Raw genomic sequence first — 100,538 nt, 5'->3', positions numbered from 1 at the left:
CGGTCGCTAAATTCACATATTCAGAATTAAGCCATGAAGTGCCCGCTAACGCAATCCCACCAAAAAGCCCCACAGAAAGCTTGTTGTTTTTGCCTAAGAAATTGGTGGCTTTATCGTTGATGAAGTTATAAAGAGCGTCCGCTCCAAAGCCATAAGTCCACACATCAGAAGCCGAGTTGAAAAAGCTGGATTTGATATAGGCATGGTTATAATCAAAGAAGCCGTAATACCTAGCGCCCCATCTTCTTTTTTGGCCAAAGAATTGCTTGTAGCCCACTTGGATACCAATCCCGTTCATCGCGCCGTTGTTGGTTTGAGAACTGACGATGCCCACTTTCCTAAAGGGGTTTCTGCCTAACTCTTGATTGATGGTTTGGATTTGGTTATAAGTGTTTTGGTTAAGGTAGAAGTTTTCTTGTATGCCTTGAGGGCTATAGGGGTTGTTCTTTTTGCTCACCACATTTTGCAAGCTTTGCGCGTTAGGGATGCTGGAGAGCGCAGTAGTGATGCTGTTGTAAGTGTTTCCTAGCTTTTTGTATTGGCTGCTGAAGTTTGCTAGAGTGTAGGCGAGATCTTCGGCTTGCTGGATTTGCTCGGCTTGAGTGCCAAAATGCGCGATGCTGTTGTTTAAAGCGGTTATGGTTTCTCCCACATAGGCGCAACCGGAAGCGAAAGTTTGAGTGGTAACTGTGCCTGGAGGTGAACCTTGTGTGCCACCAGTACCAGCTGTTGAGGGGTTATTGCATGTGGCTAAAAAGCCTGTAACAAAATTTTTAAAGGTCCCAGTGAGATTATCAGGGTTAATGGTTTGCCCCACTTGATTAGCTAAATTGAGCATTTGCGCTTGCGCTTGCGCGTTTTTGAGCATGCCTTCAGCAAAGCTTGTATTCCCTGTGAAAGGGTTGAAATGGCTATCTACCGGATTTGATGATTGCCCGTTAGCATTAACGATGTTCGCTTGATTGAGCATCTCTTGAGCGTCCGTGATCATTTTTTGGATCGCACCGATCTCTTCTGAAAAAGCGCCGCATAGCTTGTTAGAGGGCCATTCCCACTTTGGACCATTAGCCTGACTATTAGGAGCACGGAAATACGGGCATGCACTATTGATGGTGTTGATGAGCGTGCTCGCTTGCGCTAACAGCGCTTGCGCGTTGTCGGGGACACCTTCCATTTTGGTAGTAATATCGGTGTAAGATTGCTTCAGGGTGTTACCGGATGCGTTCCAATCAACCACTTTTGAACTGATCGTGGTGTTCACGGTTTTGCCGTCTATGGTTTGGGTTGTGGTTTTGCTCCCGCCATTTCTATTGGAGTTTAACACATCACAGTTATTATTCCATTCTCCTGCGCATTTATAGCTATAAGTTACGCTCACTGTCCCATTCTTTTCATTCAGCGTCGGTAAGCCTTGTTTTAAAGCCGTTTGCAAGATCTGATAGGCTTCGTTGAGCTTTTTAAAATTCTCAATACTCATAGGACCATAGTATCCAGGAGTATACCCGTTCAAAGAACAAGTAATAGAAGTGGATCGATACCCTGGCTCGTTGTCAAAGACGGTGGTTGAAGAAGTGCTTGCTTGACCATTTGCATTACCCCCGCATTGCGTCACATAGCCCACGATATTCCAAAACCCCACCGCCGCGTTGATCGCTAAAAGCACCGCTTGATACGCCGGGGAATTCTTTTTGTCATTGAGCAAACCAGCCGCGCTCGCGCCTAGATCGTTACGCACCCCATTGATTGCACTCGGATCAGAGGAGAGCTTGATAAGGGTGTTTAGGGTGCTGTATTTGGTTAAAAGGTTGTTCAAGTTTTCATAATTGTCTGAAAGCTCTTGAATGCCTTTGGTGTTTTTCACCATTTGAGCGGCTTCACCGATCTGATAGCCTGCACTCATGTAAAAGCCGTCGTCTTCAGCGCTCAAAGTGGAAACTAGAAGCGATCCTAAGGTTAATGAAAGGATGTGTTTTTTCATTAAATCTCCTTTTTTGAAATTAAATTGATTTGAGTAGTGGTTAAAATCCATACATTGATATGTATTTGGAGCATTATAGCATAAAAGTCGTTTTTTTTTTTTTGTCATTTTTGAAAAATTTTAGAATTTTTTTGATTTTAGCGTTTTTTGTTTCGTTTGGTGGTGTTGGAACTCATTTTCTTCATTTGAAATTCGCTTTCTTCATTTGAAATTCATTTCTTAAGGGGATAGGGGGTTTTGTTAAAATTAAGATTGGTTGCGGAGAATGGATTTGAACCACTGACCTTTGGGTTATGAGCCCAACGAGCTACCGGACTGCTCTACTCCGCGACACGCTAATAAGAACGTGCTAAAAGGAAAAATGGCTGGGGTGCAAGGATTCGAACCTCGGAATGCCAGGACCAAAACCTGGTGCCTTACCGCTTGGCGACACCCCAAAAACCAATAATATAAAATAAAAGAAGCATTATACAAAAGCTTTTTAAAAAAGTCAAGCTAAAACGCTATAATCCCACTATGGAAAAAAATTTTAACCCTCTCATTTATAAACGCTATTTGAAAAAGAAAGAAACCTTTTTGCTGTTTAAAAGAATCGCTCAAATGTCTGCGTTTAAAAATTTAAAGCTCCAGCTCAAGCGAAGAGAGGTTATTAATCGTTATGTGGCTGGAATTTTAGGGGATTTAAAAAAAGGGTTTAGATACGCCAAAATGGAACACCAAATCCTAAAAATCTATTTCACGCACCCGAGTTTCTTAAAAGCCTTTGAAACAGAAAAAGACCATTACACCAACCGCCTGAAAGCCCATTTAAAAGAAACGCAAAAAACCCTAAAAGCCCTAAATTACCCTTTTGATTTTAAAACTATCCAAGCGAGCGTTAAGAAAAGGCCTTATCACAAACCGGTTGTCAAAAAAGAAAACCCCCCTAAAAAACCGGTTAGCATCAATGTCAATTGCGAAGGTTTGAGCGATTTCACTAAAAAGCAATTTTTAAAGCTCAAACGCGCTTGTAACGATAATACGCCGCGCACGCCCCCTCAGAGCTGACCATGCAACTGCCGATCGGGTTTTGTGGGGTGCAAGTTGTAGCGAATAGCGAGCAGTCTAGGGGCTTAGCGATGCCTTTTAAAATCTCCCCGCACTTGCATGCTTTGTTTTCTTTAGAGGTTTTGTGGCTTAAGTGTTCTTTAAAGACTTTTTCAGCGTCATAGGAGGCGAACGTTTCTTTGAGTTTGAGGGCGGAATGTTTGATATTCCCTAACCCTCTCCATTCAAAATTTCCCCTAACTTCCATGCAAGCATTGACTAACTCTTGCGCTTTCACATTCCCTTCATAGCTCACCGCTCTTTTGTATTGGATTTCTAGCTTGGCTTCTTTGTTTAGGGCTTGTTTGATAAGCATCAGCACGCTTTCTAATATATCCACCGGCTCAAAACCGCTCACAATAATAGGGATTTTAAAGCGATCCACTAAAGGAGAATAGATTTGAGCGCCGCTGATCACGCTCACATGGCTAGGGGCTAAAAGGGCGTTAATCTGGCATGCTGGATCTTTTAAAATCGCGCTCACGCTTGGAGGCACTAAAATGTGGTTGATGTGGAAAAAAAGATTTTTTAATTTTTCTTTTTTAGCGCTCCATAAAACGCTAGCCGTCATCGGCGTGGTGGTTTCAAAACCGATCGCAATGTAGATGACTTTTTTAGTAGGGTTTTCTTTAGCGATCTCTAAAGCTTGCATGGGCGAATACAAAAAGCGCGCATCCAGCCCCTTTCCTCTGGCTTGTATCAAACTCCCATAGCTCCCAGGGACTCTCATCATATCCCCTAAGCTCAAAACAATGCTATCTTTCATGCTAGCGAGTTCGTAAGCTTCATCAAGGCGCGCTCTTGGCATCACACACACCGGACACCCCGGCCCATGCGCAAACTCTAAATTTTTAGGCATCAAATCCAAAAGCCCGTATTTCATGATAGAATGCGTATGCCCTCCGCACACTTCCATGATGACTAATTTTTTTTCAAGTTTGAAAGCGAGTTTTTTGATTTCATTAGAGAGCGCTAAAATAACTCGCTTGTCCCTAAAGGGTGAAATGAGGTGATCAACGCTCATTGTTTTTATTGCGTTTCGTTCATTTTGGCGATCATTTCTTGGTAAAGCTCAATGGATTCTAGGGCTTCTTTTTCATCAATCTTACTCATCACATAGCCGATGTGGAGCAACACATAATCGCCCACTTTAACAGACTCGCCCATTAAATCCAAGCTCGCCTCTCTTTGAACGCCCAAAGTCTCCAAAATAGCCACATTATCGTTAATGGCTATGACTTTAGAGGGGATCGCTAAACACATTAAAACGAATGCGTGGATTGGTAATTTTCACGCTTTTTTTCTAAAAGGAAGTTTTTAAAATCTTCCAAGCTTTTAGGGTCTTTGGAGCTCATTAAAAAAATAGGCGCTTCAGGCTTTAATTTTTGCATGTCTTCTTTGACTTGAGAAACCCTAAAATTAAACACTTCAATCATGTCCGCCTTACTGATAATGACCGCATCCGCGCACATAAACATCGTAGGGTATTTTAGCACCTTATCATCGCCCTCTGGAACGGAGAGTAAAACGATATTCATCGCCGCCCCTAGATTATAGCTTGAGGGGCAAACCAAATTCCCCACGTTTTCAATGATTAAAAAATCGCTTTTTTCTAACGCTCCCTCATCTTTTAATAAATCAAACGCCCCCTCAATCATGCTCGCTTCCAAATGGCACGCTTCGCCGGTGGTGATCTGGTGCGCGCTCACGCCTTTTTTACGCAACCTGTCCGCATCTCGGTTGGTTTGCAAATCGCCCTCTACCACGCAAAACTTAAAGTCTTTAAAATCCGCTAGATTTTCTAGCATCGTGGTTTTACCGCTGCCAGGAGAACTCATGAAATTCAGCACATACAGCCCTTCTTTTAAATAGCGTTCTTTCATTTCAGCGGCTTTAATGTCGTTCTTGCTCAAAATCTTTTCTACGATTTTGATGTCTTTTTTACTCAAATTAGGGTTATTTTGTAAAGATTCTTTTCGTTGTTCGCTCATGCTTGTTCCTTTCTTTTAAAATTTTCGTATTGTAGCGTGCTTAATTAAACGACTATGATTTAACAACTTCTTTTATCTTCTTGGTGATTTTTTTAGATCAGTAATCCGCCTGTTTTAACCCCTTTCGTCGCTATCGTTTTTATCTTTTAACACTAATTTAATGATCCTCCATATGATGATTAATAAAATGATGGTTAAAAGCAAATACCAAACATTGATAAAAACAACTTTCATCATTTGATTTTCCTTATTTTTTACTTAAAGATAGCCTTATAACGCTATTTTCTAAAGCGTCCAAACGATGCGAAACTTGGGCTTCCAGGCTGATTAACGCTCCCTTTGGCATTTCTATTTTTTCATCTCCCACTTCAAAAACGATTTTACCCTCTAAAACCTGCACGCTAATCGCTCCCGGGGCCTTGTGTTTGTCCATGACAGCTCCCTTGGGCATGCAAATACGGATTTCTTTAGTCAAAGAATTTTCATTCAGAGCTTCAATATGAAGTTTCTCAAAACAAACGCCCTCTAAAAAATTAATTACTTCCATCAAAAACTCCTAGTGTGATATTTTCTTAATTTAGAACTTAATTTAAGAAAGCTAATTTTTTACCCAAAAATTTCTTATAGATTTCTTAAACAATCCTTTATTCTGTTTTTTCCAAAACCTTTTTGGTTTGCAAAGCGATTTCTAATTCTTCATCAGTAGGGATTCGTAAAACTTGGACTTTAGTATCAGGCTGGCTTAAATTCACTAACCCACTTCCCGGATTGTCGTTCGTGGGCTTACATAAAGCGATCCCTAAATTTTCTAAGCCTTCACACACGCTCTCTCTTAAAGCCGAATAATTTTCCCCTAATCCCCCTGTAAAGATGATCGCATCTACTTTTTTTAAGACTACCATGTAAGCCCCAATGTGCTTTTTAATGCGATAAGTGCACATTTCAAAAGCGAGCTTGGCTTCTTTATCGCCTTTTTCCTTTCTGGCTTCTATGTTTCTCATTATCCCCACAAATGCCTTTCAAACCGCTTTCATGATTTAAAATTTTCATCACTTCTTCTAAGCTCTTATTTGCACATTGCGCAGTGTATTCCACCACAGTGGGGTCAATATCCCCACACCTTGTGCCCATAATCAAGCCCTCTAGTGGGGTTAGCCCCATAGAAGTGTCCACGCTCTTGCCATTTTGAATGGCGGCTGCGCTTGAGCCGTTCCCTAAATGCAAACTGATCGCGTTAAATTCCTCATAAGGGATATTCAAAAACTTCGCCGCTTCTTTGGCCACATAATGGTGTGAAGTCCCATGGAAACCATAGCGGCGGATTTGATACTTTTCATACAATTCATAAGGCAACGCATACATGTAAGCGTAACTGGGCATGCTGGCATGGAATGCGGTGTCAAAAACAGCGATTTGAGGGATATGGGGGTGCGCTTTTTGAACGAACTCAATACCGGCCAAATTCGCCGGGTTGTGTAAGGGGGCTAAAATAGAAAGATTGCCAATTTCTTGCATGACTTTTTCATCCACTAACACCGGGGCATGGAATTTATCCCCCCCTTGAACCACACGATGCCCTATAGCGTCAATTTGATTGAAATCTTTGATGATCCCCATTTTCGTCAAATTCTCACGAATCATTAAAAGCCCGCTCGCATGATCTTTAATCACAAGCTTTTCTTTTAATTCTTGATCGTTATGGTGCAAATGCGATTTGATTTTCAACTGCCCTATTTCTTCGCCGATTTTTTCAGCCAAACCGCTCGCTAAGGGCTTATTTTCTTTCATGCCAAACAACTTAAACTTAATAGACGAACTGCCCAGATTCAAAACTAAAATTTCCATCATTTCTCCTAATCAATTAATCTTGCGCTTGAATGGCGCTAATCAAAACGGTGTTGATAATATCTTCCACTAAAGCGCCCCCTACTCAAATCGTTAATGGGCTTGTTCAAGCCTTGTAAGATAGGCCCTATCGCCACGGCTTTAGCGCTCCGTTGCACCGCTTTATAAGCGATGTTTCCGGCGTTCAAATCCGGGAAAATAAAAACGCTAGCTTGCCCGGCCACTTGGCTGTTGGGCCTTTTTTTCTTCGCTACGCCTTTATCAATGGAAGCGTCAAATTGTAAAGGGCCATCAATTTCTAATTGTGGATCTAAATGTTGCGCGATTGTTAGGGCTTCTTTGATTTTGTCTATCATTTCGCCTTGAGCAGAATTTCCTGTCGCATAAGAGAGTAAGGCCACTTTAGGTGCGATATTGAATTGTTTTGCGGTTTGCGCGGAAGTGGTAGCGATCTCAGCCAATTCTTTAGGGCTAGGGTTAGGGATAATCGCGCAATCCCCAAAGACTAACACTTGAGTGTCCAAACACATTAAAAACACGCTTGAAACCAAGCTCACGCCAGGCTTAGTTTTAATGATTTGTAAAGCGGGTCTAATGGTCTCAGCTGTGATTGACCCCAGAAACCATCGCATGCGTATATCCTAAATGCACGAGCATGGTCGCAAAATAAGTCTTATCCAGCGCTAATTGCTCGGCTTCTTGCTCACTCAATCCCTTTGATTTTCGCAATTCATACAAGCTTTTAGCGAATTCTTCTCTATAATGAGAAGTGTTGGGATCGATGATTTCTGCATTTTCTAAATTCAAGTTCAAATTTTTCGAATTAATGGCTTCTTTATCGCCTAATAAGATCAATCTCACCGCACCCATTAAATTTAAACGATGCGCGGCTTTTAAAATCCTTTCATCTTCACTCTCTGGTAAAACCACTTTTTTAATCTGTTTTTTAGCCTTTTTTTCCAAACTCATTTGAAAGGCTAAAGGGGTAATAATCTCGCTTTTTGTTTGCAACACGCTTTCTATCAGATCCTCTTCTAATTCGCATTGTTGCTTGCAAAGAGACGCGCTCAAAAAATCCGGTTTTTCAAGCATTTCGCCCGCAAATAACCCTACAGCGAAAGGGGCTTCTTTTTTAATGATGTGAGAGTGCATGGCTTTCAAATATTCTAAGCTCGTTTGCGCGACAGCCACCACAGGAGCGTTTAAGTGTTTGGCTAAAGTGGTGTTTAAATCTAAAAGAGCGTTTAAGAAAAACTTCGGTGCATACCCCAAATTAATGACAAAATCATGCGTGGATTGTAATGCATCATAGCGTTTGAGAATCGTTTCAAATAGTAACTCTTCTTGAGCAGTGCTCACAAGCTCTAAAGCCTTTTGTTTGTCTATGGCACTATGAAACTCTAAAGGGTTCAAGCCCTCGCACTCCCCAAAGCCCTCACACCCCCCATCAATGGGCGAAAACAAGGCGATTTTTTGATAGCGTGGCTTCAATGCTTTTAAAAGGCTCTTACAAGCAACCCCTAAAACTTCCATATCCTCTGGGTAAATCCATAAACTTTGCATGCCAATCTCCCTAAAATCATCGTTTTTATTTAATTGTAGCAAATTTTAATTAAACCTAAACGAAACCATAGTTTTAAAAACCTCTGTTCTCATTAAGCGCGAATAACGACAACTTTTATTTTTAAAAAATGGGGTTTTTCGTTTTAAAAAACACCTTTAGCATTTTTTAGATTTGATCACACATATTAAGGAACTCTTTTTGCTTAACTACTACCATGTAAAATAAAAGAGTTGTTTTAAAGGATAGTCATGCCATCTCCTATTAATCCCATTCACACCAACGCAAACGCTTTAAATAGCGGAGCGAAAAACGAAGTTAAAGACGCCAAAAACGCCCCTAAAAGCGCATCAAAGGATTTCAGTAAGATCTTAAACCAAAAGATCTCTAAAGACAAAACCGCCTCTAAAGAATCGCCAAATCCTAACGCTTTAAAAGCCACGCCCAAAGACGCTAAAGAGGACGCTAAAGCGCTTGAAAAAACCCCTACCCCACCCCACCAACACGCTCAAAATCCCGCTAAAGACCAACAAGCCCCTACCCTAAAAGATTGGCTCAACCACAAAAAAATAACAGCCCCACATGAGACTCAACATGAAACCCATGAGACTAATGAAACTAACCCCAAAACCCCTAACGAAACTTTAAACAAGAATGAAAAAAAGCCTAATAGAGTCACTTCTAACGCTCATCAAACAAACTTGCCTAATAAAAACCCACTAACCCCCACTAATCACGCTAACAACGCTATCAAAAACCCAACCACCCCAACCCATAACGCTAAAGAGCCAAAAACCCTTAAAGACATCCAAACGCTCAGCCAAAAACATGACTTAAACGCCAGCAACATTCAAGCGGCCACAATTCCAGAAAATAAAACCCCCTTAAATGCAAGCGATCAGCTTGCTTTAAAAACAACGCAAACGCCCATTAACCACACCCTTGCAAAGAACGACGCTAAAAACACCGCTAACCTTTCTAGCGTTTTGCAATCTTTAGAAAAAAAAGAATCGCACAATAAAGAACACGCAAACCCCCAAAATAATGAAAAAAAAACGCCCCCTTTAAAGGAAGCTTTAGAAATGAACGCCATTAAAAGGGATAAAACGCTTTCTAAAAAAAAGTCAGAAAAAACCCCTACTAAAACCCAAACTACAGCCCCAAGCATAGCGCCAGAGAATGCCCCTAAAATCCCCCTTAAAACGCCCCCTTTAATGCCTTTAATAGGAGCTAACCCTCCCCCTAACGATAATATTCCAACGCCCCTAGAAAAAGAAGAAACAACTAAAGAAGCAAGCGATAATAAAGAAAAAACTAAAGAAACTAATAACAGCGCTCAAAACGCGCAAAACACCCAAGCTAGCGATAAGACAAGCGACAATAAAAGCGTTACCCCTAAAGAGACGATCAAGCATTTCACCCAACAATTAAAGCAAGAGATCCAAGAATACAAACCCCCCATGAGCAGGATCTCTATGGATTTATTCCCTAAGGAATTGGGCAAGGTTGAAATAACCATTCAAAAAGTGGGTAAAAACCTTAAAGTGAGCGTGATTTCTCATAACAACAGCTTGCAAACCTTTTTGGATAACCAACAAGATCTTAAAAACAGCCTGAACGCTTTAGGTTTTGAAGGGGTGGATTTGAGCTTTTCGCAAGATTCTTCTAAAGAGCAACAAGCCCCCAAAGATCAACCAAAAGAGCTATTCAAAGAGCAGGAATTAACCCCCTTAAAAGAAAACGCCCTAAAAAGCTACCAAGAGAACACGGACCATGAAAACCAAGAAACGAGCATGCAAATCACTCTTTATGCGTGATTTTAAGCGAGTTTGCTCTATAATAAGACATCTTTAACAAGGAAGAGATCATGGCCATTGATTTAGCAGAAGTTACAGGAGCTAAAGCCGCGCAAGAAAGGAAAAAAGAACAGCCCACCATCGCTAACGGGTTGGATAAAAACGCTTTCATGAAACTCTTTTTAGAACAATTGAAAAATCAAGACCCCACCGCTCCTATGGAAACGGATAAGATCATCACCCAAACCGCGCAGCTCACGCAAGTGGAAATGCAAGAAGAAAACAAAAAGACCATGCAAGAAGTCGCCAGTGCGATGAAATCCAATAAAGAAACTAACGAATCTTTAAAAGACTTTCAAGGCGCTTTAAAAGACACCATGGAAAACTTGAATAAAGGCATGGACGATAGCCTGAAGGCTAATAACGCTTTAAGGGAAGTAACCGCGCTTAATTCTGTAAGCATGATAGGCAAAATCGCTGAAACCGATGTGAGCGGGGCGAATTTTGACGGCAACAACAAGCTTTCTTTCTCGCTCTTTTTTGATGAAAAAATTGACGCTTCTAAAGGAGTGCCAGCGATTCAAATCTTAAACGAAAACAATGAATTAGTCAAAACGATTTCTTTAAAAGATTATAACGGGCAAAAGGGGTATATCAATTTTGAATGGGACGGCACAAACGAAAAGGGCGAAAAAGTCCCTAAAGGCAATTACAAAATCAAGGCTGAATACAATTTAGACTCTCACAGCAAGCAGTATTTGCAAACGCGCATTGGTAGGGGCGAAGTGGAAAGCGTGATTTTTGATAAAGGCAAGCCCATGTTAAGAATGGGCGAAATGATTTTACCCATAGACAGCGCGATAGAGTTTTACAAGCCGGATCAAAAGCCGATTGATCAAAAACTCTCGGATCAAAAACTCTCGGATCAAAAACCGCTTGATCAAAAACCCCTTGAACAGAAACTCTCCGATCAAAAACCCCTTGATCAAAAACTCTCGGATCAAAAACCCCTTGAGCAAAAACCCCAAACCCCCCCTAAAGAGACAGCATGAACGACACCTTATTAAACGCTTATAGCGGGATTAAGACCCACCAGTTTGGTATTGACAGCCTTTCCAATAATATCGCCAATGTCAATACTTTAGGCTATCGCTCCAATGATCCGGAGTTTAAGACCTTGTTTTCTTCGCATTTAGACGCTTTGAACGCCAAATCCGTTGTGGCTAATGACCGAAATTACGGCGTTACAGGCTCAGGCAATGTCCTTTCTAATAAAGACGGCGAATACATGCCTAGTGAGGGGGAATTCCACATGGCGTATCAAGGCAAGGGTTGGTTTGTGATAGGGCCCAATAAAAATGGGGAAATGACCATTAATAAAGACGGCTTTAGCAAAAAACAGGATAATTTTCTCACGCGCGCCGGGAATTTCGCACGAGACGCCGATGGCTATTTGGTAACCCCTGAGGGCTATTATGTTTATGGTATTGATTTGAAAAAGATCAAAGACGGCACGCTCAATTCCACCGCTAGAGATGAAGACATTGAAAAGTTGCATGGCAACACCCTTTCGCCCTTACAAATCCCCCAGGATTTGACTTACCAGCCGGTGCTTAGCACGAAAGTGAATATCAGCGTGAATTTAAACCCTAAAGACCATTTAAAGGGCGTGCAAGATTTTTTCTTAAACGACAAGGGCGAAATCATTAAAGAGCGTTTTTTAAACCAGGATATTAACGCTTTAGCGAATGACGATAACGAGCCAATAGACGCGATCACTAATCGTAAATTAAATATCAGTATCCAAAAAGAAGATGGCAAAAAAGAGGATTTGGTTTTCACTTATGGGGACGCTGAAAAAGGCGAAAACCAGTTCAAAACTTTAGGCGATTTGCAAAAACTCCTTAAAGAAAAAACCGGGCTAGACTTAAACCTCATCAAAAGCGAAAAAGACGCCAAAAGCCCCCCCCTTTTATTAGAGATCGCTAATCCTAGAGAAACGCCTATCACATTCAGTTTGAGTGGGGGCATTGCGGATAAATTGGGCTTGAAAGCGGACGGAATGGAATTAAAAAAAGGCATCAGCAGGGATTCAGTAGCGATTAAAATCCCTTATTACAGCACAGAAGTGGATATTTATGATAAAGCCGGGGATAAATACTTGCTCCAAAGCGAATATTACATGACCAACTCCAACGATCCCACATCAAGCCCCACGAGTAAAAGGAAAAACCAAACTTGGGAAGTGAAAAGCTACATCGTGGATCCCAAAAACAAAGCCCCTATCAATGATCCTACTTGGGAAATTGTCGGCTTTGATTCAGCCACGCACAAAATGAAATCCGCCCCCATGACTTTGGATTTTAAGGGCAATAAGCTCACCTATTCACTAGATAAGAGCGAAAACCATGATTCTAGCGATTTGTCTTATCAAGACTCTAAACTCTTAGAAGCGAGTCAAGACGGCAAGCCTAGGGGTATTTTTAGAGACATGCGCATTGAAGAAAATGGCGTGATTTCTCTAGCCTTTAGTAACGGGGTGGTAGAGCCGGTCGCTCGCATCGGTATTTTAGCTTTCACTAACGATCAAGGCCTAAGGAAAATCGGCGGTAATCTCTATGAAATGCAAGAAGGCACCATTAATGGCGAAAACAGACCCCTAAGCGGTAACCCCATTTTAGGGTGGGACGAAGAGGGCAAGCTCAAGTTTGGGAAAATCAGGCATAAATATTTAGAAACGAGCAACGTGAATGCCGGGAACGCCCTAACCAATCTCATTTTAATGCAAAGAGGCTATTCTATGAACGCTAGAGCCTTTGGCGCGGGCGATGACATGATTAAAGAAGCCATTAGCTTGAAAAAATAAGAGGCTAAAATAAGGAGTGTGGTAAAATATCCTTTTTAATAAGGATATTTAATGATACCCACACAGCTTAATGAAATTGCAGAATTTTTAAGAACGAACCCTTATAATTTGTCTCAACCCTTACAAGATGGGCGATTAAATTCATCTGTCAATGAAGAAGAAATTTTAAATACCATTAAGGATTATTTTCCTATCCAACTGCCAAAAGCCAGAGAGTGGTGGGATTTTAGTTTTGAAGAAAACGATATTTTTTATCCTGTTAATATTAAAACCACCACCACAAAAACCGCTGACAATCTTAATTGCAAATTAGGGATTTATTACGCGTTGTGCGGCCTATTGCCGACTTTCAATAACGAAATTGCATGGGAAAAATACTTTCAAAAACTGCATAAAGACTTAGGCAAAAACACCGATAGAGACTATTATTTTTTAATTATCAACAAAAACGATCCTAAAGATATTTTTATCAATTCCTTAAAAGGCATTCAAACTCTTCAGCCCAATGGCAATAACTTGCCCTTCCAATGCAAGTGGGATAACAACAGAAAAATCGTTCAAAGAAGCTTTATTGAAAGTAAAAACTTCATCTTAAGCGCTTTAGCTAAAAGTGTAACTCTAAGGGCTAATATTTATTTAGCGTTCAAAGAATTTTTTGGAGAATTTTTTGAATAATTTAGACATTAAAACTTTAGGGCAGGTTTTCACCCCTAAAAATATAGTGGATTTCATGCTCACTCTCAAGCAAAATCAAGGGAGTGTTTTAGAGCCAAGCGCTGGCGATGGGAGTTTTTTAAAGCGCTTAAAAAAGGCTGTAGGGATTGAAATCGATCCTAAAATCTGCCCTAAAAATGCCCTTTGCATGGACTTTTTTGACTATTCTTTAGAAAATCAATTTGACACCATTATCGGTAACCCGCCCTATGTCAAGCACAAGGATATTGCGCCAAGCACCAAAGAAAAACTCCATTACAGCCTTTTTGATGAAAGGAGTAATCTCTACTTGTTTTTCATAGAAAAAGCGATCAAGCATTTAAAGCCTAAAGGCGAATTGATTTTCATCACCCCAAGGGATTTTTTAAAATCCACTTCTAGCGTGAAATTAAACGAATGGATTTACAAAGAAGGCACGATAACGCATTTTTTTGAATTAGGCGATCAAAAGATTTTCCCAAACGCCATGCCTAATTGCGTGATTTTTCGTTTTTGTAAGGGTGATTTCAGTAGAATCACCAACGATGGTTTGCAATTTTTGTGCAAAAAAGGCATTTTGTATTTCCTCAACCAATCTTACACGCAAAAATTAAGCGAGATTTTTAAGGTTAAAGTGGGGGCAGTGAGCGGGTGCGATAAGATTTTTAAAAATGAAACATACGGGAATTTAGAATTTGTCACCTCAATCACCAAAAGAACCAATGTTTTAGAAAAAATGGTTTTTGTCAATAAGCCTAATGATTATTTACTCCAGCATAAAGACAGCTTGATGCAAAGAAAGATTAAAAAATTCAATGAAAATAACTGGTTTGAATGGGGGAGAATGCATCACATATCCCCTAAAAAACGCATTTATGTCAACGCCAAAACGCGCCAAAAAAACCCCTTTTTTATCCACCAATGCCCTAATTATGACGGCTCTATTTTAGCGCTATTCCCTTATAACCAAAACCTGGATTTACAAAACCTCTGCGACAAACTCAACGCTATCAACTGGCAGGAATTAGGCTTTGTATGCGATGGGCGTTTTTTGTTTTCGCAACGCTCTTTAGAAAACGCCCTTTTGCCTAAAGACTTTTTAAACTAGGATAAAACTTGTTAGAAACCTTACAATTAAACCCTGAGCAATTAAAAGCGGCCAAGGCTTTACAAGGGCATAATTTAATCATTGCGAGCGCTGGCACAGGGAAGACTTCTACCATTGTGGGGCGCATTTTACACCTGCTTAATAACGGCATCAAGCCTGAAGAAATCTTGCTTTTGACTTTCACCAATAAAGCGAGTAATGAAATGATCGCTAGGGTGGCTAAATACTCCAAATTAAGCTCCAAAATTGAAGCGGGCACTTTCCATGCGGTGGCGTATCGCTATTTGAAAGAGCATTACCCAAACTTAAGCCTGAAACAACCTAAAGAATTGAGAAAACTTTTAGAAAGCATTGTGGACACTAAAAACGCCATAGATGACGATAAAAAGCCCTACACTTCGCAGCATCTCTACGCCCTTTATTCGCTTTACACTAACGCTCTAAAACAAGAAGATTTTAGCGCTTGGCTTTCTACTAAAAACCCTGAACACGCGCCATACGCCGCCCTTTATGAAAACATTTTAGACGAATTTGAAAACACCAAAAAAAAGCATGATTATATTGACTATAACGACTTGCTGCTGCTCTTTAAAAAAGCGATGCTAGAAAGACCTAGCCCTTATAAAGAAGTGCTTTGCGATGAGTTTCAAGACACTAACCCCTTACAAGAATCCATTTTAGACGCCATCAACCCTCCCAGTTTGTTTTGCGTGGGCGATTACGATCAGAGCATTTACGCTTTTAATGGGGCGGATATTTCTATCATTTCTAATTTCACTCAAAAATACAAAAACGCCCGAGTTTTCACGCTCACTAAAAATTACCGCTCTTCTAAAGAAATTTTAGATCTCGCTAATCAAGTGATACAGCGCAACGAGCGCATTTACCCTAAAAATTTAGAAGTGGTGAAATCAGGGAAATTCAATAAACCCACGCTTTTAAATTACAACGACAATATCGCACAATGCCAAGACATCGCTAAACGCATTGTCATGCGAAAAAATTTTAAAGAAGTGGCGGTGATTTTTAGGAATAACGCCAGCGCGGATCAATTAGAAGCCGCTTTAAGATCCCATAATGTGCCAAGCAAACGAAAAGGGAGCGCGAGCTTTTTTGAATCCAAAGAAGTGGCGTTAGCGTTAGATATTTGCGCGCTCATCTTTAACCCTAAAGACATTATGGCAGCGATTCACATTTTAAGCTGTATCAGCGATATTGGCTCTAACACCGCTAAAGACATTCATGAAGCCTTGATGCTTTTAGGCAATGGTGATCTCAAATTGGCCCTAACCCACCCAAGCAAAGAAGCCAAAATTTACACGAAGAAAAAAGAAATCACCTCCATGGGGCTTTTTGAAGAAATTTTTGCTTTAGAAAACAGCTCAAGGTTTAATAGCGTGATAGATAGAGCGTTTCATTCGCACCCGGTGTTGATGCATTCTAAAATCTCACTCAATGGGGCTAAAATGCTGAGCGATTTTTTCACTCTTTATACCAAAGCCCCTACCCATTCCCCTAGCGCTTTAATCAAACACATTCTAGAAAGCGCGTTTTTTCAAACCTTTAAAACACGCCTATTAAAAGAGCGATCCAAAAATAAGGACGGCTCTTATAACGAGTTTAAAAAACTCCAAGCGCAAAAACGCTTCAATGAAAAAATGGACTTGCTGAGTTCTTTGGCGAAAAATTACCAAAATTTAGGGCGTTTTTTAAACGGCACTTTAATAGGCTCAAATGAAGCCACGCAAGGTGAGGGCGTGAATCTATTGAGCGTGCATGCTTCTAAAGGCTTAGAATTTAAAGATGTTTATATTATAGATTTAATGGAGGGCCGTTTCCCTAACCACAAGCTCATGAATACCGGTGGGGGCATTGAAGAAGAGCGGCGGCTTTTTTATGTCGCTATCACAAGGGCTAAGGAAAACTTATGGCTTTCTTATGCGAAAAACGAATTGAGAGAAAACGCCAAACCGAAAGAGCATAAGCCCTCGGTGTTTTTGTATGAAGCGGGACTTTTGAAACCCGATTCAAAATAAAATTGGTTTTTGTATTGTTTGTTTAAAACGCTAGTAAGATTTTAACTCTAGCTTGCGCTAGAGCCAAAATTTTAGTATAATGTAATGGCGTTGCGAGGGCCATTAAAACTATGATCACTAATAGTAATTTCATAGTCGGTTATCTCCTTTCCGGGATAACCACCCACTATTATCCCAAACCCTAACATGCTCCAAATTTTCACAACAAAAGAGAAACCTAGAAATTACTATTTGCGTTGGCGTGATTATAGTTTAAAAAACCTAAAAATGCCAAAAAGCGTTTTTAAAAACCCCTAAAATTTAAGGCTAATCCCCCCATGAAATCCCGTTTTTTTTTTTTTGTAAAAAACGCTCCAATTGCTGTAACTTTATTTCCTTGATAGGGGGTTTTTAAGGGGATTTTTAAGGTTAATTTAATTTTCATTATGTGAAAATATCACAATTACATCTAACAATTTGTATTACTAAACATTATTTACAAGCTCTGATGTAACTAAATCCCAAATTTAATCTCAATCAAGGAGCATCCCATTGATAAGGAAAATTATGATAAAGAAGAATAGAACGCTGTTTCTTAGTCTAGCCCTTTGTGCTAGCATAAGTTATGCCGAAGACGATGGAGGGTTTTTCACCGTCGGTTATCAGCTCGGACAAGTCATGCAAGATGTCCAAAACCCAGGCGGCGCTAAAAGCGACGAACTCGCCAGAGAGCTTAACGCTGATGTAACGAACAACATTTTAAACAACAACACCGGAGGCAATGTCGCAGGGGCGTTGAGTAACGCTTTCTCCCAATACCTTTATTCGCTTTTAGGGGCTTACCCCACGAAACTCAATGGTAACGATGTGTCCGCGAACGCTCTTTTAAGTGGTGCGGTAGGCAGTGGGACTTGCGCGGCTGCAGGAACGGCCGGTGGCTCAACTCTTAACACTCAAAGCGCTTGTACCGCTGCGGGCTATTACTGGCTCCCTAGCTTGACTGACAGGATTTTAAGCACGATCGGCAGCCAGACTAACTACGGCACGAACACCAATTTCCCTAACATGCAACAACAGCTCACCTACTTGAACGCAGGGAATGTGTTTTTTAATGCGATGAATAAGGCTTTAGAGAAGAATGGGACTGCTACTACTAGTGGTGCTAATGGTGCGACTGGTTCAGATGGTCAAACTTACTCCACACAAGCCATCCAATACCTTCAAGGCCAACAAAATATCTTAAATAACGCAGCGAACTTGCTCAAGCAAGATGAATTGCTCTTAGAAGCTTTCAACTCTGCCGTAGCCGCCAACATTGGGAATAAGGAGTTCAATTCGGCCGTTTTTACAGGTTTGGTGCAAGGCATTATTGATCAATCTCAAGCGGTTTATAACGAGCTCACTAAAAACACCATTAGCGGGAGCGCGGTTAATAACGCTGGGATAAATTTCAACCAAGCTAACGCTGTGCAAGGGCGTGCTAGCCAGCTCCCTAACGCTCTTTATAACGCGCAAGTAACTTTGGATAAAATCAACGCGCTCAACAATCAAGTAAGAAGCATGCCTTACTTGCCCCAATTCAGAGCCGGGAACAGCCGTTCAACGAATATTTTAAACGGGTTTTACACTAAAGTGGGCTATAAGCAATTCTTCGGGAAGAAAAGGAATATCGGTTTGCGCTATTATGGTTTCTTTTCTTATAACGGAGCGAGCGTGGGCTTTAGATCCACTCAAAATAATGTAGGGTTATACACTTATGGGGTGGGGACTGATGTGTTGTATAACATCTTTAGCCGCTCCTATCAAAACCGCTCTGTGGATATGGGCTTTTTTAGCGGTATCCAATTAGCCGGTGAGACCTTCCAATCCACGCTAAGAGATGACCCCAATGTGAAATTGCATGGCAAAATCAATAACACGCACTTCCAGTTCCTCTTTGACTTCGGTATGAGGATGAACTTCGGTAAGTTGGATGGGAAATCCAACCGCCACAACCAGCACACGGTGGAATTTGGCGTGGTGGTGCCTACGATTTATAACACTTATTACAAATCCGCAGGGACTACCGTGAAGTATTTCCGTCCTTATAGCGTTTATTGGTCTTATGGGTATTCATTCTAAGAAAGGGGGGAAGAGACAAACATGAAACAAAATTTAAAGCCATTCAAAATGATTAAGGAAAATTTAATGACACAATCTCAAAAAGTAAGATTCTTAGCCCCTTTAAGCCTAGCGTTAAGCTTGAGCTTCAATCCAGTGGGCGCTGAAGAAGATGGGGGCTTTATGACCTTTGGGTATGAATTAGGTCAGGTGGTCCAACAAGTGAAAAACCCGGGTAAAATCAAAGCCGAAGAATTAGCCGGCTTGTTAAACTCTAATACGACAAACAACGCCAATACCAATATTGCAAGCACAGGAGGCAATGTCGCCGGGACTTTGGGCAACCTCTTTATGAACCAATTAGGCAATTTGATTGATTTGTATCCCACTTTGAACACTACTAACATCACACAATGTGGTGCTACTAATAATGGTAGTAGTGGTGGTGCGGCCGCAGCTGCTGCTACTACTAGCAATAGCCCTTGTTTCCAAGGTAACCTGGCTCTTTATAACGAAATGGTTGGCTCTATCAAAACTTTGAGTCAAAACATCAGCAAGAACATCTTTCAAGGCGACAACAACACCACGAGCCAAAATCTCTCCAATCAGCTCAGTGAGCTTAACACCGCTAGCGTTTATTTGACTTACATGAACTCCTTCTTAAACGCCAATAACCAAGCGGGTGGGATTTTTCAGAACAACACTAGTAAAGATTATGGGAATGGTGTTACCGCTCAACAAATCGCTTATATCCTAAAGCAAGCTTCAATCACTATGGGGCCAAGCGGTGATAGCGGGGCTGCCGCAGCGTTTTTGGATGCCGCTTTAGCGCAACATGTTTTCAACTCCGCTAACGCCGGGAATGATTTGAGCGCTAAGGAATTCACTAGCTTGGTGCAAAACATCGTCAATAATTCTCAAAACGCTTTAACGCTAGCCAACAACGCTAACATCAGCAATTCAACAGGCTATCAAGTGAGCTATGGCGGGAATATTGATCAAGCGCGCTCTACCCAACTGTTAAACAACACCACAAACACTTTGGCTAAAGTTACCGCTCTAAACAACGAGCTTAAAGCTAACCCATGGCTTGGGAATTTCGCTGCTGGTAACAGCTCTCAAGTGAATGCGTTTAACGGGTTTATCACTAAAATCGGTTATAAGCAATTCTTCGGGGAAAACAAGAATGTGGGCTTACGCTACTACGGCTTCTTCAGCTATAATGGCGCGGGCGTGGGTAATGGCCCCACTTACAATCAAGTCAATCTGCTCACTTATGGGGTGGGGACTGATGTGCTTTACAATGTGTTTAGCCGCTCTTTTGGTAGCCGAAGTCTTAATGCGGGCTTCTTTGGGGGGATCCAACTCGCAGGGGATACTTACATCAGCACGCTAAGAAACAGCCCTCAACTTGCGAGCAGACCTACAGCGACGAAATTCCAATTCTTGTTTGATGTGGGGCTACGCATGAACTTTGGTATCTTGAAAAAAGACTTGAAAAGCCATAACCAGCATTCTATAGAAATCGGTGTGCAAATCCCTACGATTTACAACACTTACTATAAAGCTGGCGGCGCTGAAGTGAAATACTTCCGCCCTTATAGCGTGTATTGGGTCTATGGCTACGCCTTCTAAAAAAGCTCAAGGCCTTTTATAGGCTTTGATTTTAACCCTTTAACCCCCATTTTAAAAACAACCTAAAATCCCTATCAAATGTTGTCAAATAATGGGATTAACCCCCCTAAAAGAACGCTTAAAAATAAGAACGCTTGATTAAAAGCTAGCATTCACAAAAGCTTAACGCTCAAGGCTTATTGAGATTTTAAAACGCTTGATTAAAAACTTTTAAAAAGCTTTAGCGCTTCAAAATTTTTATACTTAGAAAAACAACCCAAAATATTTATTAAATGTTGAGATTAACCCCCCTACTAATAACGCTTAAAAAATTTGCTTGCGCAAGCTCTTTTATATTTTAATGGTGAAAACACTCAAACGCTAAAGATATTTAGGATTTCTGTGGTTTAAAACTTTGTTTTATCATTCTAAAATTTTATAGTAAAACCCATTTTTTAAGGGGATAGGAGATATTTTGAAACCCACCCCAAAACTAAATCCCCCCTAACCCAAGAAAACCGCTTTTAAAACCCCTAAGCAGAAATCCTAAACATCTTTAGTGTTTGGGGTGAATGCCGCTAATTTGTAATATGATACCCCCATACATTTGTATTTAGCGTAGGAAGCGCGCAAAGTTACGCCTTTATAGATATGATGCGTGAGAGCTGTAAGGAATGCGTTGGAGCTCAAACTCTGTAAAATCCATTAGGCACACAGAACAAGAACCAAACTCTCCCCCAACATCAGCCGAGAAAGCCCAATCGCTTTAGCGTTTAATCACTTCACAAAACGAGCCACGCAAAGTATCAGATTTTAAAAAATGCCTTGGAGTGTTTTTAACTTGCTGTGATTGGAAATCAAAACTTCAGCGTGAGGTTGGTCATCATGTAACTTCTGTCTTGGTAATTAGCGCTAAAATCGCCATCAGGGTTATTGAATTTGGGCGCTCCAAAATACCCTGCTTGATACCCTTTATTGATCCTAGCCCCATAATAAGTGATCCTAAAGTTAAGGAGAACCGATTCAGTGAACGCATAGCTCGCATTGAATTGCAAGGAGTATTCATTAGCCCTCCCCACTTGCCCTAACGCATTTTTATTCGCATGAGAGACGCGCCCAAAAACATGCCATGCAAAACGCTTATGGATCCCTCCAACAGAAGTGTAAAAAGTGAAAGTGTTCGCGTTAGTGATCGCATCAGCCAGCCCATCATAAGCCGTATTGTCCCAAAAATCATAGCCAATCATTCCGGCATGCCTAGTCGTTATGGAGATTTCACTACCGATATAGGAAGTGTTATTCCCCCTTGGCATCGTGTGAGAGCCTAAAAAAGCGTCCGAATTGCCAAAGGTGTTATAAAAGCCAATGGACCAGTTGAAATTATCCCACCAAAAAACCTGGCGGATATTCAAAGTAACGCCATTCCTCCCCAACAACGATCCATGAGGCGTGCTGTCTTCTAAACTATAAGTGTTTGTCTCTGGGTTATACCACCCCCTATAGTATAAAGGGAAAGTTGTCATGATCATGCTTTGAGAGCGAAAGCCCACATTTTCAAAATTCCTATTCGTGTCATAGACTAGCTTAAAACCGGGAGCGTTATAAGTCTTAGGCGCAAAATAATAAAAAAATTGAGCGTCTAAACCTTTATAAGAATAAGTCGTGGTGATCCCATGCCAGCCATAATTGATGAAATCGTTGCTGTTACTAGGATTGCCTCCCTTTTTCAAATAAGGCACCGTCGCAAAAAACTCATAAATCCAAGAGTTGAACGCTAAACCTCTCCCAAAAGAACTCCACCACCAAAACCTTAACCTTTGCGTCTCAGTCTTATAGGGCTGATAATACACTTCCCACCCCTGATTCGATCCGCTCATAAAATCAATATTCGCTTCATAACGCCCCGCTTTAAACCCAAAAACATCTTTGTAATCGTATCGTAAAAAAGCGGTATCCACCACATAAGGCCTTGCATGATAGCTCGCTGATTGAGAAGTCCCCGCATAAGCAGGGCCAAGATACTTATTGAAAAAGTATCCATGATAGCCCCCAATGAAATTCTCTACAATTGAGCCAAAAACCTTCCCATTAGCTTGGTTAATATAATATTTAGTCTTATCGTAAGGAATGGCTGCAATCGCCCCACCCAAAGAAACAGAGAGCCTATGATTTTCAATGCCTTTAGGGAGTAAATTGACTTTGACTTGCGCTAAAGTAACAATATCTATAAAACTTTCAGTAGGATAAATCCCTTTTTTAGTATTGATTTGAGAATTGTTAAAACCAATCTTAGAAAAATTCTCCACACGACCACTAAACCGATAATCAAAAGCTTCTACAGGACATAATAAAAACGATAAAAGCGATAAAGAAGAAGTCAAAAAATACTTTTCTTGCCTCACTAAACTCTCCCTAATTTTAATTGTATGATCTTTTTTGTTGAGATTATAATTATAATCAAAAAAAAAAAATAGCATGAAGTTAAAATATTAATTAAAACCCACAACCCTATTTTACAAAAAATAACCCTTCATTGTAAATTGGTTTAAAATTAAAGGATTAAAATCATATATTTGTTACTTCTAAAGAATGTTTTATTTTTGATTAGATCCGCTACCCATGAAATCCTCATTTTTAGATCCATTATTAAAACTTATAAGAAATTTCAAATCTAGCGTTAAAGCCAGGCTCTGCCATGCCCCTTGCGTATTTGTCTTGATTGGGTTCATCAGGGCTCATCACCGGGCTTGCTTGATCAATATATTGTTGGTTAAAAACATTGTTAAACACCGCATTCAGGCTCAACCCTTTGAGTTTTTTATAAGTAGGCTTGTAAGTGATAAAAAAACTGCTCACCCCATAGCCGGGCTTATGCACATGAAAAATCCCGGGGGTTTTAGGGCAATCGCTAGGCCGTCTGTCAATATCCGTAGGGCCGTTACGATAAGGGCTATAAGAGCAATAACTCAAATCCGTAACGAAGCGTGAAAGCCAAGTGATGCTAAGGCCGGTGCGTGGGATTGTATAGCTTGCCGTTAAAATAAACACATTGCCTGTCGTAGCCGCCAATTCATACACATCAGCGATCAAACGCCCCTTTAAAGAAGGCCATGATCGCGCCACGCTCAAGCCTAAAGAAAAGCCCTTGTATTTAGCCGTCCCTGAAACTTCATAACCCGGCACATAAATAATATCTTGCGCGGGCAAGTTGGTTACAAAAAGCGTTGAAGAAAATTGATTGATGTAATTAGAAATCAATTGGACAAAACCGGCGGCTCTGAAATCAAAATACTGACTGCTGTATTCGGTGTTAAATTCCGCATTTTGCCCAATTTCTGGCTTTAAATTGCGGTTGTAGCGTAAATTGTCTTGACGCATCCACACCAAACCTCCAGGCATAGGGCCTCTGGTTACATACGCGTAAGAAAGCCTGAAATTCAAATTTTCTAAAGGCGAGACGTTTAAAGCCGCGCTAGGACTAAACCCTTGAGTTACATGCAATTGCCAGTCTTTATCCACTAAAGTATAGACATCATAACGAGTCCCTGCCCCTAAAGTTACCATAGGATGCAAGGTGTAATTCGCTTGCGCATACACCCCAACCACATTCGCCGTAGCGCCATTTCGTTGGCAGCGCCCGTTCATGTTAGGATCATCAGGGCCCATAACCCTTAAGCACGCATCAGGGGCATCGCCGGGTTTGACTAATTCGCTATTGGGGATCGCTTTATCAAAAGTGGTTAAGTTTTGGTAATTCAACCCGTATTCCAAAAGATTGTCATTTTTATGATCTATGGTGTGGATCACGTTCGCATTGAACCCGGAATTGATGATGAATAAATTTTTATTAGCCACCACAGAACCCCCTCCAAGGCTTTTAAAAGTGATGGAGCAAGTTTGTTTAAGAGCGTTATAAATACCCCCTTGCGCCACGCATTCATTCTCTTCGCCACGTTTTGGGTTTGGGGTGAAAGGAACACTAGCCGCTATATCGTTAGGCTTAAAAAGCGGATCAATTTGGACATTCCTGATGCTTGTATAGCCATTGATTTTTAATTTAGGATCGCCAAAGCGACTCCCCCCTTCCCTTTCATAATTCAAGCTCACGTTATGCACTAAATTGACGCTATAAGTTTTAAACAAACTGGCGTCATTTTCAAACAAACAATCGCTAGGGTTTTTCTCGTTAGGGAAAGCGTTGAAATCACCGCAAGAATAGGGTAAAAAAGTGCCTGTAAAATTCGCTCTTAAAGGGCGATTAGCGTTATCTCTAGTCATGTTATAACTGAGCGTTAAGGTATCTCTATCGCTCAAATAACCATTGATCTTAGCCATCACATTGTTTTGCTCGCTAGGGCTTGCTGTAACTTTATTATCCGCTTTAGGGTCAAAAAGATTTTTCATCGCGTTATCCCCATCACGATAATAAAAAATATTTTGGTGCGTGTAATACAAAAGCATATCAAAATGATTATGACGATAAGCGCCCATAATGGTTTCCCTGTCCCCAAAGTTGGTTAAAAAAGTTGCAGCCCCACTTATGGCGTAGTCTTTGCCTTTAGGGATAAAATCGCTCGCGCTCCTAGTCTCCATTTTGATCGCGCCAATCAAAGCCATAGGCCCCGCACTCGCTTGAGCCGCCCCCTTAGTAACCACCACGCTTTTGAGCATTCCAGGATCAATGATCGTATTGCCTTGATGCCCATAGCTCGTGCCCATTTGCGCCGCGCCATCCACCGTAACCCTAGCCAATCTGTCTTCAATACCGCGCACATAAATTTTTTGCGCTATCACTGCGCCACCGCCCACATTGATATTGGGGTTTCTTCTAAACATGTCGCTGATCTGGTTGGCTTGCCTTCTTTCTAATTCCTTACTTGAAATGGTTGTCTGGTTGTTGTAATTAAAGATTTTAGCCGCTTGAGTGGTAACCTTACCTAGAGTGTGTTGGGCGTTCTTTTCTTTTTTCCTTTCTGTCTTTCTTTCTTCTTTTTCTTCTTCTTTGGCCTCTAATTCAAACATGCCTAATAAGGACAAAAAAATAGAAAAACTACAATATTTCCTAAAACGCTTGTCATTCATTCTTAAAATCCTAAATATGATAATAATTTCTCTTAAAAAATAAAGGTGTTATTATAATCAAAAAAATATTACAATCACCTTAAAAGAGCTAGCCATTTTTGATAAACAAATGATAAACTTTTAGAAAAATCCCACAAAAACCCCTTTCAAAACGCGCAGAATGCGAAAGGTCTTTTCTACCTCACCCTCACTTTTTTATTTTTATAAAGCCTGAATATTTTAGAACTAGCGCTTTCAAACAAACCCCTTTCATCGCTCACAATGACATCTGCGAGATTGGAAGCGATTTCTTTATCATAAGCGCATTGGGTGAGGTTGGCTGAGGTGCTATAGAGCGTTTTAAAACGCTTTAAAAAATCCCCATGCCTGCCCCTAATTACACGAACGGCTTTAGAGTTAGGGTAAATAAAAGTGGTTTTAGCGCTTCTTCTAATGAGGTTTTTAAACGCATTGGGCGCGCGCACTAGGCTTTTTAAGGTGCTAAAATCAGCGCTTTCTATTAAAACGCTTTGGTTTTTAGGGCGATTTTTTAAGGCGTTGAGCTTTTCGCTGTCTTTAGAAAGCAGTCCTATAGTAGTATCGCTTTGAACGAGATACACTAACGCCATCAAATTACTTTAAATAATCTTGTAAGGCTAACAACTCGTCTTTTTGAGAGCTTTCTTCTAACGCTAAAAGTAAGACTTCTATCGCGCTTAAAGTCGTGAAATAACTCACATGGTTTTTAAGCACAGAAGCGCGAATGAGTTTGGCGTCATCTTGAGATTTGTGATCGCTAGTGTTGATAGCCATGCTGATTTCCCCATTCATCATTAAATCCATGATATTGGGGCGGCCCTCAGAGATTTTAAGCACTTTTAAAGACTTCACCCCAGCTTTTTCCAAAGCCTTATGCGTGCCTTCTGTGGCGCACAATTCAAAACCTAACTGAACCAATCGCTTCATTAAAACGCATGCTTCTTCTTTATCCTTATCTTTAATAGAAACAAAAATAAGCCCCTTGTTTTTAATGGGGTTAAAGCAAGCCGTTTGAGCCTTAAAAAATGCAAGCCCTAAAGATCTAGCAATCCCCATCACTTCGCCAGTGCTTTTCATCTCAGGCCCTAAAATCAAATCCGATCCATAAAGTTTATTAAAAGGGAAAACCGCTTCTTTTAAAGCCACAAAATGGGGCATTTTAGGCTTATAAACGCCTTTAGAATATTCTACGATATTTTTTTTATCATAAAACTTCAAGGCTTCTTTCAAATCTTCTAACACCATAACCCTAGTCGCTACTTTGGCTAAAGGAACGCCTAAAGCCTTGCTTAAAAAAGGCACGGTTCGGCTGGCTCTGGGATTGACTTCAATCAAATACAGCGAATTTTCATAAACAGCAAATTGGATATTCAATAGCCCTACTACACCTAGATGCAGAGCGATTTTCGCGCTCACTCGCTCAATTTGATCTAAAATTTCAGCCCTTAGAGTGGAAGGGATAAAGCACGCCGAATCGCCTGAATGGATTCCGGCTTCTTCAATATGCTGTAAAATGCCGGCAATATAGACCTCTTTTTTATCGCAAATAACATCCACATCTAATTCCACCGCTTTTTCTAAAAACTTATCAATGAGGAGCGGATTTTTAGGGCTAATCTCTAAAGAATGCGTAACGCTTTCTAAATAATGGCGCAGTTCTTCAATATTTTCTAAAATTTGCATGTGTTGGCCGCCTAGCACATAACTAGGGCGCACGATAATAGGGAAGCCAATCACATTAGCGATGCTATAAGCTTCATCAACGCTCTTAGCCATGCCGTTTTCAGGCTGCTTGATGTCAAGCTCTTTTAAAAAGAGGGAAAACTTTTCCCTGTCTTCTGCAATGTCAATCACCTTAAAAGGCGTGCCAATAATGGGGGCTTGCATTTTAGCCAAATCTTTAGCGAGTTTTAAAGGGGTTTGTCCCCCAAAATGCACGATAATGCCATCCACTCGCTCCCTTTGAATGATGCTCTTCACGCACTCAAAATGAATGGGTTCAAAATAGAGCGTATCGCTCGTATCATAATCCGTGCTCACCGTTTCTGGATTGCAATTGAGCATGACGCTTTTAATGTTCAAATCTTTCAAAGCAAAGCTCGCATGCACGCAACAATAATCAAATTCAATGCCTTGACCGATGCGATTAGGCCCAGAGCCTATGATTAGGATTTTCTTTTCTTGTTTTTCTTGTTTGTTTTCAATAGGGGGCAAAGGATTGGGGGCATAGGTGGAATACAAATAAGGCGTGAGCGATAAAAACTCCGCCGCGCAAGTGTCCACTTCTTCAAAATTGGGCGCAATTTGTAAATTAGATCTAGCTAATTCCACTTCAAAAGGACTCACCTCTAAATTGTCATTTTCTTTGATTTTAGCGGCAATCCTAGCATCGCTAAAGCCTAAATTTTTAAGCCCTCTTAATTTTTTGGCATCCGTTAAAACGCTAGAATTGATGCCCTCTTCTGCTTTGACTAGCTTTTGGATTTGAGATAAAAACCACCTGTCAATCTGGCATAATTCAAACACTTCATCTACAGAAACGCCCAACCTGAACGCATCAGCGATATAGAGCAAGCGCTTGGGATTGGGCCGGCGGATTTCCTTTTTTATCGCTTCTAAATCTTTGCTTAACGATTCAAACCCTAGCCAATTATTTTCCAAAGAGCATAACGCTTTTTGTAAGGCTTCTAAGAAATTCCCCCCTATCGCCATCACTTCGCCAATGCTTTTCATAGAAGTCCCTAAAGTGCTAGAAACACCGGCAAATTTTTCAAACGCAAAGCGAGGGATTTTCACCACGATATAATCCAAACTAGGCTCAAAGCTCGCCGGGGTGTTGGTAATATCGTTTTTAATTTCATCTAAGCTAAAACCCACCGCAAGCATGGTAGCCACTTTTGCAATAGGAAACCCGGTCGCTTTTGAGGCTAGCGCGGAGCTGCGGCTCACTCGTGGGTTCATTTCAATCACAACCATTCTTAAAGTCTCTGGGTGGATCGCAAATTGCACATTACTCCCGCCCGTATCCACGCCAATTTCTCTCAAAATCGCAAAGCTCGCATCGCGCATGCGTTGGTATTCTTTATCGGTTAAGGTGAGGCTTGGAGCGATCGTGATGCTATCGCCGGTATGAACGCCCATGGGATCAATGTTTTCAATGCAGCACACAATGATGCAATTATCCTTGCTGTCTCGTATGACTTCCATTTCATATTCTTTCCACCCCAACAAGGACTCTTCAATCAAAATTTCATTAATGGGCGAAGCGTCTAGGGCGTTTTTAGCCAATTCTTGAAACTCTTCAATATTATAAGCGACCCCACTCCCTCCCCCAGCCAGCGTGAAACTCGCTCTAATAATAGCTGGAAAACCAATTTCACTAATGGCTTCTAGGGCTTCTAACTCGTTATAAGCGTAACGCCCTTTAGGCAAATCCATCCCGATTTTTAACATCGCCTCTTTGAAAGCCTGCCTGTCTTCGCCTTTTTTAATCGCTTCAATCTTAGCCCCTAAAAGTTCCACGCCTTCTAACATGCCCCTTTGGTGCATTTGCATGACCGCATTCAAAGCGGTTTGCCCGCCCATTGTGGGTAAAATAGCGTCAATCTTTTCTTTTTTAATGATAGCGGCGATATTTTCTCCAGTGATGGGTTGGATATAGGTTTTATGAGAAAATTCAGGGTCAGTCATCACGGTGGCTGGGTTAGAATTGATTAAGATCACTCTATAACCTAAAGATTTTAAGGTTTTACAACTTTGAGTCCCTGAGTAGTCAAACTCACAAGCTTGCCCGATCACAATAGGGCCTGAGCCTATCAGTAGAATGTTGGAAATATCGGTGCGTTTAGGCATAACCAATCCTTAAAGAAAGAATATAAAACGAAGCGTTATCAATATTTTAAAATATTTTTATTAGGTTTTTGCGTGGTATCCCCTCCCTATTTTTTCAAACTATTTGTCTCTGTCTGAAAAAATACCAATGATTTGCAAGATGGAAATGAAGACATTCAAAAAGTCTAAATACAAGCTCACCGCCGCATCAATGGGGCTATCATACATGCCTTTAACGATGTTTTGGGTGTCATAAGCGATATAAAGACTGAATAAAATCGCACTCGCTCCCGCAATGACAACCTGGAACATGGGGCTACCCAAAAACAAGTTAATAAGCGAACACACCACCACCACAATCAAAGCGATAAAAAGCATTTTACCCATATTCGCTAGATCGTTTTTAGTTTTAAGGGCATACACGCTCATCAAACCAAAAACAATAGTCGTCATGCCCAAAGCTTGCCAAATCGCTCCTAAACCAGCTTTTGCAATCACCATACCCAACAAAGGCACCAAAGTAACCCCTGATAATGAAGTGAAAGCAAACAGCATGAATAGATTCAATCCGGGTTTGGATTTAGAAAACATCAAACCAAAAAACGCCGCAATTTCAGCGATAAAAAATACCCATTTATACTGCACTACGGCTTGAAAATTCATTAAACCCAGTAACGCCCCGATAGTCGCTAATAACAAACTGCCCGCAAAGAACTTGTAAGTCGTTTTAACAAAACTTACCAGCTCGCTTTCATGCAACACAGAATCTTCTGCATACGCGTTACGAGAATTAGCTCTGTCATACAATGCCATGTTTTACTCCTTGATTTCAACTCAATAAATAATTTTAATTAACCTACAGCTAGGTCCAATATAATAGCGCAAAATGTAGTAAAATACCAAACAAAACCCCCTAAAATTGAAATTGAAGTCTGAAAATAGGATAATAGTTACGATGAAAATTTTTATCAATGGATTTGGCCGCATTGGGAGATGCGTTTTAAGAGCGATTCTAGAGCGCAATGATACAAACCCTCAACTAGAAGTAATAGGCATCAATGACCCTGCTAACTGGGAAATTCTCGCTTATCTTTTAGAGCATGACAGCGTGCATGGGCTGCTTTTTAAAGAAGTGCGTTACTCTAATTACAAGCTTATTATCGGCTCGTTAGAAATCCCTGTTTTTAATAGCATCAAAGACTTGAAGGGCGTGGATGTTATCATAGAGTGTTCAGGGAAGTTTTTAGAGCCTAAAACACTAGAAAATTACCTTTTGCTTGGGGCTAAAAAGGTTCTGTTATCCGCTCCTTTTATGGGCGAATACGATGAAAAACAATACCCCACTTTAGTGTATGGGGTCAATCATTTTTGCTATCAAAACCAGGCCATTGTTTCTAACGCCTCTTGCACGACTAACGCTATCGCGCCCATTTGCGCTATTTTAGATAAAGCTTTTAATATTAAAGAGGGCATGCTAACGACCATTCATAGCTACACGAGCGATCAAAAACTCATTGATTTGGCCCACCCTTTGGACAAACGGCGCTCAAGAGCGGCTGCAAGCAACATTATCCCCACCACCACTAAAGCCGCTCTAGCTTTGCATAAAGTGTTACCCAATCTCAAAAACAAAATGCATGGGCATAGCGTGAGAGTGCCTAGCCTTGATGTGTCCATGATAGATTTGAGTTTGTTTTTAGAAAAAAAGGCCTTTAAAGAGCCGATCAACGATTTATTGATTACAGCTTCCAAAGGGGTTTTAAAAGGCGTGTTAGAGATAGATTTGAAAGAAAGGGTGAGTTCTGATTTCATTTCTAATCCGCATAGCGTTATCATCGCGCCTGATTTGACTTTCACGCTAGAGAATATGGTCAAAATCATGGGGTGGTATGATAATGAATGGGGGTATTCTAATCGTTTGGTGGATATGGCGCAGTTTATGTATCATTATTAAGTCATTTTGCGAATCTTTTTGAGTTTGTTTAACATCAAGTTGTATAATGTGGGATTTAAAAAACGATTGGAGTTTTAAATGGCGTTTAAAAAGGCCAAATTGATTTCTAGGTTTATTTCAAAGGGATCTTTCAAATTGAATAAGATCTCAAAGAAATTTTTCAAATTGAATCAAATCTTAAAGCGTGAAAAGCCCTTAAAATGCCATAAAAAAACAAAATCCATTAAAAAGCTCTCTAATAAAAACAAATCTTTTTTAAAAGCTTCGATTTTATTGATAGGAGCGTTAGGGGGATTATCCCACCTAAGGGCTAGCGAATGCCGTTATTGGTCATGGTGGTCAGGTTATCATGACAATATTGAAAGCGGTCCTAATTCACCCACGCACAACTCCTATTGTCTTTTTAGTAGCGCTCAAGGCTCTGGGACTTATTATTTAAACACTCTTACCACTTATAGCGCTGGTGGGGCTAGTTTCACGCAAAAATTCAATAACGGCACGCTTGATATAGGGGGGAATATCCGCTTTGGAGGCACAGGTATTAATGGAGGTGATGTCGGCTATATCACGGGAACTTATGACGCTCAAACGATTAATTTTAATTCTAGCCATTTAACAACCGGAAACTCCTATTCTGATGGTGGTGGGGCCACGCTCAATTTCAATGCAACTAATAACCTCACTATCAATCAAGCGAGTTTTGATAATAACGATGCAGGGACGCAAAAATCTTACATGAATTTTAAAGGCTCTAATATCAAGGTGAGTGGCTCTAGCTTTAAAGATGACACTGATGGGGGCTTTAATTTCAGCGGTAATAGTAATAACAGCACCATCTCCTTTAATCAAACAAACTTCAATCAAGGCACTTATAATTTTAGTAACAGTGCAAGTTCAAGCTTTAATAATAGTAGTTTCAATCAAGGCACTTATCACTTTAATAGCACCCAATCCACTTTTGAAAACAGCAATTTCAATCAAGGCACTTATAATTTTAATAATAACGCTAGCTTTAATAACAACACCTTCAATCAAGGTGCTTATAGCTTTAATACGAATAAGGTGAGTTTCTCAGGCATCAACACTTTGAATTCAAGTTCGCCTTTTGCTAGCCTTAAAGGTAGCGTGTCTTTTGGTTCTGATGCGGTTTTTAACCTCAATCAAACCCTTAATAGCAATCAAACCTATGACATTCTCACCACAAACGGGGCGATCCAATATGGGGTTTATCAAAGCTATTTGTGGGATCTAATCAACTATAAGGGCGATAAGGCTATTAGCCATGTTGAAGTGGGCAATAACACTTATGATGTAACCTTTGATATTAATGGGCAAGATGAAACCTTACAAGAAACCTTTAACAAACAATCTATCATTACCCAATTTTTAGGAGACGATTTACAACAACAAGCCCAACAAACCTATCAAGAGGATGTAGCTCATTCCCAAAATGCTTTGAATGGTGCGACTAGCGATAAAACGATCGCAAGCAATGATACAAGCTACACTCAAAGCAAAAATACTACTATCGCTAAAGACGCTCAAGGTTTAGAAAACACCAACCAACAAATCGCTCAAGATGAACAAGCGTTACAAGGAGATTTAGACAAGCTCAAACAATTAGCCAACTCCACCACAGGCTTTAGTGAACAAGCTTTCAATCAAGCTCAAAAACAAGAGCAACAAGATGAACAAACCTTACAGAACGAAGAAAAGACTTTTAACGCTGAACAAGAGGGATTGAAACAAGCGATAGCTAACGCTAAGCCTACAAGCCCCACACCAAGCCCTACACCCACTCCTACAAAACACACAGCGCCAAACACTCCCCCTAATAAAGTTTCACCAACGCCCACACCCCCTACTCAAAATTTACCCACAACGAATGTGTGGAGTGGGGTTTATTGGCTTCAAAACAAAACCTACTCAAACAAAGGCATTTATTATATCGATCCTAACCTTTCAGGACAGAGCGGTCAAAACGGCAACACGCTCAGCACTTATACAGCCAATTTGTTTGGAAGAAGTTTTGGCGTGAATATCCAAAATGGCACTTTGATCATAGGGAATAACACAGAGAGCGTGAATGATAATGGGTTGATTTGGATAGGGCATGGAGGCTTTGGCTATATCACGGGAACTTTTAATGCGGCTAACATCTATTTGACCAATAATTTTAAAACCGGTGAAGGCGTTTCAAATTCAGATGGTGGGGGAGCGAACATTACCTTTAAAGCAAGCGATAATATCACTATGGATGGCTTGAATTATAATGACGCTGAAACCGTTACTAAAATGATTCAAACAGGGGCCAGTCAGCATTCCTATGCCGCTTTTGACGCTCTAAATAATATCAGCGTAACCAATTCTAGTTTTAGCGATATGACTTGGGGGAAATTCAGTTTCACGGCTAAGAACATTTCCTTTTCTAACGCTTCGTTCAGCGGCTTTACAAACCCTGGAGGATCAAGCACTATCAGCGCTAACGCTTCTAATTCTTTAAGCTTTGTCAATTCTCGTTTGAATGGTGGAGCGATCTATAATTTGCAGGCTAATAGCCTTATTTTCAACAACACGCAAGCGGTTTTTAATGTCTTGTATTCTAGGGGGACAAGCAATTTTAACGCTACGACACAGCTTTTAGGCAACACGAATTTTACGCTTAGCTCTCAAAGTTTGTTGAATTTTAATGACGATACAACCTTGCAAAACAACGCCAATATCACGCTTGGCAATAAAAGTCAAGCCGCTTTTAAAAATTCTTTAACGCTTGACAATAATTCTAATTTAAGTTTAGACAATCAAAGCGTTTTGAATGCGAGTGGCACGAGCGCTTTTAACAATCAAGCGAGTCTCAATATTTATAACGGGAGTCAAGCGGCCTTTAATAGCCTCTTTTTTAATGGCGGGACACTCAGTCTTAACGCTAGTAGCAAACTCAACGCTTCTAGTGCTAGTTTTTCAAACAACACCACTATCAATTTAGACGATAGCGTTTTATCGGCTAGTAACACAAGCTCTTTAAACGCTAATATCAATTTTCAAGGCACAAGCCAAGCTGATTTTGGAGGCAACACGACTATTGATACAGCAAGCTTTAATTTTGACAGCGCAAGCTCATTGAATTTTAACAACCTTACGGCTAATGGAGCGTTAAATTTTAATGGTTATACGCCCTCTTTAACTAAGGCTTTAATGAGCGTTAGCGGGCAGTTTGTTTTAGGGAGTAATGGGGATATTAATTTATCTGACATCAATATTTTTGACAACATCACAAAATCTGTAACTTACAACATCCTAAACGCTCAAAAAGGGATCACTGGCATTAGTGGGGCTAATGGCTATGAAAAAATCCTTTTTTATGGCATGAAAATCCAAAACGCTACCTATAGCGATAATAACAACATTCAAACTTGGTCGTTTATAAACCCTCTCAATTCTTCTCAAATCATTCAAGAGAGCATTAAAAATGGGGATTTAACCATAGAAGTTTTAAATAACCCTAACTCGGCTTCTAACACTATTTTTAATATCGCTCCTGAGCTTTATAATTACCAAGCTTCTAAGCAAAATCCTACCGGTTATAGCTATGATTATAGCGACAATCAAGCAGGCACTTATTACTTGACAAGCAACATTAAAGGTCTTTTCACCCCTAAAGGCTCTCAAACGCCTCAAACCCCAGGCACTTATAGCCCGTTTAACCAGCCTTTGAATAGTTTAAATATCTACAATAAGGGTTTTTCTAGCGAGAATTTAAAAACGCTTTTAGGGATCCTTTCTCAAAATTCCGCTACCTTAAAAGAAATGATTGAATCCAACCAATTAGACAATATCACTAACATCAATGAAGTGTTGCAACTCTTAGACAAGATTAAGATCACCCAAACGCAAAAGCAAGCACTCCTAGAAACGATCAACCATTTGACTGACAACATCAATCAAACCTTTAATAACGGGAATCTAATTATAGGCGCTACTCAAGATAATGTTACAAACTCTACCAGCTCTATATGGTTTGGGGGCAATGGCTATAGCAGTCCTTGCGCGCTAGATAGCACCACTTGTTCTTCTTTTAGAAACACTTACTTGGGGCAATTATTAGGCTCAACTTCCCCTTATTTAGGCTACATTAACGCTGATTTTAAAGCTAAAAGCATTTATATTACCGGAACGCTTGGAAGTGGTAACGCCTTTGAAAGCGGAGGGAGCGCGGATGTAACCTTTCAAAGCGCTAATAATTTAGTGTTGAATAAGGCTAATATAGAAGCTCAAGCTACAGACAATATCTTTAATCTTTTGGGCCAAAAAGGGATTGATAAAATCTTTAATCAAGGGAATTTAGCGAATGTTCTCAGTCAAGTGGCTATGGAAAAAATCAAGCAAGCCGGCGGTTTAGGAAACTTTATAGAAAACGCTCTAAGCCCTTTGAGTAAGGAATTGCCCACTAGCTTGCAAAGTGAAACCTTAGGCCAACTTATAGGTCAAAATAATTTAGATGATTTATTGAATAATAGTGGGGTCATGAATGCAATCCAAAATATTATCAGTAAAAAACTAAGCATTTTTGGCAATTTTGTTACCCCATCCATCATAGAAAACTACCTTGCTAAGCAGTCTTTAAAAAGCATGCTAGACGATAAAGGGCTTTTGAATTTTATCGGTGGGTATATAGACGCTTCTGAATTAAGCTCTATTTTAGGCGTGATTTTAAAAGATATTACTAACCCCCCTACAAGCCTGCAAAAAAACATCGGCGTGGTAGCGAACGACTTGTTGAACGAGTTTTTAGGACAAGATGTGGTTGAAAAGCTAGAAAGTCAAGGATTAGTGAGCAATATCATTAATAACATTATTTCTCAAGGCGGGTTAAGCGGCGTTTATAATCAAGGTTTAGGGAGCGTGTTGCCGCTCTCTTTACAAAACGCGCTCAAAGAAAACGATTTAGGCACTCTTTTATCGCCTAGAGGCTTGCATGATTTTTGGCAAAAAGGGTATTTTAACTTTTTAAGCAATGGCTATGTTTTTGTCAATAACAGCTCTTTTAGCAACGCTACAGGGGGCAGTCTGAATTTTGTCGCCAACAAGTCTATTATTTTTAATGGCGATAATACGATTGACTTTAGCAAGTATCAAGGCGCATTGATTTTTGCTTCCAATGATGTTTCTAATATCAATATCACAACCCTAAACGCCACTAATGGCTTAAGCCTTAATGCGGGTTTGAATAATGTGAGCGTTCAAAAAGGAGAAATTTGTATCAATTTAGCCAATTGCCCCACAACCAAAAACAACTCTTCTACAAACTCTAGCGTAACCCCCACTAATGAATCTTTAAGCGTACGCGCTAACAACTTCACTTTCTTAGGCACAATCGCTTCTAATGGGGCTATTGATTTGTCTCAAGTGAAAAATAACAGCGTTATAGGCACGCTCAATCTTAATGAAAATGCGACTTTGCAAGCCAATAATTTGACGATCACTAACGCTTTTAACAACGCCTCTAACTCTACGGCTAACATTAATGGTAATTTCACCTTAAACCAACAAGCGACTCTAAGCACTAACGCCAGTGGTTTGAATGTCATGGGGAATTTTAACAGCTATGGCGATTTGGTGTTTAATATCAGCCATTCAGCTAGCCATGCCATTATCAACGCTCAAGGCGCAGCGACAATCATGGCTAATGACAATAACCCCTTAATCCAATTCAACACTTCTTCAAAAGAAGCAGGCACTTACACGCTTATTGATAGTGCTAAAGCCATTTATTATGGGTATAACAACCAAATCACAGGAGGCAGTAGCCTAGATAATTACCTTAAGCTTTATGTGCTCATTGATATTAATGGCAAGCACATGGTGATGACTGACAACGGCTTAACTTATAACGGGCAAGCCGTGAATATTAAAGATGGCGGTTTAGTTGTAGGCTTTAAGGATTCTCAAAATCAATACATTTACACTTCCATTCTTTATAATAAAGTGAAAATCGCTGTTTCTAATGATCCTATCAATAACCTACAAGCCCCCACTTTAAAACAATACATCGCTCAAATTCAGGGCACTCAAAGCGTGGATAGTATTGATCAAGCTGGAGGAAATCAAGCGATTAATTGGCTCAATAAAATCTTTGAAACTAAAGGAAGCCCTTTATTCGCTCCCTATTATTTAGAGAGCCACTCCGCAAAAGATTTAACCACGATCGCTGGAGATATTGCTAACACTTTAGAAGTCATCGCTAACCCTAATTTTAAAAATGATGCCACTAATATTTTACAGATCAACACCTACACGCAACAAATGAGCCGTTTAGCCAAGCTCTCTGACACTTCAACCTTTGCCAGTGCTGATTTTCACGAGCGATTAGAAGCCCTTAAAAACAAGCGATTCGCTGATGCGATCCCTAACGCTATGGATGTGATTTTAAAATACTCTCAAAGAAACAGAGTTAAAAATAATGTGTGGGCGACAGGAGTTGGAGGGGCTAGTTTTATTAATGGAGGCACTGGAACTTTATATGGTATCAATGTAGGGTATGATAGGTTTATTAAGGGCGTGATTGTGGGGGGTTATGCCGCTTATGGGTATAGCGGGTTTCATGGAAATATCACTCAATCAGGCTCTAGCAATGTCAATATGGGCGTTTATAGCCGAGCGTTTATCAAAAGAAGCGAATTAACCATGAGCTTGAATGAGACTTGGGGATACAATAAGACTTTCATCAACTCCTATGACCCCCTACTCTCAATCATCAATCAGTCTTACAGATACGACACTTGGACGACTGACGCTAAAATCAATTATGGCTATGACTTCATGTTTAAAGATAAAAGCGTTATTTTTAAACCCCAAGTAGGCTTAGCCTATTATTATATTGGTTTGTCTGGTTTAAGGGGCATTATGGATGATCCTATTTACAACCAATTCAGAGCCAATGCTGACCCTAATAAAAAATCCGTTCTAACGATCAATTTTGCCCTAGAAAGTCGGCATTATTTCAATAAAAACTCTTATTATTTTGTGATTGCGGATGTGGGCAGAGACTTATTTATTAATTCTATGGGGGATAAAATGGTGCGTTTTATTGGTAATAACACCCTAAGCTATAGAGATGGCGGCAGATACAACACTTTTGCCAGCATTATCACAGGCGGAGAGCTAAGATTATTCAAAACCTTTTATGTGAATGCCGGCATAGGCGCTAGGTTTGGGCTTGATTATAAAGATATAAATATTACCGGAAATATTGGTATGCGCTATGCTTTTTAATGGTATCATTAAACCTATTTTTAACAAGCCTAATTCATAATAGGATCACCCATGCAATTTCAAAAAACCTTATTTCCTTTATCTTTACCCTTATTATTTTTATCTTTTTGCAGCGCTGAAGAAAATGGGGCGTATGCGAGCGTGGGCGTTGAATATTCCATTGCACATGCAGTTGAGCATAACAACCCTTTTTTAAATCAAGAACGCATTAAAACCATTTCTAACGCTCAAAACCAAATCAATGAACTCAATCAAGTTAAAAGTCAAGTTAAAAACATGCCCAATAACTTTAACTACATCAACAACGCTTTGAAAAACCATTCCAAACTAACCCCCACTGAAATGCAAGCTGAAGCTTACTACCTCCAATCCACCCTTGAAGGGATTGAAAAAATAGTGGTGCTTAGCCATAGCGCTCCATCTAACCCTAAATTAGTTCAAGCGTTAGAAAAAATGCAAGAACCCGCCGCTAACCCTTTAGAATTGGCAGAAAACTTAAAAAATTTAGAATCACAATTCGCTCAATCTCAAAACAACATCCTTTCTTCGCTTTCTTCTCAAATCGCTGAAATTTCTAACTCTTTAAACGCGCTTGATCCCACCAGTTATTCTAAAAACATTTCAAGCATGTATGGGGTAGGTTTGAGCGTGGGGTATAAGCATTTCTTTACTAAGAAAAAAAATCAAGGGTTTCGCTATTACTTATTCTATGATTATGGCTACACTAATTTTGGTTTTGTGGGTAATGGCGTTACTAGTTTAGGTAAAATGAATAACCACCTCTATGGGCTTGGGATAGACTATCTTTTTAATTTCATTGACAACGAAAAAAAACATTCTAGCGTGGGTTTTTATGCAGGATTTGCTTTAGCGGGGAGTTCTTGGGTGGGGAGTGGTTTGAGCATGTGGGTGAGTCAAACGGGTTTTATCAACAATTATTTGACTGGTTATCAAGCTAAAATGCACACGAGTTTTTTTCAAATCTCTTTGAATTTGGGGATTCGTGTGAATGTCAATAGGCATAACGGCTTTGAAATGGGCTTAAAGATCCCTTTAGCGATCAATTCCTTTTATGAAACGCATGGCAAAGGGTTAAACACTTCGCTTTTTTTTAAACGCCTTGTGGTGTTTAATGTGAGTTATGTTTATAATTTTTAGGGGAAAACAAGCACCCTTTAAAGGCTGGCATACCGCAACCTTTAAGCTTTAAAGACTCTTTAGTTTTTTTGCCTCAAATGATGAACGCTCTCGCCTCCAAGACCATAGTTATTTGGATCAATCTCATCTATAACGACCACCACAGAAGCCTTATTTTTATTTAACACCTTAACCATCAAATCCGAAACCTCTTCAATCAATTGCTGTTTTTGCTCGTTTGTTGGCCCTCCATTTTCTGGCACAAGCTTGATATTGATAAGTGGCATGTTATTCCTTAAAATTGAGATAGCGTATTATAGCGCTTTTTCACCTTAAACCCTCTTTTAAAAACAATAAAAGCCCTTTTAATCTCTTTCAACTCAAGTTGGATATACTAACAAAATGAATACTTATAAAAATAGCTTGAACCACTTTTTAAATTTAGTGGATTGTTTAGAAAAAATCCCCAATGTGGGTAAAAAATCTGCCTTTAAAATGGCGTATCATTTGGGTTTGGAAAACCCGTTTCTAGCGCTCAAGCTCACGCACGCTTTAGAAAACGCCCTAGAAAATCTTAAAACATGCGCATCTTGTAACGCGCTCAGCGAGAGTGAAATTTGTGAGATTTGCTCTGATGAAAGCAGACAAAATTCCCAGCTTTGCATGGTTTTACACCCAAGAGATGTGTTTATTTTAGAAGATTTAAAGGACTTTTTAGGGCGCTATCATGTGCTAAATTCCATAGAAAATGTGGATTTTAACGCCCTAGAAAAACGCTTGGTTAAAGAAAAGATTAAAGAAATCATTTTTGCTTTCCCTCCCACTTTGGCGAATGATTCTTTAATGCTCTATATTGAAGATAAATTGCAACATTGCCGCCTCACTTTCACTAAAATCGCTCAAGGCGTGCCTACTGGAGTGAATTTTGAAAACATTGACTCAGTCTCGCTTTCAAGGGCGTTTAATTCAAGGATCAAAGCATGAATTTAAATTTTATGCCCCTATTGCATGCTTATAACCATGCGAGCATTGATTTTCATTTCAATTCTAGCGCTAGGGATTTTTGCGTGCATGAAGTGCCTTTGTATGAATTTAGCAACACAGGCGAACATGCCGTTATTCAAGTGAGGAAAAGCGGTTTAAGCACTTTGGAAATGCTTCACATTTTTTCTCAAATTTTAGGGGTAAAAATCGCTGAATTGGGTTATGCGGGCTTGAAAGATAAAAACGCGCTGACGACTCAATTCATCTCACTCCCTAAAAAATACGCCCCTTTATTAGAAAAAAATACGCATAATTTGCAAGAAAGAAACCTTAAAATCCTGTCTTTGAATTACCATCATAATAAAATCAAATTAGGGCATTTAAAAGGGAATCGCTTTTTTATGCGTTTTAAAAAAATGACCCCCTTAAACGCTCAAAAGATTGAGCAAGTTTTAGAACAAATCGCGCAGTTTGGCATGCCTAATTACTTTGGCTCGCAACGCTTCGGGAAGTTCAATGATAACCACAAAGAAGGGTTAAAAATCTTACAAAATAAAACGAAATTCGCCCACCAAAAACTAAGCGCTTTTTTAATTTCAAGCTATCAAAGTTATTTGTTTAACGCGCTTTTAAGCAAACGGTTAGAAATCAGTAAAATCATTAGCGATTTTAGCGTCAAAGAAAATTTAGAATTTTTTAAACAAAAAAATTTAAGCGTCCATTCAAGCGCCCTAAAAGCCCTTAAAAACCAAGCCCACCCCTTTAAAATCCTAGAAGGCGATGTGATGTGCCATTACCCTTATGGGAAATTTTTTGACGCTTTAAAATTAGAAAAAGAAAGCGAAAGGTTTTTGAAAAAAGAAGCTGTGCCTACGGGGTTACTAGACGGCAAAAAAGCTCTTTATGCAAAAAATTTGAGTTTAGAAATTGAAAAAGAATTCCAGCATAACCTTTTAAATAGCCATGCTAAAACGCTAGGATCCAGGCGGTTTTTTTGGGTGTTTTTAGAAAATATAACTTCTCAATACATCAAAGAAAAAGCGCAATTTGAATTGGGATTTTACTTGCCTAAAGGGAGTTATGCGAGCGCGTTGCTCAAAGAAATCAAACATGAGAAAGGAGAAAATAATGACGAATTTTGAAAAGATTATCGCGCAAAACAGGCTCAAAACGAACGCGGTTTTAACCACTTATTGCGTGATTTTTGCTTTTATTGGGTTGTTAGTGGATGCTATTAGAATCAACGCTAATGATTTAGGCATAGCCCTTTTTAAACTCATCACTTTTCAAATTTTTCCTACGATCACTATTGTCATGTTTTTAGTGGCTTTTGTTATTATTGTTATTTGTATCCAAAATTTTAGCTCTATCATGTTAAGCGGTGATGAATACAAGCTTATTGATAAAAGCAAGGTTTTAAGCTCTAAAGAAAATCAAATCCATCGCCTTTTGTTAGAGCTTTTAGAAGAGGCTAAGCTTCATTTTGAGCCTAAGCTTTACATCATTAACGCCCCCTATATGAACGCTTTTGCGAGCGGGTGGGATGAATCTAATTCCCTTATCGCTCTTACAAGCGCTTTAATAGAAAGGTTGGATAGAGATGAATTAAAAGCCGTGATCGCTCATGAGCTCAGCCACATACGGCACAACGACATCCGCTTGACCATGTGCGTGGGGATTTTAAGCAATATCATGCTGTTAGTAGCTAATTTTAGCGTGTATTTTTTCATGGGGAATCGCAAGAATAGTGGGGCGAATTTAGCCCGAATCATTTTATTACTCTTACAGATCGTTTTGCCTTTTTTAACGCTTATTTTGCAAATGTATTTGAGTCGCACACGAGAATACATGGCCGATAGCGGGGCGGCGTTTTTAATGCATGACAATAAGCCCATGATTAGAGCCTTACAAAAAATTTCTAACGACTACGCGAACAACGATTACAAGGGCATAGATCAGAACTCCACCCGATCAGCGGCCTATCTTTTTAACGCTGAAATGTTTAGCACCCACCCTAGCGTTAAAAATCGTATCCAATCCTTAAGAAAGCGTGTGATTTAAATGGAAAATTTTTTCAACCAATTTTTTGAAAATATCGGCGAAGATAAGAATAGAGAAGGCTTGAAAGAGACGCCTAAAAGGGTTCAAGAATTATGGAAATTCTTGTATAAAGGCTATAAAGAAGACCCTAGAGTGGCTTTAAAAAGCGCGTATTTTCAAGGCGTTTGCGATGAAATGATAGTGGCTCAAAACATTGAATTTTACTCCACTTGCGAGCACCATTTGCTCCCTTTTTTTGGGAATATTAGCGTGGGATATATCCCTAAGGAAAAGATTGTAGGCATTAGCGCGATCGCCAAACTCATTGAAATTTATAGCAAACGCCTACAAATCCAAGAAAGGCTGACCACTCAAATTGCAGAAACCTTTGATGAGATCATAGAGCCAAGGGGCGTGATCGTGGTTTGTGAAGCCAAGCACTTGTGCATGAGCATGCAAGGGGTGCAAAAGCAAAACGCGATCATTAAAACAAGCGTTCTAAGAGGCCTCTTTAAAAAAGACCCTAAAACCAGAGCTGAATTTATGCAACTCTTAAAATCTTAGGTTATAATTCTACACATGAATAGCCCTAATTTATCCTTTTATCATAATGAGTGCGAGTGTTTTGAAAGCTTTTTAAAAAACCATCATTTACACCTTGAAAGCTTCCACCCTTATTTGGAAAAAGCCTTTTTTGAAATGGTGCTTAATGGGGGTAAAAGGTTCCGCCCTAAGCTTTTTTTAGCCGTGCTTTGCGCTTTAGTGGGTCAAAAAGATTATTCTAACCAGCAAACAGAATATTTTAAAATCGCTTTAAGCATTGAATGCTTGCACACTTATTCGCTCATCCATGACGATTTGCCTTGCATGGATAACGCCGCTTTAAGGAGAAACCACCCCACTTTACACGCTAAATACGATGAAACCACAGCCGTTTTAATCGGCGATGCGCTCAACACTTATTCTTTTGAATTGCTTTCAAACGCTTTGTTAGAAAGCCCTATCATTGTGGAATTAGTCAAAATCTTAAGCGCTAATGGGGGGATTAAAGGCATGGTTTTAGGGCAGGCTTTGGATTGCTATTTTGAAAACACGCCCTTAAATTTAGAGCAGCTCACTTTCTTACACGAGCATAAAACCGCTAAACTGATTAGCGCGAGCTTGATGATGGGGCTTGTTGCGAGCGGTGTTAAAGATGAAGAGCTTTTTAAATGGCTTCAGGCTTTTGGGTTAAAAACGGGTCTTTGCTTTCAAGTGCTAGATGATATTATAGATGTTACGCAAGATGAAAAAGAAAGCGGTAAAACCACTCATTTAGACAGCGCTAAAAACAGCTTTGTGAATTTATTGGGGCTAGAGAGGGCGAATAATTACGCTCAAACTTTAAAAACAGAGGTTTTAAACGATTTAAACCTACTAAAACCCGCTTATCCTTTATTGCAAGAAAATTTAAACGCATTATTGAACACTCTATTTAAAGGCAAAACATGAAAAAAATTCTACTCACCAACGATGATGGCTACCATGCAAAAGGCATTAAAGCTTTAGAACAAGCTTTAGAAAACATGGCAGAAATCTATGTGGTCGCCCCCAAGCATGAAAAAAGCGCATGCTCGCAATGCATCACGATCACCGCGCCTTTGAGAGCGGAGAAAATTAAAGGCAAAGAAGGCCGGCATTACAGGATTGATGATGGCACGCCAAGCGATTGCGTGTATTTGGCGATCAATGAGCTTTTTAAACATGTTTGTTTTGATTTGGTGATTTCAGGGATCAATCTTGGATCTAACATGGGCGAAGACACGATTTATTCAGGGACGGTGGCCGGAGCGATTGAAGGCACTATTCAAGGCGTGCCTTCCATTGCGATTTCTCAAATCCTTTCTAACAAAAATAAAAACACTCCCTTAAGTTTTGATCTGGCTCAAAAGATCATCCAGGATTTAGTCCAAAACATTTTCACAAACGGCTACCCTTTAAAAGGGCGCAAACTCCTAAATGTGAATGTCCCTAATTGCTCCTTACAAGAATATAGGGGCGAATGCATCACCCCTAAGGGCTATAGGTTGTATAAAAAAGAAGTGCATAAGCGCACAGACCCCAAGAATGAAAGCTATTTTTGGCTAGGGTTACACCCCTTAGAATGGCAAAAGCGTGAAAATGAAAACAGACTCTCTGATTTTGACGCTATTGCTTCAAACCATGCCTCTATCACGCCTTTAAATTTAGACTTAACCAGTTATGATGATCTAAAAAGCTTGGAATCTTGGCATGAGGGAATGTTAAAGTGAATAGAAATCACCGCTTGGCTTTTTTAGGGCTAATTGTTGGGGTGTTTTTTTTCTTTAATGCATGTCAGCACCGCTTGCACATGGGGTATTATTCAGAAGTTACAGGGGATTATTTGTTCAACTATAATTCCACTATCGTGGTGGCTTATGACAGAAGCGATGCGATGACTTCTTATTATATCAATGTGATTGTTTATGAATTGCAAAAATTAGGCTTTTATAACGTCTTCACGCAAGCGGAATTCCCATTAGATAAAGCCAAAAATGTGATCTATGCGCGCATTGTCCGTAATATCTCGGCTGTGCCGTTTTATCAATACAATTACCAACTGATTGATCAGGTCAATAAACCTTGTTATTTTCTTGGGGGGCAGTTTTATTGCTCCCAAACCCCTACGGATTATTACGCTATCAATGGCTTTAGCGAGCAAATTTTAATGAGCGCTAATTCGCATTTTATTTTAGATTGGTATGATGTGGTGCTGCAAAAACGGGTTTTATATGTGGATGGGAGCGTGAGCGGGAGGACTTGCGGCTATCAAATGCTGTATAGGGATTTGATTAAAAGCACGATCAAGCGCATTGATTTTAACCGCCCTGAACGCTACTACTATAATTTAAGACTGCCCCTTTATCAGCCATGTTATAGGCAATGAAATGGTTATCAGGCGATTGTATAAATTTTGCGCTAGCCATGTGGTGCGCAATTGCTCTTCTTTAAAATGCGCTCAAAATATCCATGGGCATAATTATGAAGTGGAAGTCTTTATTGAAACCAACCGCTTGGATAGCGCAAACATGGCGTTAGATTTTGGGCTGATGCAACAAGAAATGCAAACCTTTATAAACTCCTTTGATCATGCCCATCATTTTTGGGACAAAGAAAGCGATGAGTTTCAGCGTTTTATAGAAAATCATTGCGTTCGTTATGTGAAATGCTCGTTTAATTTGAGCGCGGAGAGTTACGCTCTCATGTTTTTATACTACCTTTCAAGGATTTTACAAAAAAGCGTTTTTTCTAATAATGAAGGGGAGTTAAAGGTTTCTAGCGTGCGCGTGCATGAGACTAAAAACGGCTACGCGGAAAGCTTTTTAAAAGATTTAGAAAACCCACACTTTAAATCTTTAGTGCATCAAAATTGCATCTCTTTCTCGCAAGGCATTCAAAATTTGTGGCATGATAAGGATTTTTTCAATAAAATCATTAGCGATGAAGAACAATGCTTTTTCCACGCTAAACCCTTACACCAGATCCCTTAAAAATGAAACTCCCGGTCGTTGAGAGCTTTTTTTCCTTACAAGGTGAAGGCCAAAGGATAGGCAAACCCAGTCTTTTTTTGCGCTTAGGAGGGTGTAACCTTTCATGCAAGGGCTTTAATTGTAAAACCCCATTCAATGATGAAATCCTAACAGGTTGCGATAGTTTGTATGCGGTGCATCCTAAATTCAAAACATCTTGGGATTATTACAACGATCCTAAACCCTTGATTGAACGATTAGAGGATTTAGCCCCTAGTTATAAGGATTTTGATTTCATTCTTACAGGCGGGGAGCCAAGTTTGTATTTTAATAACCCTATTTTATTGAGCGTTTTAGAGCATTTTTATCGCCAAAAAATCCCTTTATGTGTAGAGAGTAACGGCTCTATTTTTTTTGAATTTAGCCCTATTTTAAAAGAATTGCATTTCACCCTGAGCGTCAAACTCTCTTTTTCTTTAGAGAAAGAAAGCAAGCGGATCCATCTTAAAGCCTTGCAAAATATCTTAAATAACGCTAAAAGCGTGCATTTTAAATTCGTATTGGAGAGTCAAAACGCCGCTCAATCTATTATAGAAATTCAAAACCTTTTGAAACGACTCTCCTTAAAAAATAATGAAATCTTTTTAATGCCCTTAGGCACAAATAACAACGAGCTAGACAAAAATCTAAAAACCCTAGCCCCCCTAGCCATAGAGCATGGTTTTAGGCTGAGCGATAGGCTTCATATCCGCTTGTGGGATAATCAAAAAGGGTTTTAAAAAGTTAATCATGACCATCAAAGTTTTTTCGCCAAAATACCCCACTGAATTAGAAGAATTCTATGCTGAACGCATCGCTGACAACCCTTTAGGGTTTATCCAACGCTTGGATCTTTTGCCCAGTATTAGCGGGTTCGTTCAAAAATTGCACGAACATGGCGGGGAATTTTTTGAAATGAGAGAGGATAAAAAGCTCATTGGGATTTGTGGGCTTAATCGTATCAATCAAACAGAAGCCGAGCTGTGCAAATTCCACATAAATAGCGCTTATCAATCTCAAGGGCTGGGTCAAAAACTCTATGAGAGCGTGGAGAAATACGCTTTTATTAAAGGCTATACTAAAATCTCTCTGCATGTGAGCAAGAGTCAAATCAAGGCATGCAACCTCTATCAAAAGCTAGGTTTTGTGCGTATCAAAGAAGAGGATTGCATGGTGGAGTTGGGCGAAGAGACTTTGATTTTCCCCACTCTTTTTATGGAAAAGATTTTGTCTTGATTGGTGCATCCATTTGACACACGCCTTTTAACTATCAAACTTTGATTAACACAGCCTAATTAACGCTAAATAAACCCCAAAACAAACGCTTGTTTTTAAAATTTTGTTTTTCAAGCACTTCACAGAGTTTTAGAAGCCCTATTTTAGGGGTTAACGCTAAAATAGGCTATCAAAACTACTTTAATGATTTTATAGGGTTGGCTTATTATGGCATCATCAAATACAATTACGCTAAAGCGAGCAGTGAGAAAGTCCAGCAATTGAGCTATGGTGGGGGGATAGATTTGTTATTGGATTTCATCACCACTTACTCCAATAAAAATAGGGGTTAGGGGATTTTAATGAGATCGCAGAGGGGAATATAATATCCCCCCACCCCCTTAAGAGTTTTACAACAAAATGAGATCCAAAACGAAAAAATTTTATCATCACCAAAACCCACTAACGCTATCGGCTAAGTTTTGATTGAATCACTCAAAGGTTTGCACTTTTTTCATGCTGTGGGCGACACTTCGTGTTGGGTATTAGATTTGTTGTAAATTGGTGCCATTAAAAGCGATACGATAAAAGCGATTAAAGCAACCACAAAAATATAAAAGCTTAGACCATAACTTTGCAAGCTTTCAGGCGCTGCTATAGCTTTTGCATTTAACCAGCTTGAAAGTTGAGGGGTAAAGCCGGCGGTTATAGCATAGGCTATGTTATAGGCAAAGGAAATCCCGCTAAAACGGATTTTGGCGCTAAACACATCGCTCATAAAAATAGGGCAAAAATTCATAATGCCTGCGCAAAAGCAAGATAAAAAGTATAAAACTATGGTATTGACTAAACTTGGCGCGTTAGAATAAAATTCCTTAAAGAATAAAAAGCCAAAAAAGCCAAAGGCCACACTAAAAGCCATGCAAACTTTGTGCGGTTTGATTTTATCGGCCAAAAACCCGGTTAAAATAATAGAACTTACAATACCAACAAGCCCTAGAATTTGAAAATAGGTTTTTTCAAAAGGAGTGAAATGAAAATTAGGATGCGTAAGGGTAAAATTGGGAACAAAAAGGATAAAAATCAAAATACAAGCGGTTAAAACCCAAGTGATAAGCATGGAGATTAATATGCCAAAGCGAGAGTTTTTAAACACCTCTTTAAGCGGGAATTTGACTAAGGCATCGTTTTGCTTCATTTGCTGAAAAACAGGAGTTTCTTCTAAAAAGCGCCTCAAATACACAGAAATGATACCAAAAATCCCTCCAAGCCCAAAGGCAACCCTCCAAGCCCAAGCTTCAACAACAGGCTTGTCAAAAACCATGTAAATCCCCATATAAACCAAACTCCCAAGCAAAATCCCAGAAACTACGGAAGCGGTTAAAAAACCGATATAAGTGTTTTTTTGGCCTTGTGGGGCATGTTCATGGACAAAAACCCAAGCGCCAGGCAATTCACCACCCACAGCGACGCCTTGGCAAATCCTAACAAACACCAAAAAAACAGGAGCTATGTAACCAAGATAATGAGCGTTTTTTAGGCTAAGTCCCATGCTATCAACGCCAAAACCCACCAAATCATTAAAAGTTGGCATCAAAGCGAGCGCAAAGGTTGGGATCACCATCAATAAAATAGAGAGCATGAACATGTTTTTACGACCGAATTTATCCCCAAAGTGGGCCATCACTATGCCGCCAAGCGGGCGTGCCAGATAGCCTGCAGCAAAGATACCATAAGTGTTGATTTCAGACCAAATAGGGCTGAGCGTGTTTGGGAAAAAGTGCTTGGCAATGATGCTTGTAAAAAATACAAAGATGATAAAATCGTAAAATTCTAAAGTCCCGCCAAGCGAAGATAACCCTAAGGTTTTTATCTCTTTTTTGCCTAAATGTTTTATTGATTATCCTTTCACTAAGGCTATCGCCCTTTTAATTTTTCATTTTGAAACTAATGTTGATAAAATTAATATAGCTACCTTACACCTTAACGGCATTTTTTAGATAATAAGCAGTAAATGAAATTTATTAGCGTTCAAAAAGTGATTCATTCTATCTTTTTTATCATTAAGCATGACTTAAACGAGTTTAAATTTTGTTTACCCATTTTGTCAAAACGCTTTACTTGATTCTATCAGCCACAAAAACACTCCTATTAAAACTTGGGTAATAACACTTCCTTTAATGTTTTAATGATAGCTTCTTCTCTTTTTTCACGAAATTCCTTGATGTTTTCCCATTCTAATTTTAAATTAGGGTCAATATAGTTTCTTTTTTTATACTCTTCTATGGCTTGTTGATTATCTTTATATTCTTCTTTGAGCCACACCTCAGGGTCTTTATCCTTTTTGGCAATATTCTCTGCACCTTCTAAAAGTTGGAGGTTATATAAATGATTCCCACACTCATAGAAATCTTTATCCAATTTTTTATTTTCCTTTTTAAACTTAGACTTTGGATAAATATGGTTTATATGAAAAGTGGTGGTTTTGCAGTTCAGGTGTGGGTATAAGATTTGTAAAATAGGAAAGACTCGAGCATGGCTACTAGAACACATCATTTATTCTATAGCATCGTTAGTGATTTTTAAAGGACATGTTTGGTGTTTGGCTAAATTGTGGTTGAATGATTCAAAAGTTTGTGCACCCTTCATGCTATTGGCTATGTTGTTTAATTTTGTATCCGTTGAAGGAGTGAAATAACTCGTGATTTGAGCGTTACGGACAAAAATTAGAGCTTGATATTCACCACATTCATCCATTTTTTGATTGTCATTTTTATAGTAAAAATAAGCTAAACTGGATAGAATATAAGCTGAACCCAAATAGCCGGCATAACCAGAAGTTTCTAATAGTTCTGCAGCGTCATAGATGCTTTTTGTAATTTTTTCCCAATTTTCTTCAATCTCTTTGATATTCTTTTTATTAAAATTTTTTAATTCAAAAGTAGTGTCTTTACCAATGAGAAGCAAGCAGGTTTTTAGCACCTGGTCTCGCTCCATGTTTGAAAAGCCTTTGTCTTTTAAGGCATCCACTAGCTCATTCATTTTTTCTCTAATATCGCTTGAAAAGCTTGCTGTCAAAATAGACATCAATAAATCGGAAAGGCTCAACTTGACCCCACCACTATTGACACGGATAAAGATATTTAAAACTTTATTAAGATTTTTTTCTGTTTCTTCAAAATATGAGATGAGTTGTTTATCGTGAAAAGCTTTGTTTAGCTTTTCTAGTAATTTCAATACTTCACCTTTTAAACCATTTTCTTCTGCATAATTCCAAACATTTTCCAACTCTAAAATATCCCCCACCTTAAACCACCAATGTTTTTTATCGTTTTCAGGCGTTTTTGCATGAAATTCAAACTGGTAATTGTCTTCTGGATTATCCATGTTTGGTTGGTGTTTCAAGTTCAAATACAAACGCTTCTCTTCATAAGCGTTAGGGTTATCGTTTCTAGCTTTCTTTTTTTTAAGCGTTCTAGTGCCTTTAAGCCCGATATAAAGCGAGGTCAAGCGTTGTTGGCCATCTAGGACAATAGACAAATCATCGCGCTTGATTTGTTCAATACGGATTTTTTCATTGTGGGGCTTTCGCTCATCGTAGTTTGTAATGAATTGATAAAGTTGGAAATTGAGTTTATTATTATCTTGTTCGTCGCTCTTGGCTATATCCTCTTTTTGTAATTTCCAAAATAAAAAAGATCCGATAGGATAACCCCTGAGAATGGAGTCAAAAAGTTGCTCTATCTTTTTTTCATCGGCTTTGTTGAGCCACACATACTCACGCTGAATGTCAGGCAAAAAATAACGCACGTTCAATTCATTTATTACATTTTTAATGCTCTTATCCAAAAACACACCCATGGGAATTTCCTTATCTTGTATTTTTTAGGCTGTATTATAATCAAATATTAGATTGAGCCAACTTTAATTTAAGATTTTCTCCACACGCCTTTGAATGGCCTCTAAAACCAAGCAAAAAAGCCAGTAAATCAAAGCGGCTTCTAAGTAAATAGGCAGAAAGTCATAGCTAGCGTTAGCCTTTTGCTGCGCGATTCTAAAAATCTCTGCGATAGTTACTACAGACGCTAAAGAAGTTTCTTTAAAAAGGCTGATGAAAGTATTACTCAAACTGGGCGTGGCGACCTTGAGCGCTTGAAAAAAGATGACATGCCAAAAGGTTTGCAAGTAATTCAAGCCCAAACTCAAGCTTGAATCCCATTGATCTTTAGGGACAGAAAGAAAGCTCGCCCTTAAAGTCTCTGAAGCGTATGCCCCCACATTAAAGGAAAATGCAATGATGCCTGCCGGGATTGGATCCATATACACCCCAAGGGCGGGCAAACCATAAAACACCACCACGATTTGGACCAATAAAGGCGTGCCTCTGATGAGTGAGACATAGAAATTCACGCCCGCTAATAAAGCCCTATGAATAAGGCGTTTAGGGGGTGCGATCTTAATGAGCGCTACCACAACAGCGAGTAATAAGCCCAAAATAAAAGAGATAACCGCTAAAGGCAAAGAAATACAAAAAGCGGCTTTTAGCATGGGGTAAAAAGCCTCTAATAGTAATTCCAAACGCTCTTTGCTCAAATCTAAAGATTCAAAAAACAAAGACAAATTAGGGCTGGCTGACATCTTTTCCAAAAAATTGTTCGCCCAAGCGTTTCAAAACCCCTTTATTGATCAATTTTTGCATCGCTTGGTTGATAAGCTCTAGGGCTTTTTCTTGGTGTTTGTTAATGACAAAGGAAGCGCCCCCATCTTTTTCTTTGGATTCCCATGCGATTTTAAAGGGGTTGTTTTTGTGGGTGTTGATGTAGTTTAAAATGGCTAAAGAACTATTTAAGGTCAAGTCGGCTCGTTTTTGCGCCACCAATAACAACGCTTGTGCCATAGAATCCACTGAAACGATTTGAGCGTCGTATTTGAAAGCGATCTCCCCATAAGTGGAGCTTAAAGTGTTAGCCGCTCTTAAGCCTTTAATATCTTTGATGTCTTTAATGCGATTCTCATCTTTTCTAACGAGCATGATCGTGCCTGAATAGCTATAAGGCAAGCTTTTATCAAAAGTCGCTTGGCGTTTTTTAGTCGTCAAACTCACTTGATTAGCGACCATATCAAAACGCCCTGATTTCAAACCCGTGAGCATAATATCCCATGAAGTTTCGTGGAATTTGATTTTCACGCCAAGCTCTTTAGCCAGCTCCCTAGCCACTTCCACATCATAGCCGGTGAGCTTACCCTCTTTGTCATGGTAAGTGAAGGGGGGGTAAATGCCCTCTGTGCCAACGCTGATCGTTTCTTTATTAATAAGTTTTTCATACAAGCTAGAAGCGTTCAAAAAACTCCAAAAAAGGCTTATTATCAAGCATAAAACTTTTTTCATTGGTATTTTAATCCTAATTTTTTTTCACGCATTCTAACACAAAATAAAATTTGCATGGTTTGGTTTCACACATAAACGCGCTCCAAGCGTTTGGATAGGGTGCTGATGACTTCATAAGGAATGGTGTTTAAAAGCGTGGCGATTTCGTTTGCATCGTTAGCCCTAGTGCTTTTATCCCCAAACAAAATGACTTCATCGCCTTCTTTAGCTTCAATGCCATTAAGCTTAATAAAGCATTGATCCATGCACACTTTAGCGATCAAGGGGGCTAATTGGTTATTGATTACGACTTGAATGCGATTGCCCAAAGCGCGCGCTAACCCGTCCGCATACCCTAGCGCTAAAACACCCACTAAAGTTTCTTCATTAGTGTAAAAATGCTTGCCATAGCCAACAAACTCGCCTTTTTTGACTCGTTTGATTTGAACGATTTGAGCTTTTAAACTGATAACATTTTTCAAGATGGTTGGGCATGATTCTTTCATTTCATTAGAGGGGTAAAAACCATAGAGCATGATGCCTGGGCGATAGAGGTTTAACAAACGATTTTCATTCCCGTTACACAAAGAAAGGATACCGGCGGAATTATAGGCATGGCGGTATTGAAACTCTATTTTTTGTTCTAAAAGCTGCTCTAAAAAAGCGTTAAAGGCTTTCATTTGGTTTTTAGCATGGGTTTTAATGTTAGCATCAGCGTTGCTTAAATGCGTGAATATCCCCTCTACTTCCAAGCCTTTTAAAGCGCGAATTTTTTTAATGGTTTCTATGCTTTTAAAATTAGGCTCCAAGCCCAAGCGGTGCATGCCGGTATCAATTTTGATGTGCACTTTTAAGCGTTTTTGAGATTTTAAAGCCATTTGAGAAAAAACTTCCGCTTGTTCAAAGCTAAAAACCATAGCGCTCAAATCGTTATCAATCAGCATGGAAGCGTTAGAATTAGGGCTATAACCTAAAATCAAAATAGGGGTTTTAGAAAAATAAGAACGCAACTCTAAAGCTTCATCTAAGGTCGCTACCCCTAAATAATTAGCCCCTTCTTGTAAAAAAATTTCACTCGCTTTGATCGCCCCCGCCCCATAAGCGTTCGCCTTGACAACCGCCATGATACAAGCGTCTTTAGGGACAATGCTTTTGACTGCGCTAAAATTATGCCTTAAAGAATGGGTGTTCACTTCTACAAAACTCGCCCTTTTTAACATGTTGTCTTACTTGTTAGAATGCTTGCTAAAATACCAACGAGTTTCAGAATAAACCACTTTATGCAACAAAATCAAAGCGATCAAATTAGGGATAGCCATAAGCCCGTTAGAAAGATCCGCTAAATTCCACACAAAATCAATTTTAGCCATAGCCCCTACCATGACACTCGCTAAAAAGATCAAGCGGTAATATTTAACCTTTTTTTCACCAAAGGCGTATTCAGTGCATTTTTCCCCATAATAAGCCCAGCCAATGATTGTAGAGTAGGCAAAAAAGATCATGGTTAAAAAAATCACCACCGTCCCTAGTGAGCCTAGAAAATACTCCGTGCTTTTTAGGGTGAGCAAATTAGCGCTCATTTTCGTGCCATCAGGGAGCAAGGTGTTGTATTCTGGCGCCATTAAAATCACGCTCGCTGTCGCCGAACACACCACTAAGGTTACAATAAAAGTTTGGAGCATGGACACTAAGGCTTGGCGCACCGGGTGGTGCGTTTGAGCGCTTGCGGCAATGATGGCTGAACTCCCCAACCCCGCTTCATTAGAATACAGCCCCCTAGCCACGCCGGTTTTTATCATCGTCGCTACCAACGCACCGCTCGCTCCGCCCACAACGGGTTTAGGGTTAAAGGCTTCTTCAAAAATGAGTTTGATCGCTTGAAGGGCTAAATCAAAATGGCTAACAATAATATAAATAATAGCGATCAAATATAAAAGCACCATGATAGGAGCTAAGTAAGAAGTGAATTTACCAATGGATTTGATCCCCCCTATGACAATGAAAGCGGTTAAAAGGGTGAGCAATAAGCCTGAAACCCAATTAGGCAAGTTCGCTTGTTCGCTCAAAATGGAAGAAACCGCATTAGATTGCGTCATGTTACCGGTGCCAATGCTTGCAATAATCGTAAAAATCGCAAACGCCATGGCGAGTTTGGGCATGTTAAGGCCGTTTTTGATATAATACATAGGCCCTCCATTGTATCCAAACGCCCCTTTTTCCCTATATTTCACCGCTAAAATCCCCTCAGAATACTTAGTCGCCATGCCAACAAGCCCGGTAACCCACATCCAAAACACCGCTCCTGGCCCTGCAATGCTGATAGCAGTCGCTACGCCTACGATACTCCCAATGCCTACAGTCGCCCCTAAAGAGAGCATGAGAGCGGAAAATTGTGAAATGTCGCCCTTAGATTGGGACTCTTTGTCAAAAAGGACTTTGATCGCATAAAAAATCTTACTGAATTGCAAACCCCTAAGATAAAAGGTTAAAAACAAGCCGGTGCCTACTAATAAAATTTGCATGGGAATCCCCCACACCAAATTAGATAATAAACGCACCACCGAATCAATCGTTTCCATAAAAACTCCTTAATAAACTAGGGTTTAAAAAAGAAATTCCTTAATCCCTAAAAAATGCAGAAAACAGCATAATATCGGCATTTTTTTCATTCGCTCCGTCTTGGCTTAAATTGGCGATGATTTTACCAATGGCCGGGCCAAAAGTGATGCCAAGCCACCCAAGCCCTGTGGCATGGATTAAGTTTTTATAGCGTTTGTCATAGCCTAAATAAGGAATATCATTAGGGGTTAAGGGCCTGAAACCGCACCACTCTATAGCGTCTTTCATTTCAAAAGGCTGCGTGAAAGCGGCTAAATTCTTTTTCATGTTAGCGATTTGCTCTTTATCAATGAGGGCGTTATTGGTGTTTAATTCTAGTTTAGAAGTGATCCTTACAGTGTCTCTTCGTGGGGTCATTGCCATGAAAATATCCGCAAATAAAGAAGAGGTTTTAGGTTTTAACTCTTCAGGCATTTTAAAGGTGATGCTATAACCTTTAGCCCCCATCATTAAAAAATCGTTCTTGGTTTTTTTAATGAGAGTGGGGTTAGCCCCAGTGGCTAGAATGATTGTTTCTGCTTGGATTTTTTCCTTGTGCGTGATAACGCCCTCAATAAGGTTGTTTTTAAACTCAAAATCAACCACTTCCTCATTATAGAGAAATTCCACGCCAACATTTTGTAAATATTCTTGCAAAGAGCGCATCACTTCGCCCGGATCCACATGCGCGTTTTCGGTTAAAAGCACGCTCCCGCAGATATTGTCATTAACAATGGGCATGTATTCTTTGGTCTCTTTCACACTAAGGATTTTATAAGCGCCGCTGTCATCGCAAGTTTTAAGCTTTTTTTCAAAACTTTCTTCTAGAGTGTAGATCATTAAAAGCCCATCTTCTTTATACCAAAAGTCCATGCCGTCTTTTAGCATTTGATGATACATATCAACACTCAGCCACCCGTAGCGTTCAAACAACGCCATGGTGCGGTGCGTGGATTTGGCGTTCGCGCTTTTCATAAACTTTAAAATCCATTGATAGAGCTTTAAATTAAGCCCAAAATGGAATTTTAAAGGGGCTTGGTTTTTGAGCATGAGCTTTAGGGTGTCTAACACCACACCAGGGCATGAGAGTGGGGTTTTTTTAAACGCAGAAATGAGCCCGGCATTCCCAAAAGAAGTGCCATTAGCACCATCGCTTTTTTCAATCACGCAAACCTTATGCCCTAACTTGTGCATAGAATACGCGCAAGAAAGCCCTACAATCCCACCGCCGATTACCACGACTTCTTTTTTCATGCTGATAGTCCCTTTAATAAGATCACTTAATGGCTATCGCTTCAATTTCTACTAAAGCGTCTTTAGGCAGTTTAGCCACTTGAAAGGTCGCTCTGGCCGGATAAGGCTCTGTAAAATAGCTCCCATAGATTTCATTCACCACCGCAAAATCGTCTAAACTTTTCAATAAAATAGTCGTTTTAACCACGCTATCCATCCCTAAATTAGCTTCTTTTAAAATCGCTTTGATATTTTCCATGGATTGCGTGGTTTGAGAATGAATATCTGCGCCTTTAAATTCGCCGGTGCTTACATCAATACCCAATTGCCCAGAGACAAAAACAAGATCGTTAGTAGCGATAGCTTGAGAGTAAGGGCCTATAGCCTTTGGGGCTAGCGTTGAATGAATGACTTCTTTCATGATTGAAACTCCTATGATGATGTGTTATGTCAGCTATTATTATGCAATCAAATTAAAAAGAAATAAAAAATGAGCGCAAAACGCCATGAATTTTCATCTTATTATAAGGTATTGTATATTTTTTACCCATATTTAGAAATTCTTAAACGGGTTTTGTTTGAATGGAAACTCAAAACATTATTGTTCATTTTTTAAATAAAAGGGGTTTTGGCTGTTTTTGATTGGTTTTAAAATCAGTTTTGAAATTTTTCATAAGCCCTTGACTTTTATTATTGAGTTTAGATACAATAACAATCGTCTTTTTGAATAAAGAGCGCGGGAATAGCTCAGTGGTAGAGCACGACCTTGCCAAGGTCGGGGCCGCGGGTTCGATCCCCGTTTCCCGCTCCATATTTTGATTTAACTTCTAGAGCATGGTTTCTATTTAGTTTGCCCAGGTGGTGGAATTGGTAGACACAAGGGACTTAAAATCCCTCGGTAGCAATACCGTGCCGGTTCAAGTCCGGCTTTGGGCACCATCGTTGCAAATTAAACCAAATTAAACATGGTTTGATTTTGTTATCTCAATAGATGTGCTATTGTTAAATTTAAGGCGACATAGCCAAGTGGTAAGGCATGGGTCTGCAAAACCTTGATTCCCCGGTTCGAATCCGGGTGTCGCCTCCATATTGTAGTCATTTAGGGACTTTTGCAAGGGACTTTTATGAAAATAGCGGGAGATGGCTGAGTGGTTGAAAGCGGCGGTCTTGAAAACCGTTGAGGGTCATACCTCCGGGGGTTCGAATCCCTCTCTCCCGGCCACTTGATTAAAATCTTTTAAGCGATTTGTTTTGGCAAATTCATCTCTTCTTTTAACAAAGAATTTTGTGAATATTGATTGTCTCTTTTAATTGAAATTTAAAGATTAGTTTAAAGGATTTTATTCGGTGGGATTGTCAGCGTTAAGCCTTATTGTTCCTCTTAGCGTTATTTTAATGGTGGTTTTCACTAAAAGAGTCGCGCTCTCGTTGTTTGTGGGCATTTTAGTGAGTGCTGTTTTAATGCATTCGTTACACCTTTCTCAACTTATAGAATATATTTATCATAAAATCACTTCCGTTTTTTACACTTACGAGCCAGAAAAAGGGCTTCATTTCAATCTTTCCAACCTCTATGTTTTTGGATTTTTAATCTTTTTAGGCGTCTTAAGCCAGGTGATTTTAAAATCCGGTAGCGTGCAGAACTTTGTCAAAAAAGCTAAAAAATACTCAAAAAACGCCAAAACCCCCGAATTTATCGCCTTTTTTTCAGGCATTATTATTTTTGTAGATGATTATTTTAACGCCCTAACCGTGGGGCAAATCTCAAAATCTTTAAACGACGCTCATAACTCCACACGAGAGCGCTTGGCTTATATCATAGATTCCACTTCAGCGCCAGTGTGCTTATTAGTCCCCATTTCTAGCTGGGGGGCGTATATTATGGGGATCATGAATAACGACAGCTCGCCCTTATTAAAAGATAGTTTTTCGGTGCTTGTGCAAAGCTTGAGCAGTAATTATTATGCGATTTTTGCACTCATTGCGGTGTTTCTCACCATTTTATGGCAAATCAACCTCCCTAGCATGAGAAAGTATCAAAACATAGGCGTGAAGGATTTTTATAGCGAACAAGAAGAAGGCTCTTCAAAACTAGCCCCCTTAAGCCTGTTGCCCCTTTCTATTTTATTATTGATCGTGTCCATTTCATCATTGATTTTTTATACAGGAGTGATCTTAAAAAATACTGATGCGAGTTTTTCGCTCTTTTATGGGGGGCTGTTTTCACTCATTGTTACCTATCTTCTAGCTTATAGGTTTTTAGAAAAAGGGAGTTTTTTTAAACTCATGTTGGATGGCTTTAAGAGTGTGGGGCCAGCGATACTAGTCTTAACGCTCGCTTGGGCTATTGGACCTGTGATTAGAGATGACGCTCAAACGGGGATTTACTTGGCCCACATCAGCAAGGGATTTTTAAATAGTGGAGGGGGCGTGTACATGCCTTTAATCTTTTTTTTAATCTCTGGGTTTATCGCCTTTTCTACTGGAACAAGCTGGGGGGCGTTTGCGATCATGCTGCCCATTGGAGCGGGCATGGCCAATGAAAGCGATATTATTTTGATTGTCTCAGCGATCCTTTCTGGGGCGGTTTATGGGGATCACACAAGCCCCATTTCTGACACGACTATACTATCGGCTGCAGGGGCAGGGTGTTCGGTGCAAAGCCATTTCATCACGCAACTCCCTTATGCGACTATTGCGATGCTTTGCAGTGCGGTGAGTTTGGGGGTGGCAAGTTTTATGCATTCTCACTCGCTCGCGCTTTTAATCGGTGTGGCTTTGCTTGTGGGGGTATTTTATCTTTTAAAAAGATTGTATGGTGAAAATCTAAAAACTTGAATTGGGCATTGACCTAAAAATTTAAAAATCCCATTTTTTAAAATTAAAATAAGGTTTTAGCAATCCCTATTGGATTGAAAAAGAGTCTTATCTCATTATCAATCAATTTAAAAAAATTATTCAAAAATAACCATCAATTATAAAAATCTCCACAAATCTCTAAATCGTAACGCTTTTTTAAAAAATACATTTTTTTTAATTTTTTAATCAACCATTAAGGTGTTTTAGGTTAAATTTCCTTATCTGTTAAACATACGGATAATGTTATATCTTAAGGAAAGAAAAATGGGGTTAGGACACTAATAGGTTTAGGGATTTTGTTAAGCGTTTTGAATGGCGATGATCTGAGATTGTATTCAAAGCCTTTAGTCTATTCGGCTGGAAGTGGGATTATTGGGATTGATATTGACAAACGGACATTCTATAAACGAGCGTTCGTTTTCACGATGAAATCGTTGTTCGGTGAAAACTTGCTTCTGTTTGTCAAATTAAAGCATTCTGCGTCAATGAGCAAGCACATGAAAGGGCCTTTGGAAAACCGCCATCATCATTCTTTCACTAAAAATTATGAAAAAGCGGTTAATGGTTGTCAAAAGTATTTCCATATCAAATTGCCCGAAGGCGCTCCTAGCAACTTCAAATCAGGCTCATACATGGCCACTATGGTGGTGCGTTTTTAAAGCGTTATTTGGGGTATTCTTTAATACCCTTATCATCTTTTAAAATATCATCTTTCAAAAGCACAAATTTATTTTTTAGCCCTTTTTTAAATCTTCTTAAAACTCTTTTGTTGTAGTGATTGAGCAAAGTATTTTTAAAATACGGATAAAATTCATAAAAGAAAAATAAAAAAGCTCTGTTTTCATCAAATACGGGTTACTAAAACTTTTTATGGCGTAGTTATAGCTTATTTTTGGCTTTAATTGTTTCTTTTAGGGTTAGTTTCATCAAGGTTTAAAGCATTAGCGTCTTTTCTCTTATCATTTGGCACTAAAAACGACTCTATTAGCCCATTTCTTGAATTTTTTGTAATCATCTATTTTTATCTGCCCTAAAAACATGAAGCCAAACAAGCCCCCTACAAAAACGCTTCTAACTTATAGGCTTTTTTATGCTCTTGTTTCAAATCCATATAAGCGTTTAAAAGCATGTATTCTTCAAAAGATAAAACCGCTAAATGCTCCTTAGCGAGATCATTCATTTCTAATTCTAACAACACGAACAAAAAGGCTTTTTGCGCCTTATCGTCTTCTTGGCTTAAAATCTCAAAAAACTGGAACCATTGATCAGGGACGAGAAATTTTTGCGCTTTTTGCGCAAGCTGTAAATAATCATTCTTATCATAACCCACCTTTTTGCAAAGCTCTGAAATTTTTAAAGTGTCTGTGTTTAAGGATTTTTCAAAAAAGGCTTTTAAAAAAGACTTCACGCACTCTTTATCCAAGTTCTCTTGCATCGCATTCAAAGCCTTTAAAACCTCTTTTTTGCTGCCTTTTTGGGCGATTTCTATAAAAGCGTAGCGGCGTAATTCCAAAGGGATTTGCGCGTTTGTTAAAACTTCAAAGGCGTTTTTTAAATCGTTATGAATGAAAGCCTTCAAGCGTTTAGAAAAATAAGCATGCTCATAAGCCAACGAATGTTTAGCGTGATCTTTAGGCTCAAGGGTGTTGTTTTCTATATTGTGGTAATGTTTAAAAAGGTTATCCACTTTTTCGCACCCGCTACTTGGCGTGTTTAAATCAGCCTTTAAATCATAGCGGGCTAAGATTTGAGAGAGGTTTTTAGCGAGATCGCTTTTAAATTTCGTTTTTAAAAAAGTCTTTTGGGTGTCTTGAGACAGGATTTGTTTGAGCAATTTGTCAAAATCCCTTTTTTCATGGTATAAGCGGATTTTATGGCTGAGATTGTGCTTGAATAAAAAAACCCATGAAAAAAAAGCGAACATGCCCAAAACGCCCATAAGCCATACCGCAATGGGAAGATTAAAGCTGTAGCTCCCTAAATTGAAGGCATAAGCTTGCGGATCAATACTATAAACAAACACACCAAAACCCACAATAAACAAAAATGTAAAGATAATGTAAAAACGCATGCGCACCTCCTATTTGTGGTATGGATGCTTAAAAATAATGCTTAAAGCCCTATAGATTTGCTCGCATAAGACAATTTTAGCCACTTCATGGCTAAAAGTCATCTCGCTCAAACTCCAAGCTTGACAATCTTTTAAAAAATTTTCTTCAAACCCATACGCTCCAGCGATAAAAAAATTAATATTAAGATGATTCTCTAACATTTTACTAAACGCAAAGCTATCGCCCCTTTGAGCTTTAGGGTGTAAAGCAATGTTTTTTGCCTTAGGGTTTAAATACGGCTCAAAGGCTAGAGAGTAGCTTTTTTGAGCGAGTTCTTTAGAAACTTTTTGAGCGTTGGCGGTATTTTTAGGGAACAAATCCACTAATTCCAACTCGCAATCAAATCGCTTGCATTGCTTTTGATAGATTTTCACTAACTCTAGGGGCGAACTTTTAGCGATAGAATACACCACGCAACGCATCAATGTTAAAACTTTAAAAAATCTTTGAAGTCTTATGCGTCATCATAGCGATGAGATCGCTCAAAGTTTTTTTCAAATCCTTCCTATGCACAATCATATCAATCAAGCCATGTTCTAATAAAAATTCCGCCGTTTGAAAGCCCTCAGGCAAATCCGCCCCTATAGTTTGCTTAATCACCCTAGGCCCTGCAAAACCTATCATCGCCCCTGGCTCTGCAATAATCAAATCCCCTAAAAACGCAAAAGATGCGCTAACGCCCCCATAAGTGGGATCGCTTAAGAGCGAAATGAAAGGGAGTTTGGCCTCACTCAATCGGTTCAAAGCCGCGCTCGTTTTAGCCATTTGCATGAGCGAATAAGTGGATTCTTGCATCCTAGCCCCCCCACTCGCTGAAACGATCAACAACGCTTCTTTTTTAGCGACCGCGCGATTGATCGCTCTTACGATCTTTTCACCCTCCACAGAGCCTAAACTCCCCCCCATAAAGCTAAAATCAAACACCACGATCTGCAAAGGCATGCGGTTGATTTTAGCCTCACCGCTGATCACTGAGCTTGGGCGGTTAGTCCTTTTTTCGTATTTTTTAATGCGTTGCTTGTAGCTCTCTTTATCCACGAAATTTAAAGGATCATTAGGCCGTAAATGCTTGTCAAACTCTTCAAAACTCCCCACATCGCATAGAAATTCAATCCTTTCAGCCGCGTTCATGCGGAAATGGTAATGGCATTTCAAACACACGCTGTATTTACTAAACACTTCTTTATGATACATTAACGCATAACATTTAGGGCATTTCACCCAATGGCTTGGCTGTTCTTCCTTACTTGGTGCTGTCCGCAATTTATTGATCTTAAAATTTTTAAAGAAATCTGCAAATCCCATGTTTTTCCTTAATTTTGCAGTTTTTCTAGGATTGTATCCAAGTTTTGCTTATAATAAACCAAATTAGCTTAAGAGTAGTGATGCAAGGGTTTCTTTTACAAACACAAAGCATAAGAGATGAAGATTTGATCGTGCGCGTTTTAACCAAAAACCAGCTCAAAACCCTCTATCGTTTCTATGGCAAACGCCACAGCGTGCTGAATGTGGGGCGTAAAATTGATTTTGAAGAAGAAAACGATGATAAGTTTTTACCCAAGTTAAGGAATATTTTGCATTTAGGCTATATTTGGGAAAGAGAAATGGAGCGCTTGTTTTTTTGGCAACGCTTTTGCACTCTTTTATTCAAACATTTAGAAGGCGTGCATTCTTTGGATAGCATCTATTTTGACACTTTAGATGATGGGGCTAGCAAACTCTCCAAACAGCACCCCTTACGAGTGATTTTAGAAATGTATGCAACGCTTTTGAATTTTGAAGGGCGCTTGCAAAGTTACAATTCTTGTTTTTTATGCGATGCAAAATTAGAGCGTTCTGTCGCTTTAGCGCAAGGGTTTATTTTAGCGCACCCCTCTTGCTTGAAAGCTAAAAGCTTAGATTTAGAAAAAATCCAAGCTTTTTTTCGCACTCAAAGCACGATTGATTTAGAATTAGAAGAAGTGGAAGAATTATGGCGCACGCTGAATTTAGGGTTTTAAAAGGTTAAAAATGAAATTTAAATTTTTGAATATGGATAATGAGAGCGGTTTTATTTTGATTGAAAAAGAATTGAAACGATTGAATCTTACCGCTCAAGTCAAAGAAGATTGCATTGAATTAAAAGGCGAGAATACAAAACAAGCGAGAATTTATCTTCAAACGCTTTTTAATTCTAATATTGTGGAATTAGACGATAACCAAAAAAGCGCAAACGCTTTAATAGAGCGCTTGAAATCTTTAGATTTAAAAATTGCGGTGGCTGAAAGCTGCTCTGGGGGGTTATTATCGCATGCATTCACTTCCATTAGCGGGGCTTCAGCGGTTTTTATGGGGGGTATTGTGTGTTACAATGAAGAGGTTAAGTGCGAATTATTGAAGGTCAATGCCACGACTTTAAAAGTCTTTGGGGTTTATAGCGAAGAGTGTGTGAAAGAAATGCTACTAGGCGTGTTTTTCAATTTTAAAGTGGATTTAGCGTTGGCGATTAGTGGGGTGGCTGGCCCTAATGGGGGGAGTAAGGCTAATCCTGTAGGCACGATTTATATTGGTGCGCAAAAATTAGGATCTCAAGCCTTCATTGATCGTTGTTTTTTTGAAGGGAACAGAGAAAGCATTCAAAATAAAAGCGTAGAGCATGCCTTAAACATGCTCGCTAGAATGCTATAAAACTACCTTAAAGCGCAAACGCTACCGAATTCTTTTTGAGCGACCTTAGCGATGTAGGCGATTTCATTATCGTTAAGGTTTTCAACGCTCGCTTTTAAATACCTTTTGATTTGCTCAATCTGGCAACCCACTAGCTTGATTTTCACCACAGCCACCTCCGATTTTAAATTCGTGTAAGTGTAGGCTACTTGAATCTTAGTCGCTAAATAATTATAGATAGCGTAGCTGACATTCGTAGCCGTTTGCTCGGACTCATGGAATTGCTCCATGAAGCGTTTTTTATACTTCAACATGATTTCATGAAAAACCACGATCAGGCTCAATTTAGCGTTTAAAGTCGCTTGCTCAATCCCTAAATATTTGTTATTAACAGGGATATACGCCACGCCCATTTCTTCGTAGGGGACTTTAGGGTCTTCAAAAACCCAAGCAGGAGCATCAGATAGCTCTGATTTCATGCCCTTTAAATCAGAGACTAAAATCCCATCATCTCTTAAAAGACTCTTAGCGCTTAATGAAACGCTTGAAAACACCCCTAAAAGAGCGATTAAAACCATTCTTTTAAACAAAATACCACTCCTTAAACTTTAATTTAGGTTTGATTATAGTTAAAAAGTTTTTGATTTTGTTTAATCACAACCAAGTAATTGCATCAACTTTTGATTTTCTTGATTTTTGGCTCGCTTCTGCCACCCTCTTACCCAAAGCGATCAAGCATGCGATTTTAGGCTTATTGATACGCTCTTCTAAAACTTCGCCCACCTTTAAAGGATCAAAGCCTCCAATAATGCAACTATCCAACCCCATTAAGCTCACTCCCATGCAAATTTGCCCCACAGCGATATAGCATTGCTCTAAAATATAGCTTTCTAATCTTTGCATGCTATGGTTGAATCTCACACCAAGCATTTGAGCAAAAGAGGGGATCACTCTAACCTTATAAGACTCCGGATAGAGGTTTTGCATGTAATGGCCGTGTGGTAACAACTCGCTAGGTCTTAAAGAGCATACCACCATTAACGCTGAAGCGCTTTTAATCATTTCTTCATTAAAATAGCTGTGTGCTGCAATTTGCTTTTTTAAATCCTTATTAGTAACCATCACAAAATGCCATGGCTGCGTGTTGTAAGAGCTTGGCGATAGCCTAGCGATTTCAGCGATTTCTTCTAATTCTTCACTAGAGAACTCATAATGGCTATCAAACATCTTGCAAGAATGGTGCTCGTTCAGTAATTGTCTTCTTTTTTCTTGATCCAAAAATTTCATTATTCTTCCTTTATTTTTTTAGAATTTTTCGTAGCATACAATAAAATCCCTAATGAAACAATTACCATAAGTAAGCTTAAAATCTGCCCCATGCTCAAATTCAAAAAATAAACCCCCATTTGGCTATCCGGCTCTCTGTAAAATTCCGCAATAAAGCGCATCAGGGAATACCCCAAGCCATAAACCACAATCAGCAACCCATGCGTTTTGGTGTGTTTTTTAGCCCACATTACCATTAAAAACACGACAACCCCCTCTAAAAACGCTTCAATCAATTGGCTAGGATAACGCAATTCATTATCCACCATAATGCCTATGATTTGCCCTAAATGGCTGTCTTTGGGGACAATCCTCCCCAAAAGCTCCTGGTTTAAAAAATTCCCAATCCTCCCAAAAACATACCCTAAAGGCAGGCTAATCGCAATCAAATCCAAATAAATCAAAAGCTTTTTCAAATCCTTACGGCTATAAAGATACGAAGCGATCAAAAACCCCACCAACCCCCCATGATAGCTCATCCCACGAATGCCTACAAAATTCCCATGGCTATCAAAAGGGTTAAAGATTTGCCAAAAATGCGTCAAATAATAGCCAGAATTAGGCTCATAAATAAGAATGTATCCTATCCTTGCCCCTAGCACAATGCCAAGCTCCGCCCATAAAAAATAACTCTCAAATTCCTTCCTTTCAATGGGGAATCGTTTGGGGTCTTTTTGGATCATTCTCAACGCCATGTAAAAAGCGATAACAATCGCGCACGCATACGCCAAACCATACCAATGCACTTCAATACTGCCAAGACTAAAAGCGATAGGGTTAAATTGATCATAAATCGTATTCCAAGCGTTCATAATCAATCCTTAAAATTCAAATTCTTTAGGGGGGATCGCTTCAAATTCATACCCTAGCAGCGCGATTTTATGTGCATGGAGCATCAAGCGTTTGGCTGAACCTGGCTCGTTATTATAAAGCGTATCGCCTATAATGGGGTGGTTGATATGTTTTAAATGGACTCTGATTTGGTGGGTTCTTCCGGTTTTGATTCCCACTTTTAAAAGGGTTTTTTTATTGATGATTTTTAAAGGCGTGATGATCGTAACCGCTTCTTGCCCTTTTTTAGAGATCTTGCTAAACGCTTTAGTGGTTTTAATCGTAAGAATGGGAGCGTTAATTTCTCGCTCTTCTTCTATAATGCCTTGAACGATCGCTAAATACTCTTTTTTAACCGCCCTATTTTTAAAAGCCTTTTTAGCTTTTAAGTGGAATTCTGAATTTTCTTTCACCAATAAAATCACCCCGCTTGTTTCTTTATCCAAGCGGTGCAACAAAACCCAACCTTTGAAAAAAGAAACTAAATCATAGCTCTCTATAAAAGGGGGTTTAAAAAGGGCTAGAACGTTTTCATCTTCAAAAATCACGCTGGGTTTTTCAACCTTTTGGACGCTAAAGCGCGTGTTTTTGTGGAGTTCTTTTCTGGCGACCATCAATTTCTTCCCCCCTACACTCACTAACCCCAAATCAATCAAAGCTTTGGCTTTTTTATGCGAAATGTTTTCTTGAACGCTCAATATTTTATAAGCTTTTTCCATGTTTATCCTTTTTAATGTTTAATCAATGCGAGCAATTCGTTTAAATCATGCCCATTGTCTAAAAAACGCGCCACGCCTAAATTTTTGTAATCTAAAAGAGCGTCTAACAGATCCTCTTTTTGAACGATTTTATAAGGCTTGACTAATTCAAACAACGCTACTTGGTTGAAAAGATGCTCTCCTGTGATTAGACGCGTATTAAAAAACGCCGGCTCTAAAGGGTTATGCCCCCCCATTTTGACAAACGAACCCCCTAAAATGACAATGTCTGCGATCGCATAGAAGTTATTTAATTCCCCCAAGCTATCCACTAACAAAATATCGCATTCCACAAAACCCTTTGAAGAAAAACACTCCAAACTAAAAAGCGTCGTTTTTAAAATATCTTGCAACAAATTCCGCACGCTTTTAAAACGCTCAGGGTGGCGTGGCACAACAAAAAGTCTTGCGTTTTTAAAAGTCTTTTTCAATTCTAAAAACGCTTTTAACCCCAACTCCTCTTCGCCCTCATGCGTGCTGGCTAAAACAATGTTTAAAGCGCTTGGGTTTTTAGGGTAAAACGAAGTGATCACAGGCTTTGAAAAACGCTTGATATTCAAAAAATCCACCACTTTTTTAGCCCCTAGATTCAACAAGTGCTCTTTATCCTCCTTGCTTTGCGCTAAAATCAAATCGATGCGTTTGAATAAAATCGCATAAAAGAAAGAAAAACGCTGGTACTTGGGGTAAGAGCGAACGCTGATCCTAGCGTTAATGAGCATGGTTTTTGCCCCTAATTTTTGAGCCGTATCAAACACATTAAACCACAATTCCGCTTCTGTAACCACCAAAGTTTTTAAGCGTTTTAAGTTTTTTTTCCATGCAAATAATAGGGTTTCAAAAGGCATGTAACGCACTTCTATATGCTTAGAATGCTGATAAGTTTGAGTGGCTAATTCAAAACCGGTATTAGTGGTAACGCTGATTAAAATCGGCTCTTTTAAAGCTTGAATGATTGGCTCTAAGGATTTGACCTCCCCATAAGAACATGCATGAAACCAAAAAACCGGCTCGCTTTTTAAAAAATTGTCTTTGAGAAAAAAACGGGCTTTCAAAGAATGGCGGTATTTTTCCTTAAAACTCCAAAAAAAGATGAAAGGCGCACCAAAAAGATGCCCCAAAGTCAAACATAAAAGGTAGAAAAACTTAAACAATCAAACGGATTCTTGGCTTTCTTCTTGGCTTTCTTTTGGAGGTTGAGCGCTGTTTTCATACGCGCCCTCAGCGTATAAAATACGCCCGCAATACGGGCAAGTGATCATATCCCCACTCGTTAGCACTTCGGTATAAATCTTATCATTCAATCTGATAAAACAACCCCCACAAGCCTGTTTTTTGATCGTTACAATGCTCGTGTTTTTCGCCCATCTTCTGATCCTTTCATAAAAGCTATAGATTTTAGGCTCGGTTTTTTCCACGAGTTCTTCTTTCTTTTTAAAGATGATCTGTTGGGTTTCTTTGATGTTTTTGACTTCGTTTTCCACTAAACTTTCCAATTCCAGTGCTAATTTTTCAAGCTCTAGCATTTCTTTTTTCAAATCCTCTTGTTTTTCGCTTTTATGCTTGATTTCATTTTGCAGGTTTTCAATTTCTCTGTTGGCTTGGTTGGATCGTTCTTTAGCAATATCTTCTTCAATGTTTAAAGAACGCAATTCCCTTTCGGATTTGATCTCGCTCATTTTCTTTTGAATGCTAGCGATTTTAGCGTTCGTGTCTTGTAGGGTTTGCTCGTTTTTAGAAACCTGTAATTTTAGGGCTAATTTTTCTTCTTCTAAATTCAAAATCGCTTTATTTTTAGCTTCTTTATCATTCAAGGCTTTATCCAAGTCTTTTCGTTTTTCTCTGATCAATGGCTCTAAGGAGTCAATTTCTTTATCCAAATGCGAAATTTCAATCAATTGTTTGAGGTGGGTGTTCATCGCTTTCCTTTAAATGATTTGCAAGGGGTTTTTAAAATTCTCTATTGTAACCAAATAATTAAAAGAATGCAAAATTTCAGCCACAATGAGTGCGAAACCCCTTTCGCTATAATAATGCGTGGCGTCAATCAAACTTATCCCTAAAGATTGAGCGATCATAGCGTCATGGTATTTCACATCGCCTGTAATTAAACAGCTTTGCGCTTTTAAAGAAGAGAACATGGACGCTCCCGATCCGCACACAAACGCTAAATCTTTAATCATTTGAGAACTTTTGACACACGCTAATTGTCCCACCCCTAAAGAAGATTTAATCCTTTCTAACAGCGCATCAAATTCTATATTAGCGTTTTCTTTCACTAACATAAGGCCTTTTTCTATCAAGCCATCAAACCCTAAAAGCGCGTGTGCAAAATGCTTGTTTAAATGCGTTTTGTCAAAATTGGTGTGCATGCTGATGACTGAAATGTTTTTTTGGATTAAGATTTTTAAAATATTCCCCGGATAAGCCTCATCATTAAGCGTTTTTAAGGGCTTGAAAATTAAAGGGTGGTGCGTGATGATTAGGGCGTTTTGCGGCGCGTTTAGAGCGATTTGAAGCGTGATTTCTAAGCATGCGACAATCTGGCTAAACTCGCTATTTTCACTCCCCACATTCAACCCGCTATTATCCCACAATTCTTGGAGTTCAAAAGGCGAAAGGCGGTTCAAAACTTCCAACACTTCCTTAACTAACGCCATTTTAAGCCTTTGTTAAAGCGTTTTTTAAACGCTCTTCCCTTTCTTCTTCTTGCTCTTTATAAAGAAGCGTGCACCCTTTGGCTAAATCCCTGATTTGTAAAATATAATTTTGCCTTTCAGCCACCGAAATCGCCTTTCTGGCGTCTAAAATATTGAAAAAATGCGAGCATAGCATCACAAAATCATAGGCCGGTAAGGGGAGCTTGTTTTTTAAGCAATGCAAGGCTTCGGCTTGAGCGTTTTTAAACATTTCTAATAGCCTTGTTACGCTCGCTATTTCAAAATGATACTTGCTGAACTCGTATTCGCTCTCCAAATGCACTTGCGCGTAACGCACGCTGTCATTATCCTTTTTAGCCCATTCAATCTCTAGGATATTTTCCACTTTTTGCACATACATCGCCAATCTTTCTAAGCCGTAAGTGATTTCCACAGGGATAGGGCTACAAGCAATGCCCCCCACTTGCTGGAAATAAGTGAATTGCGTAACCTCCATGCCATCAAGCCACACTTCCCAGCCAAGCCCCCATGCCCCCAAAGTCGGACTCTCCCAATTGTCTTCTACAAATCGTATATCATGCTCATTAAGGTTTATCCCTAACACTTCTAAGCTTTTTAAATAGAGTTCCTGGATATTAGAAGGGCTAGGCTTGATGACCACCTGGAATTGGTAATAACTCCCCAAGCGGTTAGGGTTTTCCCCATAGCGCCCATCAGTAGGCCTTCTAGAGGGCGCGACATACGCCACATTCCACGGCTTTTTATCCAAACTCCTTAAAAGCGTGGCGGGGTGGAATGTCCCAGCTCCTGCAGGAATATCATAGGGCTGGATCACCAAACAACCCTGATTCTTCCAATATTCTTGTAATTTTAATAACAAACTTGAAAAATCTTGCATGCTTTCTCCTTTAAGCGCGTCTAATCAAATCGTTCATGCTCTCTAGCACACTTTTACCCTTTAAAAGCAAGGCTAATTCGCTCGCAATGGGCGTATAAATGCCGTATTTTTTAGCGATTTCTACAATGGCGTTGGTCGTTTTCACCCCTTCAGCCACTTCGCCTAACTCTTCTAACACCACCTCTAAAGGCTTGTTTTGGGCTAGTCCCAAACCCACACGATAATTCCTGGATAAAATAGAATTAGCGGTTAAAAACAAATCCCCAGCCCCAGACAACCCTAAAAAAGTTTCTGTTTTCCCCCCAAAAAACGCCCCAAAGCGTTGCATTTCCACTAAACCACGAGACAATAAACTCGCTTTAGCGCTATTGCCTAATTTCAAGCCATCGCAAACCCCCCCAGCAATGGCTATCACATTTTTATACGCGCCAGCGATTTCACCTCCTATAATGTCTTGTTGGGCGTAAGCTCTGATAAAAGAGGGGGTTTTATTGGCAAATTCTAGCGCTAAAGCCTGGTTATTAGAATGAATGACTAATGCGCAAGGCAGGCCTTGAATGATTTCAGCCGCAAAACTCGGGCCGGCTAAAAAACACAAATGGTTAGGATCAATAAAATCCTTTGCAATCTCGCTCACAAACGCCTTGTTTAAAACCTCTATCCCTTTAGAGGCGATTAAAACCTTAGCGTCTTTGGGTAAAGAAGCGTTTTGAAACCATTCTCTTAAATGCTGCACGCTAATAGCGATCACATAGAGCACCGCTTTTAAGCCTCTTTCTAAATCCACTTGCTCTATGGGGGCAGAACCTTTAGAAATTAAAGCGTCATTGAGCTTTTTTAGCGGCTCGTTTAAATCCCGCCTTGAAATGATTTTCACTTCATTCTTTTCTCCAAAAGCAAAGGCTAAAGCCCTCCCCCACGCCCCGCCACCAAATACTGCAATTTCCATTAAATTCCTAATCTCATTGATTGTAAAACTCATCATTTTACAATAATAAGTTTAAAATAGCCCTTACATTCAAAACGCTGTCTTTGATTAAAAATAGGGTATTTAAAAAATTTTTAAATTTTAAAAAATGGGGTTTTGGTTACTTTACTTTAAACTCATTGTTTAAGGGGATAGGAGGTATTTTGAAATAACTCTCCCCCTTAACCTCCTTAAGTATCCCCCTAACCCAAGAATACCGCTTCAAGGGGTTATCGCTTGCTTGACGCAAGCTCTTTTATTTTGATTGTAAAAAATGCTTTCAGCATTTTTAAATTCTTAATTGCTGTTTTCTTATTTGCCAAACAAATTATTAAAAAGTCTTTCAAAATAGCCTAGCGGCTTATCGCCATTTTTCCACTCCCGCAAATTATTTTGAAGCTCCTCATCGTTTAAGCACTCTTGATAAACTTCATTATGTCTTTCTTTAAATTCCCTAAGCCTTGACAAATTTTTTAAAGAATAGTCTAATTGGAGAAATTCATTATTATAATCCACATTTTCTCTTTCTTCTTGGATCTCTTCTTGACTCCATTCATACCAATCCAAGTAAAACAAACTGCGATCCCTAAAATACAGCACCATTTCTTTGATTTCTTCAAACTCTCGGCGGTTTATTTCTTCCGGTGTGTTTTTTAAACCCCTCCACTCCCGCAAATTATTTTGAAGCTCCTCATCGTTTAAGCACTCTTGATAAACTTCATTATGTCTTTCTTTAAATTCCCTAAGCCTTGACAAATTTTTTAAAGAATAGTCTAATTGGAGAAATTCATTATTATAATCCACATTTTCTCTTTCTTCTTGGATCTCTTCTTGACTCCATTCATACCAATCCAAGTAAAACAAACTGCGATCCCTAAAATACAGCACCATTTCTTTGATTTCTTCAAATTCCCTGTAGTTTGCTTAGTTGTCCTCTTTGTCGTCGTTTTGTTCTTTGTATTTTTCAAAAGTGAAAGCGCTCACACGATCAAAAACCTTATCAACGCTTTCTTTAAACAAGTCAATCACTCCGTTCAATCGCGCTAAATCCTCTCTTTTAGATTCTTCTTTCTCAGAAAATTCTTTTTTGAGCGATTCAATTCTATTAAAAGCAGCATCGTTGAAATCATCAAAGCCTTTTTGCATCAAATCCAATTTGATAGAATGCAAAGCCTTTTGGTAGCGTTTGAATTTGTTAGCGTCTTGCTTAATAGCCCTTTCATACATGGAATGCACCTCGTATAAATACCCTAAAATTTCGTTTTGTTTCTCGCTCCTTTGATTCAATTTCATTAAAAATTTTTCAAGCGAGTCAAAAACTTTGCTTTTTTCGCTGAACTCTTTAATTTCTTGATACCTTGTAGCGCTATAAGCGCAAATCCCTAAAAATTCAATGCCATGATCTTTTAAAGTTTCTCTAATTTTAATAGCGACTTCTTCTAACTGGCTTTTGGTGCGCCTATCAGCCCTACTCAATACGATAAAAACCTGCTTACCCTCTTCTTCGTATAATTCTTGCAAAAACTCTAAATCATCGCTTTCAATACCCCCACGCTCGCAACTAACGAGCCATAGAATGTGTTTAGCATGCTTTAGGGATTCTTTAGAGGCTTCTTTGTCCCCACCCGTATAGCCTTGATTGCCGGGGTTAAAACCAGGCGTGTCTATGAAGCATAAAAATTCAAAAGGCACGCTAGGAGCGCTCAAAAGCATGAAAGGCATGATTTCTTTTAAATTAAAGCCAAGAGAGTCTAAAAACTGATGGTCAAAAGCGAGATTAGGCAATTCCACCATGCCCCCATTTTGAGAAAACCCCATTAAAACTTCTCTTTTACCCTTTAAGCAATAAGTGGGGATAGCTGTGGTGGGATTCATGTCTTCAGGGAGTTTTAATTTCAAGCCCAACAAGTTGTTTAAAAAAGTGGATTTGCCCGCGCTAAACCCTCCCCCCACCGCAACGATGGTTTTTTGGAACAAACTAGGGTAGCTCGCCACCAATTGCAATTCTTTTTGGATTTCTTGGAGCGTTAGTAACGCTATTTCCTTTTCTTTGAGCGAATCCACACCGCTAGCGAACTCTAAAAACTCGTTGTCTAAGATTTGCTGGTATTCTTCTATCCCTTCATTTTCCATTTTAGCGTTTAAAATACGAGCGATTAGATCGTAGCGTTCTTTTAAACCCTCTGTATTGTGGTGGTTTTCAGCCCTGCTATTGTTATTAAAAATACCATTAAAAAAATTAATACTCATTGAATCCCCATTAAAGCCTTGATTTGAGCGTCTAATTGAGCGATGGATTGCTCTTTGTTTTGCACTTGATTGTGCAAGTTTTGCATGTTTTCTTTAAGTTTTTGAAGCGTATCGCTGGCGAAGTTTTGCCTTTCTAAAGCCTCTCTTAAACCTTGGATATAGCCTTTCACATCTTTTTTAGCCTCAGCTTCAAAATCCCTCACATGATTTTCCACGCTTTGTATAAAAGCATTAGCTTCATCGCCTTTTAAATTACCAGTTTTCCCCCTTATCTCGCCAGGAAGCTTATCGGCATAATCAAACTTTTTAAATTCAATGCGATCCAAGACAGCATCCACGCTTTTTTTGAAAGCCACCTCATCAATCAAATCATCAGAGATGATTTCGCGCAATTGAGAAAAGATTTTAGCGTAGAGTTCTTTTCTAAAAACGATTTTAAAAGAATTAGCGCTGTCATTCAAAGCATTTTCGCAGCGTTCATGCATCTCTGTCAAATAATCAAGCACCGCTCCGGCTTTAATGGTTGCTCTTGTGCGTTCTACTTCATTATAGCCCCAACCCTTTTCACCAACAATGCTACCAAACCATCTTGCCCAACCTCCCAAACCGCCTTGCTTCACCCTTTCAATATAATGCTCTTCTTCCTCTTCTTCTCTAGAGCGCGTTTTAGCCGTTTGGATAGCTTTCTTCAATGTTTCTTCCAAGCCAACTCTAATATTGTTGATGAAATGCAAGATAAATTCTTCATACGCTTCCCTAAACTTCATTTCAATGTTACCAGAGAGCTTTTCATAAGCCTCTATTTGCTTTTTAATAGCCCCCATATCAGCGTTTTTGATCCTCTTTTTTTCTTCTTCTAAGTCTTGTAATAACTGCGCTATTAATAAATGGAGGTTGTTTGCTTGGCTCTGTGCATAATCTTGCAATCTTTGAGAAATGATTTCTTCTTTCTCTTTTGCGGCTTTTTTTAAACGCTCTTCAATCGCGCTCATATTGCTTAAGAGCAATAAGCTTTCTTTAGACTTATCAACGCTGTTAAAGGCGTCAGGGTAAAAATCTTTTAAATTCCGTAAGGCATTGTGATACTCTTCTGTTTTTTGGTTTCTTTCCCAAGAAGCTTGGTTTTCAAAATCTTTATACATGCTAAAGCAAACCCCTGAAGCCAAAATGACGCCATTTTTGATCGCTTTTTCAAAAATCCCTCGTTGGTTGGGGTAGTTTTCAATCAACGCTCCCATGATGCTATTTAATTGAGATGAAAGGACTTTTTGCGCGTTTTCAAAGGCTGTAGGGAGGTGTTGGTTGGATTTTTCCACTTCACTCATAGAAAGAACAGCGCTGTCGGCTTGGCTTGCCACAAAATAAATTTCTTGAAGGCCTTCTTTATGAGAAACCCTGTCAAACAAACTCATATCGCTATCCGTTAAAAACTGATTAGAAGGGCTTACAATAAACACCACATCGCAATCTTTCAATAAGGCTTTGGTGCGCTCTTCTCTGGAAGCGATCGGATCATTCACTCCCGGGGTGTCAATCACTTCCAAATCTTTAAGATTGGGGTTATTCAAAGAAATTTGCACCGCTTTAGTGTAGGGCATATACTTCCCGTCCGTGCCCACGAATTGGAGCAATTTTTGATTCAGATCTTGTAAGCTGTTGGCTTGAATGCGCGGATCTAAGTTTTTCGTGTTGAGCGATCCGCTTTTTTTCATTTTTTCGTATTGATCGTATGATGAAACGAGTTTTTCGTCCCCTTTTAATTTATCTTTAGCGATCCTTTCAGCCCTTTTTACTATTTCTTCATCGCTTAAAACCCTCTCTTTGGGTGCTTCTTTATCGCTTTTGTTTCCGCTAAACTTGTTGCTAAGATTCTTAAATCCCTCTTTAGCCCTATTTGCCAAACTCTGTTTTTCTTTTTGTTTGTTGACTTCTTCATCAACAATCCTTTGAAACTCTTTTTCATACCTTTCATAGTCGTTTTTAAGCTCTGCAATATCCTTTTCATTGTAAAGCTCCACTTCAGCGCTCAGTTTTTCAGCGTATTTTAAAACGGTAAGGCTAGCCGTCATGGGCGTTGCCGCTTTGGGTAAAACTTCTTTACCCTCAAAAATCAAAGCGTTTAAGAGCGAGCTTTTTCCCGCTTTCACGCGCCCGATGATACCGACTTTAAGATTCCTGTCTTTAGGCCGCATCTCTTGAAGCGTTTGCTTTAAAACTTCGGTTTTAATCACAGCGTTTTCGCTGATAAAAGGCCCTGCTCTTTCTTTCAAACCATACTCTGCAATGACCTTTTCAATCAAAGCGCTTTTTTTAAGGAGTTCTTGTTCGTTCATTATCAATCCTTTAAATATTGTTGTTCTAAATCGCTTAAAGCGTTAATTTTGTTTGCTAAGATTTGTTTTTGATCTTCTAGATCGTTTAGGTGTTTTTCTTTTTCTGTTTGAGCGAGCGCAATTTCTTGTTTTTTATGCGTGATTTCTAGCTCGCATTGATCTTTTAAGTTTTTGAGGGATTTTTCCAAGCATTCGTTAAACAAGCTTGGTAAAACTTTTTTAAGATGATTTTCAACCTCTGGTATCACTTTTTCTTCAATCAAGTTTTCTATTTTTTTTAGCTCTCTTTCCGCATTTCTAAAGAACGAATAAATAATATCAGGCAAGAATGTCAATAAATCTTTTAAAAGAGGTTTTAACCCTTGCAAGATCAGTGCAAAGGGTCTTGTAGCCGGGCGCTTGGATAAAATCACGCTTAAAGCGTTGATCCCTAATTCAAGGCTATGCTCTAAATTTACAGAAAAACCGCTAGAAAGCTGCGTGTTGTTCAAGCTTTCAAATTCTGCGCAAAAATCTTTTGAAAAAGAAAGGTTGATCTTTTCAATCTCTAATTTAGCGTTTTTGATCAAGCTTTGTTGCATGATGCTTTCTATTTCGCTATTGAACTCGTTAGGCTTGTTGATTAAAGAGGCTAAATAGGATTTTTGATCCCTAACCTCTCCTACTACTTTTTTAACCACCGATCCCACAGCCACGCTAGAATATTCTTCTTCTAAATTAGCCCTTAATTTTTCATAGGTTTTTTCAATGTCTTTAACGCTCAAATCCAAAGCTTGTATTTCTTCTAACGCCTTTTCTTTAGAATAATCAAAGCTTTTAATCACGCTTTTTAGGCTGTTTTGTAACCGGGAATTTAAAAACTTCAATCGTTTCAAATACAAAGCGCTAAAAAGCTTTTCAGCGTCTATTTTATCCGCCACCTCTAAAAGAGCGTTATTGTCTTTATTAGAATAAATAAGATGCGTTGTCAAATCAAGGTGATCCTGGATTTGCTCTTGAATATAGTGAGAAATCTCTTCTACTTGCGAAGGCGTTCTTAAATCCGTTTTACTCAAAATAAAGCTAAGGCCTTTATCAAACTCTAAAAGGTTTTTTAATTCCCTAACCATGCGTTTAGTGAGACTGCCCTCTTCTACGCTTACAAGAATGACAAAATGCACGCCCCTTTCTAAATATTCCAAAATGGCATGGGTGTGGCTTGAAATGGGGCTATCAAACCCAGGCATATCCACAAACACTAAAGGCGCGCTATCTTTTAGGGCTTCATTATTCAAATAAACCTTGAGATAGGAATACTTCGCCGCATTCTCTTTAATCGCCTCAAAACTTTGCTCATTCAGTTCAAAACTCTCTGCTTTTTCATCATTGTTTGAAAAAGCCTCTATGCGTTCATTAGCGCTATAGTGCAACTCAGTGGCTAAAGAAGTCTCTGGTGTGATACCGGTAGGCAAAACGCTGCTGCCTAAAAAGCGGTTTAATAGCGTGCTTTTGCCTGCACTAAAATTCCCCACAACGGGTATCACAAGCTGTTGTTTTTGAATGCTCGCTAAAAGAGTAGAGCATTCTGTTTTATCGATCTCCACTTCTTTTAAAACTTCTAAAACCTGTTCTAAAAACTCCACAAAATTCGTTTGCGCGCGTAAAATCATTACCAATCCTTTATATTAAAAATTAAAAACTAAATCAGACGCAAAAATCCCTAAAATAAAATATGGGTATGGGTTTATATGGGGGTGAAAAGATAAAACGGCTGACTAGAGAGAGAGAGAGAGAGAAAGCGAATTTTTAAGAATAATCATCATTACAAACTCCTAGCACCATTTAATGGTGGGTATTATACTTGATTTTTCACAATCAAAACTAAAAAAGCTCAAAAATATTAAAGAGCTTGATTTTAATCAAACGATAACCTCTTGGAAAAAAGCGGAAATAAAGGATATTGAAATTCAATAAGGCTTAAACCCTTACAACCCATGCGTTTGAGAATAAAACAATTTCATTTCTTTAGAAGCGAACTGATTTTTTAAATCTTTTGCTAGAGATAAAGCGATCTCATCGCTTAAAAAAAGCTTGAATTTAGCGTAGTCTTTGCGCCCGCTCACCTGCTCTTTTTGGCTTAAAAGCAATGAAGAAGCGGCGTATTTATAGCATTCCACATAAAAAAAATCATCAAAGCCTTTTTCAAACAAATAATCTATTAAAGCGTCTTTCAAGCAAATATCAATATAAATTTCTAAAGCCAGCATGCGAAATCCTTTAACTCAAACGATTTTAATCTTTTTAGCGATGAGCATGAACATGGGCGGCAGTAAGAGTAAGGTTAGAGCGCTTGAAGTGACTAAGCCTCCAAGCACCACGATCGCTAAAGGTTTTTGGACTTCTGATCCCACGCTATGAGAAAATAATAAAGGTATCAAACCCAAACCGGCAATGCAAGCGGTCATTAAAACCGGCCTCAAACGCCTTTTAGCGCCCAATAAAACGCATTCTTCCACGCTTTTCCCTTGTAAAAGAAGCTCTTTAAAATAGCCTATCATCACCACGCCATTTAAAACCGCAATCCCAAAAAGAGCGATAAAGCCCACGCTCGCTGGCACTGAAATATACTCCCCGACCGCAAACAACGCAATAAGGCCTCCGGTAACCGCAAAAGGGATATTCAAAAGAATGAGCAAGGCTAAAGGAATGCTTTTAAAAGTGAAAAAAAGAATGAAAAAAATCGCTAAGATGCTTAAAGGGATAACGGTGGAGAGCCTTTTATTAGCCCGTTGCTGGTTTTCAAACTGCCCCCCATAAGTGATATAGTAGCTAGAAGGGAGTTTGATGTTTTGAGCGATCACTTTTTTAGCCTCTTCTACAAAAGAATTTAAATCGCGCCCCACCACATTACTGCGAACCACGCTCATGCGCCTTGAATCTTCGCGCACGATAGAAACAGGGCCATCCACTTCTTCAATCTTAGCGATAGAAGTGATAGGCACTAAAACGCCATATTTTGAAGTCAAGGCTAAACTTTTGATTTTAGTGATAGAGCTTGCAAAATCGCTCTCTTGGCGGATCATCACTGGGGTTCGTGAAATCCCTGTAGGGATCACATCTACAACCAAGCCCTCTAAAGCGGATTTTAAAAACTTGGAAAATTCATCGCTAGTGATCCCCACATCCGCCATCGATTCTTTATTGGGGGTTACATACAAATAATTCACGCCCTCATTAAGCGTGGTTAAAACTTCACTAGATCCTTTAATCCCTTTTAGAGCTTGCGCGATTTGAAAACTCAACTCGTTTAAGGCGCTAATATCATCTCCAAAAATCTTAACCGCTAAATCCCCCCTAACCCCTGTAAGCATTTCAGAAATCCTCATTTCAATGGGTTGGGTGAAAGAAAAGTTAATCCCCTTAAAGTCTTTTAAAGAATCTATGATTTTTTCTAATAATTCATCTTTAGTTTTAACGCTCCATTCTTTTTTAGGGATGAAAGAAATAAAGGTATCGGTTTGATTCAAACCCCCCAAATCCAGCCCCAATTCATCGCTCCCTGTGCGCGCGACAATCGTTTTTACTTCCTTGACATGCTTTTTAATCGCGCTTTCAATGTTTAACATGAGATCTCTAGATTGATCCAAAGAAATAGAGGGGGTGGTTTCTACGCTCAAAACCACATCGCCCTCATCTAAAGCGGGCATGAAATTCTTCCCCACAAAAGGGAATAAAGAAAGGCTCGCCACTAAAAAAACAAACGCTCCTAAAATCACTTTTTTAGGGTTATGCACAAAAAATTCCAATAAAGGAGCATAGATTCTGTTTAAAAACCTCGTTAAAAAGGTTTCGCTATGGGGCGTGGCTTTTAAGACAAGAGAGCTCACTACAGGAATGATAGTGATAGATAAAACTAAAGTGCCTAAAAGCGCATACACAATGCTTTGCGCTAAAGGCCTAAACATCTTGCCCTCTAACCCCTGCAAGGTCAAAATCGGCACAAAAAACACAATGATGATCACCACCCCGCTCACCACTGAAACAGCGATTTCTTTACAAGAGCGATAAATCACATGGAGTTTAGTGGTTTTAGTGTTAGCGCTTAATTTTTCAAAAGCGTTTTCCACCACCACCACGGCTGAGTCAATGAGCATGCCTATGGCGATAACCAACCCCCCCAAACTCATCAAGTTTAAAGTCAAATTATTGAGCTTGATAAAAATGAACGCCACGGACAAGCTTAAGGGTAAAATCACCCCCACAGCCACGCTCGCCCTCAAATTCCCTAAAAATAAAAAGAGCGTGATGATGATTAAAACAATGGCTTCAATGAGCGTTTTAGAAACGGTGGCAATGGCTTTTTGCGTGAATTCAGAGCGATCGTAAAAAACATTAATGGAAACACCATTCGGTAAAAGGGGTTTTAATTCCTCTAATTTTTGATACACTTGGGTGATGATTTCTTTGGTGTTAGCGTCTTTTAAAGAAAGCACCAAGCCCTCTGTGGTCTCACCCACGCCATCTTTAGTAACAAAACCTAATCGGGTGCGAGACTGGCTGATGACTTTCGCAAAATCCTTAATGTGCAAATGCCCTAAATTCGTGGAAACGGTGATTTTGCCAATGTCTTCTAAACTCAAAGAAGCGGTTTGGATTTTGACTAAAAAAGTCTCGCCATCTCTATCCACGCGCCCCGCTCCGCTGTTTCTTAAATTCACTCTCACGGCCGATTCTAAATCAGAAATACTCACCCCAAGCCTCGCCATGTCGTTAAAATCCGGCACGATCACAAACGCTCTGCTAAAGCCTCCAATGGAATTGACATCTGCCACGCCGCTAATCATTCTTAATTGCGGGCGGATCACAAAGTCTAAAAGCTGTCGTTTTTCTATCTCGGTGATATTGCCATCAATGGTGAACATAAAAATATCTGATAGTGGCGTAACAATGGGCGCCATGCCCCCTTCAACCCCAACGGGTAAATCTTTCATCACGCTGCTCAAGCGCTCATTAACAATGTTTCTCGCTAAATAAATATCCACGCTGTCATCAAAATCTATCGTGATGTCTGAAATAGAATATTTTGAAACGCTCCTTAAAGATTTTTGCCCCTTTAAGCCTAAAAGCTCTAGTTCTAAAGGGCGCACGATGTTATTTTCCATTTCTTCAGGGCTAGAGCCGGGGAGTTTTAAAATGATTTTAACTTGAGTGGGTGAAATATCCGGGAAAGCGTCCACTGGAGTGTGGATAAAACTATAAGTCCCAAAAAACAAAATAAGAATCGCGCCAACAATCACGATCACTCTTTGGCGTAAGGAAAATTCAATGATAGAAGCGAGCATCATTCCTCCCCTAAATTGTTGATCATGCCTTTTAACCCTATCAATGACCCCACTGCCACGCTGTCATTGGGGTGTAAATTTTGAGCGTTCACGATAAAAATCTTGCTGCGCTCTTCTAAAACTTGAACCGCCACAGGCTTAAAACCTTTAGGCGTTCTCACAAACACTAAGTAATCCTTCCCATTTCTAATCAAAGCGTTTGAAGGGATTAAAACGGAGTCTTTGGGTTGAGAGCCTTGAATATACATTTCTACCATTTCCCCCACATGGTAATTGCCCTCATCTAATAAAGCGGTGGCTAAAATCGTGTTAGAGCCTTTGTCTAAAACCACCGAAACGCTTTGGATCTTCCCGATTTTTTCCCCCTCTTCATTATAAACCGGCGAATCCCTTTTAATGGTTTTAGAAACGCCTACAGGCAATTTGATTTGAGCGATCAAATCATCGCTTTTTGAAATACGCACATAGCTAGTGAAAGCCAAAATCTTCTCGCCCACATTTTTAGGCGCTAACGCTAAAAGACCGCCATCTCTAGCCACAATCCTAAAACCATACTGCCCTTTAGGGTTTTTGGGATCCACGCCAAAGCTTTTGAAAGTGGATTCTAGTTGATTGACTTTTAAGCCTATTTCTTCACTGGCTAGAAAGCTCGTTTGATACTCCCTTTTAGGAATGACACCGGCCCTATAAAGCTCTAAATCTTTTTTAGTAATATCTTTAGCGATTTTTAATTTATTTTGGTTGTTTTGCAATTCAAAATACAAATTGCTCAAATCAATAGAGCTCACTTCACAGATCGCATCTCCAGCCTTCACCTGCTCGCCCTCTCTTTTATAAACAGCGACCACAGACGCATCAAAACTCAAACTCTGCACCACAGAACTTTTACTATCAAAATCAATATAAGCGTTAAAAGGAAGCCCTTTACTAAAGATTTCTTTATCTAATTTAATCACCTTTAACCCCATGGGTTGCAAGTTTTTTTCTTCTAAAACAATTTCTGGATACTCTTTAGCTTTTAAAGAAACACCCATTGAAAAAACGCCCATTAACATAAGCCATAATAACGCCCGCTTCAATGCAATTCTCCTAATCTGGTCAAGCTCTCCCCTAAAGTCTCTTCTAAAAGCGCGCTAATATCAATGTATTCAATCTTGGCTTCCGCTAGAGTGATGAGAGCGTCCATGTAAGAATTTTGATAAATCAAGTATTCAAAAAGCCCGATTTTTTGGGCTTCATAAGCGATGCGCCCCATTTCCATCAAACGCTTCTTATTGGCAATGGCTTCTTTTTGGGTTTCAATGTATGCTTCTTTGGTTTTGAGCTGGTTTAAATAGGAGTTGGCGTTGATTCGTATGTTTCGTTTCATCACTTCATTTTGCGCGAGCGTCCCGCTTTGCAAATCCAAGAATTTACGCTTTTGATAGATATTTTTAGGCGTTACCGGTAAAGGGATATGCACTTCTATAGAAAGGTTAGTGGAAGAGTTATAGCTTTCAGAGCCAATCCCAAATTCAAATGCATTAAACACGTCTCTATTAGCCAATTTCGCATTCACCTGATAATCTTTAGCCGTCAAATCTAAAATATCCACATACAACGAGCGATCCAATTTGAACTTTAAAGCTTCAGGTTCTAAGCGCACGTATTCAAAATCCAAACCGATCACCTTGACATCATGCAAATGGTCTAAATAAGTGTCAAAATGCGCCCCCTCTTTGACTGGCTCCACAATCGCAAGCATCGTGTCTAGCATTTTTTCTAAATCTATGAGTTTGGTTTCCACATTGGTTTTAGCGAGTTTGGATTCCAAATAAGAATTATTAAAGTTGATATAATCCTTTTCACTCATGCTACCGGCTTTGACTTTTTCTTTAGCGATTTTGAGCTGCGAATAAAAGTTCGCTTCCCGTTGCGCATACACCTGATACTTTTCTTTAGTCATCACATAAGTCAAATACAAGCGTTTAGCGCCAATAAAAGCGAGATTTTTATTCAATTGATAGCTTTTATCGTATTGAATGGTTTTGATAGAAAGGCTTTTGGATAAAAGCGAACTCACCCATGGGAGCTTGGGCCTTACCATTAAAAGGGTTCTGGGCTGCGCTTCTACAATGCCTTGGAAGTTTTTCACCATAGAAGTTTCATTATAAATATAGGGGAAATCCCAAGCGTTCACGGAGCGTTGCTCATTCAAACGGCTTTTAAAATCGGCTTTTTTGCCGATCAACTCCATTGAATTAATTTCTACTTCTTTAAAAAACTCTTGTAGGGTAAAGATTTTCGCGCTAAGCATGCCCGCACTAAACATGCTCATTAAAAAAGTTACCCCCAAAAAACGCTGGACTTTGCGTTTGATAGCATTAAATCGCAATTTCTTTAATATCCCCAATTTCTAAGAAACTTTGATACACGCCCCATAAGAAATTTTTACGATTTTTTTGGATTTCTATGTCTTTATCCATGACTAGCACGCTTTTAAAATATTCTTCTAAAGGCGCATGCAAACCAAAATAAGCCTCTATTTTGCTGTCCAAACTCTCAAAAGCGCTCATTTTAATCGCATTGAACGCTTCAAAAAGGGCATGCTCTTGCGATTCTTTGAAAAGACTCGTAGAAAACTCGCTTGACTCGTTAGGGTTTCTGTCTTTATTGATATTGGCTAGGCGTTTGAAAGTGCTAAAAAGCAACTCTTTTTTTTGAGCGTTCTTGGGATCGTCTAAAAAGCGTTTTAAGGCTTTGACTTTTTGAATGATTTTAACAATATCTCGCTCATTGGTGTTTAACACGCTCCTTATAATAGAGAGGTTACAATCTATTAAATTATGAAAGCGCTCTAATAAAAACTTCTCTAAAACCTCCAAATCAAAGCGTTGATAAACGCCCACTTTTTCAAAGAGGTTTTTCAAATCCGCTTTTAAATCAAATTCTAACCCGTAATGCGCGATGATTTTCAATAGCCCAAAACTCAAGCGCCTTAAAGCAAAAGGATCTTTAGAACCGCTAGGGATTTTACCCACGCTAAAAAGAGAAAACAGGCTGTCTAATTTCAAGCTCAAAGCCACGATTGAACTAAAAACGCTAGAGGGCAAGGGAGCGTTTTCGCTTGCGGGCAAATACTGCTCTTTCACACTCAAGGCGACTAACTCGTTTTCGTTTTGTTTCAAAGCGTAGTAATAGCCCATGATCCCTTGAAGCTCGCTAAATTCATACACCACTTCACTGAGTAAATCCGCCTTAGCGATTTGAACGGCTCTTTTAACCAACTCAAGGGCTTTTTCTAAAGGCATGTTTAAAGATGAAAGATATTTTTGCGTCAAGTATTGGGCAATGATTAATTCTCGCTCCATTTTATCCTTTAAAGTCCCTAAACCTTGCACAAAAACCACGCTCTCTAAAGGAGCGTTATCTAAAGGCTTTTTGAGATCGTTTTCATAAAAGAAAACCGCATCGCTCAAGCGGGCTTTTAAAACCTTTTGATTGCCTAAAATGATTTTTTGCTTGTCTTTATTGATAGCGTTACTCACCACAATAAAGCCGTTGTGCAATGTTGGGCTTTCTTCTTGGCTTTTTTGACAAAAGGTTGCAAAATAGCGCTGGTTTTCTTTCATGGAAGTAATGATAATTTCACTGGGTAATTTTAAAAACGCCTTGTCAAACTCACCTAAAAGCACGCTGGGGTATTCCGTGATCGCTACAATCTCATCTAATAAATCCCTATCTATTTCTACGCTAATGTGATGCTTTGTTTCTAGCTCTTTAATTTCTTGTAAGATTTTAGCTTCGCGCTTTTTAGGGTCCAAAATGACATGGTTTTTCTCTAAAACTTCAAAATACGCTTTGGGGCTATCCACCTGGATAAAATCAAAACCCTCTTGTCGGTGCGCTTTCGTGGCTTGCTTGGTTTTAAAACCATACTCTTTGACTTCAATATCGTTAAAATTTTCCCCATTAAACAACACGCAAATATTATGAATGGGTCTGATAAAGCTTTTTTCCACATTGCCCCAACGCATAGACTTCCCGAAATTCAAACCCTCTAAAAACTCTAACACAATAGGCATGACTAAATCTTTTGTAGGCTGTTTGGCGTGGATTTTAGCGTGATAAAGCACTTCTTTATTGTTTTTAAATGCTGTTTGGAAATGCTTGGGATCCTTTAGTCCTAATTTTTGATAAAACCCTAAACCTAACGCGTTCAACCCTTGCGTTTTATCTTGATGATTGCATGCGATTTTAACCGGAGGCCCAAAAAATTCCTCTTTGGTTTCTTGGGTTAAAAGAGGAAAGTCTTTAATAAACAAACACAAGCGCCTAGGGGTGTAAAAAACTTCTATAGTTCCCACTTCTAAAGCGCGTTTTTGAAAAAGAGCGTGGAGTTTTTTAGGCATTTCTTTATATTCATTCAATAACGCTTGCGCGGGCAATTCTTCAACTAAAATCTCTACTAACAATTCATCTGAATGCAAAATCTCAATTCTCCCTAAAAAACAAAATCACTTTTAAGACTAAATCATGTTAGAATTATACTTGAATTTATTTTTAGTTTAGTTTATTTTTTAAATACAAAAGGTAGGCGTTTTGAAACATTTAACCCCACTCACTCACACCCTTTTTAAAGCCTTATGGCTAGGTGCAGCCTTAAGTGCATCTTTAAGTTTGGCCGCAGCAGAAAGCCCCACTAAAACAGAGCCTAAGCCCGCTAAGGGGGTTAAAAACAAACCCAAATCGCCCGTTACTAAAGTCATGATGACCAATTGCGATAATCTTAAAGACTTTAACGCTAAGCAAAAAGAAGTCTTAAAATCCGCTTATCAATTCGGCTCTAAAGAAAATTTAGGCTATGAAATGGCAGGCATTGCATGGAAAGAATCATGCGCAGGGGTTTATAAAATCAATTTTTCGGATCCGAGCGCGGGCGTGTATCATTCTTATATCCCAAGCGTTCTAAAAAGCTATGGGCATAACGATAGCCCCTTTTTGCGTAATGTGATGGGGGAATTGCTCATTAAAGACGATGCGTTTGCTTCTGAAGTGGCTTTAAAAGAGTTGCTCTATTGGAAAACACGCTACCATGACAATCTAAAAGACATGATTAAATCTTACAACAAGGGCAGTCGTTGGGAAAAAAACGAAAAATCTAACGCTGATGCTGAAAAATATTATGAAGAGATACAAGACAGGATCAGGCGTTTGAAAGAATCTAAAATCTTTGATTCGCAGTCTAGTAATGACCAAGAATTGCAAAAAAGCGCTAATAGCAACCTAGATTTAGACCCTATCGGCAACGCCATGCCCCAAACTTTAGCTAAAACAGAGACCAAAGAAACTCAAATAGAGGAAACTCAAACGCAAAAATCCCAAGAAATGAAAGAGGCAACTAGCGAGCAAACAGCCAACAAGCCAGAAAAAGCAAAAGATAAACCCATGTATTTGGCTCAAATCAACAGCACTGATTTCACACCTACTAAAAAAAGCCCAAAAAAACCGGCTAAAGCGAGTCCAAAACGCTCCTCTAAAAATAATATAAATAATATTAAAAGCCACACTAAAACCGCTTCCAAAAATTCCAAAAAACAAGAAGTGTGCAAAAATTGCTCTCCAGGGCAAAGGAATGCGATTTTAGCCAACCACATCACTCTCATGCAAGAGCTTTAAAAAGTCCTAAGAATGGCGCAAAAAACTCTTTTGATTATCACTGATGGCATTGGGTATCGTAAAGATAGCGATCATAACGCTTTCTTCCATGCCAAAAAACCCACTTATGATTTGATGTTTAAAACCTTGCCTTATAGCCTGATTGATACGCATGGCTTGAGCGTGGGCTTACCTGAAGGGCAAATGGGGAATTCTGAAGTGGGGCATATGTGCATTGGGGCTGGTAGGGTGCTTTATCAAGATTTAGTCAAAATTTCTTTAAGCCTTCAAAACGATGGGTTAAAAAACAACCCCGCTTTTTTAAACACGATCCAAAAAAGCCCTGTGGTGCATCTTATGGGTTTGATGAGCGATGGGGGCGTGCATTCACACATTGAGCATTTTATCGCTCTGGCTTTAGAGTGTGAAAAATCCCATAAAAAAGTCTGGCTGCATTTAATCACCGATGGGCGCGATGTGGCTCCTAAAAGCGCTTTAACTTATTTAAAACAAATGCAAAATATCTGCAATGAAAACATTCAAATCGCTACCATAAGCGGTCGTTTTTATGCGATGGATAGGGATAAGCGCTTTGAAAGGATTGAGCTTGCGTATCATAGCTTAATGGGGCTTAATCACACGCCTTTAAGCCCTAGCGAGTATATCCAAAGCCAGTATGATAAAAATATTACCGATGAATTTATCATGCCCATTTGTTTTAAAAATTATTCTGGCATGCAAGATGATGAAAGCTTTATTTTTATCAATTTCAGGAACGATAGGGCTAGAGAAATCGTGAGTGCTTTAGGCCAAAAGGAATTCAATGGCTTTAAACGCCAAGCTTTTAAAAAACTCCATATCGCTACCATGACGCCTTATGACAACACTTTCCCCTACCCTATTTTATTCCCCAAAGAAAGCGTTCAAAACACGCTCGCTGAAGTGGTGTCTCAACACAACCTGACCCAAAGCCATATCGCTGAAACTGAAAAATACGCGCATGTAACCTTTTTCATCAATGGCGGAGTGGAAACGCCTTTTAAAAATGAAAACCGGGTGCTTATCCAAAGCCCAAAAGTTACCACTTATGATTTAAAGCCTGAAATGAGCGCTAAAGAAGTAACCCTTGCGGTGTTAGAGCAAATGAAACTAGGCACGGATTTGATCATTGTGAATTTTGCTAATGGCGATATGGTGGGGCATACAGGGAATTTTGAAGCGAGTATTAAAGCGGTAGAAGCAGTGGATGCATGTTTAGGGGAAATCCTTTCACTGGCTAAAGAATTAAATTACGCCATGCTTTTAACCAGCGATCATGGGAATTGCGAACGCATGAAAGATGAAAACCAAAACCCCTTAACCAACCACACTGCCGGGAGCGTGTATTGCTTTGTTTTGGGGAATGGAGTCAAATCCATTAAAAACGGAGCCTTAAACAATATCGCTAGCAGCGTGTTAAAACTCATGGGCCTTAAAGCCCCAGCAACGATGGACGAACCCCTATTTTAAACTAAAGGAAAAGAATGCAAATTGATGACGCATTATTGCAACGCTTGGAAAAATTGAGCATGTTAGAGATTAAAGACGAGCGTAAAGAGAGTGTTAAAGGCCATTTAGCGGAGGTTTTAGGCTTTGTGGAAAACATCTTCGCTTTAGAAACTAGCACGCTAAAAACAGAGACAGAGCTATGCACCCCTTTAAGAGAAGACGAACCCAAAAGCCAACCCCACATCGCCAAAGAGATTTTAAGCCACAACAAACACAGCCAGGATCATTACTTCGTTGTGCCCAAGATTATTGAATAGGTTTGATTGAATAGGCTTAATATCAAGTGAAAAGCTTGATTTTTGAAATCAAATAGGCAGAAAAAAGCTATCGCTTGACTGAAATTAAGTTTTTTACTATTTTAAAAGGGCTTTCAGCCTTTTTTTAACTCATCAATCACTTCCACTAACCCCGCAATCGCCTTTGTGATTTCTTCATGCGTGATAATATAAGGGGGCATGAGGTAAATGGTGTTGTTTAAAGGGCGCAGTAACAGGCCTTTCTTTAGAGCTTTTTTAAAAACCGCCAAACTCAAACGCTCTTTGGTTTGAATAAAGGCTTCAAAGGCAAAGACCATGCCCAAATGCCTTAAATCAGACACCACTTGTTGCTCTATCAAGGGTTTTAACGCGTTTTGGAGCGTATTAAAAATCAACTCGCTTAAAGCCTTGTTCTTTTCAATAACATTTTCTTTTTCAAAAATATCCAGCGTAGCGTTCGCGCATGCACATGCTAGGGCGTTTCCTGTGTAGCTGTGCGAATGCAAAAACGCTTTATTTTCTTCATAGGGGGCGTAAAATTGGTTATAGATTTCATTATGCGTTAATAACGCGCTTAAAGGCAAATACCCCCCACTAATCCCTTTAGACAAGCATAAAAAATCAGGCTCGATCCCGCATTGTTCATAAGCAAACATGCTCCCTGTGCGTCCAAACCCGGTGGCGATTTCATCAAAAATAATGTGGATGTTTTTTTGCTTGCATAATAAAACGGCTTGTTTTAAATATTTCGTGCTATAAATATGCATATTCCCTGCACATTGCAAAAGAGGCTCTGCAATGAAGGCGCAAATTTCTCCACCATGTTTATCCAACAAACGCTTTAAAGCGTTCAAACTATTTTCTATTTCATTGTCGTTTTTAGGCACGGGTGTGGTGAGATTTTTGAGTAATAGTGGGGTGTAAGTGTCTTTATAAAGTTTCACATCGCCCACGCTTAACGCTCCCAAAGTCTCGCCATGATAGGAATTAGAAAGCGATAAAAAAAGCTTTTTAGGGCGCGTTTGGTTTTTTAAAAAATGGGCGTGATAGCTCATTTTCAAAGCGATTTCAATGCAAGATGAGCCGTTATCCGCATAAAAGCATTTGTCCATATGAGTGAGCTGGCAGAGCCTTTGAGAGAGCGTGATGATGGGCTTATGGCTAAAAGAGGCCAAAAGGACATGCTCTAAATTATCAATTTGATTTTTGAGCCGCTGGCTGATGTAGGCGTTATTATGCCCAAAAAGATTCACCCACCATGAGCTGATCAAATCCATGTAGGCGTTATCGTTAAAATCATAGAGGTAAATCCCTTGAGCCTTTTTAATGGGGATAATGGGGAAATTTTGATGCTCTTGCATTTGCGAGCAAGGGTGCCAAAGGTATTCTAAATCCAAAGCGGCCAGATTTTCTTGAAAATTCATGTTAAAAACTCTCTATAATAAGGATAATTTTAATAACCTTTGGTTAAAATAAGGTTATTTGATTTTACTATAAGGTTGTTTAAACCTGAATTTCACATTTTTGATTTTTTAAAAGGGATTAGAGTTCTTATGATTGAATGGATGCAAAATCATAGAAAGTATTTAGTGGTTACGATATGGATAAGCACGATCGCTTTTATTGCCGCCGGAATGATAGGTTGGGGGCAATACAGCTTTTCTTTAGATAGCGATAGCGCTGCCAAAGTGGGACAGATTAAGATTTCTCAAGAAGAATTAGCCCAAGAATACCGCCGCCTTAAAGACGCTTATGCTGAGTCTATCCCTGATTTTAAAGAACTCACCGAAGATCAAATCAAAGCCATGCATTTAGAAAAAAGCGCTCTAGATTCACTCATCAATCAAGCCCTATTGAGAAATCTCGCTTTAGATTTAGGGCTTGGCGCTACCAGGCAAGAAGTGGCTAAAGAGATCAGAAAAACAAGCGTTTTTCAAAAAGATGGGATTTTTGATGAAGAATTGTATAAAAATATCTTAAAACAAAGCCATTACCGCCCCAAGCATTTTGAAGAAAGCGTTGAAAGGCTTTTAATCCTTCAAAAAATCAGCGCTCTCTTCCCCAAAACCACTACCCCTTTGGAGCAGTCTAGTTTATCGCTTTGGGCAAAATTGCAAGACAAATTAGACATTCTTATCCTAAACCCTAGTGATGTTAAAATCTCTCTTAATGAAGAAGAGATGAAAAAATATTACGAGTCTCATAAAAAGGATTTTAAAAAGCCCACAAGCTTTAAAACACGCTCTTTGTATTTTGACGCTAGTTTAGAAAAAACTGATTTGAAAGAGTTGGAGGAATACTACCATAAAAACAAGGTGTCTTATTTGGACAAAGAGGGGAAATTGCAGGATTTTAAAAGCGTTCAAGAGCAAGTCAAGCATGATTTAAGCATGCAAAAAGCGAATGAAAAAGCCTTAAGGAGTTATGTCGCTCTAAAAAAAGCGAACGCGCAAAACTACACCACACAAGATTTTGAAGAAAACAACTCCCCCTATACTGCTGAAATCACGCAAAAACTCGTCGCTCTCAAGCCCCTTGAAATCCTAAAACCAGAGCCTTTTAAAGATGGTTTTATTGTGGTGCAGCTCATCTCTCAAATTAAAGACGAATTGCAAAATTTTGATGAAGCCAAAAGCGCTCTTAAAACCCGTTTAATTCAAGAAAAAACCCTTATGGCGTTGCAAGCTTTAGCTAAAGAAAAGCTTAAGGATTTTAAAGGGAAAAGCGTGGGCTATGTAAGCCCTAATTTTGGAGGTACTATTAGCGAACTTAACCAAGAAGAAAGCGCTAAGTTTATCAACACTCTTTTTAACCGCCAGGAAAAAAAGGGGTTTGTAACCATAGGTAATAAAGTGGTGCTTTATCAAATCACAGAGCAAGATTTCAACCACCCCTTTAGCGCAGAAGAAAGCCAATACATGCAGCGTTTAGTCAATAACACTAAAACGGATTTTTTTGATAAAGCGTTGATAGAAGAATTGAAAAAACGCTATAAGATAGTCAAATACATTCAATAATGCAAGGGGAAATCATGGAACATAAAGAAATCGTTATAGGGGTTGATATAGGCTCTAGAAAGATTTGCGCGATAGTGGCTGAATTTAAAGACGGGATTTTACGCATCATTGGCACCGCTCATCAAGACTCTAAAGAAATCAATTCAAAAGCCATTAAAAGAGGGCGTATCAATAGCCTTGCTCACGCTTCTAACGCCATTAAGGAAGTGATTAATAGCGCTAAAAAAATGGCAGGTTTGAACGCTGATGAAGACAGAAACAACCCCATTTCCTCCTTTAGAGAATCGTATCACCCCAAAACTAAGGCGATCGTTTCTTTTTCTGGGGCTTATACCGAAAGCATTAGAGATGTTACCGGTGTAGCCAGCACTAAAGACAATGTGGTTACTATAGATGAAATCAATCGCGCTATCAATAACGCATGCGCTAAAGCAGGCTTGGATAACGACAAACACATTTTGCATGCCCTCCCTTATCGCTTCACTTTAGACAAACAGGAAGTGAATGACCCCTTAGGAATGAGTGGGACTCGCTTAGAAGTCTTTATCCACATTGTCTATACAGAAAAAAATAACATTGAAAATTTAGAAAAAATCATGATCCAATCCGGGGTGGAGATTGAAAACATCGTGATCAATTCTTATGCAGCCTCGATTGCCACCTTGTCTAATGATGAAAGGGAATTGGGCGTGGCTTGCGTGGATATGGGCGGAGAGACATGCAACCTTACGATTTATAGTGGCAATTCCATACGCTATAACAAATACTTACCCGTAGGCTCTCACCATTTGACTACGGATTTATCGCACATGCTCAATACCCCATTCCCTTACGCTGAAGAAGTTAAGATCAAATACGGGGATCTTTCTTTTGAAAGCGGCACAGAAACGCCCTCTCAAAGTGTCCAAATCCCTACCACCGGCTCGGATGGCAATGAAAGCCATATTGTGCCACTTAGTGAAATCCAAACTATCATGAGGGAAAGGGCTTTAGAAACTTTTAAAATCATCCACAGGAGCATTCAAGATAGCGGATTAGAAGAGCATTTGGGCGGGGGCGTTGTGTTAACCGGTGGCATGGCTTTAATGAAAGGGATCAAGGAATTAGCCAGAACCCATTTCACTAATTACCCGGTGCGTTTGGCGGCCCCTGTGGAAAAATACAATATCATGGGCATGTTTGAAGATTTGAAAGATCCTCGCTTTTCAGTCGTGGTTGGCTTGATTTTATACAAAGCAGGGGGGCATACCAATTATGAAAGAGACTCTAAAGGGGTTATCCGCTACCATGAAAGCGATGATTACACAAGAACAGCCCATCAATCAAGCCCTACCCCCCATATCCATTCATCGCCCACAGAAAGGAATTTGAGCGATTTAAAAGCCCCTAACACTCCTTTAAACACCGCTAAAAACGATGATTTTTTACCTATAAAACCCACCGAACAAAAAGGTTTTTTTAAAAGTTTCCTTGATAAGATTTCTAAAATCTTTTAAGATACAGCCATTTCTTTATGCGATAAAAACGCCTTGATAGTTATCAAAAGCCAGAAAACATGGTATAATCCTCTAGCTATTTATCAAAGTTTAAGATTTGCAAAAATCGTATCTCAAGGGGAATGTGGCTATGGTTCATCAATCAGAGATGGAAAATTATAATATCGGTCAAGCGAGCATTGAAGAAGTAAGCGATCCAGCTTATAAAGGGGCTAAGATTGTCGTCATCGGTGTTGGAGGTGGGGGGTCTAACATGATTAAACACTTGGTTGAATACGGCGTGCATCAAGATGTTACCCCTATTGCAACGAACACTGATGGCCAACACCTCAAAAACAATCCCGCTCCGGTTAAAATCCTTTTAGGCAAAGAATCCACTGGAGGTTTAGGCGCTGGAGGGGTTCCTGATATTGGTAGGAAAGCCGCTGAAGAAAGCGCTAATGAAATTAGAGAAGCGATTAAGGACGCCAAATTAGTCATTGTCTCTACAGGGCTTGGAGGAGGGACTGGGACTGGAGCCACCCCTACTATCGTTAAAATCGCAAAAGAAGTGGGAGCGCTCACGATTGCTATCGTTACTAAGCCTTTCAAATACGAAGGATCTCAAAAAAGCAAGAAAGCCGAAGAGGGGTTAAAGGAATTGGAGCAATCTAGCGATTCTATTTTGGTTATCCCTAATGATAAAATTCTTTTGACCATGAAAAAAAACGCCAGCACCAAAGAATGCTATAAAGAAGTTGATGATGTCTTGGTTAGGGCTGTGAGCGGTATTTCTACGATCATCACTAAGCCCGGTGATATTAATGTTGATTTTTCTGATTTAAAAAGCGCTCTTGGTTTTAAAGGCTTTGCGTTAATGGGTATTGGTGAGGCCACTGGCGAAGAATCCGCTAAATTAGCAGTGGAAAATGCGATCCAATCGCCTCTTCTTGATGACGCTTCTATTGATGGGGCTAAGAGCATTATTGTCTTTTTTGAGCACCACCCTGATTATCCTATGTATGCTTATTCTCAAGCTTGCATATCTATTCAAGAACGAGCCAATCAAGATGTTGATGTTAAGTTTGGCCAACACACGAGCGAGAGTATCCCCATTGATCATGTGCGCGTTACTATCATTGCAACCGGTGCTGAAAGAAACAGCGGTGGAGCGGGTTTGGAATCTATCGCTACGCCTTCTCAGCCTGTGGTGAAACAAACAAGAAAAGTGGGTAATAGCGATTTTTTAAGAATCCCCACTGAAGAAGAACTATCCACACCCACAGCCATAAGAATCCAGCAAGATTAATTGCAGATCTCGCTTTCCCCCCTATTTTTATAGGGTCATAATAAAGCGGTTTGTTGGGTTTGCTCCCATTTATTTTTTTAGAATAAAATTAAGAAGCTTTGATTTTAAAACTTTGATTTTTCGTTATGCTGATTTTTAGAGCGTTTAGAGAGGTTTTAAAGTGCTTAAAGGGGAATATCCCAAAGCACCCCTTGGTTAATGAAACGCTAGAAACCCATTTGGCAAAAATCAAGGGCTTTGTTTTTCACACTCACCACCCCTGAAACTATACGCTCCGTTATGAATTTGTGAGGTCAATGCATTTTTAACTTGATTGAGTTCTGCATTCTTAAGGACGGATTTGAGGGACTTCAATGACTAGATGATTGAAATCCTCACCGCTTTATCAATCTCAAAGATAAAATCATAGCGCTTATTCAAGCTGTTATAAGTGGTGTCTTTAATCAAAGCATAAACTAGGTCTATGTTTTCTACTTGTCTTATCGCTAATAAGGTGTCGTGGGATAATTTCGCGCTCACATTGATGAACTGATTGAGTAGGTCTTGTTCGTTAATGGAACAATACCCAGCGTTAGTATCAAATTGATTAGCTTTAAGGGGTTTGGGTTTGTATGTGTTATCTAGAACGCTATCCATAGTAAAGGAAGCGTTCAAGTCGTAGGAGTATCCAGGAACCCACTTGCTCCAATTTTCCCAACCACCCCTAGTTCCTCTTATTTTTCTCTGTCCGTTCTCTATCAAATTGGCTTTTAATTTAGCAAGAACACTGTTAGCGGTAATGTCTTTTTGTTCGGTTGCCTTATAAGTTCTTGCTATACTTTCATAGGTAGAGAACCCAAACCTAGCGGATTTAGATTTATCATCTCTTTTGATTTTATCTTTTTTAGTTTCGCTGTAGCTGTGTTTAGCAACGCTACGCATAAACTCCGTGAAATCAATCAAAAAATCAGGGTTTGACTGACCATTAGGTAAGGCTTCATCAGCGATAGAGTTCCTAAATTTAGGGTCTTTTAATTCAGCAAAGGGTTCTCCAAGTCTTGTTTTTTCCCCATCAAGCATCAAGTAGGGGTAAGGGGTAGTGCATATTAAAGTGAATACAGCCCCACGCTTATCTTTAGGGCTGTTGATAATAATGCTGTCTTGGTTGAACTCCCTACCCAAATTCACTATGATGTCTTTGAACTGATTTTTATTATGGAATGGTTTGAGTTCAAAACAAATAAAGCTAGTTTCTATGTTAGCTTGTGGCATACCTGCTTCTCTGTATAACCTTTAACAATTTTGTATCCTATGTAGCCCTTGTATAGGTCTAGCTTTTTTCTCAACCACTTGGTTCTTTTTTCGTTATCAGTGTTAGTGAGCATAAAGGGTTTTAAAAGGGCTTCAACTTCCTCTTTTTTCTCGCCCTCTGTTGTCTCATTCAGTTCTAAAATCTTGGTGGCTTCTTTTAATCCATAATCCGCAATAATGGCTTTATCGTTATAAGTTCTATAACCAGAGATAACTGCTACTGGGCAGTTTAGCATCCGATCGCATAATCGGCTCATAGATAAAGCGGTGGTATTCATTTTTTGAGCCATAGTCAAATCATCATAATGCACCAGATTATTGTCTCTTTTTGACCTTGTGTTTAAAACGGCTCTTAACACTGACTTTTTCTTATCATACTCTTTTAGTTGGGCTGATAGGGGTTGGTTAGAGTTGACAGAGATTTTAAAGAGAGGTAGTTGGCTTTTAGCTTCCTTGTATTCCTTAAAGGCGGGCATCAATGAGAGATGATAACGAGTTAGAATGGATAGGGTTTTTTTCGCTATTAAGCTAACTTGGTGCGTTTAGAATTATCCTCACCGATGAAAAGGTTTTTGAAGTCGCTTGACATGGGTTATCCTTTAAAATCAACCATCATAACCAACGCGTCTCACGCCAATCACTTAGAAGAGTCTTGTTTGTTGATAGAAATATCTAGCTTGTTGAAAGGGATTTCAATACGATTAGCGTCCAAGGCGTTTTTGATGCGTTCAATGAGTTCGCTCCTCACATTAAAGATCCCATCTTCAATCTTTGCCCAAACCCTAATAGTGAAATTCAGCGAACTTTGTCCAAAATCCGTGATTCCAATGAAAGTGGGCATGTTTTTATCAATTTTTTCCATTGAGTCAATAACATCTTTTATAGTCTTATGCACCAGTTCAATATCGCTCCCATACCCTACCCCACAGACCCATTCAATGCGCCGACACGCAGTGTTATTGCTATTGATAATATTAGAATTAGCGACACTTCTATTGGGTAAAACCGCCAAGCGCCCGTCATGCAAGCGTAAAGAAGTGTTAAAAAAATTAAGCGCTTCTACTTTGCCCTCTAGGCCAGAGATTTCAATGATGTCTCCTTTTTTGAACGGGTGTAAAATAATAAGGATTATCCCTCCAGCAATGCTTGAAAGGTAATCTTTTAAAGCCAACGCCACCGCAATCCCCACCGTTCCTAAAACAGTGATAATAGAAGTGGTTTGGACGCCTAGCGTGCTGAGCGCGATGATTGTAGTAATGATAAGGATTAAGATAAAAGTAACCTGTGCGACAAAATTCGCTAAAATCTCATCTTTTTTGGATAAGAGTTTCATGGTTTTGTTCCGTAAGAAAAACGAAAAATAAAAACCTATACAAAAGACAACAATAGCCTTGATTAAGATTATCCCAAAATGCTTTGCCTGCGGGAAAAAATCCACTAACAGCGTTTTAATTTCATCCATAAATCTTTCCTTGCAAATCACAAAATCGCTAACAGAGACAAGATAACTTATCCTTATGTAGCTAATTTTGACATGTTAGCATGTTTAGGACTAACCTTATTATCCACAACTCAAACGCCCAATCCAATGCCAGTGTCAAAGGGATTGGCTTTTAGCACGCTGTCTAATAAAAAAGGGTTTTTTAGTGTTGAACCTAGAGATTACTTCACGCACACCCCCTACTTGGTAGCTACCGCTCACTATATGGCAATGGTTTTTCCCTAGCTTGGCTTTAATGGATTTTATCGTTACGCTATCAACAGATACCGCTCTATAAGATTTTCGCATAAAAGCTATGATGTGTTTAAAAGTCTCTGAGTAATTCTTTAAGAATTTAGGGGAGTTGGGGCTTTCTCAATTTTGGTCAATATTGATGTGGTTAGCAATCTTAATTTTTTGACCCCTTTTATAAGGCTTATAACCTTCACCCTTCCTTTTTCTCAAAGAATGCGGATTTTAAAGGGTAGTGAAATACAACCACGCTTCAGAGCTGTTGCTAGTAGAATACACCACGCTATCTTGTTCGTATTTATATCCTAACTCTCTAACAATTGTCAATAAATCCGCACCTAATGCGTAGATAAGAAAGCTAGGTTCTTTACTGCCTTGATAAACGCCATTGACTTTAATATAACCGATTTTTGGGTATAGCTTTTTAATATCCGCTTCTCATTCCTTGTTTCTTTGGACATTCTCTGCATCGCTCATTAGGTATTTAGAAAGGATAGCACCAACAGACCCACTTATAATAATCCACAATCATATCAGCGGCGGTATCAAACCCGTCATCTTGCCATAAGATCAACTTAAACTCTCTGTTAGCTGAAAGACACAAGCACTCATCGTTATATAGATGTTTATACAATCTAGAAAGGAGCGGTTATGCTGTATTTTTCTTTTTTTAGTCAGCTCATCAAACGCCTTTAAGTTAGGGTTATTCATAGCTTCACTTAAGGTCGTTTTTAAAGTCGGTTTGATTTTGTAAGTTTTCATAGCATTGATGAGACTTTGACTGACTTTATCGCTTGTAATGTTGAAATTTTTCATGGGTTAGTTCCTAGAACGCTATCCAACCTGAACGCCTTTTTCATATCCACATAACTCATAATCCCTACTATGCCCCCATTCAATCTGTCTATCATTTCATTAGCGTCAAGTTTGGCTTTTAAACTCTGTAAGGTGTTTTCGGCTATTTGTGTGGGTTTGTAGAAAAAGAACTTCTTTCCGTGTATTTTTGAATAAGCACTTTGGAATGATTTAGCGCTAGGGTTCATATCTTTACCAAAACTGACAAGCTCTGATTTTCCTATTAACTGACCGAATTTACATTTCCTGTGTATTTTGCCAGAGAAGCCATAAGCCTCAACCCCATCAAGGTTTGGTGTGGTGCAAATGAGACTAAATCTAGCATAAACCTTACCGCCTTTTTCTACCATTTCAGGACACCACGCAATGCTGTCTTGCTCGAATTTGTTTCCTAATTTGATGAGTTCTGCTCTTAAATCAAAGCGATGGTCTTTGAGCGTATAGACAAAAAAGAAACTTCATTACTAGGAATATCGCTAGCTTTTTCTTGGCAAGAACCTTGAATAGTAATAAATCCCACTTCATGGTATAACGCTCTTAAGAGAAACTTGAGGTGTTTAGTCCGCTTCATATTGGTTTCTCTAGTATAACTTCCCCTGAATGCTGAAATAGTTCCGCATTGACCCTCCGTCATATGCTCATACAACCTAGATAGACCCGCAGCGCTCAAGTCAGCTCTTTCTGCTTCTGTGAAAGCTATTGTTCTTTTTAAGTTAGGGTTACTCGCTCTCAATTTAGCGAATTTTTCAGCCGTCCCATAATGATTAATTCAGGTTCAGTGCCATTCTTTAACTCTGACTTTTTAACATTTTAAAACCACTAGACATTGACTACCCTTTCAAATTTATTTATTATAGTTGTTATCTTACACTAATTATATAGGGATAAAAACCCAAGAAACTAAAAAATAGCGATACTATATAAAAACAAGCTTCTTAAACAAAGTAAAACATACCAATGCGTGTTATCAAATCATTAAAAACAATAAAAAAACTTAAACAAAATAAGCAAACTAAAACCTTTAAATAAAACAATAAAACATTAAACCCCTAAACAAACAAAACAATGAGTCAATAATGAAATAAGATAAAAAGCAAGACTAAGAAACATTTCCCTATCCCTGCACCGACCTACATTCCCACTCTTGAAAAGAGCAGTATTATCAGCGATGAAGAGCTTGACTTCCAGGTTCGGAATGGTTAACTGGGTAGTTCCTCTTCTCTAAAGGCACAAGGAAAAGGGAGCTAAAGATAAATCGTATTTACCCTTAACTCCCCTTTCTTTATAGGGGGCTGTTTTTAACAAAGAAGATGTTAATAGCCTTTCATTTTAAAAAGAACAGAGCGTGTCTTATCCTTATTTAAAACCAACGATAAAAGTCTTCATAAAACTCCAACTCTCTTACACTCAGTAAGGCAGTGGTAACTCATTCGCGCTTATTGTTGTTATCTTATCAAAAAGCAAAAAACAAGCCAAACGCTCTATTAGTAGTAGTCAGCTAAAT

At 39.2% G+C, this 100,538-nt stretch carries 78 protein-coding genes, 6 tRNA genes, 1 rRNA gene and 5 pseudogenes; 37 read left to right on the top strand and 53 right to left on the bottom strand.

Annotation, left to right across the window (positions count from 1 at the left end; genetic code table 11):
• From QT76_RS03465 to QT76_RS03455, 3 genes are all read right to left on the bottom strand, one after another.
• The coding region (locus QT76_RS03465; protein ID WP_033616604.1) for an outer membrane protein at positions 1–1,978 on the bottom strand (1,978 nt) is incomplete at its 3' end.
• A gap of 253 nt (positions 1,979–2,231) precedes the next feature.
• Positions 2,232–2,308: transfer RNA gene (locus QT76_RS03460), tRNA-Met, on the bottom strand.
• 32 nt (positions 2,309–2,340) lie between these two features.
• Positions 2,341–2,415 (bottom strand) — tRNA-Gln (locus QT76_RS03455).
• Between QT76_RS03455 and QT76_RS03450 the strand changes: the two are divergent.
• Positions 2,371–3,025: pseudogene (locus QT76_RS03450) on the top strand (hypothetical protein). The gene QT76_RS03455 and the pseudogene QT76_RS03450 sit on opposite strands and share 45 nt — an antisense overlap.
• Here the strand turns inward: QT76_RS03450 and hypD are convergent.
• From hypD to pta, 7 genes and pseudogenes are all read right to left on the bottom strand, one after another.
• A complete protein-coding gene (gene hypD, locus QT76_RS03445) occupies positions 2,976–4,088 on the bottom strand; it encodes a hydrogenase formation protein HypD (protein WP_033616602.1) in 1,113 nt (370 codons plus the stop codon). The pseudogene QT76_RS03450 and the gene hypD overlap by 50 nt on opposite strands.
• 5 nt (positions 4,089–4,093) lie before the next feature.
• Positions 4,094–4,327 carry a HypC/HybG/HupF family hydrogenase formation chaperone gene (locus tag QT76_RS03440; protein WP_000335445.1) on the bottom strand — a complete coding sequence of 78 codons (234 nt, stop codon included), beginning with the start codon at positions 4,325–4,327 and terminating at the stop codon, positions 4,094–4,096.
• Positions 4,327–5,055, bottom strand: coding sequence for a hydrogenase nickel incorporation protein HypB (hypB, locus tag QT76_RS03435; RefSeq protein WP_000003585.1), 729 nt, complete (start codon positions 5,053–5,055; stop codon positions 4,327–4,329). Before hypB ends, QT76_RS03440 begins: the two co-directional genes overlap by 1 nt.
• Positions 5,056–5,169: 114 nt before the next feature.
• Positions 5,170–5,292 carry a hypothetical protein gene (locus QT76_RS08610; protein WP_080242400.1) on the bottom strand — a complete coding sequence of 41 codons (123 nt, stop codon included), beginning with the start codon at positions 5,290–5,292 and terminating at the stop codon, positions 5,170–5,172.
• 10 nt (positions 5,293–5,302) lie between these two features.
• Positions 5,303–5,602: a cupin domain-containing protein gene (locus tag QT76_RS03425; protein ID WP_033616601.1), complete on the bottom strand. Its 300-nt coding sequence runs from the start codon at positions 5,600–5,602 to the stop codon at positions 5,303–5,305.
• Positions 5,603–5,699: 97 nt separating this feature from the next.
• Positions 5,700–6,900: pseudogene (locus tag QT76_RS03420) on the bottom strand (acetate kinase).
• Between the two features lie 16 nt (positions 6,901–6,916).
• Positions 6,917–8,463: pseudogene (gene pta, locus QT76_RS08515) on the bottom strand (phosphate acetyltransferase).
• 249 nt (positions 8,464–8,712) lie between these two features.
• On the opposite strand from pta, the gene fliK reads away from it, so the two are divergent.
• The 8 genes from fliK (at position 8,713) to alpB (ending at position 20,674) form a co-directional block, all read left to right on the top strand.
• The gene (gene fliK, locus QT76_RS03410; protein WP_033616600.1) at positions 8,713–10,278 is read left to right on the top strand and encodes a flagellar hook-length control protein FliK; all 1,566 of its coding nucleotides are present in this window, start codon (positions 8,713–8,715) and stop codon (positions 10,276–10,278) included.
• Positions 10,279–10,328: 50 nt separating this feature from the next.
• Positions 10,329–11,309, top strand: a complete 981-nt coding sequence (gene flgD, locus QT76_RS03405) for a flagellar hook assembly protein FlgD (RefSeq protein ID WP_033616599.1) — start codon at positions 10,329–10,331, stop codon at positions 11,307–11,309.
• The gene (locus QT76_RS03400) at positions 11,306–13,123 is read left to right on the top strand and encodes a flagellar hook protein FlgE (RefSeq protein WP_033616598.1); all 1,818 of its coding nucleotides are present in this window, start codon (positions 11,306–11,308) and stop codon (positions 13,121–13,123) included. Before flgD ends, QT76_RS03400 begins: the two co-directional genes overlap by 4 nt.
• Before the next feature lie 51 nt (positions 13,124–13,174).
• The gene (locus tag QT76_RS03395) at positions 13,175–13,798 is read left to right on the top strand and encodes a hypothetical protein (protein ID WP_033616595.1); all 624 of its coding nucleotides are present in this window, start codon (positions 13,175–13,177) and stop codon (positions 13,796–13,798) included.
• The gene (locus QT76_RS03390) at positions 13,779–14,924 is read left to right on the top strand and encodes an Eco57I restriction-modification methylase domain-containing protein (protein ID WP_033616594.1); all 1,146 of its coding nucleotides are present in this window, start codon (positions 13,779–13,781) and stop codon (positions 14,922–14,924) included. The genes QT76_RS03395 and QT76_RS03390 overlap by 20 nt, the downstream gene beginning before the upstream one ends.
• 8 nt (positions 14,925–14,932) lie before the next feature.
• On the top strand, positions 14,933–16,960 hold the full coding sequence (locus tag QT76_RS03385; RefSeq protein ID WP_033616592.1) for an ATP-dependent helicase: 2,028 nt from the start codon (positions 14,933–14,935) through the stop codon (positions 16,958–16,960).
• Between the two features lie 546 nt (positions 16,961–17,506).
• Positions 17,507–19,060, top strand: coding sequence for a Hop family adhesin AlpA (gene alpA, locus QT76_RS03380; RefSeq protein ID WP_033616591.1), 1,554 nt, complete (start codon positions 17,507–17,509; stop codon positions 19,058–19,060).
• A 21-nt stretch (positions 19,061–19,081) separates the two neighbouring features.
• A complete protein-coding gene (gene alpB / locus QT76_RS03375; protein WP_033616590.1) occupies positions 19,082–20,674 on the top strand; it encodes a Hop family adhesin AlpB in 1,593 nt (530 codons plus the stop codon).
• Positions 20,675–21,510: 836 nt separating this feature from the next.
• Here the strand turns inward: alpB and hofG are convergent.
• From hofG to QT76_RS03350, 5 genes are all read right to left on the bottom strand, one after another.
• The gene (gene hofG, locus QT76_RS03370) at positions 21,511–23,055 is read right to left on the bottom strand and encodes an outer membrane beta-barrel protein HofG (protein WP_033616611.1); all 1,545 of its coding nucleotides are present in this window, start codon (positions 23,053–23,055) and stop codon (positions 21,511–21,513) included.
• Positions 23,056–23,299: 244 nt separating this feature from the next.
• Positions 23,300–25,735 carry a TonB-dependent receptor domain-containing protein gene (locus tag QT76_RS03365; protein WP_033616589.1) on the bottom strand — a complete coding sequence of 812 codons (2,436 nt, stop codon included), beginning with the start codon at positions 25,733–25,735 and terminating at the stop codon, positions 23,300–23,302.
• Between the two features lie 176 nt (positions 25,736–25,911).
• The gene (locus tag QT76_RS03360; protein WP_033616588.1) at positions 25,912–26,343 is read right to left on the bottom strand and encodes an L-threonylcarbamoyladenylate synthase; all 432 of its coding nucleotides are present in this window, start codon (positions 26,341–26,343) and stop codon (positions 25,912–25,914) included.
• 4 nt (positions 26,344–26,347) lie between these two features.
• Positions 26,348–29,605, bottom strand: coding sequence for a carbamoyl-phosphate synthase large subunit (gene carB / locus QT76_RS03355; RefSeq protein ID WP_033616587.1), 3,258 nt, complete (start codon positions 29,603–29,605; stop codon positions 26,348–26,350).
• Positions 29,606–29,704: 99 nt separating this feature from the next.
• Positions 29,705–30,397 carry a Bax inhibitor-1/YccA family protein gene (locus tag QT76_RS03350; protein WP_021175740.1) on the bottom strand — a complete coding sequence of 231 codons (693 nt, stop codon included), beginning with the start codon at positions 30,395–30,397 and terminating at the stop codon, positions 29,705–29,707.
• Between the two features lie 142 nt (positions 30,398–30,539).
• Here QT76_RS03350 and gap point away from each other — a divergent pair, with 142 nt between their 5' ends.
• The 3 genes from gap (at position 30,540) to QT76_RS03335 (ending at position 39,968) form a co-directional block, all read left to right on the top strand.
• Positions 30,540–31,538, top strand: coding sequence for a type I glyceraldehyde-3-phosphate dehydrogenase (gene gap / locus QT76_RS03345; RefSeq protein WP_033616586.1), 999 nt, complete (start codon positions 30,540–30,542; stop codon positions 31,536–31,538).
• A 78-nt stretch (positions 31,539–31,616) separates the two neighbouring features.
• Positions 31,617–38,810 carry a vacuolating cytotoxin domain-containing protein gene (locus QT76_RS03340; protein ID WP_033616585.1) on the top strand — a complete coding sequence of 2,398 codons (7,194 nt, stop codon included), beginning with the start codon at positions 31,617–31,619 and terminating at the stop codon, positions 38,808–38,810.
• Positions 38,811–38,861: 51 nt separating this feature from the next.
• Positions 38,862–39,968 carry an outer membrane beta-barrel protein gene (locus QT76_RS03335; RefSeq protein ID WP_033616584.1) on the top strand — a complete coding sequence of 369 codons (1,107 nt, stop codon included), beginning with the start codon at positions 38,862–38,864 and terminating at the stop codon, positions 39,966–39,968.
• A 59-nt stretch (positions 39,969–40,027) separates the two neighbouring features.
• Here QT76_RS03335 and QT76_RS03330 read toward each other — a convergent pair whose 3' ends face one another.
• Positions 40,028–40,234 (bottom strand): 2-hydroxymuconate tautomerase family protein, encoded by a 207-nt coding sequence (locus tag QT76_RS03330; protein WP_033616583.1) that lies wholly within the window; start codon positions 40,232–40,234, stop codon positions 40,028–40,030.
• A 115-nt stretch (positions 40,235–40,349) separates the two neighbouring features.
• Between QT76_RS03330 and recR the strand changes: the two genes are divergently transcribed.
• From recR to QT76_RS03275, 11 genes are all read left to right on the top strand, one after another.
• Positions 40,350–40,931, top strand: coding sequence for a recombination mediator RecR (recR, locus tag QT76_RS03325; protein ID WP_001099587.1), 582 nt, complete (start codon positions 40,350–40,352; stop codon positions 40,929–40,931).
• Entirely contained in the window at positions 40,928–42,073 is a 1,146-nt protein-coding gene (gene truD, locus QT76_RS03320) for a tRNA pseudouridine(13) synthase TruD (protein WP_033616582.1), read from the top strand. Before recR ends, truD begins: the two co-directional genes overlap by 4 nt.
• Positions 42,060–42,992, top strand: coding sequence for a zinc metalloprotease HtpX (htpX, locus tag QT76_RS03315; protein ID WP_033616581.1), 933 nt, complete (start codon positions 42,060–42,062; stop codon positions 42,990–42,992). The genes truD and htpX overlap by 14 nt, the downstream gene beginning before the upstream one ends.
• Positions 42,993–43,535 carry a GTP cyclohydrolase I FolE gene (gene folE, locus QT76_RS03310; RefSeq protein ID WP_000426968.1) on the top strand — a complete coding sequence of 181 codons (543 nt, stop codon included), beginning with the start codon at positions 42,993–42,995 and terminating at the stop codon, positions 43,533–43,535.
• Positions 43,536–43,550: 15 nt separating this feature from the next.
• Positions 43,551–44,462 carry a polyprenyl synthetase family protein gene (locus tag QT76_RS03305; RefSeq protein WP_033616580.1) on the top strand — a complete coding sequence of 304 codons (912 nt, stop codon included), beginning with the start codon at positions 43,551–43,553 and terminating at the stop codon, positions 44,460–44,462.
• Complete coding sequence (gene surE, locus QT76_RS03300) at positions 44,459–45,262, top strand: 5'/3'-nucleotidase SurE (RefSeq protein ID WP_033616578.1); 804 nt, start codon at positions 44,459–44,461, stop codon at positions 45,260–45,262. Before QT76_RS03305 ends, surE begins: the two co-directional genes overlap by 4 nt.
• Positions 45,259–45,918, top strand: a complete 660-nt coding sequence (locus QT76_RS03295; protein WP_033616577.1) for a hypothetical protein — start codon at positions 45,259–45,261, stop codon at positions 45,916–45,918. Before surE ends, QT76_RS03295 begins: the two co-directional genes overlap by 4 nt.
• 1 nt (position 45,919) lies before the next feature.
• Entirely contained in the window at positions 45,920–46,522 is a 603-nt protein-coding gene (locus QT76_RS03290; RefSeq protein ID WP_033616576.1) for a 6-pyruvoyl trahydropterin synthase family protein, read from the top strand.
• Positions 46,523–46,524: 2 nt separating this feature from the next.
• On the top strand, positions 46,525–47,280 hold the full coding sequence (locus tag QT76_RS03285) for a 7-carboxy-7-deazaguanine synthase QueE (protein ID WP_033616575.1): 756 nt from the start codon (positions 46,525–46,527) through the stop codon (positions 47,278–47,280).
• Positions 47,281–47,290: 10 nt separating this feature from the next.
• On the top strand, positions 47,291–47,776 hold the full coding sequence (locus QT76_RS03280) for a GNAT family N-acetyltransferase (RefSeq protein ID WP_033616574.1): 486 nt from the start codon (positions 47,291–47,293) through the stop codon (positions 47,774–47,776).
• Between the two features lie 89 nt (positions 47,777–47,865).
• On the top strand, positions 47,866–48,108 hold the full coding sequence (locus tag QT76_RS03275) for an outer membrane beta-barrel protein (RefSeq protein WP_033616573.1): 243 nt from the start codon (positions 47,866–47,868) through the stop codon (positions 48,106–48,108).
• A 161-nt stretch (positions 48,109–48,269) separates the two neighbouring features.
• Here QT76_RS03275 and QT76_RS03270 read toward each other — a convergent pair whose 3' ends face one another.
• The 8 genes and pseudogenes from QT76_RS03270 to QT76_RS03235 form a co-directional block, all read right to left on the bottom strand.
• Positions 48,270–49,652, bottom strand: coding sequence for an MFS transporter (locus tag QT76_RS03270; RefSeq protein ID WP_033616572.1), 1,383 nt, complete (start codon positions 49,650–49,652; stop codon positions 48,270–48,272).
• A gap of 254 nt (positions 49,653–49,906) precedes the next feature.
• Positions 49,907–51,616: pseudogene (locus QT76_RS03265) on the bottom strand (DUF262 domain-containing protein).
• Positions 51,617–51,679: 63 nt separating this feature from the next.
• Entirely contained in the window at positions 51,680–52,393 is a 714-nt protein-coding gene (locus QT76_RS03260) for an amino acid ABC transporter permease (RefSeq protein WP_033615081.1), read from the bottom strand.
• A complete protein-coding gene (locus QT76_RS03255) occupies positions 52,377–53,144 on the bottom strand; it encodes an amino acid ABC transporter substrate-binding protein (RefSeq protein WP_033615070.1) in 768 nt (255 codons plus the stop codon). Before QT76_RS03255 ends, QT76_RS03260 begins: the two co-directional genes overlap by 17 nt.
• A 65-nt stretch (positions 53,145–53,209) precedes the next feature.
• Positions 53,210–54,343: an alanine racemase gene (gene alr, locus QT76_RS03250; RefSeq protein ID WP_033616571.1), complete on the bottom strand. Its 1,134-nt coding sequence runs from the start codon at positions 54,341–54,343 to the stop codon at positions 53,210–53,212.
• A 6-nt stretch (positions 54,344–54,349) separates the two neighbouring features.
• Positions 54,350–55,702, bottom strand: coding sequence for an alanine/glycine:cation symporter family protein (locus QT76_RS03245; protein ID WP_033616570.1), 1,353 nt, complete (start codon positions 55,700–55,702; stop codon positions 54,350–54,352).
• Positions 55,703–55,742: 40 nt separating this feature from the next.
• Positions 55,743–56,975, bottom strand: a complete 1,233-nt coding sequence (locus tag QT76_RS03240; protein ID WP_033616569.1) for an NAD(P)/FAD-dependent oxidoreductase — start codon at positions 56,973–56,975, stop codon at positions 55,743–55,745.
• Between the two features lie 22 nt (positions 56,976–56,997).
• On the bottom strand, positions 56,998–57,375 hold the full coding sequence (locus QT76_RS03235) for a RidA family protein (protein ID WP_000665820.1): 378 nt from the start codon (positions 57,373–57,375) through the stop codon (positions 56,998–57,000).
• 315 nt (positions 57,376–57,690) lie between these two features.
• On the opposite strand from QT76_RS03235, the gene QT76_RS03230 reads away from it, so the two are divergent.
• The 6 genes from QT76_RS03230 (at position 57,691) to QT76_RS03205 (ending at position 60,472) form a co-directional block, all read left to right on the top strand.
• A tRNA-Gly gene (locus QT76_RS03230) sits at positions 57,691–57,765 on the top strand.
• A 41-nt stretch (positions 57,766–57,806) separates the two neighbouring features.
• Positions 57,807–57,893: transfer RNA gene (locus tag QT76_RS03225), tRNA-Leu, on the top strand.
• A gap of 73 nt (positions 57,894–57,966) precedes the next feature.
• A tRNA-Cys gene (locus QT76_RS03220) sits at positions 57,967–58,041 on the top strand.
• A gap of 47 nt (positions 58,042–58,088) precedes the next feature.
• A tRNA-Ser gene (locus QT76_RS03215) sits at positions 58,089–58,176 on the top strand.
• Positions 58,177–58,301: 125 nt separating this feature from the next.
• Positions 58,302–59,792, top strand: a complete 1,491-nt coding sequence (locus QT76_RS03210; protein ID WP_033616568.1) for a Na+/H+ antiporter NhaC family protein — start codon at positions 58,302–58,304, stop codon at positions 59,790–59,792.
• A gap of 317 nt (positions 59,793–60,109) precedes the next feature.
• Positions 60,110–60,472 (top strand): hypothetical protein, encoded by a 363-nt coding sequence (locus QT76_RS03205; protein ID WP_033616567.1) that lies wholly within the window; start codon positions 60,110–60,112, stop codon positions 60,470–60,472.
• A 398-nt stretch (positions 60,473–60,870) separates the two neighbouring features.
• Here the strand turns inward: QT76_RS03205 and QT76_RS03200 are convergent, their stop codons facing one another.
• The 3 genes from QT76_RS03200 to accD are packed head-to-tail and all read right to left on the bottom strand — an operon-like array spanning position 60,871 to position 63,229.
• The gene (locus QT76_RS03200; RefSeq protein ID WP_033616566.1) at positions 60,871–61,884 is read right to left on the bottom strand and encodes a LapA family protein; all 1,014 of its coding nucleotides are present in this window, start codon (positions 61,882–61,884) and stop codon (positions 60,871–60,873) included.
• Between the two features lie 9 nt (positions 61,885–61,893).
• The gene (gene rlmH, locus QT76_RS03195; RefSeq protein WP_001203881.1) at positions 61,894–62,346 is read right to left on the bottom strand and encodes a 23S rRNA (pseudouridine(1915)-N(3))-methyltransferase RlmH; all 453 of its coding nucleotides are present in this window, start codon (positions 62,344–62,346) and stop codon (positions 61,894–61,896) included.
• A 13-nt stretch (positions 62,347–62,359) separates the two neighbouring features.
• Positions 62,360–63,229: an acetyl-CoA carboxylase, carboxyltransferase subunit beta gene (gene accD, locus QT76_RS03190; protein WP_033616565.1), complete on the bottom strand. Its 870-nt coding sequence runs from the start codon at positions 63,227–63,229 to the stop codon at positions 62,360–62,362.
• An 80-nt stretch (positions 63,230–63,309) separates the two neighbouring features.
• On the opposite strand from accD, the gene recO reads away from it, so the two are divergent.
• A complete protein-coding gene (recO, locus tag QT76_RS03185) occupies positions 63,310–63,924 on the top strand; it encodes a recombination protein RecO (protein ID WP_033616564.1) in 615 nt (204 codons plus the stop codon).
• Positions 63,925–63,934: 10 nt separating this feature from the next.
• Entirely contained in the window at positions 63,935–64,591 is a 657-nt protein-coding gene (locus tag QT76_RS03180; RefSeq protein WP_033616563.1) for a CinA family protein, read from the top strand.
• A gap of 2 nt (positions 64,592–64,593) precedes the next feature.
• On the opposite strand, the gene QT76_RS03175 is transcribed toward QT76_RS03180, so the two are convergent.
• The 17 genes and pseudogenes from QT76_RS03175 to glyS all read right to left on the bottom strand — a co-directional run bounded on the left by QT76_RS03175 (position 64,594) and on the right by glyS (position 86,383).
• A complete protein-coding gene (locus tag QT76_RS03175; protein ID WP_033616562.1) occupies positions 64,594–65,160 on the bottom strand; it encodes a hypothetical protein in 567 nt (188 codons plus the stop codon).
• A 64-nt stretch (positions 65,161–65,224) separates the two neighbouring features.
• A complete protein-coding gene (gene rdxA, locus QT76_RS03170) occupies positions 65,225–65,857 on the bottom strand; it encodes an oxygen-insensitive NAD(P)H-dependent oxidoreductase RdxA (RefSeq protein WP_033616561.1) in 633 nt (210 codons plus the stop codon).
• Positions 65,857–66,708 carry a prolipoprotein diacylglyceryl transferase gene (lgt, locus tag QT76_RS03165; RefSeq protein WP_033616560.1) on the bottom strand — a complete coding sequence of 284 codons (852 nt, stop codon included), beginning with the start codon at positions 66,706–66,708 and terminating at the stop codon, positions 65,857–65,859. The genes rdxA and lgt overlap by 1 nt, the downstream gene beginning before the upstream one ends.
• A gap of 9 nt (positions 66,709–66,717) precedes the next feature.
• Positions 66,718–67,446 carry an RluA family pseudouridine synthase gene (locus QT76_RS03160; RefSeq protein WP_033616559.1) on the bottom strand — a complete coding sequence of 243 codons (729 nt, stop codon included), beginning with the start codon at positions 67,444–67,446 and terminating at the stop codon, positions 66,718–66,720.
• 11 nt (positions 67,447–67,457) lie between these two features.
• Positions 67,458–68,639 carry a lipid IV(A) 3-deoxy-D-manno-octulosonic acid transferase gene (gene waaA / locus QT76_RS03155; protein ID WP_033616558.1) on the bottom strand — a complete coding sequence of 394 codons (1,182 nt, stop codon included), beginning with the start codon at positions 68,637–68,639 and terminating at the stop codon, positions 67,458–67,460.
• Positions 68,640–69,404: a zinc ribbon domain-containing protein gene (locus tag QT76_RS03150; protein WP_033616557.1), complete on the bottom strand. Its 765-nt coding sequence runs from the start codon at positions 69,402–69,404 to the stop codon at positions 68,640–68,642.
• Between the two features lie 9 nt (positions 69,405–69,413).
• Entirely contained in the window at positions 69,414–70,145 is a 732-nt protein-coding gene (locus QT76_RS03145) for a GTP cyclohydrolase I (protein WP_033616556.1), read from the bottom strand.
• Between the two features lies 1 nt (position 70,146).
• Positions 70,147–71,043, bottom strand: coding sequence for a glycine--tRNA ligase subunit alpha (glyQ, locus tag QT76_RS03140; protein WP_033616555.1), 897 nt, complete (start codon positions 71,041–71,043; stop codon positions 70,147–70,149).
• A 10-nt stretch (positions 71,044–71,053) separates the two neighbouring features.
• Positions 71,054–71,992: an NAD(P)H-dependent glycerol-3-phosphate dehydrogenase gene (locus QT76_RS03135; protein ID WP_033616554.1), complete on the bottom strand. Its 939-nt coding sequence runs from the start codon at positions 71,990–71,992 to the stop codon at positions 71,054–71,056.
• Between the two features lie 330 nt (positions 71,993–72,322).
• A pseudogene (locus tag QT76_RS03125) lies at positions 72,323–74,260 on the bottom strand (dynamin family protein).
• Positions 74,257–76,593 (bottom strand): dynamin-like GTPase family protein, encoded by a 2,337-nt coding sequence (locus QT76_RS08375; RefSeq protein WP_033616552.1) that lies wholly within the window; start codon positions 76,591–76,593, stop codon positions 74,257–74,259. The pseudogene QT76_RS03125 and the gene QT76_RS08375 overlap by 4 nt, the downstream one beginning before the upstream one ends.
• Before the next feature lie 2 nt (positions 76,594–76,595).
• Positions 76,596–78,242, bottom strand: a complete 1,647-nt coding sequence (locus QT76_RS03115; protein ID WP_033616551.1) for a dynamin-like GTPase family protein — start codon at positions 78,240–78,242, stop codon at positions 76,596–76,598.
• Positions 78,243–78,557: 315 nt separating this feature from the next.
• Positions 78,558–78,839 carry a DUF3240 family protein gene (locus tag QT76_RS03110; RefSeq protein ID WP_000880306.1) on the bottom strand — a complete coding sequence of 94 codons (282 nt, stop codon included), beginning with the start codon at positions 78,837–78,839 and terminating at the stop codon, positions 78,558–78,560.
• A gap of 15 nt (positions 78,840–78,854) precedes the next feature.
• Positions 78,855–81,914: an efflux RND transporter permease subunit gene (locus QT76_RS03105; protein ID WP_033616609.1), complete on the bottom strand. Its 3,060-nt coding sequence runs from the start codon at positions 81,912–81,914 to the stop codon at positions 78,855–78,857.
• On the bottom strand, positions 81,914–82,993 hold the full coding sequence (locus QT76_RS03100; protein WP_033616550.1) for an efflux RND transporter periplasmic adaptor subunit: 1,080 nt from the start codon (positions 82,991–82,993) through the stop codon (positions 81,914–81,916). Before QT76_RS03100 ends, QT76_RS03105 begins: the two co-directional genes overlap by 1 nt.
• The gene (locus QT76_RS03095; RefSeq protein WP_033616608.1) at positions 82,990–84,288 is read right to left on the bottom strand and encodes a TolC family protein; all 1,299 of its coding nucleotides are present in this window, start codon (positions 84,286–84,288) and stop codon (positions 82,990–82,992) included. Before QT76_RS03095 ends, QT76_RS03100 begins: the two co-directional genes overlap by 4 nt.
• Complete coding sequence (gene glyS, locus QT76_RS03090; RefSeq protein ID WP_033616549.1) at positions 84,278–86,383, bottom strand: glycine--tRNA ligase subunit beta; 2,106 nt, start codon at positions 86,381–86,383, stop codon at positions 84,278–84,280. The genes QT76_RS03095 and glyS overlap by 11 nt, the downstream gene beginning before the upstream one ends.
• Before the next feature lie 112 nt (positions 86,384–86,495).
• Here glyS and QT76_RS03085 point away from each other — a divergent pair, with 112 nt between their 5' ends.
• Genes QT76_RS03085 through gatC form a run of 3 tightly spaced genes read left to right on the top strand, consistent with a single transcriptional unit; the run spans position 86,496 to position 89,356 of the window.
• Positions 86,496–87,572, top strand: coding sequence for a hypothetical protein (locus tag QT76_RS03085; protein ID WP_033616548.1), 1,077 nt, complete (start codon positions 86,496–86,498; stop codon positions 87,570–87,572).
• A 12-nt stretch (positions 87,573–87,584) separates the two neighbouring features.
• Positions 87,585–89,060 carry a 2,3-bisphosphoglycerate-independent phosphoglycerate mutase gene (gene gpmI, locus QT76_RS03080; RefSeq protein WP_033616547.1) on the top strand — a complete coding sequence of 492 codons (1,476 nt, stop codon included), beginning with the start codon at positions 87,585–87,587 and terminating at the stop codon, positions 89,058–89,060.
• Positions 89,061–89,074: 14 nt separating this feature from the next.
• A complete protein-coding gene (gene gatC / locus QT76_RS03075; RefSeq protein WP_033616546.1) occupies positions 89,075–89,356 on the top strand; it encodes an Asp-tRNA(Asn)/Glu-tRNA(Gln) amidotransferase subunit GatC in 282 nt (93 codons plus the stop codon).
• A 113-nt stretch (positions 89,357–89,469) separates the two neighbouring features.
• Here gatC and QT76_RS03070 read toward each other — a convergent pair whose 3' ends face one another.
• Complete coding sequence (locus QT76_RS03070; RefSeq protein ID WP_033616545.1) at positions 89,470–90,780, bottom strand: adenosylmethionine--8-amino-7-oxononanoate transaminase; 1,311 nt, start codon at positions 90,778–90,780, stop codon at positions 89,470–89,472.
• 129 nt (positions 90,781–90,909) lie between these two features.
• Between QT76_RS03070 and QT76_RS03065 the strand changes: the two genes are divergently transcribed.
• The 3 genes from QT76_RS03065 to ftsZ all read left to right on the top strand — a co-directional run bounded on the left by QT76_RS03065 (position 90,910) and on the right by ftsZ (position 95,157).
• Complete coding sequence (locus QT76_RS03065; protein ID WP_033616607.1) at positions 90,910–92,373, top strand: peptidylprolyl isomerase; 1,464 nt, start codon at positions 90,910–90,912, stop codon at positions 92,371–92,373.
• Positions 92,374–92,387: 14 nt separating this feature from the next.
• Positions 92,388–93,869 carry a cell division protein FtsA gene (gene ftsA / locus QT76_RS03060; RefSeq protein ID WP_033616544.1) on the top strand — a complete coding sequence of 494 codons (1,482 nt, stop codon included), beginning with the start codon at positions 92,388–92,390 and terminating at the stop codon, positions 93,867–93,869.
• 130 nt (positions 93,870–93,999) lie between these two features.
• On the top strand, positions 94,000–95,157 hold the full coding sequence (gene ftsZ / locus QT76_RS03055) for a cell division protein FtsZ (RefSeq protein WP_000233623.1): 1,158 nt from the start codon (positions 94,000–94,002) through the stop codon (positions 95,155–95,157).
• A 357-nt stretch (positions 95,158–95,514) separates the two neighbouring features.
• On the opposite strand, the gene QT76_RS03050 is transcribed toward ftsZ, so the two are convergent.
• The 8 genes from QT76_RS03050 to rrf all read right to left on the bottom strand — a co-directional run bounded on the left by QT76_RS03050 (position 95,515) and on the right by rrf (position 100,269).
• Entirely contained in the window at positions 95,515–96,408 is an 894-nt protein-coding gene (locus tag QT76_RS03050; RefSeq protein ID WP_033616543.1) for a hypothetical protein, read from the bottom strand.
• Positions 96,390–96,923, bottom strand: a complete 534-nt coding sequence (locus QT76_RS03045) for a hypothetical protein (RefSeq protein WP_033616541.1) — start codon at positions 96,921–96,923, stop codon at positions 96,390–96,392. The genes QT76_RS03050 and QT76_RS03045 overlap by 19 nt, the downstream gene beginning before the upstream one ends.
• Before the next feature lie 161 nt (positions 96,924–97,084).
• Positions 97,085–97,909: a small-conductance mechanosensitive channel MscS gene (gene mscS, locus QT76_RS03040; RefSeq protein ID WP_000343433.1), complete on the bottom strand. Its 825-nt coding sequence runs from the start codon at positions 97,907–97,909 to the stop codon at positions 97,085–97,087.
• A 135-nt stretch (positions 97,910–98,044) separates the two neighbouring features.
• Complete coding sequence (locus QT76_RS07975) at positions 98,045–98,236, bottom strand: hypothetical protein (protein WP_080229502.1); 192 nt, start codon at positions 98,234–98,236, stop codon at positions 98,045–98,047.
• 513 nt (positions 98,237–98,749) lie between these two features.
• A complete protein-coding gene (locus QT76_RS03035) occupies positions 98,750–98,995 on the bottom strand; it encodes a hypothetical protein (RefSeq protein ID WP_033616540.1) in 246 nt (81 codons plus the stop codon).
• On the bottom strand, positions 98,992–99,384 hold the full coding sequence (locus tag QT76_RS07960; protein WP_229303908.1) for a hypothetical protein: 393 nt from the start codon (positions 99,382–99,384) through the stop codon (positions 98,992–98,994). Before QT76_RS07960 ends, QT76_RS03035 begins: the two co-directional genes overlap by 4 nt.
• A gap of 62 nt (positions 99,385–99,446) precedes the next feature.
• Positions 99,447–99,605 (bottom strand): hypothetical protein, encoded by a 159-nt coding sequence (locus tag QT76_RS08370; RefSeq protein WP_180463721.1) that lies wholly within the window; start codon positions 99,603–99,605, stop codon positions 99,447–99,449.
• A 546-nt stretch (positions 99,606–100,151) separates the two neighbouring features.
• Positions 100,152–100,269 (bottom strand): 5S ribosomal RNA (gene rrf, locus QT76_RS03020).
• Between the last annotated feature and the right edge of the window lie 269 nt (positions 100,270–100,538).

It is taken from the genome of Helicobacter pylori SA37A, assembly GCF_000476015.1.
Lineage (GTDB): Bacteria > Campylobacterota > Campylobacteria > Campylobacterales > Helicobacteraceae > Helicobacter > Helicobacter pylori_DB.
The sequence above is the reverse complement of the archived record's forward strand: the minus strand, read 5'-3'. Positions and strand labels throughout refer to the sequence as shown.

Bases quoted from the DNA above. Each gene is read 5' to 3' on its own strand.
- alpB (WP_033616590.1), top strand. From the start codon at position 19,082: ATGAAACAAAATTTAAAGCCATTCAAAATGATTAAGGAAAATTTAATG.
- QT76_RS03240 (WP_033616569.1), bottom strand. From the start codon at position 56,975: ATGAAAAAAGAAGTCGTGGTAATCGGCGGTGGGATTGTAGGGCTTTCT.
- flgD (WP_033616599.1), top strand. From the start codon at position 10,329: ATGGCCATTGATTTAGCAGAAGTTACAGGAGCTAAAGCCGCGCAAGAA.
- accD (WP_033616565.1), bottom strand. From the start codon at position 63,229: ATGGGATTTGCAGATTTCTTTAAAAATTTTAAGATCAATAAATTGCGG.
- alpA (WP_033616591.1), top strand. From the start codon at position 17,507: ATGATAAAGAAGAATAGAACGCTGTTTCTTAGTCTAGCCCTTTGTGCT.
- QT76_RS03115 (WP_033616551.1), bottom strand. From the start codon at position 78,242: ATGATTTTACGCGCGCAAACGAATTTTGTGGAGTTTTTAGAACAGGTT.
- QT76_RS08610 (WP_080242400.1), bottom strand. From the start codon at position 5,292: ATGATGAAAGTTGTTTTTATCAATGTTTGGTATTTGCTTTTAACCATC.
- gpmI (WP_033616547.1), top strand. From the start codon at position 87,585: ATGGCGCAAAAAACTCTTTTGATTATCACTGATGGCATTGGGTATCGT.
- QT76_RS03105 (WP_033616609.1), bottom strand. From the start codon at position 81,914: ATGCTCGCTTCTATCATTGAATTTTCCTTACGCCAAAGAGTGATCGTG.
- recO (WP_033616564.1), top strand. From the start codon at position 63,310: ATGCAAGGGTTTCTTTTACAAACACAAAGCATAAGAGATGAAGATTTG.
- rlmH (WP_001203881.1), bottom strand. From the start codon at position 62,346: ATGCGTTGCGTGGTGTATTCTATCGCTAAAAGTTCGCCCCTAGAGTTA.
- surE (WP_033616578.1), top strand. From the start codon at position 44,459: ATGAAAAAAATTCTACTCACCAACGATGATGGCTACCATGCAAAAGGC.
- QT76_RS03440 (WP_000335445.1), bottom strand. From the start codon at position 4,327: ATGTGTTTAGCGATCCCCTCTAAAGTCATAGCCATTAACGATAATGTG.
- QT76_RS03330 (WP_033616583.1), bottom strand. From the start codon at position 40,234: ATGCCACTTATCAATATCAAGCTTGTGCCAGAAAATGGAGGGCCAACA.
- QT76_RS03305 (WP_033616580.1), top strand. From the start codon at position 43,551: ATGAATAGCCCTAATTTATCCTTTTATCATAATGAGTGCGAGTGTTTT.
- htpX (WP_033616581.1), top strand. From the start codon at position 42,060: ATGACGAATTTTGAAAAGATTATCGCGCAAAACAGGCTCAAAACGAAC.
- QT76_RS03200 (WP_033616566.1), bottom strand. From the start codon at position 61,884: ATGCGTTTTTACATTATCTTTACATTTTTGTTTATTGTGGGTTTTGGT.
- QT76_RS03150 (WP_033616557.1), bottom strand. From the start codon at position 69,404: ATGAACACCCACCTCAAACAATTGATTGAAATTTCGCATTTGGATAAA.
- folE (WP_000426968.1), top strand. From the start codon at position 42,993: ATGGAAAATTTTTTCAACCAATTTTTTGAAAATATCGGCGAAGATAAG.
- glyQ (WP_033616555.1), bottom strand. From the start codon at position 71,043: ATGCAAGATTTTTCAAGTTTGTTATTAAAATTACAAGAATATTGGAAG.
- QT76_RS03425 (WP_033616601.1), bottom strand. From the start codon at position 5,602: ATGGAAGTAATTAATTTTTTAGAGGGCGTTTGTTTTGAGAAACTTCAT.
- QT76_RS08375 (WP_033616552.1), bottom strand. From the start codon at position 76,593: ATGAACGAACAAGAACTCCTTAAAAAAAGCGCTTTGATTGAAAAGGTC.
- carB (WP_033616587.1), bottom strand. From the start codon at position 29,605: ATGCCTAAACGCACCGATATTTCCAACATTCTACTGATAGGCTCAGGC.
- QT76_RS03260 (WP_033615081.1), bottom strand. From the start codon at position 52,393: ATGTCAGCCAGCCCTAATTTGTCTTTGTTTTTTGAATCTTTAGATTTG.
- lgt (WP_033616560.1), bottom strand. From the start codon at position 66,708: ATGAACGCTTGGAATACGATTTATGATCAATTTAACCCTATCGCTTTT.
- rdxA (WP_033616561.1), bottom strand. From the start codon at position 65,857: ATGAAATTTTTGGATCAAGAAAAAAGAAGACAATTACTGAACGAGCAC.
- hypB (WP_000003585.1), bottom strand. From the start codon at position 5,055: ATGAGCGAACAACGAAAAGAATCTTTACAAAATAACCCTAATTTGAGT.
- gap (WP_033616586.1), top strand. From the start codon at position 30,540: ATGAAAATTTTTATCAATGGATTTGGCCGCATTGGGAGATGCGTTTTA.
- fliK (WP_033616600.1), top strand. From the start codon at position 8,713: ATGCCATCTCCTATTAATCCCATTCACACCAACGCAAACGCTTTAAAT.
- QT76_RS07960 (WP_229303908.1), bottom strand. From the start codon at position 99,384: ATGGTAGAAAAAGGCGGTAAGGTTTATGCTAGATTTAGTCTCATTTGC.
- QT76_RS03395 (WP_033616595.1), top strand. From the start codon at position 13,175: ATGATACCCACACAGCTTAATGAAATTGCAGAATTTTTAAGAACGAAC.
- hypD (WP_033616602.1), bottom strand. From the start codon at position 4,088: ATGAGCGTTGATCACCTCATTTCACCCTTTAGGGACAAGCGAGTTATT.
- QT76_RS03285 (WP_033616575.1), top strand. From the start codon at position 46,525: ATGAAACTCCCGGTCGTTGAGAGCTTTTTTTCCTTACAAGGTGAAGGC.
- truD (WP_033616582.1), top strand. From the start codon at position 40,928: ATGAATTTAAATTTTATGCCCCTATTGCATGCTTATAACCATGCGAGC.
- ftsA (WP_033616544.1), top strand. From the start codon at position 92,388: ATGGAACATAAAGAAATCGTTATAGGGGTTGATATAGGCTCTAGAAAG.
- QT76_RS03360 (WP_033616588.1), bottom strand. From the start codon at position 26,343: ATGGCGTTAGTGTATCTCGTTCAAAGCGATACTACTATAGGACTGCTT.
- QT76_RS03045 (WP_033616541.1), bottom strand. From the start codon at position 96,923: ATGCCCGCCTTTAAGGAATACAAGGAAGCTAAAAGCCAACTACCTCTC.
- QT76_RS03065 (WP_033616607.1), top strand. From the start codon at position 90,910: ATGATTGAATGGATGCAAAATCATAGAAAGTATTTAGTGGTTACGATA.
- QT76_RS03245 (WP_033616570.1), bottom strand. From the start codon at position 55,702: ATGGAAACGATTGATTCGGTGGTGCGTTTATTATCTAATTTGGTGTGG.
- QT76_RS03400 (WP_033616598.1), top strand. From the start codon at position 11,306: ATGAACGACACCTTATTAAACGCTTATAGCGGGATTAAGACCCACCAG.
- QT76_RS03280 (WP_033616574.1), top strand. From the start codon at position 47,291: ATGACCATCAAAGTTTTTTCGCCAAAATACCCCACTGAATTAGAAGAA.
- QT76_RS03335 (WP_033616584.1), top strand. From the start codon at position 38,862: ATGCAATTTCAAAAAACCTTATTTCCTTTATCTTTACCCTTATTATTT.
- QT76_RS03035 (WP_033616540.1), bottom strand. From the start codon at position 98,995: ATGAAAAATTTCAACATTACAAGCGATAAAGTCAGTCAAAGTCTCATC.
- QT76_RS03340 (WP_033616585.1), top strand. From the start codon at position 31,617: ATGGCGTTTAAAAAGGCCAAATTGATTTCTAGGTTTATTTCAAAGGGA.
- ftsZ (WP_000233623.1), top strand. From the start codon at position 94,000: ATGGTTCATCAATCAGAGATGGAAAATTATAATATCGGTCAAGCGAGC.
- QT76_RS03145 (WP_033616556.1), bottom strand. From the start codon at position 70,145: ATGGCGTTAGTTAAGGAAGTGTTGGAAGTTTTGAACCGCCTTTCGCCT.
- QT76_RS03350 (WP_021175740.1), bottom strand. From the start codon at position 30,397: ATGGCATTGTATGACAGAGCTAATTCTCGTAACGCGTATGCAGAAGAT.
- QT76_RS03110 (WP_000880306.1), bottom strand. From the start codon at position 78,839: ATGCTGGCTTTAGAAATTTATATTGATATTTGCTTGAAAGACGCTTTA.
- QT76_RS03290 (WP_033616576.1), top strand. From the start codon at position 45,920: ATGGTTATCAGGCGATTGTATAAATTTTGCGCTAGCCATGTGGTGCGC.
- QT76_RS03160 (WP_033616559.1), bottom strand. From the start codon at position 67,446: ATGGAAAAAGCTTATAAAATATTGAGCGTTCAAGAAAACATTTCGCAT.
- QT76_RS03255 (WP_033615070.1), bottom strand. From the start codon at position 53,144: ATGAAAAAAGTTTTATGCTTGATAATAAGCCTTTTTTGGAGTTTTTTG.
- QT76_RS03050 (WP_033616543.1), bottom strand. From the start codon at position 96,408: ATGCCACAAGCTAACATAGAAACTAGCTTTATTTGTTTTGAACTCAAA.
- QT76_RS08370 (WP_180463721.1), bottom strand. From the start codon at position 99,605: ATGAAGCGGACTAAACACCTCAAGTTTCTCTTAAGAGCGTTATACCAT.
- QT76_RS03135 (WP_033616554.1), bottom strand. From the start codon at position 71,992: ATGGAAATTGCAGTATTTGGTGGCGGGGCGTGGGGGAGGGCTTTAGCC.
- recR (WP_001099587.1), top strand. From the start codon at position 40,350: ATGAATACTTATAAAAATAGCTTGAACCACTTTTTAAATTTAGTGGAT.
- QT76_RS03070 (WP_033616545.1), bottom strand. From the start codon at position 90,780: ATGAATTTTCAAGAAAATCTGGCCGCTTTGGATTTAGAATACCTTTGG.
- mscS (WP_000343433.1), bottom strand. From the start codon at position 97,909: ATGGATGAAATTAAAACGCTGTTAGTGGATTTTTTCCCGCAGGCAAAG.
- QT76_RS03365 (WP_033616589.1), bottom strand. From the start codon at position 25,735: ATGAATGACAAGCGTTTTAGGAAATATTGTAGTTTTTCTATTTTTTTG.
- QT76_RS03235 (WP_000665820.1), bottom strand. From the start codon at position 57,375: ATGAAAGAAGTCATTCATTCAACGCTAGCCCCAAAGGCTATAGGCCCT.
- QT76_RS03180 (WP_033616563.1), top strand. From the start codon at position 63,935: ATGAAATTTAAATTTTTGAATATGGATAATGAGAGCGGTTTTATTTTG.
- QT76_RS07975 (WP_080229502.1), bottom strand. From the start codon at position 98,236: ATGCGAAAATCTTATAGAGCGGTATCTGTTGATAGCGTAACGATAAAA.
- alr (WP_033616571.1), bottom strand. From the start codon at position 54,343: ATGTTAAAAAGGGCGAGTTTTGTAGAAGTGAACACCCATTCTTTAAGG.
- gatC (WP_033616546.1), top strand. From the start codon at position 89,075: ATGCAAATTGATGACGCATTATTGCAACGCTTGGAAAAATTGAGCATG.